Raw genomic sequence first — 111,114 nt, 5'->3', positions numbered from 1 at the left:
GGTCGTTGGGCTTGGCACTGGCGATGGCGTCCCGGGTGACGTCCGCGAAGGCGGCCGCCTCCTTGCGGTACTGCGGGATGTCGTACGTCGAGGTGCGCTTGCCGGCCGGCACGTTGGCCCAGCCCGCCTGCTCGCCGACGAGCTTCTCGTAGCCCTTGCCCGACGCCCACGAGATGAACTTCCAGGCGTCGTCGGGGTTCTTGGAGGCCTTCTGGATGCCCCACGCCCAGGTGTAGAGCCAGCCGGAGCTGTCGGTCCTGTCGACCGGCGCCGGGACGTAGCCCATCTTGCCCTTCACCGGGGAGCCGGCGGCCTCCAGCGAACCCGCGCCGGAGGTGGCGTCGTACCACATCGCGGTCTTGCCCTGGGTGGTGTCGTTCAGGCACTCGGCGAAGCCGGACTGGGCGGCGCCGGCCTCACCGTGCTTGCGGACCAGGTCGACGTAGAACTGCGTGGCCTTCTTGAACTCCGGGGCGTCCAGCCGAGCCTTCCAGTCCTTGTCGAACCAGGTGCCGCCCATGGTGTTGACGACCGTGGTCAGCGGCGCCAGCATCTCGCCCCAGCCGGGCAGCCCGCGCAGGCAGATGCCCTTCATGCCGGGCTCCGCGCCGTCCGCCTTGGCGGCCAGGTCGGCGACCTGCTGCCAGGTGGGGTGGGCCGGCATGGTCAGCCCCTTCTTCTGGAAGACGTCCTTGCGGTACATCAGGAAGGACGACTCGCCGTAGAAGGGTTCGCCGTAGAGCTTGCCGTCGGCCGCCGTCAGGGCCTGCTGCATCGGCTTGAGGATGTCCTGCTGGTCGAAGGCGGTGTCCTTCTTGACGTACGAGTCGATCGGCTCCAGCCAGCCGTTCTTGGCGTAGATCGGGATCTCGTAGTTGGAGAGGGTCGCCACGTCGTACTGGCCGGCCTGGTTGGCGAAGTCCTGGCTGATCTTGTCGCGGACGTCGTTCTCGGGCAGCACGGTGAAGTTCACCTTGATGCCGGTGTCCTTGGTGAAGTTGGCCTTGGTGAGCTTCTGCAGCTCCACCATCTGCGGGTTGTTCACCATCAGGACGTTGATGGAGTGGGCGGAGGAACCGCCGCCTGCGCCGGCGCCCGAGCAGCCGGCGAGCAGCGAGGTGGTCAGCGTTCCTGCGGCGGCCACCGCAAACAGGGCGCGGGGCGTTCGTCGGCTCTGGGTTCGCATGGGGTGCTCCTGGAGAACTGATGGGGAGATCTGAGGTACTTATATGGAGATATGGGGCACGCCTGGGTGGGGGAGGTGCCGGTCGGGGAGTGCGGGCGGTCCGGTCGGCCCGGTGTCAGACGCGGAGGATCTGCGGGCCCTGGAGCGAGTAGCGGTGGGCCTCGGAGGCGGGCAGCAGGGTGCTGGTGACGATGGTCTCCAGCTCGCCGATCGCCGCGAACCGGCAGAAGCTGACCGCCCCGAACTTGGTGTGCACGCCGGCGAACACGGTGCGGCGCGCGGCCCGGATCGCCTGCGCCTTCACCTCGCTGACCGCCGGGTCCGGCGTGGTCAGGCCGTGGTCGCGGGAGATGCCGTTGGCGCCGATGTAGGCCAGGTCGATGACGAAGCCGGCGAGCATCTTCGTCGTCCAGTGGTCGACGGTGGCCAGCGTGCCGGAGCGGACCCGGCCGCCGAGCAGCAGCACGGAGACGTTCTCGGCCTCCGCGAGCGCGCCCGCCACCGGCAGGGACGCGGTGACCACGGTCAGCGGCCGGTCCGTGGGCAGCGCCTCGGCGATGAGCTGGGGGGTGAAGCCCTCGTCGACGAAGACGGTCTCCGCGTCGCCCAGCAGTTCGGCGGCCGCGGCCGCGATCCGGCGCTTCTCCGGGACGTGACTGGTCGACCGGAACGCGAGCGTGGTCTCGAAACCGGCGCTCTCCACCGGGTAGGCGCCGCCGTGGGTGCGCCGCACCAGCCCGTGGTCCTCCAGGGCGCGCAGATCGCGTCGGATCGTCTCCTTGGCCACGCCCAGTTCGGCGGCGAGCGCGGTGACGTCCACGGAACCGGTGGTCCGGGCGGCCCGCACGATCTCGCGCTGGCGCTCTTCCGCCGTCCTGGTGTTCATGCCGTCACCCACCTCCCTGTGGAACCGCCCGTTCGGGCCATGGGGGAAGTTGTACCTCCGGTGCACACGGCTGACCAGGCCTGTTGCAAACCCGATGCTGCCCGTATGTGCCCGGTTGTGCCGGGGCGTGCCCGTCTCGGACCTGGGGTGCGGCTGTGCGGGACGTGGGATCGGGCATGATCCGTGCCCGAATGCGGCGGCGGGGGGGGCCCGGGGGGGGCCCCCCCCCCCCCCCCCCGGGGGGGGCCGCGGGGGGAGTACGGCCACAGCGGCGGGTCGTTGTAGACGCGGCCGCCCAGGGGGGTGTGGGGGGGGGTGTGGGGGGGGGGCGCGGGGCGGGGGGGGGGGGGGGGGGGGGGGGGGGGTGGGGGGGTGGTGGCGGGGGGCGGCTGGGGGGGGGGGGGGGGGGGGCGGGGGGGGGCCCCCCCCCCCCGCCGCGCGAGGTGTCTTCCGCGGTGTCAGTACGGCCAGATCGGCGGGTCGTTGACGAAGCGGCCGCCCAGGTGGGTGTGGGCCGGGTTGTGCGGGTCCAGCTCGCCGTGCTCGGCGATCAGCTTCGCGGCGAACCGCTCCGAGTCGTCCTGCGGTTCGTAGCCGAGCGCCCTGGCGCCGGTCAGGTCCCACCACAGGCGGGTGTTGGCGGAGGACCCGTAGACGACGGTGTGGCCGACCTCCTCGGCGGTCAGGGCCGCGTGGAAGAGGCGGGCGCCGTCGGCGGGGCTCATCCACACCGAGAGCATGCGCACGTCGGCGGGCTCGGCGAAGCAGGAGCCGATCCGGACGGAGACGGTCTCCAGGCCGTGCCGGTCCCAGTAGAGCTGGGCGAGATCCTCGCCGAAGGACTTGGACAGGCCGTAGAAGGTGTCCGGGCGGCGCGGCGTGTCCGCCGGGATGAGCGGGTCGCCTGCGCGCGGGGCCGGGGTGTAGCCGACGGCGTGGTTGGAGGAGGCGAAGACGACGCGCGGCACGCCGGCCTCGCGGGCGGCCTCGTAGAGGTGGTAGGTGCCCTCGATGTTCGAGCGCAGGATCTTCTCGAAGGGCGCCTCCAGGGAGATCCCCGCGAGGTGCAGGACCGCGTCCACGTCGCGTACCGCCTCCCGCAGCGCGTCCCGGTCGCCGAGGTCGGCGGTGATCGCGTCGGGCTCGCCGTCGATCGGCCGGACGTCGAAGAGGCGCAGGTCGTAGCCGTACTCCGGGAGCAGGGAGCGCATCAGGGTGCCGAGCCCGCCTGCGGCGCCGGTGAGCAGTAGCGTGCGGGGAGTGGGCATCCGCGTCTCCTAGGTCGGCGTCCTCCGGCCGGGCCAGGAGGTCTCATCCTTGTCTGTCATTCACATGCATGGACACGCTAGGGAGATGCGGCATACCGCGTCAAGTGTGCCGTGGAGTGCGGTAATTCGCTCGTATGTTGGTCGTTTGCCTCCTTGACCGACGCGGAGCGGGCCTCGTAACGTGGCCACGTTCATGAATATGGACACTGATCAGACACATGCATCAACAGGGAGCGCCCGTGACGCCAGCCCCTCTCGCCGCACGCCTCCGTGACCCGCGCGGGCCGCTCTTCTTCCCCGTCACGGCCTACCGCCCCGACGGCTCCCTCGACCTCGACGTCTACCGCGAGCACGTGCGCCGCGGCGTCGAGGCCGGTGCGGCGGCCGTGTTCGCCTGCTGCGGCACCGGGGAGTTCCACGCGCTGCTGCCCGAGGAGTTCGAGGCCTGCGTGGGTGCGGCCGTGGCGGCCACCGGGGGACGGGTGCCGGTGATCGCCGGTGCCGGTTACGGCACCGCGCTCGCCGTGCGCTACGCGCGTCTCGCCGCGGCCGCGGGCGCCGACGGCCTGCTCGCCATGCCGCCCTACCTGGTGGTCCCGGGACAGGAGGGCCTGCTGCGCCACTACCGGGAGGTGGCCGCGGCGACCGCTCTCCCGGTGATCGTCTACCAGCGGGACAACGCGGTGTTCACCCCGTCCACGGTCGTCGAACTCGCCCGCACCGAAGGCGTGATGGGCTTCAAGGACGGCCTCGGCGACCTGGACCTGATGCAGCGCGTCGTCAGCGCCGTACGCACCGAGGTCCCCGGCGACTTCCTCTACTTCAACGGCCTGCCCACCGCCGAACAGACCCAGCTCGCCTACCGGGCCATCGGCATCTCCCTCTACTCCTCCGCCGTCTTCTGCTTCGTCCCCGAGATCGCCCTCGCCTTCCACGCCGCCCTGCGCGCGGAGGACCGGCCGACGGTGGAACGCCTGCTGGACGGCTTCTACCGCCCGTTCGTCGAACTGCGCGCCCAGGGCCGCGGCTACGCCGTCTCCCTGGTCAAGGCCGGCGTGCGGCTGCGCGGCCTGGACGTCGGCGAGGTCCGGCCCCCGCTGCACGAGCCCGGCGAGGACCACGTCAAACAGCTCGCCCAGCTCATCGAGCGCGGGTACGCGCTGCTGGAGGAGGGCGCGTGACGGCGCGGGAGCGGCCGAGCGCGTCGGCGTTCGTCTACCCCTGGGACGTGAACGGGGACCCGCGGGCCCCGGAGCGCATCGCCGCGCTCGGCGTGCGGCAGGCGACCCTCGCCTCCGCGTACCACTCCACCCGCGCGCTGACCCCGCGCCATCCGCGCCACCGCATCGTCACCGCCCGGTACGCGGCGGTCTACTACCCGGCGGGCGAGCGCTGGGCGGGCCGCGCCCTCCGCCCGTACCAGGCGGGCGACTGGGCCTCGGGCGACGCCTACGCGGAGGCGGCCGAGGCTCTGGCAGGCGCCGGGCTCGACGTCCACACCTGGGTGATCCTCGCGCACAGCTCCCGGCTGGGCGCCGAGCACCCGGAGACCTCGGTCGTCAACGCCTACGGCGACCGCTATCCCTGGGCCCCCTGCATCGCCCAGCCCGCCACGCGCGCGTACCTGACCGACCTCGCCGCCGAGGCCGCCGTCCGCCCCGGCGCGGCCGGCACCGAACTGGAGTCCCTCGGCTGGTACGGCCTCCAGCACCTGCACGCCCACGACAAGACCGCGGGCGTCGGCCTCGGCGACGCCGGCCAGTACCTCATGGCCCTATGCTTCTGCCCGGACTGCCGGGACGGGTACGGCGGCCAGGGCCTGGACGCCGACGAGCTGGCCGCCGCCGTCCGCCGGGCCCTGGAGCCGCTGTGGCGGGGCACGGCGCAGGACGAAGGGTGGCCGACGGTCGAGAAGTCGCTCGGCGGGACGGTGGCGGCGGCCACCCGCGCCTGGCGCGACGGGCGGGCCCGCACGCTCCAGGAGGCGGCCGTGGCCGCGGTCCGCGCGGCGGCCCCCGACGGCTTCCAGGTGCTGCTGCACGCCGACCCGGTGGCCTACCACTGCGGCGCCAACGCGGGCGTGGACCCGGCGCACGTGCTGTCGGTCGCGGACGGCGTCGTGGTGCCCTGCGCGGGCGGCACGGACCTGCTCGCGCCCTTCGCGGAGCACGCCCGCGCCGACACCGTCCTGGCCGCCAACTTCACGGTGGTCTCCGGGATGGGCGGCAGCCCCGGCACGCTGGCGGCCGACGCGGCCCGCGCCCGGGAGCTGGGGGCCACCGAACTGCGGCTCTATCACGCAGGGTTGGCGTCCGACGCCGATCTGGCGGCGGTGCGCGCGGCCCTGCGCTGACCCAGTGCCGCCGCGGTGGCCAGCAGCGCGCCGCCGAGGACCGGCAGCAGCAGCCGGTGGTCGACGAGTTCCACCAGGGCGGCGCCGAGCACCAGACCGAGCACGTTCGGCGTGAACATCAGCGTGTCGGCGGTCGCGGAGGCCCGCCCGAGCGCCGCCGCCGGGATCTCCCGCTGCACGGCGGTGCCCGCGGCGATGAGCACGCACGGCAGCCCGAGCCCGGCCGCCGCGCCGCACGCCAGCACCACCGCGTCGTACGGCAGGGCCCGCGCCGCCGTCGCGATCCCGGTCAGCGCGATGCCGTACGCGGCGAACCGGCGCTCCCCGAGCCGCCGCAGCGCGGGCCCGCAGAGCAGCCCGGCCACCACCGAGCCGGCGCCCTGGGCGGCGTACATCACGCCCGTCCAGGCGGGCGCGCGGCCGAGCGCGTCCACCACCGCGTAGTTCAGGCTGCTGCCCAGCGAGGCGAGACACATCGTGGCGCCGCCGGCGCACACCAGCGGACGCAGCACCGGGTGCCCCCACACCAGCCGGACACCCTCGGCGGTCTCCCGCCGCCGGCTCCCGCGGACCGGCCGCGGGCGTTCCTCGCGCACCCGCAGCAGCGCGCACACGCCCGCCGCCAGCACGAAGGTGCCGGCGTCCAGCAGCGCCACGCCCGGCCCGCCGTACGCCGTGTACAGCGCGGCGCCGGTCGGCGGGGCGACCAGTTTCATGCCCTCGCGCGCGGCCGTCCGCAGCCCGTTGAAGTCACCGAGGAGGGCCGGGTCGACGGCGGCGGCCACCAGGGCGGAGCCGGCCGCATCCGCCACGACGCCGGCCGCGCCGTAGAGGACCAGGACGGTGAACAGGAGCGGGACCGAGCCCGGTGAGCCGACCGCGCACAGGGGCAGCAGGAGGACGGCGAGGGCGAGGTTCAGGCGGACGAGCAGGGGTTTGCGGCGGACGCGGTCGGCGAGGGTGCCGAGGGCGGGGCCGAGCACGGTGGGGGTCCACAGCGCGGCGGTGCACAGCGCGGCGAGGCCGTCGGAACCGGTGAGGTCCTTGACCCAGACGCCCGACACCAGCCAGAGCGCGGAACTGCCGAAGCCGGACACCACGACACCGGTGAGACAGAGGGCGGCCTCGCGGTCACGGAGCAGCCGGGTCACGGTCCATGAGGTGGTCATGTCCGGTCATCGTGGCCCTGAGGCGGGGCCGTCGGGATCGGGAGGATGCCTTAGACGGAGGACGGCACAACCGGGCGCGGACCGGCCGGCGTAGGGCGATGAGTTTCCGGACGCCGTGAGGTCTGCCTCCCCGACGGAGATCTCTGGAACGGACGGGAAGGCGGCCGCGATGACCGGCAGCACCATGATCGACCTCGGCCCGCAGGCGCGGATCGTGGCGGCGCTCGCGCAGCGGGTGACGGACGAACAGCTCACGGCGGCCACTCCGTGTCCCGACTACGCGGTCCGCCACCTGCTGGGCCATGTGGCCGGGCTCTCGGTGGCCTTCCGGGACGCGGCCCGCAAGGACCTCGGCACCACCACCGACGGCAGCCCCGGCGCCGCCCTGCCGGACCTGGACCCGGCGTGGCGGCGGGAACTGCCCGCGGCGCTCGACGCCCTGGCCGAGGCCTGGCGGGACCCGTCCGCGTGGGGCGGGAGCACCCGGGCGGGCGGGATCGACCTGCCGGGCGAGGTGGCCGCGGCGGTCGTCGCCGACGAACTGGTCGTGCACGGCTGGGACCTGGCCCGCGCCACCGGCCAGGAGTACACCCCGGACCCGGAGGCGCTGCGGGCGGCGCACGGCTTCCTGCGGGCCGCCGCGCAGGCCGACCGGGGCCCCTTCGGTCCGCTGGTGCCGGTGCCGGAGAGCGCGCCGCTGCTGGAGCGGACGCTCGGGCTGAGCGGCCGCGACCCCGGCTGGAAGCCCTGACGGGACCGGGCCCGCAGCCCTGGACGCGGGCTCGGCGCCGCCGGGGGAACGCCCGTGTCCGGGCCGGGCGGTGGGCGCCCGGCCCCGGCGGTGTGACGCGCGAGGGGGAGACCGGGCGTCCGTGCACCGGTGGCGCGGCTCCCGGGGTCGTCGGTGCCGGAGGCATTGACGGAACCCGGCCGTCCTCCTACCGTCGTCCGCGGCGTCTTTCATATCTCATATATGAGACGCGCCGCGCGAGACCAGGTGCGCCGGACCGCCTCACCGGGCCGGCAGGTGACGTCGGGAGTCCCGCATGACCTCCGTACCTCCGCCGGTCCCGGCGCCTCCGCCGAGCCCGCCGATCCCGCCGATCCCGCCGATCCCGTCCCGGACGGAGTACGTGCTGGACGCGATCAGGCACGACATCCTGACCGGCCGGCTGACGCCCGGCCGGGCCCTGGTGGAGACCGAACTGGCGGCCCGGTTCGGGGTGTCCAAGACCCCCGTGCGGGAGGCCCTCAAGACCCTCGCCGGGACAGGGCTGGTCCTGATGAGCCCGTACAAGGGCGTCACCGTGCGCACGGTGGACGCCGGCATGGCGCACGAGGTCTACGACGTACGGCTCCTGCTGGAACCCGAGGCGCTGCGCCGGGCCGTCCGGGCCGGCGCCCCTCTGGACGCAGCCCGCGAGGCCCTCGCCCGCGCCGACGAGGCCGCCGACCCGGCCGAACGCTCCCTCGCCAACCGGGACTTCCACCGCGCCCTCTACCTCCCGTGCGGCAACCCGCTGCTCGCCCGGATGCTCGACGAGGTCCGCGACCAGGCCGCCCTCGTCGCCGCCGTCGCCTGGGCCGCCTCGCCGTCCTGGGCACGGGAGGCGGACGAGCACCGCGCGATCCTGCGGCTGGCCCTGGCGGGCGACGCCGACGGCGCCGCCGGTGCCCTGCACGCCCACATCGCCTCCTTCGTCGAGCGCGCGTACCCCGAGGTCCGGACGGCGGAAGGACGACAGGCGTGAACGGCACGACGTCCGAGACCCGGCGGGCGGCCCTGGCCGGCGTGGTGGCCATCCCGGTGACCCCCTTCGCCGCGGACGGCAGCGTCGACCGGGCGGCGCACCGGGTCCTGCTGCGCCGCCTCCTCGACGCCGGCATCCGCACCCTCACCCCCAACGGCAACACCGGCGAGTTCTACGCCCTCACCCCCGAGGAACGGCGGCTCGTCACCGAGCTGACCGTGCAGGAGGCCGGGGAGCGGGCCGTGGTCCTCGCCGGGGTCGGCCACGACGTGCCGACCGCGATCGCCTCCGCCCGGCACGCGCGCGCGTGCGGCGCGGCCATGGTGATGGTCCATCAGCCCGTGCATCCCTACGTCTCGCACGGCGGCTGGTTCGACTACCACCGTGCCGTCGCCGAGTCGGTGCCCGACCTGGGCGTCGTGCCCTACGTCCGCGACGCCGGCCTCCTCGGGGGCCGGCTCGCCGAACTCGCCGACGCCTGCCCGAACGTGATCGGCGTCAAGTACGCGGTCCCGGACGCCGCCAGGTTCGCCGCGTTCGCGCGGGACGCCGGGCTCGGCCGCTTCGTCTGGGTCGCCGGGCTCGCCGAGCCCTACGCGCCGTCCTACTTCTCGGCCGGCGCCACCGGATTCACCTCCGGCCTGGTGAACGTCGCCCCGGCCCTCTCGCTGGACATGATCGAGGCGCTCAGGTCCGGCGACTTCCCGGCCGCGATGAGGGTCTGGGAGCAGGTCCGCCGCTTCGAGGAGCTGCGCGCGGCCGACGGCTCCGCCGACAACGTCACCGTCGTCAAGGAGGCCCTGGCCTCCCTCGGCCTGTGCCGCCGCGACGTCCGCCCGCCCAGCAGGCAACTGCCCGCGGAGCGGCGCGCCGAGGTCGCCGGGATCGTCCGCGGGTGGTCCCGGTGAACGCGCCCCGCAAGCGGCCCGAGGACCTCCGCAGCCACCAGTGGTACGGCACCGAGGGCCTGCGCTCCTTCAGCCACCGCGCCCGCACCCGCCAGCTCGGCTACCTCCCCGAGGAACATCTCGGCAAGCCGGTCGTCGCGATCCTCAACACCTGGTCGGACATCAATCCCTGTCATGCGCACCTGCGTGACCGGGCGCAGGCCGTCAAGCGGGGTGTCTGGCAGGCCGGCGGCTTCCCGCTGGAGTTCCCGGTCGCCACCCTCTCCGAGACCTTCCAGAAGCCGACGCCCATGCTCTACCGCAATCTCCTCGCCATGGAGACCGAGGAGCTGCTGCGGTCCTATCCGGTGGACGGGGCCGTGCTCATGGGCGGCTGCGACAAGTCGACCCCCGCCCTCCTCATGGGCGCCGCCTCCGTCGACCTGCCGGCGGTCTTCGTGCCCGCGGGACCGATGCTCCCCGGACACTGGCGGGGCGAGACCCTCGGCTCCGGCACCGACATGTGGAAGTACTGGGACGACCGGCGCGCGGGGCTCATCGGCGACTGCGAGATGGCGGAACTGGAGAGCGGGCTGGCCCGTTCGCCCGGACACTGCATGACCATGGGCACGGCCTCGACGCTGACCGCCGCCGCCGAGGCGCTCGGCGTGACGGTGCCGGGCGCGTCCAGCATCCCGGCGGTGGACTCGGGGCACGACCGGATGGCGGCGGGGGCCGGGATGCGGATCGTCGAACTCGTCCACCGGGACCGGCGGCTCTCCGCCATCCTCACCGCCGACGCCTTCCAGGACGCGGTGACGACCGTGCTCGGCCTCGGCGGCTCCACCAACGCCGTCATCCACCTCATCGCCATGGCCGGCCGGGCGGGCGTGCGGCTCACCCTGGACGACTTCGACCGCACCGCCCGCACCGTGCCCGTGCTCGCCGACGTCCGGCCGGGCGGCCGGCGGTACCTCATGGAGGACTTCCACTTCGCGGGCGGTCTGCCGGGTTTCCTCTCCCGCATCCCCGACCTGCTCCACCTCGACCGGCCCACGGTGTGCCACGACACCTACCGCGAGCAGCTGGCCGGTGCCCGGGTGCACGACGACGACGTCATCAGGACGCGCGACAACCCGGTGGCCGCCGAGGGCGGGGTCGCGGTGCTGCGCGGCAACCTCTGCCCGGACGGCGCCGTCATCAAGCACATCGCCGCCGAACCGCGGCTGCTGCGGCACACCGGTCCCGCCGTCGTCTTCGACGACTACCGGACCATGCAGCGCACCATCGACGACCCGGCGCTCGGCATCACCGCCGACAGCGTGCTGGTGCTGCGCAACGCGGGGCCGAGGGGCGGCCCCGGCATGCCCGAGTACGGGATGCTGCCGATCCCCGGCCGCCTGCTGGAGCAGGGCGTGCGCGACATGGTGCGGATCTCCGACGCCCGGATGAGCGGCACGAGTTACGGCGCCTGCGTCCTGCACGTCGCGCCCGAGTCGTACGTCGGCGGCCCGCTCGCCCTGGTCCGCACCGGGGACCTGGTCACCCTGGACGTCGCGGCCCGCAGCCTGCGGGTCGAGGTGGACGACGCGGAACTGGCGCGGCGCCGGGCCGCGTGGACGCCTCCGCCCGCGCGCCACCGGCGCGGCTACGGCGCTCTCTACGACGAGCAGGTCACGCAGGCCGACACCGGCTGCGACTTCGCGTTCCTGGCCCGGCCGGGCGAGATCCCGGACCCGTACGCGGGCTGACCGCGACCGCGTGCCCGCGCGGACGGGGCCGCCGGGCCGGATCCGGAACCGTTCCCTCCAAGGCGCTTGACCCGTTTTTTGCCCGTGGATGAGGTATCGATCGGGCAACGGGACTCGCGCCCGCCAGGGTGACGCGCGTAGAACTCCTGTCATGCATAAGTCACTTCGGATCGCGGCGCTCACCGCCGCCTGCACGGTCGCCGCCGGTGCCCTCTACGGCGCCGGTGCCGCCACCGCCGGCCAGTCGACGGCGAACTCCACCCGTGAGCCGTACAACATCGGGCTCCTGGTGAAGGACATCGACACCTACTACGGCACCGCCGCGGACGCCGACGGTGTCTACCAGGCGTCGCCGACCAGCCAGTACGCCAAGGACCTGGCGCGCCTGGACAAGGACGCCGAGCGGTACGTCGACCGGGCCGCGCGCAAGGCCCACCGCAAGGGCGAGAAGCCCGCGGTCGTCTTCGACATCGACGACACGCTGCTGCTCAGCCTCGACTACGAGAAGCGCTACAACTACACCTACAACTCGGCCACCTGGGCGGCCTACGTCAACAGGGCCGACCGCCCCGGCGTCTTCGGCAGCGCCGAACTGGTCCGCTACGCCCAGCAGAAGGGCGTCGAGGTCTTCTACAACTCCGGCCTCAACGAGGCGCAGCGCACCGCCGCCGTCGAGAACCTGAAGAAGATCGGCGCCGACGTGAACCTCGACGCCGGGCACATGTTCCTGAAGGACGCGGCCAACCCGCCGTCGTACCTCAGCGGTTGCGCCACGCCGGGCAGCTGGACCTGCACGACCGTGCAGTACAAGTCCGGCACCCGCAGGCACATCGAGAAGGACCTCGGGTACGACATCATCGCCAACTTCGGCGACCAGTACTCGGACCTGGACGGCGGCCACGCGGACCGCACGTACAAGCTCCCGAACCCGACGTACTTCGTGTCGTAGCCGGCGACGACGGGCCGGGGCACCGCCCCCGGCCCGTCCCGCTCTCCTCGTCGCGCGATTCCGTACCGCCGGGCGATTCCGTAACACGGAGAAAACCTGAAACCGGTTGAACGCGGGAACAATCCAGCCAGCATCCGCACACGATCGCTCAGGCAACGAGGAGTACGACCATGTCCGAGTCGCAGAAGGTGGACGAGCGGCAGGGTGCCGCGCCACCTGCCGGGAACACCGTGGACCGGTTCTTCAAGATCTCCGCACGGGGGTCCACCTTCGGCCGGGAGATACGCGGCGGCTTCGCCACGTTCTTCACCATGGCCTACATCCTGGTGCTGAACCCCATCATCCTCGGCAGCGCCGAGGACAAGTTCGGGCACACCCTCGACACCGGCCAACTCGTCACCGCCACCGCGCTGGTGGCCTGCGTGATGACGGTCATCATGGGGGTCGGCGGCAACCTGCCGCTGGCCATCGCCGCCGGGCTCGGCCTCAACGCCGTCGTGGCCTTCCAGCTGGCGCCGCTGATGAGCTGGTCCGACGCGATGGGCCTGGTCGTCCTCGAAGGCATCCTGATCTGCGTGCTGGTGGTGACCGGACTGCGGGAAGCGATCATGAACGCCATCCCGCAGCCGATGAAGCAGGCGATCGGGGTCGGCATCGGCCTGTTCATCGCCTTCATCGGCTTCGTCGACGCCGGGTTCGTCAGCCGGATCCCGGACGCCGCGAACACCACCGTTCCGGTGCAGCTGGGCGCCGTGGGCCGGCTGACCGGCTGGCCCGTACTGGTCTTCTGTCTTGGCGTGCTCCTGACCATCGCGCTGATCGCCCGCAAGGTGAAGGGCGCCATCCTGATCAGCATCGTCACCATGACCGTCGTGGCGATCGTCATCGACTCGGTCGCCGACATCAAGAGCTGGGGCCTGACCACGCCGAAGGTCCCCGACAAGATCGTCGCCACCCCGGACTTCGGACTCCTCGGCCACTTCAGCCTGTTCGGCGGCTTCGCCGAGGCCGGTGTCCTCACCGCCGTCCTGCTGGTCTTCACGCTGATCCTGTCCGACTTCTTCGACGCCATGGGCACGATCGTCGGCATCAGCGCGGAGGCCGGGCTGCTGGACGAGAAGGGGCAGGTGCCCGGCATCGGGCGGGTGCTGTTCATCGACGGCGCCGCGGCGGTGGCCGGCGGTGTGGGCTCGGCCTCCTCCAACACGGCGTACATCGAGTCGGCGGCGGGCGTGGGCGAGGGGGCGCGCACCGGCTTCGCCAACCTGATCACCGGCGGGCTGTTCGGACTCGCGCTCTTCCTGACCCCGCTGCTGACGATCGTGCCGCTCCAGGCGGCGGCGCCGGCGCTGATCGCCGTCGGCTTCCTGATGATGACCCACGTCAAGCACATCGACTGGGACAGGTACGAGATCGCCGTTCCGGCGTTCCTGACGATCGCCGCGATGCCGTTCACCTACTCGATCACCGACGGCATCGGGGCCGGATTCCTGGCGTACGTGGTGATCAAGGCGGTGCTGGGCAAGGCCAGGGAGGTCAACTGGCTGCTGTGGGCGGTCTCCGCGCTGTTCCTGGTGTACTTCGCGATCGATCCGGTGGAGCAGGTCCTGGGCGTGAAGTAGGGCGCCCCGCACGGGGCGCCGGGGGAGGAGCCGCGATCGGCCACGGCACGGGCCGTGGCCGATCGCGCGGAGAACCCCTCAGTTCTTCAGCGCCGCCTGCATCATCGCCTTGGCCACCGGCGCGGCCAGGCCGTTGCCGCTGACCTCCGACCGCGCGGCGTCCGACTGCTCGACCATCACCGCCACGGCGACCTCCTTGCCGGTGCTGTCGGACTTGCCGTACGAGGTGAACCAGGCGTACGGCGTCTTGCTGTTGTTCTCGCCGTGCTGGGCCGTGCCGGTCTTGCCGCCCACGGTGACGCCGTCGATGCGCGCGTTCGTGCCCGTGCCCTGCTCGATGACCGTCTGCATCGCGGACTGGAGCTGCTCGGCCGTCGTGGAGCTGACGATCTCCTTGCTGTCCGTGGTGTCGTCGTAGTTCTGGAGCACGTCGCCGCCGCTGTCGGTGACCTGGGACACCATGTGCGGCGAGACCAGCTTGCCGCCGTTGGCGATGGCGGCCGACACCATGGCCATCTGGAGCGGGGTCGCCGTGACGTCGAACTGGCCGATGCCGGACAGCGCGGTCTGCGCCTTGTCCATGTCCTTGGGGTAGGAGCTGGCAAAGGCCCGAACCGGCACGTCCTGCTGCTCGTCGTCGAAGCCGAACTTCTCGGCCATCGCCCGCACCTTGTCCTGGCCCAGGTCGACGGCCATCTTGCCGAAGACGTTGTTGCAGGAGTACTGGAGGGCGACCCGGATCGGGGCGTTCTCGCAGGGCGCGGAAGTGCTCTCGTTCCTCAGCGGGGTCGTGGTGCCCGGCAGGGTGTACGGGATGGGGCTGTCCGTCTTCACGTCCACGTTCCCGTAGAGCCCGTCCTCCAGTGCGGCCGCCGCGACCACCAGCTTGAACGTGGAACCCGGCGGCAGCGGCTGGCGCAGCGCCCGGTTGGTGAGCGGCTTGTCCTGGTCGCCGAGCAGCGACTTCCAGGCCGAGCCGGCGGTGTTCGCGTCGGTCAGCGAGTCCGGGCTGTACGACGGGGTGGAGACGACCGCCAGGATCCTGCCGGTCTTCGGGTCGATCGCGACCGCCCCGCCCTTCTTGTCGCCGAGCGTGCGGTAGCCGGCCTTCTGGACGTCCGGATCGATGGTGGTGATCACGTTGCCCGGGGCCGCGCGCTCCCCGGTGACGGTGTCCATGACCGACTTGAGCCGGTTGTCGGTGCCGTTGAGCAGATCCTGGTAGATGCCCTCCAACTGGGTCGGGGCGAACGCCTGCGAGGCGTAGCCCGTCACCGCCGCGTACAGCTTGCCGGCGGTGTAGGTGCGCTTGTACGCGAGGTCGCTGCCCGAAGTCCGTGCCGAGCCGGTGATCGAACTGCCGGCCACGACGATGTTGCCGAGCGGCTGCGAGTACGTCTGGATCGCGTTCCGCCGGTTTTTCGTGTCTTCCGCGAGGGCCTTGCCGTCGTAGAACTGCAGCCATGTCGCCCTGCCCAGCAGGGCGAGCACCAGCAGCAGCACGAAGACGGACGCCCGCCTGATCGTCTTGTTCATTCCGTTCGGACAGACGAGCGAAGACGGGTGGTCCGTTCCCGTGCGGGCGGAATTCTCATCGCCCGTTCATGCGGACACGGCCTAGAGGCGGCGGGTGGCCAGGGTCAGACGGTCCCGGGCGTCGAACAGCGCGTCCTTGATCATCTGCTCGTGGGCGGGCGTGAGGCGGGCCACCGGGACCGAGCAGCTGATCGCGTCGCGGGCCGGGGTGCGGTAGGGGATCGCCACCCCGAAGCAGCGCAGGCCGAGCGTGTTCTCCTCGCGGTCGATCGCGAAGCCCTGGTCGCGGATCTGGTGGAGCTCCTCGATGAGCTTCTCGCGGTCCGTGAGGGTGTGCTCGGTGAGCGCCGGGAGGGTCTCCGGGAGCAGCTTGCGCACCTGCTCGTCGGTGTGCGTGGCCAGCAGCGCCTTGCCGAGGGAGGTGGAGTGCGCGGGGAGCCTGCGGCCGACCCGGGTGAAGGGGCGCAGGTAGTGCTGGGACTGGCGGGTGGCCAGGTAGACCACGTTCGTGCCGTCAAGGCGCGCCAGGTGGATGGTCTCCGTGGTGTCGTCGGAGAGCCGGTCCAGGGTCGGACGGGCCGCCGCGACCACCTCGTCGCCGTCGATGTACGAGGTGCCGACCAGCAGCGCCCGGACCCCGATGCCGTACCGGGTGCCGGTCGCGTCGGTCTCCACCCAGCCGAGCTCCACGAGCGTGCGCAGCAGCATGTAGAGGCTGGACTTGGGGTAGCCCACCGCCTCCTGGACCGCCGCGAGGGAGTGCATACCGGGCCGGCCGGCGAAGTACTCGAGCAACTCCACCGTCCGCACCGCGGACTTGACCTGTGCCCCGCCGCCTGTCTCGCCTGCCGACATCGCCCTTGACCCCTTCGTTGGACGAGAAACCGAGGTTATAGTCTCCAACAGCCCATTCATCATCAGAGACAGCGTTCAGTATATCGAACATCCCTGGTGAGTGACCCGGCTCTGCGGCAGAACGCAACTCATGGAGGGACCCGCGGTGGCAGCAGCACCAGTCTGGAGTGTCGACCCGCGTACCGGGAAGCAGCGTGAACAGGTTGCGGTGGAAGCCACAGCCGAGGAGGTGGACACCACCGTCACCGCGGCGCACGCCGTCCGCGCCGCCCTCGCCGACCGCACGGTCCGCGCCGCCTTCCTGCGGTCCGCCGCCGACGGACTCGACGCGGCCAGGGACCACCTCGTGGAGGCCGCCGACGCCGAGACCGCGCTCGGCCCGGTCCGGCTCACCGGCGAACTCGCCCGCACCACCTACCAGCTGCGGGCCTTCGCCGGCATCGTCGACGAGGGCGCCTTCCTCGACGTCATCATCAACCACCCGGACGCCACCGCCACGCCGCCCGTGCCCGACCTGCGCCGCTACAAGGTCCCGCTGGGCGTCGTCGCCGTCTACTCCGCCTCCAACTTCCCCTTCGCCTTCTCGGTCGCCGGCGGCGACACCGCGAGCGCGCTGGCCGCGGGCAACCCGGTCGTCGTCAAGGCCCACCCCGACCACCCGGGCCTGTCCGAGCTGGTCGCGTCGGTGCTGCGCCGGGCCGCGGCCCGGCACGGCATCCCCGCGGGCGTGATCGGTCTCGTGCACGGCTTCGAGGCCGGCCTCGAACTGATCCGGCACCCCCTGGTCGCCGCGGCCGGCTTCACGGGCTCGGTACGGGGCGGCCGTGCGCTGTTCGACGCCGCCGCCGCGCGCCCGGTCCCGATCCCCTTCCACGGCGAGCTGGGATCCCTCAACCCGGTCCTGGTCACCGAGGCCGCGGCCGCCGAGCGCGGCGGGGAGATCGGCACCGGGCTCGCCGGGTCGATGACGATGGGCGTCGGCCAGTTCTGCGTGAAGCCCGGCCTGGTCCTGGTGCCGGCCGACGCCGCCGGCGACGGGCTGCTCAAGTCCCTCACGGACGCCGTCAGCGACACCGACGCGGGTGTGCTGCTCGACCACCGGATGCGGGACAACTTCGTCGCCGGGGTCGCGGAGCGGGGCCAACTCCCCGGCGTGGAGAGCCCGGTGACCCCGGGCGCGGGCGGCGAGCACACCGTCAGCGCGGGATTCCTCACGGTGCCGGCCGGCCGGCTGGCCGAGGAGGGGGCGTACGACCTGCTCCTCGAGGAGTGCTTCGGGCCGGTGACCGTCGTGGTCAGGTACGCGGACCGGGACGAGGCGACGGCGGTGCTGTCGCGGCTGCCGGGCAACCTCACCGCGACCGTGCACGTCTCCGCCGAGGAGGCCGCGGGGCAGGGGCTCGGGGCGGAGATCCTCGCGGAGCTCACGCCGCTGGCCGGCCGGGTGCTGGTGAACGGCTGGCCGACCGGGGTCGCCGTGGCGCCGGCCCAGCACCACGGCGGGCCCTACCCGGCCACCACCTCCACGTCGACCTCGGTGGGCGGTACGGCCATCGAGCGGTGGCTGCGGCCGGTGGCGTACCAGGGGGTGCCGGAGGCGATGCTGCCGGCGGAACTGCGGGACGAGAACCCGCTGGGGCTGCCGCGGCGCTACGACGGGGTGCTGGAGCGGTAGCGCGCCGCGGGGACACGGGTGCGTCGCCGGGTGCCGGTTCGCCGTGGTCGCCCGCGCCCACGCGGCGAGCCGCGTATCGGCACGGTCCCGCGCCCCCGGGGGAACGGTCCCCTGCGAGACTGTGGCCATGGACTTCGAACTCCCCGAACTGCCCTTTCCGCTCCGTACCTACGGGCCCGACGGGCACTGGTTCCACGAGGACGGTGTGCTCACGGGGTGGGCCGGGGCCCGGCAGGACCGGTTCGTGCCGCCCACCGGTGAGGCCCAGGACCCCGCCTCGGACGCGCCCCGGCTGCTCGGGGCGCCCGAGGGGGACTTCCAGCTGATCGCCCGGGTCACCGTCGGCTTCGGCGCCGCCTTCGACGCCGGTGTGCTGTACGTCCACGTCGGCGACCGGGCCTGGGCCAAGCTCTGCCTGGAGAACTCCCCGGACGTCCCCACCGTCTGCACGGTGGTCACCCGCGGCCACTCCGACGACTCCAACGCCTTCACGGTGGAGGGGAGTTCGGTCTGGCTGCGGATCAGCAGGACCGGCCGGGCGCTCGCCTTCCACGCCTCCCGCGACGGCAGGAAGTGGGTCTTCGTCCGGCTGTTCACGCTGGGCGGCGAGAAGGAGACCGGGGACGCGCTGGTCGGTTTCATGACCCAGTCGCCGATAGGGGAGGGGTGCGTGGTGACCTACGACCACATCGAGTTCAGGACCGACTGGCCGGCCGACCTCCGCGACGGAAGCTGAACGGCGGCGGAACCGGCGGCGGCGCGGCCGCGTCCTGTGATGCATGATCAGTGACCGTCTCAAGGGGCTGCGGGTGATCCGCACGGCCCTGCCCGCCGAGGCCGCGAAGATCGCCGCGCTGCACCACCGGGCCCGGTCCACGTACTACCCGGACGGCCTCCCGGAGGACGGCGTGGACTGGACGGCGGCCTGGCTCGGCGCCGTCGAGCGGCCCGACGGGCAGGTGCTGTGCGTGGTGGAGGCCGGCGAGATCACCGCGGTCGCCTCCTTCCGCACGCCCCAGGGCGCGCCCGCGGGGACGGTCAAGCTGTTCCAGTTCCATGTCGACCCCGCCCACTGGCGGACCGGGATCGGCACCGCCCTGCACACCGCCTGCCTGGAGCAGTGGCGGGCCGACGGCCGGCGGACGGCCGTCCTGGACGTGCACGTCGACAACCGGCGGGCCCAGGCCTTCTACGCCCGCCAGGGCTGGGTGCCGGACCCGGAACGGCCGCCCGCCGAGGGCGACCACCACCTCTGCCTGCGGTACGCGGTGCGCGGGGAATGAAGCGGGCCGCGCGGGGGTTCGGGTGTCGAGAGAACTCTTGACTACCTGGAGAGCGGACAACATGCGCGTCGAGATCTGGTCCGATATCGCTTGCCCTTGGTGCTATGTCGGAAAAGCGCGGTTCGAGAAGGCGCTCGCCGCCTTCCCGCACCGCGACGAGGTCGAGGTCGTGCACCGCTCCTTCGAGCTGGACCCCGGTCGCGCCAAGGACGACGTCCAGCCGGTGCTCGCCATGCTCACCAAGAAGTACGGCATGAGCGAGGCGCAGGCCGAGGCGGGCGAGGACAACCTGGGTGCCCAGGCCGCCGCCGAGGGCCTCGACTACCGCACCCGCGGCCGGGACCACGGCAACACCTTCGACATGCACCGGCTGCTGCACTTCGCCAAGGAGCAGGGCCGCCAGGACGAGCTGATCCAGCTCCTGTACCGGGCGAACTTCGCCGAGGAGCGGTCGCTGTTCACCGAGGGCGCCGAGCGGCTGGTCGGGCTGGCCGCGGAGGCCGGACTGGACGCGGAGGCCGCGCGCGAGGTGCTCGCCGACCCGGCCCGCTACGCCGACGACGTCCGCGCCGACGAGCGCGAGGCGGCCGAGCTCGGCGCCAACGGGGTGCCGTTCTTCGTCCTCGACCGGAAGTACGGGGTCTCCGGCGCCCAGCCCGCCGAGGTGTTCACCCAGGCGCTCGGCCAGGCCTGGGGGGCGCGGTCCCCGCTGAAGCTCATCGACGAGGGCGGCGCCGAGGCCTGCGGGCCGGACGGGTGCGCGGTCCCGCAGCACTGAGAAACCGCAGGTCACAGACGTCGTATAAGCGATGCTTCGCGGTGCTGCGCAAAAATCCGCAATGGACGGGGGGTCCCGTGGCCCGCAGAGTGGAGCCATGGAGACCACGGAGACGTTCGAGAGCCTCGTCCGCGCCGAGTTCACCCCGAAGAGCACCTACCTGAACACCGCGAGCAACGGCCTGCTGCCGGCCCGCACGGTGGCCGCCCTGCACGAGGCGGCCCTGCTGCGGGCCGAGGGCCGGCCGCTGACCTCGCTGTACGAGGACGTGGAGGCGAGCCGGGCCGCCTACGCGCGGCTCGCCGGCGTCCCCGCCTCCCGGGTCGCGGTGGGCGCGTCCGTGGCCGCGCACTCCGGCGTGATCGCCGCCTCGCTGCCGGCCGGCGCCGAAGTCCTCACCGCCGAGGACGACTTCACCTCCGTGCTGAACCCGTTCCACGTCCGCGGCGACCTCAAGGTGCGCTCCGTGCCGCTGGAGCGGATCGCCGAGTCGGTCCGCCCCGGCACCGCGCTGGTCGCGGTCAGCGCCGCCCAGTCCGCCGACGGCCGCGTCGCCGACCTGCCGGCCCTGCGCGCGGCCGCCCGCGACCACGGGGCGCGCACCTACGTCGACTTCTCCCAGTCCGCCGGCTGGCTCCCGATGGACGCCGACGCCCACGACTTCTCGGCCTCGGTCTCCTTCAAGTGGCTGCTCGGCCCGCACGGCACGGCCTTCCTCGTGGTCCCCGAGGACTTCGGGGGGCTCACCCCGCTGCTGGCAGGCTGGGTCGCGGGCGAGCGGCCGTGGGACAGCTGCTACGGCCCGGTGTCCGAACTGGCGCACTCCGCACGGCGGTTCGACCTCACCCACGCCCTGTTCACCTTCGCGGGACTGCGCCGCTCCCTCGATCTCGTCGAGGAACTCGGGGTCGACGCCGTGCACGCCCACGACGTGGCCCTCGCCGACCGGTTCCGGGCCGGACTCGACGCGCTCGGCCACCGGCCGCTGCCCGCGCCCGGTTCGGCGATCGTCTCGGTGCCCGGACTCGGCGGCCGCCAGCCCGCGTTGAGCCACGCCGGCATCGAGGTCTCCGACCGGGCGGGCAACCTGCGGGCCGCCTTCCACCTGTACAACACGGCCGCGGACGTGGACCGGCTGCTGGACGTGCTCGGCGGCTGACGGACATGCGGACGGCCGGGCCGGGACCCCGTCCCACGGGAGGTCCCGGCCCGGCCGGTCAAGGGGAGTTCACCGCACGGGCGTGAAGTCCCGTGCCCCAATGAACTCCGGTCGGGGGACGGGGGCCGAGAAGGGCTCGACCGCCTTGTTCTCCACGCTGTTGAAGACGATGAAGACGTTGCTGCGCGGGAACGGCGTGATGTTGTCGCCGGAGCCGTGCATGCAGTTGCAGTCGAACCAGGTCGCCGAACCGGCGCGGCCCGTGAACAGCTTGATGCCGTACTCGCCGGCCATCGCGGTCAGCGCCTCGTCCGAGGGCGTGCCCGCGTCCTGCATCTGCAGCGACTTCTTGTAGTTGTCCTCCGGCGTGGCGCCGGCGCAGCCGAGGAACGTCCGGTGCGAGCCCGGCATGATCATGAGGCCGCCGTTGGTGTCGTGGTTCTCGGTCAGCGCGATCGAGACCGACACCGTGCGCATGTTCGGCAGCCCGTCCTCGGCGTGCCAGGTCTCGAAGTCCGAGTGCCAGTAGAAGCCGCTGGCCCCGAACCCGGGCTTGACGTTGATCCGCGACTGGTGGACGTAGACGTCCGAGCCGAGGATCTGCCGGGCCCGGCCGACCACCCGCTGGTCGCGCACCAGGTTCGCGAACACCTCGCTGATCTTGTGCACCTCGAAGACCGAGCGGATCTCCTTGGACTTCGGCTCGATGACGGAGCGCTCGTCGGCCCGGACCGCCGGATCGGCTACCAGCCGCTCCAGCTCGTCCCGGTAGACGGCGACCTCGTCGTCCGCGAGCAGCTGGTCGATGGCGAGGAAGCCGTCCCGCTCGAACTCCTCCAGCCGGTCCGTGGGGATCGGCCCGGCCGCACCGGGCGCCGACCAGACGACCGGGTCCTTGCGGGGCAGGGAGACCTCGACCGGGCCGCGGCTCGGGTACAGGTCGGTGATCGTGGTCATGGTCAGCCCTCCTCGGTCAGCAGCGGATAGACGCCGTTCTCGTCGTGGTCCTCCCGGCCGGTGACCGGCGGGTTGAACACGCAGATGCAGCGGAAGTCCTCCTTGACGCGCAGCGTGTGCCGCTCGTGTCCGTCGAGGAGGTACATGGTGCCGGGCGTGATCGTGTACGACGTCCCGGTCTCGCGGTCGGTCAGCTCGGCCTCGCCCTCGACGCAGACCACGGCCTCGATGTGGTTGGCGTACCACATGTCCGTCTCCGTGCCCGCGTACAGGATCGTCTCGTGCACCGAGAATCCGACCCGCTCCTTGGCGAGGACGATGCGTTTGCTCTCCCAGGTCCCGGACGCGGCCTTGACGTGGCGGTCGGTACCTTCGATCTCCTTGAAAGAACGGACGATCACGGTGGTGTACAGCCTCCTTGGCTAGATCCTGGTCAGACGGTTTCCCGGACGGCCCGGGCGAGGATGCTCAGGCCCTCGTCCAGTTCGTCCGGAGTGATGGTCAGGGCGGGCAGCAGCTTGACGACCTCGCTCTCCGGCCCCGACGTCTCTATGAGCAGCCCCAGTTCGAAGGCGCGGCGGGCGATCCGCCCGGCCCGTGCCTTCTCGTGGAACTCCACGCCCCACACCAGACCGCGGCCCCGGTACTCGCGCACGTCGGCGAGGTTCTCCTCGACGATCGCGATGAGTCCCTGCTCGACCTGCTCGCCCTTGGCGCGGGTCTGCTTCTCCATCGCCGGGCCGTCGGTCCAGTAGCTCTCCAGCGCGGCGGTCGCGGTGACGAAGGCCGGGTTGTTGCCGCGGAAGGTGCCGTTGTGCTCGCCGGGCTCCCACACGTCCAGCTCGGGCCGGAACAGGCACAGCGACATCGGCAGCCCGTAGCCGCTGATGGACTTGGACACCGTCACGATGTCGGGGACGATCCCGGACTCCTCGAAGGAGAAGAACGCGCCGGTCCGTCCGCAGCCCATCTGGATGTCGTCGACGATCAGCAGCATGTCCTGCCGCTCGCACAGCTCCTTGAGGGCGCGCAGCCACTCGGGCCGGGCGACGTTGATGCCGCCCTCGCCCTGCACGGTCTCCACGATCACCGCGGCGGGCTTGTTGAGCCCGGAGCCCTGGTCCTCCAGGAGCCGCTCGAACCAGAGGAAGTCCGGGACCTTGCCCTCGAAGTAGTTGTCGAAGGGCATCGGCGTCCCGTGCACCAGCGGGACCCCGGCGCCGGCCCGCTTGAACGCGTTGCCGGTGACGGCCAGGGATCCGAGGGACATGCCGTGGAAGGCGTTGGTGAACGAGACGATCGCCTCGCGTCCCTTCACCTTCCGCGCCAGCTTCAGCGCGGACTCCACGGCGTTGGTGCCGGTGGGCCCGGGGAACATGACCTTGTACGGCAGGTCGCGCGGGCGCAGCACGAGGTCCTGGAAGGTCTGCAGGAACGACCGTTTGGCGGTGGTCGACATGTCGAGGCCGTGGGCGACCCCGTCGCGTTCCAGATAGTCGAGCAGCGCCCGTTTCAGCACGGGGTTGTTGTGTCCGTAGTTGAGTGATCCGGCGCCGGCGAAGAAGTCCAGGTACTCGTGGCCGTCCTCGTCGTACATCCGGCTGCCCCGGGCCCGGTCGAACACGGTGGGCCAGCTGCGGCAGTAGCTGCGGACCTCGGACTCCAGGGTCTCGAAGACGCTCAGGTCGGGCTGCGTGATGGTCACAGGGAGGCTCCTCAGTGCGATGTGGGGGTCAAGGGGCCGATGCGGTACAGGACTTCGGGGTCGTGCGGACCGTCCGGGAACTCGCCGGCCTCGAACAGCACGGTCCGCTCGACGGTGGCGCCGTGCCGGGCCGCGTACGAGGTGAACAGCCGCTCGGAGGCGGTGTTCCCGGGCGTGATGGTGGTCTCCACCGCGGTGAGCGGCTGTTCCGCGGCCACCCGTGCCGTGAGCCCGTCCAGCAGCCGCGCGGCGACACCGCGCCCGCGCTGTACGGCGTCCACGGCGACCTGCCAGACGAGCAGCGTGTCCGGGCGGTCCGGCCGGGTGTATCCGGTGACGAATCCGACGGGCTCACCGTCCGCTCCGCGCGCCACCGCCGACGTGCCGGCGAAATCCCGGCACCACAGCAGATAGCTGTACGAGGAGTTCAGATCGAGGTTTCCGGATTCCTTTGCGAGACGCCACAGGGCGGCGCCGTCGGTCACCAGCGGGCGCTCGACGATCAGGTCTGCTTGTGGGGCGGTCATGCGGACTGAATTTAGCGAGGCAAATGCAAAAATGCACGGCGGGTGCCGTTGTCGGCTCGACCCGCCGTGCCTGTATGTACCGAAATTTCCCACCACAAACCGGGCAAATGACCCGGTTATGTGGAGTGTGTCACAGGGTTGAAATCTGGAGGAAATCACCCCCGTTTAGCTCCGCAAAAAGCGGGCAGAAGAACTCGGGTAAGCCATCGGTCAAAAGAGAATTCGGAATTACTTTGAATTCTGACGCCGTTAACGCCCTCGATGCGCCGCGTACGGCGGGGCCGGGGCTCCGGGCGCGGGCGGCGCGAACCGCCCGCGACGCGGCGCCGGAATCACCCCGCACCCGTTCCCGGCCGTCAACGCCAGGCGGACTCCACCGCCCGCCGGGCCCCCTCCAGGTCCACCGTCCGCCCCCGCTCCGCCAGCCCCGCGCCGAGCGCCGCCAGACTCGCCTGGACCGCGCCCACCGTCGCGTCCACCCCGTAGTGGTTCACCCGGATCATCTCCGCGGCCAGCGCGCCGCCGCCCGCGGCCAGCGGCAGCGTGCCGTCGCCCGCCAGCGCCCCGGCGACCAGTTCCGAGGCCACCACGCCCGACGGCACCCGCAGCGTCGTGGCGACCGGTGCCGCGTCCGCCTCCTCGTACACGTACGGCTCCAGGCCGCCGCCCAGGGCCACCGCGCCCGCCCGGGTGGCCAGCGCCGCCGTGCGGTGCCGGCGCATCACCGCCTGCGGCCCGTCCGCCTCGATGCGCTCCAGGCACGCCTGGAGGGCCAGCATCTCCAGCTGGGCCGGCGCGTGCGGCAGCGCCGCGCGGCCGCCGTCGAGCCAGCGCTCCTTCCAGTCCAGCAGCGACAGGTACGAGCGGCGCGGAGCGTGCGGGTTCGCCGCCATCCGGGCCCACGCCCGCTCGCTCACCGACACCGCCGAGACGCCGGCGGGCCCGCCCATCGCCTTCTGGGCCCCGATCACGCACAGGTCCACGCCCCAGGCGTCCGGCAGCACCGGCTCGGCCCCGACCGAGGCGACCGCGTCCAGGTAGAACAGCGCGCCGTGCTCGCGCACCACCGCGCCGATCTCCGCGACCGGGTTGGTGTTGCCGGTCGCCGCCTCGGCGTGCACCAGGGACACGAAGTCGATCTCCGGGTGCGCGGCGAACGCCTCCCGCACCTGCGCGGCCGTCACCGCCGTGTGGAACGGCACCGAGAGGTCGATCACCCTCGCGCCGCAGTCCCGCAGCCAGTTGCCGAAGGTCTGCCCGTAGGGGCCGGTGATCACGTTCAGCGCGGTCGTGCCCGGCCCGGCGGCGGACCTGATCGCACCCTCCAGCGGCAGCAGCGCCTCGCCCTGCATGACCAGGACGTCCTGCCGGGTGTCCAGCAGCCGGGCGACGCCGTCCTCGATGGCGGCGAAGTGCGCGGCGCTCAGCGGGGGCAGGTCGAGGAAGGGGTGGGTCACGGCGGTGCTCTCTTCGCTCGCGTAGGGGCAGGTCGGCATGAGCGTAACCGGCACCCTTTTCACCGCCGGGACCGGCGGTGACCGGCTACTTCTCAGGCCGGACGGCCCCGCCGCTATCGGATTGGTTTGAGATACCCAAACATCTCCTTATAATCGGAACCCGCAGAACCGGAATCCAAAGCTCCCTCACAGTCTCGTGGGGGCCCGCAGACCTACGGGAGGTCTCGTGACCACGCTCCTCGGGCGCCGCCGGGCTCGCGCCCTGGCCGCCGCCACCGCCGCGGCCGGGCTGGCCCTCGTGGCCGGCTGCACGTCGAGCGGCAACGGCTCCAGCGCCTCCAGAACGGTGGCGGGCGGTGTCGAACTCGTCAAGGCCGGACAGCTCACCACCTGCACCCACCTGCCGTACCCGCCGTTCCAGTCGGTGATCGACGGCAAGGTGCAGGGCTTCGACGTGTCGATGGTCGACCTGGTCGCCAAGGACCTCGGCGTGAAGCAGAAGGTCCTCGACACCCCGTTCGAGAACTTCAAGACCGGCGCCTTCCTCAACTCCGGCCAGTGCGACCTGGCCGCGGCCGGCATGACCATCACCGCCGAGCGCAAGAAGAACGTCGACTTCTCCACCCCGTACTTCGACGCCACCCAGGCCCTCCTCGTCGCCAAGGGCAGCGGCGTCACCTCGCTCGCCGACGCCAAGGCCAAGAAGACCGAGGTGGGCGCCCAGGCGCAGACCACCGGCGAGGACTACGCCAAGGCGCAGGGCCTGGACCCGGTCTCCTTCGAGTCCTCCGACGCCGTCCTCAACGGACTGCGCACCGGCCAGGTCAAGGCCGTCGTCATCGACTACCCGGTGGTCCAGGGCTGGCTGAAGGACAAGGCCAACGCCGCCGCGTTCCAGGTCGCCGGACAGATCAACACCGGTGAGCAGTACGGCATCACGGTCAAGAAGGGCAACACCAAGCTGCTCGCCGCCGTCGACAAGGCGATCGCCGACGCCAAGGCCGACGGCACCTACAAGAAGCTCTACGAGAAGTGGATCGGCCCGTACGACGCGTCGGCGGCCTCCCCGGCGGCCTCATGACCGCCGCGGACACCGAACTCCAGCCCCGCAGGAAGGGCCTGACCCGGCGCCAGAAGCGCCGGCTGTCGCGCGGCGCGCAGTACGCCGTCTTCGTCGCCGCCGTGGCCGCCTTCGCGGCCGGCGCCGACTGGGGCCGCCTGCAGAACCAGTTCGCGCAGTGGGACATCGCCCGGCAGATGTTCCCGGACGTCATCACGCTCGCCCTGCGGAACACCGTGCTCTACACGGTCTCCGGGTTCGTCTTCGCCCTGGTGCTGGGCCTGGTGATCGCGCTGATGCGGCTGTCGTCCGTCGCCCCCTACCGCTGGGTCGCCGGCGTCTACATCGAGATCTTCCGCGGTCTGCCCGCCCTGCTGATCTTCATCTTCATCGGGGTCGCGGTGCCGCTCGCCTTCCCCGGCACGGAGATCGTCGGCGGCACGTACGGCAAGGCCGCCATCGCCCTCGGCCTGGTCGGCGCCGCCTACCTGGCGGAGACCTTCCGCGCCGGCATCCAGGCCGTGCCCAAGGGGCAGCTGGAGGCGGCGCGTTCGCTCGGCTTCTCGCCCGCGCGTGCCATGGTCTCCGTCGTCATCCCGCAGGCGTTCCGGATCATCCTGCCGCCGCTGACCAACGAGTTCGTGATCCTCTTCAAGGACTCCTCCCTGGTGCTGCTCCTCGGCGTCACCCTGGAGGAACGCGAACTGTCCAAGTACGGCCGGGACCTGGCCAGTACGACCGCCAACTCCACACCGATCCTCGTCGCCGGCCTGTGCTACCTGCTGGTCACGATCCCGCTCGGCTTCGTGGTGCGGCGCATGGAGGCGAAGGCCCGGGAGGTCGTGCGATGACACCCGACACCGGCCGGCCCGAGATCCGGATCGAGGGCCTGCACAAGTCCTTCGGCGACAACGAGGTGCTGCGCGGCATCGACCTGGAGATCGGCCAGGGCGAGGTGGTGTGCGTCATCGGCCCCTCGGGCTCCGGCAAGTCGACCCTGCTGCGCTGCGTCAACCTCCTGGAGGAGCCGACCGGCGGCAAGGTGTTCGTGGGCGGCACGGAGCTGACGGACCCCGACGTCGACATCGACGCCGTACGCCGCCGTATCGGCATGGTCTTCCAGCAGTTCAACCTCTTCCCGCACCTCACGGTGACCGAGAACCTCACGCTGCCGCAGCGCCGGGTCCTCAAGCGGGACAAGGCGCAGGCGGCACGCGTGGCCGCCGAGAACCTCCAGCGCGTCGGCCTGACCGAGAAGGCGTACGCCTACCCCGCCTCCCTCTCCGGCGGCCAGCAGCAGCGCGTGGCGATCGCCCGCGCGCTGTCGATGGGCCCCGAGGTGATGCTCTTCGACGAGCCGACCTCGGCCCTCGACCCCGAACTGGTCGGCGACGTCCTCGCCGTGATGCGGATGCTGGCCCGCGAGGGCATGACCATGATGGTGGTCACCCACGAGATGACCTTCGCCCGGGAGGTCGCCGACCGGGTCGTCTTCATGGACGGCGGAGTCGTCGTCGAGGAGGGCGCCCCGGACCGGGTGATCGGCGACCCGGCGCACGAACGCACCCGCCACTTCCTGTCCCGGCTGCTGAACCCGGCCATGGCCCAGGTCGAGGGGGAGTCCGGAGACTAGGGCGTGTTGCGAAAGTCCCGGCTGCCGAGCCGCATCGATCAGGGGTTCGCCGTCGTCCTAGGCTGAGCCCATGAGCGATCGACCGGTGCTGCACGTGAAGGGCCGGGTCCTGGCGGGGCCCGACGACGTCCGGGACGAGCTGTGGGTGATCGGCGGGCGGGTCTCCTACGACCGTCCCGCCCGCGCCCGGGACGTCACCGCCGTAGAGGGCTGGACGCTGCCCGGTCTCGTCGACGCGCACTGCCACGTCGGCCTCGGCCCCGAGGGCCCGGTCGACGCGGCCACCGCCGAGAAGCAGGCCCTCACCGACCGCGAGGCCGGCACCCTGCTGATCCGGGACGCCGGGTCGCCCTCCGACACCCGCTGGGTCGACGACCGCGAGGACCTCCCGAAGATCATCCGGGCCGGCCGGCACATCGCCCGCACCCGCCGCTACATCAGGAACTTCGCCCACGAGATCGAGCCGCCCGACCTGGTCGCCCACGTCGCCCGGGAGGCCCGGCGCGGCGACGGCTGGGTCAAACTGGTCGGCGACTGGATCGACCGCGACCTCGGCGACCTGGCCCCCAGCTGGCCGCGGGACGCGGTGCAGGCGGCGATCGCCGAGGCGCACCGGCTCGGCGCCCGGGTCACCGCGCACTGCTTCGCCGAGGACTCGCTCCAGGACCTGGTCGAGGCCGGCATCGACTGCATCGAGCACGCCACGGGCCTCACCGACGAGCTGATCCCGCTCTTCGCCGAACGCGGGGTCGCCATCGTCCCGACCCTCGTCAACATCGCCACCTTCCCGAGCCTCGCGGCCGGCGGCGAGGCCAGGTTCCCGCGCTGGTCGGCCCACATGCGCCGGCTCCACGAGCGCCGCTACGACACCGTCCGCGCCGCCTACGACGCCGGCATCCCGGTGTACGTCGGCACCGACGCCGGCGGCTCCCTCGCGCACGGCCTGGTCGCGGGCGAGGTCGCCGAACTGGTCACCGCCGGCATCCCGGCCGTCGACGCGCTCGCGGCCACCAGCTGGGCCGCCCGCGCCTGGCTCGGCAGGCCCGGCCTGGAGGAGGGCGCACCGGCGGACCTGGTGGTGTACGAGAGCGACCCGCGCGCGGACGTACGCGTCCTCGCGTCCCCCCGTCGGGTGGTGCTGAACGGGCGGGTCGTCGAGTAGGGGAACGCCTGTGCCCGCGGCATCGAATGAACGAGCGGAAACTCCACTAATGAGTGAAGTCACGCTGGATCGCCGCCCGTTCACCCTCAGTGCGTAATTCTTGGCGGGTCCCGAGCAAGTTTCCTCTGGGGGTCCCACCACCTTGAACAGCGACACTTTCCGTATGCCCGCACGCCGTCTCGCGACCGTCGCGACGGCCACCGCCCTGGTCGCCGGTCCCGCGGTCCTGGCGGGCGCGGGCGCCGCGCACGCGACCACCGGCCAGGGTCGCGCGAGCGCGGTCGTCCTGCGCACCGGCCTCGACGTCTCCCTCCTCGACAAGACCGTGAACGTCCCGCTCGCGGTCTCCCTGAACGAGGTCCAGGCACCGCGCAGCGCCGACCGCACCGCGCTCACCGCCACGCTCGACGGAGTCGACGGCGGCAAGCCGTTCAACGTCCTGAGCGCCGACGTCGCCTCGGCGAAGGCGACCGTCTCGCACGGCGTGGCCGAGGGCTCGGTCCACCTGGCCCACGCCCGCCTGCACCTGCCCGGCCTGCCCCTGCTGTCCCTCGTGGAACTCGGCACCGTCACGTCCAGGGCCACCTGCGCGAGTGGCGAACACCCGGTGGCCGAGGCGAACGTGCTCGGCGCCGTCACGGTCCTCGGCAAGCGGATCACGCTGAGCGCCGGCGGCCCCACCGACGTCCGCGTCCCCGGCGTCGGCGAGGTCCGCCTCGACCTGTCCAAGCGCGAGACGACGTCGACGACGGCGGCGGCCAGCGCCCTGGAACTCAAGATCTCGGTGAACCCGCTGAAGCTGAACGTGGCCGACGTGGAGGGAACGCTCACCCTGGCGAAGGCGACCTGTGAGACACCGCAGGCCCAGGCCGCCCCGTCCGACCGGGCCGCCGCGTCCGGCTCGGCCGGACCGGTCACCGACGTCAAACCCCAGGGCGCCCCGGCGAAGGAGACCGACCTCGCCGAGACGGGCGGCAGTTCACTGACGCCGTATGTGGCGGCAGGCGCGCTGGCGCTGCTCCTGGCGGGCGCGGGGGCGGTGACGGTCGCCCGACGCAAGCGGTAGCGCCCCGTCAGGGGAGCGGGGAACCGCGCGACCGGCCACAGGCGACGGTCGATCCACAACGGCGCGCGGTCCCCGCTCTCCTCACCCCCGGACCAGGGTCAGCGCCCGGTCCAGCGCCTGCAGGAACCCGTTCACCGTCGCGCGGTCCCGGACGGCTATCCGCATCCACTCCTCGTCCAGGCCGGGAAACGTGTTCCCCCGCCGCACCGCGTAACCCAGCACCCGCAACTGCCGCCGCACCGCGGCCGCCCGTGCCATCCGCACGAGCACGAACGGCCCCTCCGCGGGCCCCGCCACCCGTACCCCCTCCGGCGCGAACTCCTCCAGACCCGCGACCAGATGGGCCCGGTCGGCCGCCGCCCGGTGCGCCGCGTGCGCCGCCTCCGCCAGCGCCCGGGGCGCCACGCACGCCTCGGCCGCCACCAGCGCCGGCGCCGACACCGGCCACAGCGGCTGCGCACGGGCCAGCCGCTCGACGGTCCCAGGACCGGCCAGCACGTAGCCGATCCGCAGTCCGGCCAGCCCCCACGTCTTCGTCAGGCTGCGCAGCACCACGAGCCCCGGCACGTCGGTCCGCCCCGCCAGCGCCTCCCGCTCGCCCGGCACCGCGTCCATGAACGCCTCGTCCACCACCAGCGTCCGCCCGGTCCGGGCGAGCCGGGCGACGGTGCCGGCGGGGTGCAGCACCGACGTCGGGTTCGTCGGATTGCCGATGACCACCAGGTCGGCGTCCTCCGGCACGGCCGCCGGATCGAGCCGGAACCCGTCCTCCTCCCGCAGCAGCACCCGGCCCACGGTGTGCCCCGCGTCCCGCAGCGCCGTCTCCGGCTCGGTGAACTGCGGATGCACCACCACCGGCCGGCGCACCTCCAGCGCCCGCGCCAGCAGCACGAACGCCTCCGCCGCGCCCGCCGTCAGCAGCACCCGCTCCACCGGCAGCCCGTGCCGCGCCGCGACCGCCGCCCGCGCGGCCCGCCCGTCGGGATAGGCGGCGAGAGCGCCCAGCGACCCGGCGATCCGCTCGCGCAGCCAGACCGGGGGCGTACCCGACCGCACGTTGACCGCGAGGTCGACCAGGGCGGCACCGTCGTCACGGACCTCGGCGTCGCCGTGGTGCCGCAGATCGTACAGACCCCCCGGGGCGCCGTCAGTGCGCATGCGCGTGCCCGCCGTGGTGGTGGTGCCCGTGCTCGTGACCGTCGTCGTCGGGGTGGAAGTGCGGCTGCTGCGGCAGCCCCACCTTGTCCTCGAAGCCGGGCATCGCGATCCGGTACACGCACGAGTCGCAGTTCATCCGCACCTGGTCCGCGGCCGCCTCCCGGTACCGCTCCATCACCAGGTCGAGGAGTTCCGGCTCGGGCCCGATGACGTCGGCCGAGCGCACCTCGGCCTCGGGGTGCGCGGCCGCCCAGCCCTCGGTCTGCTGCCGCACCCGCTCCGGCAGGATGCCGGTGAACAGGAAGTACGGCAGGACGACGATCCGCCGCGCCCCGAGGCGCAGGCACCGGTCGAGTCCGCTCGGCACGTCCGGCGCGGCCAGCGACACGAACGCCGTCTCCACCCCGGCGTAGCCGCGCCCCTCCCACAGCAGCCGCGCCGCCCTGTGCACCTCGGCGTTGGCGTCCGGGTCCGTGGAACCCCGGCCCACCAGCAGCACGGTCACGTCCGCCCGGTCCAGCGGGGCGCGTCCGCCGCCGGCGCCCAGCACCTCGTCCAGGCGCCGCTCCAGCACGGCAAGCAGCGCCGGGTGCGGGCCCAGCGGACGCCCGTAGGTGTACGAGATCCCCGGGTGGCGTTCCTTCTCGCGGGCCAGCGCGGCCGGGATGTCGCCCTTGGCGTGCCCGGCGGAGACCAGCATCAGCGGAACGGCGGCGAAGCGCCGGACGCCCCGCTCCACCAGGTCGCTCACCGCCTCGCCCAGCGGCGGCGGGGACAGCTCGATGAAGCCGCCGGCGACGGGCAGTTCGGGATTGCGGCGCCCCAGCTCCCGGACGAAGGCGCGGAACGCCTCGGCCCCGGCTTCGTCCCGGGTGCCGTGGCCGGCGATGAGCAGGGCGGGCGGGGTGGTCACGGGGTCTCCTCGGAAGTGGGGTGGTACAGCAGGGCGTTGAGTGCGGCGGCGGCGACCGCCGAGCCGCCCTTCTCGGACACGTTGCTCACGGCGGGCAGCCCGCTCGCGCGCAGCGCGGCCTTGGACTCGGCCGCGCCGACGAAACCGACGGGCAGACCGATGACGAGCGCGGGAGCGGCGTCCAGGGTCAGCAACTCCTCCAGCGCGGTGGGCGCGTTGCCGATCACCCACAGGGCGCCGGGCCCGACCTGCTCGTGGGCGAGCCGGATCGCGTGCGCCGAACGGGTCAGCCCGGGACGGGACTCGGCGTCGCGCAGCCGGCACACCGTCTGGCGGCGGGTGATCCCGGCGGCCACCATCTCCACGTCCACGACCACCGGCGCCCCGGCGTGCAGCGCGGCGTGCGCCGCCGCCAGGTCGGCCTCGTCCGTCACCAGGTCGGCCGCGTACTCCAGGTCGGCCGCGGAGTGGATGACCCGTTCCACCACGGCGCGGGTCAGCGGCGGCAGGTGCGAGGTGTCCAGGCGGGCCCGCAGCCGCCGGTAGGACTCCTCCTCGATGGGGTGGACGACCCGGTTCACTCGGCCTCCTTCGAAGCGCTCTCCTGCCACCGGTACCCGCGCGGGGTGACCATGCGCCCGGCGACGTTCCGGGTCGCGGTGTTGCCGACGGTCACGACGGTCATCATGTCCACCCACGCCGGATCCAGCCCGCCCAGGGTGGTCACCCGGCTCGACTCGTCGGGGCGCGAGGCGTTGCGGACGACACCCACGGGCGTGGTCGGCTCGCGGTGCCCGGCGAGGATCGAGAGCGCCTTCGGCAGCTGCCAGTCGCGGCCCCGCGAGCGCGGGTTGTAGAAGGTCACCACGAGGTCCGCCTCGGCGGCGGCCCGCACCCGGCGCTCGATGACCTCCCACGGAGTGTGCAGGTCGGACAGGCTGATGGAGACGTGGTCGTGGCCGAGCGGCGCGCCGAGGACCGCGCCGGCGGCGAGCGCCGCGGTGACGCCCGGGACACCGATCACGTCGATGTCGTCGGAGGCCTCGGCGAGAGCGGGCGAGGCCATCGCGTACACGCCGGCGTCACCGCTGCCGATCAGCGCGACGGCGTGCCCGGCCCGCGCCTCGGCGACCGCGGTCCGCGCCCGCTCCTCCTCCGCGCCCAGCCCGGACTCCAGGACCCGGGTGCCGGGCCGCAGCAGGTCGCGGATCTGGTCGACGTACTGGTCGAGCCCGACGAGCACGGAGGCACGCCGCAGTTCGGCCCCGGCACGCGGGGTGAGCAGGTCGCGGGCGCCGGGGCCCAGCCCGACGACCGCCAGCCGGCCGCGCGGCGGCCGCCGGACCACGGCACAGGTCGCCATCGCCGGCCGGGCGGCCGACTTCGTTTTGGGGACGAGGAGTTCGCCGCCGCGCAGCAGGGCCGCGGCCTCCGCGACGGACGGCGTGCCGACGGCGGCCAGGGGCGCCTTCGACGGGTGGGGGACCGGCACCCGGGCCAGCTCCTCGGCGGCGTACGTCACCAGGGGCACCCCGAGCCGCGCGGCCGCCGCCACGATGCCGGGCTCCTCGGCCTTGGCGTCGACGGTGGCGAGTTCGGCGACGCTGCGCGGGGACAGCCCGGCGTCCCGCAGCGCCCCCTCGACGAGCGCGTACACCTCGTCGGCGGGGGCGCCCCTGGACGCGCCGACGCCGACCACCAGGGACGGCGGCCGCAGCAGCACCTCGCGCTCGCCGGGTTCGGCCGCGCGGTCGGTCAGCCGGACCGTGTACGCCCCCTCCGCGGCGAACGGCAGCGCCGGCAGCGGCCAGGCCGCGTCGGCGCGCAGGGCGACCGGTTCGCCGTCCAGGAGGGCCCGCGACACGGCCGCCACCGAGCCCTCGACCGGGAAGCCGAGGGTGTCCAGGCCGGGCAGCCCGACGGCGTCCGTCGCCGTGGTCACCACCGGCTGCGCGGCCAGCAGCTCGGCGACCTCACGGGCGAGTTCGTTGGCGCCGCCCGCGTGCCCGCCGACCAGGGACACGGCGAACCGGCCGCCCTCGTCGACGCAGACCACACCCGGGTCGGCGGTCTTCTCGCCCAGCAGCGGGGCGATCAGCCGGACCACCGCGCCGGTGGCCAGGAAGCACACCAGCTGCCCGCATTCCGCGAACGCGGACCGCACGGCGTCCCCGACCGGACCGTCGTACACCCGCGTGCGGTCCGGCCACGCCGCGGCCAGCCGGTCGCGTGCCGCCGCCCCCGCCGCGGTGGCGGAAATCAGGCCGATCACTGAGCAACTCCTTCTTCGGAACGGGGGATGCGATTCCCCCACAGCAGGAACACGGGATTGGCCGCCGCCAGCCGCGTGACATCGCCCGGCAGCGGCGCCAGGCGCGACGACTGCAGCAGCACCCCGTCGCAGGAGAACCCGGCGCCGGTCAGCGCCTCGCGCGCGGCCGGCACCCGGTCCAGCGCGGCCAGCGCGACCACCACCGTCCGCCGGGCCCGCAGCGCGCAGGCGCCGACCACGGCGGGCAGTTCACGGCCGCCGCCGCCGACGAACACGGCGTCGGGATCGGGGAGTTTGCCCAGGGCGTCCGGTGCCGTGCCGTGCACCACGTCCACGTACACGCCGTGCGCCCGCGCGTTGGCCGCGATCCGTCCGACGCCGTCGGCGGTCTTCTCCACGGCGACGGCGGCCGCCCCGAGCCGCGCGCACTCCACCGCCACCGACCCGGAACCCGCGCCGACGTCCCAGACCAGGTCGCCGAGGCGCGGTCCGAGCCGGGCCAGCGCCAGCGCCCGCACCTCGAACTTGGTGATCATCGAGTCCCGGTGGGCGAACTCGCCCTCGTCCAGGGCCCAGCCGGCCGGTTGGTCCGGCACCCCGGCGACCGTGCGCACCGCACCGAGCGCCCGCGCCGGGTCCAGGCACAGCACCACGCTGACGTCCGCCCCCCAGTCCCGGCCCGCGGCCTCGGCGGGCGTGACCCGTTCCACCCGCTCCCGCTCCGGATCCCCGAGCGCGCTCGCCACGACCAGCACCCGGTCCGCGGGCACCGCGGCCGCCAGCTCCGCCGGCCCGGCACCCGGACCCGTCAGCACCGCCACCTTCGGATGCGCCCGGCACACGTGGACCGCGGTACGCGGCCGCCGCCCGTGGGCGCTCACCACCACCGCGTCGTCCCAGGGCAGCCCGGCCCGTGCGAACGCGGCGGCCACCGAGGACACCCCGGCCCGCACGTCCAGCAGCTCCGGCCCGAACCGCTCGGCCAGCGCCCGCACGATCCCGAAGAACCCGGGGTCGCCGGAGGCCAGCACCGCCACCGGCCGGTCCGCGGCGACGTACCGCGCGACGGCGTCGAGGGCCGGTGCCAGCGGCCCGAGCACGATCCGCTCGGCGCCCTGCGGCAGCCGGGCCGCGTCCAGGTGCCGACGCCCGCCGACCACCAGCCCGGCCCCGGCCAGCGCGTCCGCGGGGAGCGGCGCGCCCGTGCCCGTACCGAAGACCGTGATCACGTACTCGCCCCCCGTTCCCGCAGCTCACGCCGGGCCTCGGGGTCGGCCTTGCGGAACCCGTGGAAATGGCCGGGGTGGTAGAGGTGCGAGCGGGTGCCGTGCGCCTCCAGGGCGGGGCCGACCAGGAACAGGGTGTGCTTCCAGAGCTTGTGCTCCTTGACCGTCTCCTCCAGCGTCCCGATCGTGCACCGCACGACCAGTTCCTCCGGCCAGGTCGCCTGGTAGGCGACGATCACCGGCGTCGACGTCGGATAGCCGCCCTCCAGCAGCTCCCGGACCAGCTGCCCGCTGCGCGCTGCCGAGAGGAAGACGGCCATGGTGGTGCCGTGCCGGGCGAACTCCCGGACCTCCTCGCCCGGCGGCATCGGCGTCTTGCCGCCGCCGAGCCGGGTCAGCACCACGGACTGGGCGACCTCGGGAATGGTCAGCTCGCGCTGCGCGAGCGCGGCGACCGCCGAGAAGGAGGACACCCCGGGCACGATCTCGACCTCGACGCCGATCCCGGCGCACCGGTCGACCTGCTCCTGGGTGCCGCCCCACAGGGCCGGGTCCCCGGAGTGGATCCGGGCGACCCGCAGCCCCTCGGCGCGGGCCCGCTCGTACACCGCGACGACGGCCTCCAGCGACATCGTGGCGGAGTCGAGGATCTCCGCGCCCTCGCGCGCGTGCTGGAGGACCTCGGCCTGGACCAGGCTCGCCGCCCAGATCACCACGTCGGCCTCGGCGATCGCGCGCGCGGCCCGGAACGTCAGCAGGTCGGCGGCGCCGGGACCGGCACCGACGAAGGTCACCTTGCCGGCGGGGGCGCCGCCGGGGACAGCGGCGGAGGCAGCGGCATCGGCCATGGAAATTCGGTCCTCTCTGGACAAAGGGTGTTACGGGTGCTGCTCGATGTGCGCTGGGGCCGGTCGATCGGATAGCAAGGGCACATGGCGGTCTTCGTCGCGCTCGGCGCGTTCCTGATGACGCTGGCCGGCGGCTGGACGGCACAGCGCGTGACCGACCGTCGCCACCTGGTCCTGGGCCTGGCCGGCGGACTGATGCTCGGGGTGGTCGGCCTCGACCTGCTGCCGGAGGCGCTGCGCGCGGCCGGCCGGGAGGTCTTCGGCGTGCCGGCCGCCCTGCTGCTCTTCGTGGCCGGGTTCCTGCTGGCCCATCTGGTGGAACGCACCCTGGCGCTGCGCCAGGCCGCGCACGGCGGCGCCGAGCACGGTCACCGGGCGCCCGAGGTGGGCCTGACGGCGGCCGGCGCGATGGTCGGGCACAGCGCGATGGACGGCGTGGCGATCGGCGCGGCCTTCCAGGTCGGCGGCGGCATGGGCACCGCGGTCGCGCTGGCCGTGATCGCCCACGACTTCGCGGACGGCTTCAACACGTTCACCCTCACGAGCCTCTACGGCAACGCGCGCCGCCGGGCGGTGGCCATGCTGGTCGCCGACGCCTGCGCGCCCGTCCTCGGCGCGCTGTCCACCGTCTTCGTCACCGTCCCCGAAGCCGTGCTCGGCGGATATCTCGGCGTCTTCGGCGGGGTCCTGCTCTATCTCGCCGCCGCCGAGATCCTCCCCGAGGCCCACCACGAACACCCGGCCCGCTCCACCCTGCTGTTCACGGTGGCCGGCGCCGCCTTCATCTGGCTGGTGGTGGGCATCTCCGGCTGAGCCCCCCGGCCCGGCCGGGCGCGCCGGGGCGGTCACAGTTTCCCGCCTCTGTCGCCGTCCCGGCGCGGCGGCGCGATGAGCGTCGACAGGTACGGCAGCGGGGCGCCGTCGAGGTCGGCGGCGGGCCGGATGGACTCCTCGTCCAGACCCAGCGCCGATCCCCACACGGCGTCCTCGGTCCGCCCGGTCTCCCGCAGCGCCTCGGCGACCGCGGCGGCGTGCCGCCCGAACTTGTACGCCACGACCGTCCCCGGCCCGCTCAGCGCGTCCTTCAGCACCTCGGTGCCCGCCGTCACCGGCACCAGCGTCAGCGGCTCGGTCCCCTCGGTGAGCACGGCACCGGAGCGGGCGGCGAGATCCTGCATGGCGGTGATGCCGGGCACGGTCTCCACGACGACGCCCGGGACCAGCCCGGCGATGGTCTGCGCGAGGTAGGTGAAGGTCGAGTAGACGTTCGGGTCCCCGATGGTGGCGAAGGCGACCGTGCCGTGCCCGCGCAGCAGCTCGGCGACCCTGGCACCCGCCGCGTCCCAGGCGGCCGCGCGCCGGTCCCGGTCGCTGCGCTCGTTCAGCGCGAACACGACCCGGACGACCTTCTCGGCGCCGACGTAGTGCAGCACGGTGGCCTCGGCGCGGCCCCGCTCCCCGGTGTCCATCACGGGCACCACGACGACGTCGGCCGCGCGCAGGGCGCCCACGCCCTTCACGGTCACCAGCTCGGGGTCGCCCGGACCCACCCCGACCCCGATCAGCCTGCTGCTCATGACGTCCGGCACCTCTCCACGAACCTCCGGGCCACACCGGGCTCGGACGCCCAGTGCGTGTGCAGGTAACTCGCGTGCACACCCCGCTGTACAAAACCCTCGACGCGCGGCCCGGGAGTACGCACTCCCCAGGCGGGCGCCGCACCGGCCCCCGGCTCGACCACGGTCCGGTGGAACTCGTGCCCGCGCATCCGCGTTCCGGCGGCGGCCAGCACACTGTCGTGCACGGCGACGGCGTCCCGGTAGCCCAGGGTGAGCCGTTCGGACATCCGCCCGCCCGCGTCCAGCACCCCGCACATCGGCAGCCCGTCCAGCTCACGGCAGAGGTAGAGCAGCCCGGCGCACTCGGCGGCCACCGGGGCGCCGCTCGCCGCGAGGGCGGCGACCGCCTCGCGCAGCGGCTCGTTGGCGGACAGCTCGGCGGCGTACACCTCGGGGAAACCTCCGCCGACCACCAGCCCGGCCGTCCCGTCCGGGAGCCGCTCGTCCCGCAGCGGGTCGAACGGCACGACCTCGGCACCGGCGGCGGCCAGCAGCTCGGTGTGCTCGGCGTAGGAGAAGGTGAAGGCGGCCCCGGCGGCGACCGCGACGACAGGAGCGCCGGCCGTCCCCGACGGCGATTCGTCCGGCGTCCGCGGAGGCGACCCTCCGGGCCGCGGCGGCGTCCCCGCGGCGACGGCACCGGCGACCGCCTCGGCGGCGTCCCAGGCCGCGCCAGGCACCGCCCGCGCGCCCCGCGCCAGCTCCAGCAGCGCCTGCAGGTCGCAGCCGGCGGAGACCTGCGCGGCCATCGCCGCCACCGCGTCCACCGCCGCGGCGCGCCGCTCGGCGACCGGCACCAGCCCCAGGTGCCGCGAGGGCGTGTCCACCTGGGGGACCCGCCGCAGCACCCCGAACACCGGCACCCCGGAGGACTCCAGCGCCTCCCGCAGCAACTCCTCGTGCCGGTCGGACGCCACCTTGTTCAGGATCACGCCGCCGACCCGGACCCGCGGGTCCCAGGAGGCGAACCCGTGCACCAGCGCCGCCACCGACCGCGACTGCGACGACGCGTCCACGACCAGCACCACCGGGGCGCCGAGCAGTCTGGCGACATGGGCGGTGGACGCCAGCTCGCCTTCCCCCGCGGCCCCGTCGTACAGCCCCATCACGCCCTCGACGACGGCGAGGTCGCAGCCCCGCGCGCCGTGCGCGAACAGCGGCCCGACCAGATCGGGGCCGCACAGGTACGCGTCGAGGTTCCGTCCCACCCGCCCGGTCGCGAGCGTGTGGTACCCGGGGTCGATGTAGTCCGGTCCGACCTTGTGCGGGGACACGGCGAGCCCCCGCGCGGCGAACGCGGCCATCAGCCCCGTGGCGACGGTGGTCTTGCCGCTGCCGGACGACGGCGCGGCGACGACCAGCCGTGGGACGGAGGACGTCACCACTCGATGCCCCTCTGCCCCTTCTGCCCCACGTCCATCGGGTGCTTGACCTTGGACATGTCGGTGACGAGGTCGGCGAGGTCCACCAGCTTCTCCGGCGCGTTCCGTCCGGTGATCACCACGTGCTGGTTCCCGGGCCGGCCGCGCAGCACCTCGACGACCTCGTCGGTGTCCACCCATCCCCAGTGCATCGGATACGCGAACTCGTCGAGCACGTACAGCTGGTACGTCTGCGCCGCCAGGTCCCGCTTGACCTGCTCCCAGCCCTCGCGGGCCTTCTCCTCGTTGTCCATCTGCGCGTCGCGCTGGACCCAGGACCAGCCCTCGCCCATCTTGTGCCAGGCGACGGAGCCGCCCTCCCCGCTGTCGCCGAGCACCCGCAGCGCCCGCTCCTCGCCGACCTTCCACTTCGCCGACTTGACGAACTGGAACACCCCGATCGGCCACCCCTGGTTCCAGGCGCGCAGCGCGAGCCCGAACGCGGCGGTGGACTTCCCCTTGCCGACGCCCGTGTGCACGACGACGAGCGGGCGGTTACGGCGCTGACGGGTCGTCAGTCCGTCGTCCGGTACGACACTCGGCTGTCCCTGCGGCATTACGCGGCCCTCCTCTGCACGTCCTTGACCAGCCCGGCGATCGAGTCCGCGCGCAACGCGTCGAGCGTCACCGCGGCACCGCCCAGCTCACCCGCCAGCTCACCGGCGAGCCCGAGCCGCACCGGGCCCGACTCGCAGTCCACGACCACCGCGGCGACCCCGTCGGCCGCGAACAGCCGGGCCGCCCGGCCCGCGAGCGCGACCGGCTCGGGACCGCCGGTGGCCCGCCCGTCCGTCACCACGACCACCAGCGCGCGGCGCGCCGGATCCCGCAGCCGCTCCACCCGCAGCACCTCGTGCGCCTTGAGCAGTCCCGCGGCCAGCGGCGTGCGCCCGCCGGTGGGCAGCGCCTCCAGACGGGCCGCAGCCGCGTCCACCGACGAGGTCGGCGGCAGCGCCACCTCGGCGGCCGAGCCCCGGAAGGTCACCAGACCCACCTTGTCGCGCCGCTGGTAGGCGTCGAGCAGCAGGGACAGCACGGCACCCTTCACGGCGCTCATCCGCTGCCGGGCCGCCATCGACCCGGACGCGTCGACCACGAACAGCACGAGGTTCCCCTCGCGGCCCTCCCGGGTCGCCTGCCGCAGATCGTCCCGCCGGAGAACCAGGCCGGGACCCGACCGCCCGCGGGCCCGCTGGTGCGGGGCCGCGGCCTGCACGGTGGCCGCCAGGTGCAGCTTGGTCAGGGCACCCCGGGGCCGCCGGGCACCCGTCGTCCGCCCGTGCTCGGTGCGCGCCCGGGACCGCCGCCCGGCGGCGCCCGCGCCGATCCCCGGCACGGTCAGCACCTTGGTGCGGAACGGCTCCGCGGCCCGCGACGGCGCCTGCTCGCCGGAGCCGCCCGAGGCCTGCGGCTCGCCGTCCTCGCCCGCCTCGGGCCGGGCGCCCGTGTCACCGCCCTGCGGGCCGCCGTCGTCGGGCGCCGGCCCGCCGCCGCCTCCGCCGGGACCGTCCGGGTCGGGATCCTCGTCCTCATCCTCGCCGGAGAACTCCTCCAGCGTCCGGTCCAGCTTGTCCTCGTCGAGGCCCGGCGCGTCGAAGGGGTTGCGGCGCCTGCGGTGCGGCAGCGCGAGCAGCGCGGCCTGCCGGACGTCCTCCGCCAGCACGTCGGTCCGCCCGGCCCAGGCGGCCAGCGCGGTCGCCGTCCTCGCCATCACGATGTCGGCGCGCATGCCGTCCACCTCGAAGGCCGCGCAGGTCGCCGCTATCTGCCGCAGCGCCCCGTCGCCCAGGCGCACCGACGGCAGCAACGACCGTGCCGCGACGATCCGTTGCCGCACCGCGGTCTCCTCGCCGTCCCAACGGGCCGCGAAGCCCGCCGGGTCGTCGTCGTAGGCGAGCCGCCTGCGGACCACCTCCACCCGCTGGTCGGGCTCGCGCGAGGCGGCCACCTCCACGGTGAGGCCGAACCGGTCCAGCAACTGCGGCCGCAGCTCGCCCTCTTCGGGGTTCATGGTGCCGACGAGCAGGAACTTCGCCGCGTGCCGCACCGAGACGCCCTCGCGCTCCACGTAGGAGGCGCCCATCGCCGCCGCGTCCAGCAGCAGGTCGACCAGGTGGTCGTGGAGGAGGTTGACCTCGTCGACGTAGAGGATGCCCCGGTGCGCGTCGGCCAGCAGACCCGGCTCGAAGGCCTTCACGCCCTCCGCCAGGGCCCGTTCGATGTCGAGGGCGCCGACCAGCCGGTCCTCGGAGGCGCCGACCGGGAGTTCGACCATGCGGGCCGGGCGGGTCTCGAAGGCGCCCGGCGGGGTGTGGGGGCCGTCCGGGCAGGCCGGGTCCGGGGCGTCCGGGTCGCAGGAGAACCGGCAGCCCGCGACCACGTCCACGGTCGGCAGCAGCACCGAGAGGGCGCGTACCGCGGTGGACTTGGCGGTGCCCTTCTCGCCGCGCACGAGCACACCGCCGACCGCCGGCGAGACGGCGTTCAGCAACAGCGCCAGCCGCAGGTCGTCCTGGCCCACGACGGCCGTAAAGGGGAAGGGGGTGGTCACTGGTCGCCCTCCAAGTCGCCTTCCAGCTCCAGATAGGTGGCGCGCAGCCGCTCCAGGGTGTCCGCGTCCGGTTCGGCCCACAGGCCCCGGTCGGCGGCCTCCAGGAGCCGTTCGGTGATGCCGCGCAGCGCCCACGGGTTGGACTTCTTCATGAAGTCCCGGTTCTCGGCGTCGAAGACGTACTCGGCGCTCAGCTTCTCGTACATCCAGTCGTCCACGACCCCGGCGGTGGCGTCGTAGCCGAAGAGGTAGTCGACGGTCGCCGCCATCTCGAAGGCGCCCTTGTAGCCGTGCCGGCGCATGGCCGCCATCCAGCGCGGGTTGACCACCCGGGCCCGGAAGACACGGTGGGTCTCCTCGCCCAGGGTGCGGGTGCGCACCTGGTCGGGGGTGGCCGAGTCGCCGACGTACGCCTCGGGGTTCTCGCCGGTCAGGTGGCGCACCATCGCCACCATCCCGCCGTGGTACTGGAAGTAGTCGTCGGCGTCGACGAGGTCGTGCTCACGGGTGTCCACGTTCTTCGCGGCGACCGCGATCCGCCGGAACGCGGTCTCCATGTCCCCGCGGGCCGCCCGCCCGTCGAGCCCGCGCCCGTAGGCGTACCCGCCCCAGACCGCGTACACCTCGGCGAGGTCGGCGTCGGAGCGCCAGTTGCGGGCGTCGATCAGCGGCAGCAGGCCCGCGCCGTACGCGCCCGGCTTGGAGCCGAAGATGCGGGCGGTGGCGCGCCGCCGGTCGCCGTGTCCGGCGGTGTCCTCGTCGGCGTGGGCGCGCACGAAGTTGCTCTCGGCGGGTTCGTCCAGGTCGGCGACCGCGCGTACGGCGTCGTCGATCAGCCCGACCACGTGCGGGAACGCGTCCCGGAAGAAGCCGGAGATCCGGACGGTGACGTCGATGCGCGGCCGCCCGAGTTCGCCGAGCGGCACCACCTCGAAGCCGGTGACGCGCCGCGAGGCGTCGTCCCAGACCGGACGGCAGCCCAGCAGCGCCAGGATCTCGGCGATGTCGTCGCCCTGGGTGCGCATCGCGGAGGTGCCCCACACCGTCAGTCCGACGGACTTCGGGTAGTCGCCGGTGTCCTGGAGGTAGCGCTGCACCAGCGAGTCGGCCAGCGACTGGCCGACCTCCCAACTGAGCCGCGAGGGGATGGCCTTGGGGTCGACCGAGTAGAAGTTCCGGCCGGTCGGCAGGACGTTGACCAGGCCACGGGTCGGGGAGCCGGACGGCCCGGCCGGGACGTAACCGCCGTCGAGCGCCTTGAGGATGTGGCCGATCTCGTCCGTGGTGCGGGCCAGCCGGGGCACGACCTCCGTGCAGGCGAACTCCAGCACCGCGACGGCGTCCGGCAGTTCGGTGCCGAGGACGTCACGGACGAGGGAACGGCCGTCCGCGACCGACCAGCCGCGCTCCTCCATCCCTTCCGCGATCCGCCGGCACAGCTGCTCCAGCAGGTCGACGGCGTCGGAGGCGGTGCGCGCGGGACCCTCGACGAGGTCGGACAGCTCCGCCGGCACCTTCACCGGCGCGCCGGGCTCGGCGAGCAGTTCCTTCTCGGCCAGGCCGAAGTGGGCGGCCAGCGCGGCCCTGAGGCCGGGCAGCGCGTTCGCCTGCCCGCCCCACACCTGGGAGGCCCGCAGCACGGCCAGCACCAGGTTCACCCGCGCCTCGCCGACCGGGCCGCCGCCCAGGATGTGCAGGCCGTCGCGGATCTGGACGTCCTTGATCTCGCACAGGTAGCCGTCGATGTGCATGACGAACTCGTCGAAGTCGGCGTCGTCCGGCTGGTCGTCGACGTGCAGGTCGTGGTGGAGCTCGGCCGCCTTGACCAGCGTCCAGATCTGCGCGCGCACGGTGGGCGCCTTCGCCGGGTCGAGGTCGGAGACCAGCGCGTACTCGTCGAGCAGCTGCTCCAGCTTGGCCAGGTCGCCGTAGGTGTCGGCGCGGGCCATCGGCGGGACCAGGTGGTCGACGACGGTGGCGTGCCCGCGCCGCTTGGCCTGGGTGCCCTCGCCGGGGTCGTTGACGATGAACGGATAGATCAGGGGCAGGTCGCCGAGGACGGCGTCCGGCGCGCAGCCGGCGCTCAGCCCGAGGCCCTTGCCGGGCAGCCACTCCATGGTGCCGTGCTTGCCCATGTGCACGATCGCGTCCGCGCCGAAGCCCCCCTCCGACGGCGGGGTCTCCAGCCAGCGGTAGGCGGCCATGTAGTGGTGCGAGGGCGGCATGTCCGGGTCGTGGTAGATCGCGATCGGGTTCTCGCCGAAGCCGCGCGGCGGCTGGATCATCACGACAACGTTCCCGAACCGCAAGGAGGCCAGGACGATGTCCTCGCCGTCGACGTAGAGGGAGCCCGGCGGCTCGCCCCACGCCTCGGTCATCGCCTCCCGCAGCCGTGGGTCGAGCTTTTCGAACCACGCCCGGTAGTCGGCGAGCGGCACCCGCGCGGGCGCCGAGGCGAGCTGTTCCTCGGTCAGCCACTCCACGTCGTGCCCGCCGGCCTCGATCAGCCGGTGGATCAGCTCGTCGCCGCCGGAGGGGTACTCCGTGACGCCGTAGCCGGACTCCTTCAGGGCGTCCAGGACCCGGACCGCCGACGCGGGGGTGTCCAGGCCGACGGCGTTGCCGACCCGGGAGTGCTTGGTCGGGTACGCGGTGAAGACCAGCGCGACGCGCTTGTCCGCGTTCGGCTTGTGCCCGAGCCGTGCGTGCCGGACGGCGATCCCGGCGACGCGCCCGGCCCGTTCGGGGTCGGCGACGTACACCGGGACGTCGTCGGGACCCTGTTCCTTGAAGGAGAACGGGACCGTGATCAGACGGCCGTCGAACTCCGGGATGGCGACCTGCATGGCCGCGTCCATGGGGGACAGGGCGGCGTCCGACGCGTCCCAGGCCTGCCGGGAGGAGGTCAGGCACAGGCCCTGCAGCACCGGCACGTCCAGGTCGGCGAGGGCCCCGATGTCCCAGGCCTCCTCGTCACCGCCGGCCGACGCCTGCGAGGCGTGGGTGCCGCCGGCCGCCAGCACGGTGGCGATCAGCGCGTCGGTGCCGGCCAGGATCTCGAACAGCCCGGCGTCCGCTCCGCGCAGTGAACCGCAGTACACCGGAAGGGCGTTGGCGCCCCGAGCCTCGATCGCCTCGCACAGGGTGTCCACGAAGCCGGTGTTGCCGCTGAGTTCGTGGGCCCGGTAGAAGAGCACGCCCACCGTGGGGCGGTCCGGGCGGATCTCGTGGCCGCCGTGCACGCCGAACTCGGGCATCTTCCGCGGCTCGGCGAACCCCTCGCCGGTCAGCAGCACGGTGTCGGACAGGAACCGGGACAGCTCCAGGAGGTTCTCGGGACCGCCCTCGACGAGGTAGCGCAGCGCCTCCGCGACCACACCGGCCGGCACCGACGACTCGGCCATCAGCTCGGCGTCCGGCACGGTCTCGCCGCCGAGCAGCACGGTCGGGATGCCGGAGGCCCGGAGCGTGGCGAGCCCGTCCTCCCAGGCCCGCTTGCCGCCGAGCAGCCGTACGACCGCGATGTCCGCGCCGTCGATCAGCGCCGGCAGTTCCGCCGCGACGTCGACGCGCGTCGGATTGCCGATCCGGTAGCCGGCACCGGAGGCGGCGCGGGCCGCCAGCAGATCGGTGTCGGCGGTCGACAACAACAACACAGTGCTCATGCGGGTGCTCCCGGTGGAATGAAGGGCAGTCCTTGCGGCGCGCCCGACTCGATGAGCCGCCAGAGCGCGTCGGTGTCCGCGTGCTGTTCGATCAGGTCGCCGAGCCGGTCGAGCTGCTCCTCGCGCAGCGCGGCGAACGAGGTGTCCGGGGCGGGCACGAACCGGCGGCCCGCGGCGGCCGCCACCTCGCGCAGGAAGGCCCGGCGGAAGCCGTCCGACTCCAGCGAGCCGTGCCAGTGGGTGCCCCAGGTCTGCCCGACCCGGCAGCCGTCGAGGAAGGTCTCGCCGCCGGTCACCTCGGCGACCCCGTGATGGATCTCGTACCCCTCGACCCGCTCGCCGAGGGCCTCTCCGACGGGCCGGGTGAGGGTCTTCTCGCGGGCGAACCGGACCCGCACGGGCAGGACGCCGAGCCCGTCGACCCGGCCCGTGCGGCTCTCGACGTCGTCCTCGATCCGTTCGCCGAGGACCTGGAAGCCGCCGCAGATGCCGAGCACCGGCCGCCCCTCGGCGGCCCGGCGCCGCAGCGCGTCCGCGAGCCCCCGCTCGTGCAGCCATTCCAGGGCCCGGACCGTCCCGCGGGTGCCGGGGACGACGACGAGGTCGGCGTCGGCCAGTTCCTCCGGCCGGTCCACGAACCGCACCACGACGCCGGGTTCGGCGGCCAGCGCGTCCACGTCGGTGAAGTTGGACATCAGGGGGACGGCGCAGACCGCGACCCGCAGGACGTCCTCGCCGACGGGCGGGGCGAGGCTCGACTCGCGCACGGTGCCCCGCAGCGACACCCGCAGCCCGTCCTCCTCGTCGATCCCGAGCCCGTGCCGGAAGGGCAGGACGCCGTAGGTGTGCCGCCCGGTGAGGCCGTGCAGCATGTCCAGGCCGGGCTCCAGCAGGGAGACGTCGCCGCGGAACTTGTTGACGAGGAACCCGGCGACGAGGGCCTGGTCCTCGGGGGAGAGCAGGGCGACGGTGCCGAAGAAGGAGGCGAACACGCCGCCGCGGTCGATGTCGCCGACGACGAGCACGGGCATCCGGGCGTTGCGCGCGATGCCCATGTTCACGATGTCCGTCCGGCGCAGGTTGATCTCCGCGGGACTGCCCGCTCCCTCGCAGATCACCGCGTCATACGTGCCCCGCAGCGTGCTGAGGCAGTCGAGCACGGTGCCGAGCAACTGCTGCTGGCGTCCGCCGTGGTAGCCGCGCGCGCTCATCTCCCCGACGGGCTTGCCGAGCAGCACGACCTGGCTGCTGCGTTCGCCGCCCGGCTTGAGCAGCACGGGGTTCATCGGCGCGGTCGGCTCGATCCGGCAGGCCTGCGCCTGCATGGCCTGCGCCCGCCCGATCTCGGCGCCCTCGCGCGTGACGAAGGAGTTGAGGGACATGTTCTGCGCCTTGAACGGCGCGACCTTGACGCCCTGCCGTACCAGCCACCGGCAGATGCCGGCCGTGACGACGCTCTTGCCGGCGTCGGAGGTGGTACCGGCCACCAGGAGACCGCCGTTGTTCATGACGTCCTTCCCGACGGCCGTCCGCGCAGCAGCGCCCCGGCCGCGCTCACCCCGAGCGCCAGCCATCCCACCCGGCGCGACAACCGCACCGCCCGCTCGATGTCGGCGACTTCCACGGTCCGTCCCTCCCCGTTCAGCACCGGCCGGTGCTCGACGCGCCCCCCGTACGACAGCGTTCCCCCGAGCCGTACCCCGAGGGCGCCCGCGAACGACGCCTCCACCGGGCCGGCGTTGGGGCTCGGGTGCTTCGCCGCGTCGGACCGCCAGGCCCGCAGGGCGCCGCGCGGGTCGGTTCCGGCGACGGCGGCCAGGACGGCGGTCAGCCTGGCTCCCGGCCAGCCCGCCACGTCGTCCAGCCGCGCCGAGGCCCACCCGTACCGCCGGTAGCGGGCCGACCTGTGGCCCACCATGGCGTCCAGGGTGTTGACGGCACGGAAGCCGAGCAGCCCCGGCACTCCGCCGACGGCTCCCCACACCAGTGCGCCCACGACGGCGTCGCTGGTGTTCTCGGCGACGGACTCCACGACGGCCCGGGCGATCCCGTCGGCGTCCAGGGCCTGCGGATCGCGCCCGCACAGGTGCGGCAGCCGGGCCCGTGCCGCCTCGACGTCCCCGGCCCGCAGGGCGCGCCCGATGACGTCCGCCTCACGGGCGAGCGAAGTGCCGCCGACGACGGCCCAGGTGGCGGTCGCGGTGAGCACGACGGACGCGGCGGCCGAGGGGCGTACGGCCCGCTGGGCGAGCGCGCCCAGCGTCACGGCGCCGCCCGCGCAGACCGCGGTGTGCAGCGCGCCCCAGCCGCGGTGGTCCCGCCACAGCACCCGCTCGACGGCCCCGGCCGCGCGTCCGAACGCGGCGACCGGATGGCCGCGGCGCGGATCGCCGAGCAGCAGGTCGCCGAGAAGGCCGGCGGCGGCGCCGTACGCGAAGACGCGACCGGCACCCATCGGCTCAGCCCGCCGCGGGGGCGGGAAGGGGCCTGGTTCTCAACCTCGTTCGGCAGCCGCGCATGGCGAATTGTCCTCACTCAGGGTGTCCACGCCCTGGTTCGACGAGAACGGCGGTGAGAGTTCCTGGCTCGCGGGGCTGCTACCCCGGTGACAGTGGCGGGACCGCGCCGGATTCGCACCGGCTTCCTCTCATGCCGCCGTACTTGGCTCCGGAAGTCCACCACGCCCCCGGAAGACCCGTCAACTTGCCGTTGACCTGCGAGGGGAGTGTGTGGGAAGGCCCACACCGGTGGTTCGGAGGGGGCCCGTGGGGGCATGCCGAAGGCTCCCTCCCGGCGGACCGGGAAGGAGCCTTCGGTGGTGCGGGCGTTCGGCCGGTCCGGCCCCGCGGGGTCAGGACTTGGCGACGATCAGATGGATGCCGTAGGCCACGGCGACCGCGCAGGCCGCGAAGCACAGGTAGGCGGCGGTCACGGCCAGCGCCGCGGAGTTGCCCTGGGCGACGGCGCGTTCGCGGGCGGAGAGGCCTTTGATGCCGAGGGTGAAGAGGGCCACCATGCCCACGGTGACCACGAGGCTGACGCCGAGGACGGAGCCGATGGCTGCCCAGTCGATGTTCATGTCGGTTCTTCCTCGGGTGTCAGACGGTCGCGGCCGGGTCGGCGGCGGGAGCGGCGGGGGAGGGGATGGTGGCCGTCAGGCCGTCCGTGACCGGGCCCGCGGGCGGCGGGGTGACGGCGGCCATCGCCGCGGTGACCACGCCGGCCGGCTCCGCGGTGTCGTTGACGTTCGCGCTGTCCACCACCTCGCGGCGGGACAGCTTCCAGATCGCGGCGCTGGAGGCGACGAGGAAGACGGCGACGGCCGCGGTGCCCCAGTCGCCGAGGTCCGTCACCGACTCGGCGAGCGCGCCGACGACGGCGGCCGCGGGGAGGGTGAGCACCCAGGCGACCATCATCCGGGTGGCGGTGGACCAGCGGACCGTGCCGCCCTTGCGGCCCAGGCCCGCGCCCATCACGGAGCCGGAGACGACGTGCGTGGTGGAGAGGGAGAAGCCGAGGTGGGAGGAGGCCAGGATGGCGGTGGCCGCGCTGGTCTGGGCGGCGAAGCCCTGCTGCGGCCGGAGGTCGGTCAGGCCCTTGCCCATGGTGCGGATGATCCGCCAGCCGCCGATGTAGGTGCCGAGCGCGATCGCCAGGCCGGCGGAGAGGATGACCCAGGTGGGAGGGTTCGAGCCGGGGGCGATGGTGCCGCCCGCGACCAGCGCGAGGGTGATGATGCCCATCGTCTTCTGCGCGTCGTTGGTGCCGTGCGCGAGGGAGACCAGGCCGGCGGAGGCGATCTGGCCGGCGCGGAAGCCCTTGCGGGTGGCGTTGTCGTCGGCGTCCTTGCCGATCCCGTAGGACAGCCGGGTCGCCAGCAGGGCCGCGAGGCCCGCGACGACGGGGGCGGCGACCGCCGGGAGCAGTACCTTGGTGACCAGGACGTCGCCGTGGACCGCGCCGAAGCCGGCGGAGGCGACGGTGGCGCCGATCAGGCCGCCCATCAGGGCGTGCGAGGAGCTGGAGGGCAGGCCCACCAGCCAGGTCACCAGGTTCCAGAGGATCGCGCCGACGAGGGCGGCGAAGATGACCTCGGGCCGGATGCCGTTCTCGTCGACGAGGCCCTTGGAGATCGTGTTGGCGACCTCCACGGAGAGGAAGGCGCCCACCAGGTTGAGCGCGGCGGACATGGTCACCGCGATCTTGGGCTTGAGCGCACCGGTCGAGATGGTCGTGGCCATCGCGTTGGCGGTGTCGTGGAAACCGTTCGTGAAATCAAACGCGAGTGCGGTCACGACCACAATCGCGAGGATCAGCGAGAAGTTTTCCATTTACCCGAACAATCTTTAGAGGTCATCGGCTGTTGGACCGTAGGCAACCTGGGTGAACGGAAGATGAACTGAGTCGGTCACCATGGTGACCGAAATCGACTTCTGGGTGCCCGCGCGCGGGACGGGGTGCGGCCGCCGGCCGGCGGCGGGTCCGCCGGCCCTGTCGCCCGTTGGCCGGCGGCCCCCGGCGGGCGCCCTCGGCCGCCCCGCGAAACCGCCGAAGAGATTCCGGTCACCCGGCGGCCTGACAGGATCGGGTCATGGCTGAGCAGCGGCGGGACGGGCGGGACGGAGACGGACACGGCGGCGCACCGGACGGATCCGGGCCGCCACGGCGTGCGGCCGATGCCCAGGAGGCGGCGGCCTGGCGCGAACTCGTCGCCACCGCCCGCCGCACGGTGGCCGACGGACTGGTCGTCGGCACCTCCGGCAACGTCTCGGTCCGGGTCGGCGACACCGTACTGGTGACACCGTCGGGCGTGCCGTACGACCGCCTCACCCCCGCCGACGTGACGGGCGTCGACCTCGCCGGGCGCCAGGTCCTCGGCACCCTCGTCCCGACCAGCGAACTGCCGATGCACCTCGCGGTCCACAACAGCACGGACGCGGGAGCCGTCGTGCACACCCACGCCGTCGCCGCGACGGCCGTCTCCACCCTCGTCCCGGAACTGCCGCTGATCCACTACATGGCCGCCGCGCTCGGCGGACCCGTCCGGGTCGCCCCGTACGCGACCTACGGCACCGCGGAACTGGCCGCGAACATGCTCCGCGCCCTCGCCGGACGCTCCGGCTGCCTCCTCCAGAACCACGGCACGGTCACCTACGGCGCCACCCTGGCCCAGGCCTTCGACCGCACGGCCCAGCTGGAGTGGATGTGCCGCGTCTGGCTGACGGCCTCCTCGGTGCCCGGCCTGACCCCCGCCCTGCTCTCGCCGGACCAACTGGCCGAGGCGGCGGAGCGCCTGCGCGGATACGGCCGGCAGCCGGGCTGAACCCGGCAGGACCGCCTCCGCTGGCCGTCGTCCCGGTCCGCCCCGACACTGGACAGGTGCGCCCAGTCAAAGTCACCACGGCCGCCGTCGGTGCCGTACTCGCCGCCGGCGCGGCCGGGGTGGCCGCGGGGCGGTTCGCCAGCGACGCCGCCCTGAAGGCCACGCCCGGCCGGCCCCTGCCCACCGAGCCCCGGCTCACCGTGCACGGCACCGGAGCCGGCCGCGTCACCCTCACCCGGGACCTCGCCTCGCTGCGCCCCGGCACCTACGGCCTGGCCGGCGACGGCACGCACGCCGTCGTCGGCGCCGTCCTGGAGTCCGCCGCGACCACCCCGGACACCGTCGTACGGCGGCTGGAGCGGGTGACGCACGGCAGCCTCGAAGCCGGCGACAAGGTCTGGCTCACCCCCAACGTCCACATCGGCAACCCGGGCGCGGCCCTCGGGCTGGACCACGCGGACATCGACATCCCCGGCGAACTCGGCGCGCTGCCCGCCTGGTTCGTACCCGGCTACCGGGACACCTGGGTGATCGCGGTGCACGGCCTCGGCACCACCCGCGAACTCGCGATGAACGTCATGCGGTTCCTGCACGGCCGCCGCCTGCCGGTCCTCGCCCTGGCCTACCGCGGCGACCTCGGCGCCCCGCGCCCTCCCGACGGCCTCAGCCACCTGGGCGAGAGCGAGTGGCGCGACCTGGACGCGGCGATCCGCTACGCCGTCCGCTACGGCGCCCGCCGCGTCGTCCTGTACGGCTGGTCCACCGGCGCCACCATGGCGCTGCGCGCCGCCGCCCACTCGTCCCTGCGCGAGCGGGTCTCCGGACTCGTCCTGGACTCGCCGGTGCTCAACTGGGAGGCCACCCTGCGGGCCCTCGCCCAGGCCCGGCACACCCCCGACGCGCTGCTGCCGCTCGCGGTGCGCGCCGCCCAGGGCCGCGCGGGCCTGCACGCCGACCACGGCGGCGACCTCGTCGAGGCGGACCAGCCCGCCGTGCCCACCCTGATCGTCCACGGCCCGGACGACACGGTCGCCCCCTGGGTGTACTCCCGCAGGCTGGCCGCCCGGCACCCCGACCTCATCGCCCTGCACGCCGTGCCGGACGCGCCGCACGGAGCCATGTGGAACCCCGACCCCGAGCGGTACGAGGAGCGGCTGCGCCGGTTCCTCACGCCTCTCATGTGAGGCCGGCCCACCCCCGCGTTCCCGCGAGCCGGGTCCTGGTCCGCGGCCCGTCCGGCCGGTGTCCGGACCGTCTCCTGCCTCGTCCGGGCATGAGGCGGAGGCCCTGGTTCCAGTCGGTCGCGGAGGTTCCGTTTAAGGCCGTACCACTGGCCTGAACATGTCTCCCCGCCTCCCCTCGGGCCCCGTGCGTTGGCCAGCCCCGTCGCCCGCCGTGACATTCCGTTTGGGTTTTCGGACCGTCAACCGGAAGACTGCACCCGTGACGTCCCGTATCCCGCGCGACTCAAGGCTTCGACTCGTCCGAACGCGACCCCTGGCCGCAGCCCCCCGAGCGATGAACCAGCGGCCCGCGCGCCGCCCCGCACCCCGCCCGCCCGAGGGCACCCCGGCCCCCGCCGAGCTGGCCAGAATGGCGCGGTCCGGGCTGGCCGGAGCGGCCCGGGTCGCCCACTGGGCGGACACGGCCCTGGGTCCGGGCAGCGACGTGACCGGTGACGGCAAGGCCACCCTCTCCGAGGCGTCCGCCGAACGCGCGTCCGACGATCTGGGCCTGACCGTGGCTCAGGTCCGCGCCGACTGGGACACCGCCCGCCTCGCCGGCCTGGTCGAGGTGCACGGCGACAGCGCGCGCCCCGGCTGGCGCCTGCGGGCCTGGGACCGGGACGACAGCGCCGTGCTGCGCGGCTGGGTCGCCCTCTTCGACGCCTGGTCGCTCGCCCACCCGGAGCCGGCCGAGTTCGAGGCCGCCGCCGTCGCCGAGGTCGTCTCGGCCATGCCCCAGGTGCTCTCCTTCCTCCAGCTGTCCGCCGGTCCCGTCCCCGTCGAGCAGCTTCTGGACCTGCTCCGGCAGCGGGTCACCGAACTGCGCACCGAGCGCTGCGAGGTCTCCTACGAGACGGAGGCCGGGACCGGCGCCGTGGACGCGTCCGCCGCCGTCCCCGTGCCCGCCGCCGTGCCCGCCGGCGGCACGGGCCTCGCGGACCGGGCCGACGACCCGGCCCCCGCCGAGGAGGCCGAGCTGGCCCCCCTCCTCGACTGGTCCCTGCACGCCCTCGCCTCCGTCGGCGCGCTGACCTGCGGCGCCGGCCAGGCCACCCTCACCCCGCTGGGCAGCTGGGCGGTCTGGGTCAAGCTGGAGCAGATCTGCGTGGCCGCGCAGAGCCCCGCGGGGAACATCGAGGTCGCCGCCGAGGAGATGCTGCGCGGCTGCGCCCAGCTCCGCCCCAACGCGGCCCGCGCCGAGTACCGCGCCTGGCTCGCCGCCCGCCCCGTCGGCAGCGCCGTCGCCGAACTCGTCGCCGCCGCCCGGGGCGAGGACGCCCTGCTGCGCGGTCTGGCCTTCGAGGCGCTGCGCGTGGTCGGCGCCCCCGCCGAACCGGACGTCCACGCGGTCGTCGACGAGCCCACCCTGCGGCCTTACGCGCTGCTGTGGCTGGCCGAGCACGACGGCGTCGACCCGGAGGACGCCCACGAGGTGCTCACCCGCGAGGAGGCCACCTGGCTCTGGGTGGACACGGCCGCCGCCGTCGCCGACCACGGCGAGGCGCCGATGCTGGTCCGGCATCTGGAGTCGGCGCTGCAGCCCACCGTCCCCGTGCTCCTCGACGAGGTGCGCGCCGTCGGTCACCCGCGCACCGTGCAGGTCCTGGTCGCCCTCGCCGCCGCCCACCCCGACCCCGCGCTGGCCAAGGCCGTCCGCCGGGCCGCCTTCCAGGTGCACACCGGAGGCTGACGGGACGCGCGGGACGGGGCGGGGCGGGATCAGGCCGTTATCTCCGGGGCGTAGGTGCCGAAGCTCCAGATGTTGCCCTCGACGTCCCGGGCCATGTAGTCCCGCGAGCCGTAGTCCTGGTCCGTCGGAGGCATCAGGATCTCCGCGCCGTGGTCCACGGCCCGCTGGTGGTGTGTGTCGACGTCGTCCACCACGACGTACACCCCGGTCGGGCCCGCTCCCTCGAGCGCCGCGTCGAAACGGCCGCCGCGGCCCTTGGAACCCAGCATGACCGCGCCGTTGCCCTGGACCAGCTCGGCGTGCAGCACCAGGCCGTCCTCGCCCTCGTACACCGACAGCTCCGTGAAGCCGAAGGCCTCCGTCAGCTGTCTGATCGCCGCCTTCGCGTCCGCGTACAGCAGTGACGGATAGATGCTCGGCCGTCCGCCCATCGTGCCTGCCATGCCGATCACTCCCCTCCTGTGCCGGTCCTCCGCAGGCCGTCGTCCGGCCCGCCGCACAGTTTGGCACCCGGCACCGACAACGCCGCGGCCGAAGGCGCCCGGCTCACCGGAAGGTGTCGCACTGCGCCATGTCCCCGGTCCGGTAGCCCTGGTAGAACCAGTCCTGGCGCTGCCGGGCCGACCCGTGCGTCCAGGTCTCCGGCGTCACCCGGCCCTGGAACCGCTCCTGGATCCGGTCGTCGCCCACGGCCGCCGCCGCGTCGAGCCCGTCCCGGATGTCGGCGTCCGTCAGGCTGGTGATCAGCGGCCGGCCCGTCGACGGGTCCTTCGTGGTCGTCGCGTGCCGTGCCCACACCCCGGCGTAGCAGTCGGCCTGGAGCTCCACGCGCACCGCGTTGCTGTTCGCGCCGGTCATGTTGTCCTGCGACCTGCCCAACGTGCCCATCAGGTCCTGCACATGGTGCCCGTACTCGTGCGCCACCACGTACGCCTGCGCGAACGGGCCGCCGCTCGCGCCGAACTTGGACCGCAGCTCGTCGAAGAACCCGAGGTCCAGGTAGACCTTCCGGTCGCGCGGGCAGTAGAACGGCCCGACCGCCGAGGTCGCCGTGCCGCACGCGGTGGCGACCCGGCCGGTGAAGAAGACCGTCGGCGCGTTCGTGTAGACGCCGCGGCGCTGCTGGAACTCCTGCTTCCAGAAGGCCTGCACGCTGTTGACCACCGCCACCATCCGGCAGTCCTCCCGGGTGTTCGCGTCCCGCCCGGTACGGCAGCTCTGCTGCACCTGCGCCAGCGAGGACGAGGCCGGTGAGGGCGCGCTGTCGCCGGAGGAGAGACCCAGCTGGTCCGGTCCGACACCGAAGAACAGGCCGAGGAGCAGCGCGATCAGCCCGGCGAGGCCGCCGCCGATGGTCGCCCGCCCGCCCGGCACACGGCTGCCGCGCACGTCCTGCACCTCGGAGGTGTCCAGGTTCGCGTCGTCGTCGAACTGCATGGGGCACCGCCTTCTGCTCGCACCGTCCCCTGCATCCACCTTGCGCCATCCCGGCCCGCTCTTCGCGTCGATGGCCGGGCGACCGCCCGATCGGGCGACGTCCCGCCCCGCCCCCGCGTCACGCCCGCCGCCGCCGTACGGCCGTGACTACGCTCTGCGCCTGATCATGGGACGAGGACGCCCGCCCTGGGCGCCGAAGGGGGGAGCGGTGCCCGTTCTGCCACTCGGAGCGGCCCCGCCGTCCGCCGCGGCGGACGGCCGCCGGTCCCGGCCCGCCACGGCCGCCGGCCCCCGCCGGGCCGCCCCGGTGGCCGTTCACGCCGGCCCCCGCGGGCCGGTTCCCGTCCCGCGCGCGGCGCCCGCCCGGCCCGTCACCCTCGTCCTGCTGCTGGCGGGCCTGCTGGCCGGCGCCGCCGTCCTGTGCGCGGTCCGGCAGGACCGGCCCGCCCCCTACGGCGACCACCTCACCCCGGGCCCGGCCGCGCGCACCGCCCGCGCGCACGGCACGGCGGTCGAGGCGTACGACGGGCGGACCCTGCGGTGGCGCTACGCGCGCGCGGGCCGCCGTCCGCTGAGCGTGCTGCCCGCGCGCGGGCACGCCATCGCCGTGTGGGACGACGGGCTGGTCACCGACACCGACGGCCGCTCCGTGCGCTGGCACCGGGCCCTGCCCGCGGCCACCGGCTGGCTCCGCCGCCAGGGCGGCACCGGCGTCCTGCGCCCCCTCGGCCGCGGCATCCTCGCGGTCGTCACCCCGGACCGCATCGCCGCCTACCGCACCGCCGACGGCGACCTGCGCTGGGTGCTGCCCGCCCGCGCGGGCTGCGCGTTCCGTCCCGAACGTGCCGTACGTCACGGCCCGGCCCTGCTCGTCGCCCAGCCCTGCGCGGACGGCGCGTGGACCGCGCAGCTCATCGCCGTGGACGACCTCGGCCGGATCGTCCCGGACCGCGCGCCGCTCGGCAACGACCGCCCCGGCACCGGTCCCACGGGCCCGCGCACCGGAAAAGCCCTTGCGCCGCCCCGTTAGACTTGGCCCATGGCCATTCTCCTCGCGCATTAGACGGCGGGAACGTCCTCAGCCGCCCACCCGTCAAACCCCGTACGCCCTGGAGTCTGTCCGTGATCTCCGCCTCCGGTATCGAGCTGCGCGCCGGCGCCCGCATCCTCATCGAGAACGCCACCTTCCGTGTCGCCAAGGGCGACCGCATCGGTCTGGTCGGCCGCAACGGCGCGGGCAAGACCACCCTCACCAAGGTGCTGGCCGGTGAGGGCACCCCCGCCGGGGGCACCGTCACCCGCTCCGGCGAGGTCGGCTACCTCCCGCAGGACCCCCGCACCGGCGACCTCGACGTGCTCGCCCGCGACCGCATCCTGTCCGCGCGCGGCCTCGACGTGCTGATCCGCAAGATGCGCGAGAACGAACAGCGCATCGCCAACGGCCAGGGCGCCACCCGCGAGAAGGCGCTGCGGCAGTACGAGCGCCAGGAGACCGAGTTCCTCACCAAGGGCGGGTACTCCGCCGAGGCCGAGGCCGCCACCATCGCCGCCGCGCTCAACCTGCCCGACCGGGTGCTCGGCCAGCCCCTGCACACCCTCTCCGGCGGTCAGCGCCGCCGGATCGAGCTGGCCCGGATCCTGTTCTCGGACGCGGACACGCTGCTGCTGGACGAGCCGACCAACCACCTCGACGCCGACTCGATCGTCTGGCTGCGCGACTACCTGAAGACCTACCGCGGCGGCTTCATCGTGATCTCCCACGACGTCGACCTGGTCGAGACGGTCGTCAACAAGGTCTTCTACCTGGATGCCAACCGCTCCCAGATCGACGTCTACAACATGGGCTGGAAGCTCTACCAGCAGCAGCGCGAGGCCGACGAGAAGCGCCGCAAGCGCGAGCGGGCCAACGCCGAGAAGAAGGCGGCCGCGCTGCACTCGCAGGCCGACAAGATGCGCGCCAAGGCCACCAAGACGGTCGCCGCCCAGAACATGGCCCGCCGCGCCGACAAGCTGCTGGCCGGCCTGGACGCCGTCCGGGTCTCCGACAAGGTCGCCAAGCTCCGCTTCCCGGAGCCCGCGCCCTGCGGCAAGACCCCGCTGACCGCCGAGGGACTGTCCAAGTCGTACGGCTCGCTGGAGATCTTCACCGACGTCGACCTGGCCATCGACAAGGGCTCGCGGGTCGTCATCCTCGGCCTCAACGGCGCCGGCAAGACCACCCTGCTGCGGCTGCTCGGCGGGGTCGAGCAGCCGGACACCGGCGAGGTGATCGAGGGCCACGGCCTCAAGCTCGGCTACTACGCCCAGGAGCACGAGACCCTGGACCCGGAGCGCACGGTCCTGGAGAACATGCGCTCGGCCGCGCCCGACATGGACCTGGTCGAGGTCCGCAAGGTGCTGGGTTCGTTCCTGTTCTCCGGCGACGACGTCGACAAGCCCGCCGGCGTGCTCTCCGGCGGCGAGAAGACCCGGCTCGCGCTCGCCACCCTGGTCGTCTCCTCGGCGAACGTGCTGCTCCTTGACGAGCCGACCAACAACCTCGACCCGGCCAGCCGCGAGGAGATCCTCGGCGCCCTGCACACCTACAAGGGCGCCGTGGTCCTGGTCACCCACGACGAGGGCGCCGTCGAGGCGCTCCAGCCCGAGCGGATCATCCTGCTCCCGGACGGTGTCGAGGACCTGTGGGGCGCCGACTACGCGGACCTGGTCGCGCTCGCCTGACGACCGGTCCCGTCGCCGTGGGTTGATCGAATGCCTGATCCACTGGCTATGGATCATTCGGCCTATCGGTGATCCATCATCTGTGTGAGATCTCCTCGTATCGAGGTGTGTCCTACACCGATTTCCCGGCCGGCCCCTCCGTCTGCGAGGGGCCGGCCGCTTTTCGTTCCTGACCTGGCATTTCGCGGGGGAGCCCGTTCAGCCACGTGGACACCCGGTGCGGGAATCGAAGATTCCGATTGTGGGGACGGGTTCCTGTCGTCACAACGATGTCTCACGGACCTTGCCGAATGGGTGGCCATCGCGCCCCGGAGGGGTGATCATGAGGGGACCAGAGCGCACTTCCCATGAGGAGGCACGGGTGGCCGAGACTCTGAAGAAGGGCAGCCGGGTAACCGGCGCCGCGCGCGACAAGCTCGCGGCAGACCTGAAGAAGAAGTACGACTCCGGTGCGAGCATCCGGGCGCTGGCCGAGGAGACCGGCCGCTCGTATGGCTTCGTCCACCGGATGCTCAGCGAGTCGGGTGTCACGCTGCGTGGGCGTGGCGGGGCGACGCGGGGCAAGAAAGCCGCGTCCTGACCCCGGGCGGCCCATCGGCTTCGATGGTGGCCACCCGGTCGGCCGACTGATCGGCCGGGTGGTTACTGTGCAGTCACTTAGCATGCCCTCACGGCACTGCGTATGACCGCACACATCGGAGGCGCCCCATGGCTTCGCCCGACCAGGACCTCGCTCCTGTTCTCGACAAGGACGGCGTACGGCTCACCGTCGACGACGCGCTCGCCACGGTGACGCTGACCAACCCTGCCAAGCGCAACGCCCAGAGCCCCGCACTGTGGCGGGCGTTGGCCGAGGCCGGGCGGTCGCTGCCGGGGTCCGTCCGCGTCGTCGTGCTGCGCGGCGAGGGACAGTCCTTCTCCGCGGGCCTCGACCGGCAGATGTTCTCGCCGGAGGGGATCCCCGGAGAGCCGACCTTCATCGACCTCGCGCGCCGTGACGACGCCGGGCTCGACGCGACCATCGCCGAATACCAGGAGGCGTTCACCTGGTGGCGGCGCAACGACCTGGTGTCGATCGCCGCCGTGCAGGGCCACGCCATCGGGGCCGGATTCCAGCTGGCCCTCGCCTGTGACCTGCGCGTCGTCGCGGACGACGTGCAGTTCGCCATGCGCGAGACCAGCCTCGGCCTGGTGCCCGACCTCACCGGCACGCACCCGCTGGTGTCGCTCGTCGGCTACGCCCGTGCGCTGGAGATCTGCGCGACCGGCCGGTTCGTGCAGGCCGAGGAGGCGGTGACCTCCGGGCTCGCCAACCTCGCGGTGCCCGGCGCCGACCTCGACGCCGCGGTGCGCGACCTGGCCGCCGCGCTGCTGGCCGCGCCCCGGGACGCCGTGGTGGAGACCAAGGCCCTGCTGCGCGACGCGGGCGGCCGTGGCTACGAGGAGCAGCGGGCCGCCGAGCGGCAGGCGCAGGCCCGGCGGCTGCGGGACCTGGCGGGCGTGGGCGAGTAGTCCGGTGCCGGCGGCGGGACCGGTCGGACACCCGCGTCACCGCCCCGCCGCCGGGCGCTCTCAGCCGACACCGGTCACCAGCACGGCCACCGTGGGGTGATCGGCCAGCGCCGCGCCGACCGCCGTACGGACCGCGCGTGCCACGTCCGCGGCCCGGCCCCCGCCGGCCAGCGCCACCTCCACCCGCACATGCCGGCGCGGCAGCGCGGTCCCGACCCGCACCTCCCGGCTCAGCAGCCCCGTCACCCGCGTCACGCCCGGCACCCCGAGCGCCGCCGCCACCGCCCGCGCCCCGTCCGGATCCGTCCTCACGACGGCCGGCGGCGGCCCCGGCGGACCTGCGGTCTCCGGCTCCGCCGGGTCACCGGCCGGCGGTTCGGTCACCAGCAGTTCGGTCGCCCGCAGGTCCACCTCGGCCACCGCGAGCCCGAGGCGTCCCGAGGCCGCGGCCGAAAGGGCCCGCCGCAGCCGCTCCGCCGCCGTCGGCAGCGGCTCGCCCGTGCCCGCCGCGAAGTCCGCCGACAGCCGCAGCGGCCCCGGCGGCACACCACCCGGCGGTGCCGGTACGACGGGTTCCGGCACGTCCCGCGGATCCGCAGGCGCGATCCGCACCCCGCCCAGCCGCACCCCCGGCACTCCGGCCGCCGCCCGCCGCAGCACCGCGTCGGCCGCCGCCTCCGTCACCCACGTGCCGTCGCGCGGCCCGCCCAGCGGGAGCGGCCTGCCCGGCCCCAGGGCCTGCCGTACCGCTCGCGTCCACCGGTCCGCCGTCATTGCTCCAGCCTGCCGCATCATCGGCGCACGACCGGGCATCCGCACTTACCGTGGTCGCAGGACCACGATCGGAAAGGGGCGCACGGCGATGACGGAGATGACGGCGGAGCCGGAGAAGGACCCGCAGGACCCGACGGCGCAGACGCGCAGGACGGTCAGACGCGGGGGCGGTGACCCGGCGACCCGGGGGCGGACCACGATCGCCGACGGAGTGGTCGAGAAGATCGCCGGACTGGCGGCCCGCGACGTGCTCGGCGTGCACGCGATGGGCAGCGGACTCTCCCGCACCTTCGGCGTGGTGCGCGACCGGGTGCCCGGCGGCTCCAAGTCCGTCACCCGCGGCGTGAAGGCCGAGGTCGGCGAGGTGCAGACGGCGCTCGACCTGGAGATCGTCGTGGACTACGGCGTGTCGATCGCCGACGTGGCCCGCGCGGTGCGGGAGAACGTGATCGCGGCCGTGGAGCGCATGACCGGACTCGAAGTGGTCGAGGTCAACATCGCGGTGAGCGACGTGAAGCTGCCCGAAGAAGAGGACGAGGAACCGGAGTCCCGGCTCCAGTGACGGCTGAGGGGAGCAGACCATGAACCTGGCCGTGGTCGGCATGATCGCCGGCATGGCGCTGGGCTTCGCCGGATACTTCGGCGGGTTCGGCGCCTTCCTCCTGGTGGCGGCGCTGGGCGCCGTCGGTTTCGTCGCCGGCAGGTTCGCCGAGGGCGACCTCGAACCCGGCGACTTCTTCCGCAGCCGCGACGACCGCCGCGACCGCCGGCGATGACCGGCGCGAGCAGCGGGACGCACCGGCCCGCGGCGGCCGTGGCACCCGGCGAGCGCGGGGCCGTCCGGATCGCCGACCGGGTGGTGGCGAAGATCGCGGCGCAGGCGGCCCGCGAGGTCCTCGGGCCGCTCCCGAAGGACGCCGTGCCGCCGCACGCCACCGTCGTCGTCCACCACGGCACCGCCCGGGTCCGCGTCCACCTCGAACTGGACTACCCGTCCGCCATCGGCGCCCGGTGCGCGGCCGTGCGTCGACAGGTGACCGAGCGGGTAGGCGCGTTGGTGGACATGGAGGTGCGGGAGGTCGCCGTGCACGTCGAACGGCTGCACCCGGCCCAGACCCCGGGGAGGGCGTGATGAGCACCGAGCCGACACAGGTCGCCGAGAGGCCCGCCGAGGCCGCGCCGCCCCCGGCCGGCCACGCCCCCCGCTTCTGGTCGCCGCGCCGCGCACCCGCGGCCCTGGCCGCCGCCGTCCTCCTGGTGGCATCGGCCGCCTTCCTCTACGACATCGGGGCCGTACGCGCCCACCACCCGGCGATGCACTGGCGCCGCGTACTGGCCCGGCAGCTCGCGACCCGGCCGCTCGACGACACCTGGGTCCTGACCGGCGCGGGCGTCGCCGCCGCCGTCGGCGTGTGGCTGCTGGCCCTGGCCCTGACACCGGGCCTGCGGGACGTCCTGCCGATGCGCCGCAGCCACCCCGACGTGCGCGCCGGGCTGCGCCGCGACGCGGCGGCGATGAGCCTGCGCGACCGGGCCATGGAGATCTCGGGCGTCCGCCGGGTGCGGGTACGGCTGGGCCGCTCCCGCGCCCGTGTCCTCGCCGTCTCCCACTTCCGTGACCTCGACGAGGTGCGGGCCGACCTGGACGCCGCCCTCACCGACGCGATCGAGGGCCTGGGCCTCGCGCACCCGCCCAGACTGACCCTGCACGTCATCCGTCCCGGCCGGAAGGACTGAACGATGCGCACGGCGATCAACCGCGTACTGACCGGGCTGGCGGGCCTGGTGCTGCTCGTCCTGGGCGGCGCCGTCCTGGCCGTCGGCCTCGGCGCGCCGTCGCCCTCCTGGTGGATCCACCACGGCCGCCACGACGTGCTGCTGAGCACCGCCGAACGCACCCACTGGCGGGCCGCGGACTGGTGGTGGCCGACGGTCCTGGCCGCCCTCGGCCTCCTGCTCCTGCTGTCCCTGTGGTGGCTGACCGCACAGCTGCGCCGGCGCCGCCTGACCGAGGTCGTGGTCGACACCGGGGACGGCGAGGGCGCACTGCTGCGCGGCAGGGCCCTGGAAGCGGTCCTCGCCGAGGACGCGGCCCACCAGCAGGGCGTCGCGCACGCCCAGGCGGTCCTGCGCGGCAGGCCGACGGCCCCGGCGGTACGGGTGTGGCTCCGGCTGGACGCGGACGTGCCGCCGCGCGACGCCCTGGACGACCTCACCACGCGGGCCCTGGCCCACGCCCGGGACTCGGCCGCCCTGAAGAAGCTCCCGGCGGAGGTCAGGATGAGCTCGGTGAAACACCGCGCGGAGCGGGTCACCTGAGACCCCGTCCGGCTCCCTGCCCCGTCCGCGCCGGGAGCCGGACCGTCAGAAACCGTGCCGCATACCGCCGTCGACGGGCACCATGATCCCGGTCAGATAGGACGCGGCCGGCGACAGCAGGAACGCGCCCACCCGGCCGAACTCCTCCGGCCTGCCGTACCGCCGCAGCGGGATCCGGGACTCGTTCTCCAGCCGGGTGGCCCCGGGGTCCGCCGACAGCCCGTCCAGCTCGCGCACCCGGTCCGTGTCGATCCGCGACGGCAGCAGCCCCACCACCCGGATCCCGCGCGGACCCAGCTCGTCCGCCAGCGACTTGGCGAACCCGGCGAGACCCGGCCGCAGCGCGTTCGAGATCGTCAGCCCGGGAATCGGCTCGTACACGGACGCGGACAGCACGAACCCGATGACACCGCCGTCCGCCAGCTCGGCCGCGGCCGCCCGCGCGAGCCGCACCGCGCCCAGGAAAACCGCCTCGAAGGCGCTCTGCCACTGCTCGTCCGTGTTGTCGGCGACGAACCCGGCCGGCGGCCCGCCGACGCTCACCAGGATGCCGTCGAAACGGCCGAACAGCTCGCGCGCCGCCGAGATCACCCGCTCCGGCGCGTCCGGCTCCGCGTTGTCCACCGCGACGCCCGCCGCGTTCGGCCCCAGCTCGGCCACCGCCTCGGCGACCCGCTGCTCGTCCCGCCCGGTCAGCACCACCTTCGCGCCGTCGGCGACCAGCTCGCGGGCGGTCGCGTTGCCGAGCCCGCGGGTCGCTCCGGTGACGACGTACACCCGGTCCTTCAGTCCAAGATCCATGGCACCTATCCTGCCTCGTCGGCGGCGAACAGTGTGAGGGCGGTGTTCACCAGCCCGATGTGGCTGAAGGCCTGCGGGAAGTTGCCGAGCAGGCGGCCGAGTTCCGGTTCGTACTCCTCGGAGAGCAGCCCCACGTCGTTGACGAGCCCCACCAGCCGTTCGAACAGTTCCCTGGCCTCGTCGGTACGGCCCGTCATGTGCAGCGCGTCGGCGAGCCAGAACGAGCAGGCCAGGAAGGCGCCCTCGCCGCCCGGCATGCCGTCGACGCCGATCGCGTCGGTGTCGTAGCGGCGCACGAAGCCGCCGTGGCCCAGGCCGTCGCGGATCGCGTCCACCGTGCCGATCACCCGCGGGTCGTCCGGCGGCAGGAAGCCGAAGCGGGGGATCAGCAGCAGGGCGGCGTCCAGTTCGCGCGAGCCGTAGTACTGGGTGAAGGTGTTGCGCCGCGGGTCGAACCCCTTCTCGCACACCTCCCGGTGCACCTCGTCGCGGAGCGCGCGCCAGCCCTCCAGCTCGCCCTCCAGCTCCGGATGCTCCTCCAGGGTCCGCACCGCCCGGTCCGCGGCCACCCACACCAGCACCTTGGAGTGCACGAACTGCCGGCGGCCGCCGCGCACCTCCCACAGGCCCTCGTCCGGCCGGCGCCAGATCTGCTCCAGGAACTTCATCAGCGAGCACTGGATGGCCCACATGTGCGGCTTGGTGGACAGGCCTGCGGTGCGTGACAGCGACAGGGAGTCCATGACCTCGCCGTACACGTCCAGCTGGAGCTGGTCGACGGCGCCGTTGCCGACGCGGACCGGCGCCGAGCCCACGAAGCCGGGCAGCCAGGGCAGTTCGAACTCGGGCAGCCGGCGCTCGCCGGCCAGGCCGTACATGATCTGCAGGTCCGCCGGGTCACCGGCCACCGCGCGCACCAGCCAGTCGCGCCAGGCCTCGGCCTCCTTGTGGTAGCCGGCCGACAGCAGCGCGCCGAGGGTGAGGGTGGAGTCGCGCAGCCAGCAGAAGCGGTAGTCCCAGTTGCGCACGCCGCCCAGTTCCTCGGGCAGCGAGCTGGTGGCGGCGGCCACGATGCCGCCGGTCGGCGCGTAGGTGAGCGCCTTGAGGGTGATCAGGGAGCGGACGACGGCGTCCCGGTGGGGGCCCCGGTAGGTGCAGCGGGCGGTCCAGCGCCGCCAGTCCGTGACGCTGGAGCGCAGCGCCCGGTACGGGTCCACCAGCGGCGGCCGGGGTTCGTGCGAGGGGTGCCAGGTGAGCACGAACGCGACCCGTTCGCCCTCCGCGACGGTGAACTCCGAGTGCGTGCCGAAGTCCTCGCCCCAGGTCCGTACGGGCGGTTCGCTGCGCAGCCACACCGAGTCGGGGCCCGCGACGGCGACCCGGCTGCCGCCCGAGCGGCGCATCCAGGGGACGACCGAGCCGTAGTCGAAGCGGATGCGGAGGGTGCTGTGCACGGTGACGCGGCCGCTGACGCCCTCGACGACGCGGACGACGTCGGGCGCCCGGTCGCGCTGGGGCATCAGGTCGGTGACGCGGACCGTGCCCTCGGGGGTCTCCCACTCGGTGTCCAGGACCAGTGTGTCGGGCCGGTAGGCGCGCCGCGTGCAGGTGGTGGCGTCCTTCGGGGCGATCCGCCAGTGGCCGTGGTCCTCGTCGCCGAGGAGCCGCGCGAAGCAGGCGGCCGAGTCGAACCGCGGCACGCACAGCCAGTCGATGGAGCCGTCCCGGCCGACCAGGGCCGCGGTCTGTTCGTCGCCGATGAGGGCGTAGTCCTCGATGCGTCGGTCCACGGATTCCGGTTTCCCGCCGGGATCGTGGGCCAACCAGGGGGTGGGCCGGGGGAGTGACCGGTGCTCAGCCGACGGCCGCGGGTTCCGCTTCCGCCGCCGGCTGGGCCTTCTCGGCCTCCTCGCGGGTCCGGGCCTCGCGGCGGACCAGGACGAACCAGCCGTAGGGGACGCCGGCGGCGAACAGCCACCACTGGATCATGTACGCGTAGTTCAGCGGGGCGTCTTCCTTGCCCGGGTCGGAGATCTGCTCCGGGGTGCCGCCCTTGGGCGCGGGCGCGGTCTGCTGGATGTAGCCGCCCAGCACCTGCTTGCCGAGCCGGCGCGCCTGCTCGGCGCTGTTGATCAGCATGACCTGCCGGTCGGGCAGGCCCGTGAGGTCCTTGATGCCGCTCGCCGCGGTGGTCTCGTCGGGCATCAGCCGGCCCTGGATGGTGACCCGGCCGCCCGGCGGGGCCGGCACCTTCGGGAACGCGGTCTGGCTCGGCCCGTCCGAGGAGATCCAGCCCCGGTTGACCAGCAGCACCTTGCCGTCGGCCAGCACGAAGGGGGTCAGGACGTGGTAGCCGACCTCGTCGTCGGCGTTGGTCCGGCGCCGGACCACGACCTCGTCGGCGGTGTCGAAGGTGCCGGTCGCGGTGACGGTGTGGTACCGCTCCTTGCGGGTCACCGCGTGTCCCGGCGTGGTCACCTGCTCGGCGGGCACCGGCTTGGCGTTCAGCGCCTGGGAGACCAGCGCGTTGCGCGCGCTGCGCTCCTCGTACCGGTGCTTCTGCCAGAACCCCAGCCGGATCATCGTGGGGATGAGAAGCAGGGAGATCAGGGTGAGGATCACCCACTGCCGGGTCAACAGGAAGCGGTACACCCCACGACCGTACAACTCGGTCGTGGGGTGCGTTCGCGCGGGTACCGGGTCAGACGCGGTCGACAATGCCCGCCTTCCCCGCCTCGCGGGCGCAGTGGGCGCCGCAGTACCACTGGTTCTCGGCCTCGACGCCCTGCCCGATGATCGAGACCTTGCAGTGCTCGCAGACGGGGGCCATACGGTGGATCGCGCAGGAGAAGCAGTCGAAGACGTGGACCGCGCCCTGGGCGTGCACCTCGAAGGTCATGCCGTAGTCATTGCCGCAAACTTCGCATTTCGCCATGCGCCTCAGGGTGAGCGGTCCCTCGCGCGCGGGCGAGCGGACGCCGGGCGAGTCGCCCCGCAATCACCCGTTAGTAGGGCCCGGCGACGCGGTCACCGTTCACCCGCCGGTGCGCCCGCCGGCGCCACGTCCCGCAGGAGCTGGCCGAAGGCCGCCTCGTCGACGACCGGCGTGCCGAACTGGCGTGCCTTGACCACCTTCGAGGTGCCCGAGTCCGGGTCGTTGGTGACGAGCAGGCTGGTGAGCCGCGAGATGCTCGTCGACACGTGCAGTCCGGCCTCGGCGGCCCGGTCCTCCAGGAGCTCCCGCTCGGTCGAGGTGTCCCCGGAGAACGCCACCCGCATGCCCTGCCGCAGCGGCCTGCCGTCCTCGAACCGCCCCGGGTTCGGATACGGACAGGCCGGACGCTTGCGGGACGGACGCCAGCTGCTCGGACGGTAGCCGCCGCCGCTCGCCTGCTGCCCGATGCGGGGCGTCTGCGACCACTCCGTCAGCGGGCGGCACTCCAGCAGCGGCAGCCGTACGCCGCCCGCCGCGGCGGCCCGCAGGCTCGGCCGGAACGCCTCCGCGAGCACGCGCGCGTCGTCCAGCGCGTGGTGCGCCCGCCGCTGTACGACCCCGAAGTGCGCGGCCAGCGTCTCCAGCTTGTGGTTCTGCAGCGGCAGCCCCAGCTCCTTGGAGAGCGCGATCGTGCACAGCCGCTGCTTCACCGGCGGCTCGGTCTTCGCGCGCGCGTACTCGCGCGCGATCATCTGCCAGTCGAAGACCGCGTTGTGCGCCACCAGCACCCGGCCGTCGAGCCGGGCCGCGAACTCCTCGGCGATGTCGGCGAAGAGCGGTGCTCCGTCGAGGACCTCGCTCGTCAGGCCGTGGATCCACACCGGGCCCGGATCGCGCTCCGGGTTGACCAGCGTGTACCAGTGGTCCTCGACCTCGCCGCGTCCGTCGAGCCGGTAGACGGCGGCGGAGATGATCCGGTCGTCGCGGGCCAGCCCGGTGGTCTCCACGTCGACGACCGCGTACCCCTGCGGATACGCGGCCGGCCACGGGGTGCCGGCGGAGACTGCGGTCGTACGGTCTTCGAGCATGGTCACTGAGGATACGGGCCCCGGCCGACAGTCCGGTCCGTCAGGTCGCCCGTCGGCACCGCCCGTTCGCACGTCCTGATCGCCCTTCGCGCGGCCCCCGCGCAGGCGACCTGGTCCGCGCGCGGGGCCGACTCCTACGTCAAGTCCCATCCGGCGTTGGACGGTTCGGGCTTGGACGGTGAACCGGTGCTGCGCCTGAGAAGCGGCGCGACCAGCGCGGCCGGGCCGCCGAACGCGTCGACCCCGAGGCCCTGGTGCCCTGTTGCCCTGCGTTCACCAGCGCCCGCGGGCGTCCCCCCGTACGGGTTCGACCTCGACTTCCTCGACCCGCTCGCCGCCGAGGCGGGACCGACGGTCGCGGAGACCGCCGGGCCGCCGCGCGAGGCGCCTCGGTCCGCGTCCGGTGACGTCGGTGCCGCCCTCACCCGGGCCGGAGTGCGATCCTCCGTGTCGTGACGGAACAGACGCACGACGACGAGGCACACGGCGGAGCGCTCGGCTCCCGGCTGAACTGGCTGCGGGCGGCCGTACTGGGCGCCAACGACGGCATCGTGTCGACGGCGGGCATCGTCGTCGGCGTCGCGGGCGCCACCGGCGACCGCAACGCGCTCCTGACGGCCGGTCTCGCCGGACTGCTCGCCGGGTCGATGTCGATGGCGGCGGGGGAGTACGTGTCGGTGTCGACCCAGCGTGACTCCGAACTGGCCGCGCTGGCCCAGGAGAGAAGGGAGCTGAAGGAGCGTCCCGAGGCGGAGCTGGAGGAGCTCACCGAGCTGCTGGAACGGCGCGGACTGTCCCGGGAGGTCGCCCGCGAGGCGGCGGTCCAGCTCACCGAGCGGGACGCCCTGAAGGCCCACGCGAGCGTGGAGCTGGGCATCGACCCGGACGAGCTGACCAACCCGTGGAACGCGGCGCTGGCGAGCTTTTTGGCCTTCACCGTGGGGGCGCTGCTGCCGCTGCTGGCGATGGTGCTGCCGCCCGCCGGCTGGCGGCTTCCGGTGACCGTCGGGTCGGTGCTGGCCGCGCTGGTCCTGACCGGCTGGAGCAGCGCGCGGCTGGGAGCGGCGGCGGCGGGCCCGGCGATGGTCCGCAACGTGGCGGGCGGCGCGCTGGCCATGGGCGTGACCTTCGCGGCCGGGACGCTGCTGGGGGCGGTGGGGGTCTAGCCGCGGCCCGGGTGCGGCCGGCCGGGGGAGCGGTTGGCGGAGATCGCCAACAAACAAGCGCGTACCGTGGGAAATACTTGTGGGTAACAACGTCTAGCCGCGGACGACCGGCGGTTCTACCGTGCCACCATGCCGAACCTGCCCAATGTCGTGCTGTGGTCGATACCCGCCTTCGTGCTGCTCACCGTGATCGAGGTGATCAGCTACCGCATCCATCCCGACGACGACAGCGACGGGTACGAGACCAAGGACGCGGCCACCAGCGTCGGCATGGGGCTCGGCTCGCTCGTCTTCGACTTCTTCTGGAAGATCCCGATCGTCGCGATCTACTCGGCGGTCTACGCCCTCACGCCGCTGCGGATCCCCGTCCTGTGGTGGACGATCCCGCTGTTGCTGCTCGCGCAGGACTTCTTCTACTACTGGTCCCACCGCGGCCACCACGTCATCCGCATCCTGTGGGCCTGCCACGTCGTCCACCACTCCAGCAAGAAGTTCAACCTCACCACCGCGCTGCGCCAGCCCTGGACCTCGCTGACCGTCTGGCCGTTCTACCTCCCGCTCATCGCGGCCGGCGTGCACCCGGCCACGCTCGCCTTCCTCTCGTCCGCGAACCTCGTCTACCAGTTCTGGATCCACACCGAACGCATCGACAAGATGCCCCGGTGGTTCGAGTTCGTGTTCAACACCCCGTCCCACCACCGCGTGCACCACGCCTCCCAGGGCGGTTACCTGGACCGCAACTTCGGCGGCATCCTCATCGTCTGGGACCGCCTGTTCGGATCCTGGGTGCCGGAGGTCGAGCGGCCCGTGTACGGCCTGACCAAGAACATCGACACGTTCAACCCGATCAAGGTGGCCACCCACGAGTACGCGGCCATCGGCCGGGACCTGAGGGCCGCCCGCACCTGGCGGGAGCGGGCCGGACGGGTCTTCGGCGGGCCCGGCTGGGCCCCGCCGGCTCCCGTGGAGCAGACCGAGGAGTCCGTGGCCGCGTGAGAGCGTCCCGGGCGCTGCTCGCCGCCTTCGCCCTCGCCGTCGCGGCCGACCTCGGCTGCCTGGCCGCCGGCTTCCACGCCGGGCACGTCGTCGCCAAGGTGCTCCTGATGCCGCTGCTGGCCGCCTGGGCCGCCCGCGCGGGCGGCCCGCGGCTGCTCGTCGCCGCGCTGCTGTGCGGCTGGGGCGGCGACGTGCTGCTGCTCTCCGACGCCGACCCCGCCTTCATGGCGGGTATGGCCTGCTTCGCCGCCGGACACGTCTGCTACCTCGTCCTCTTCCACCGCCACGGCCCGCCACGCGCGCGTGCCGGCGTCCTCGCCGTCGGCTACGCCGCCGCCCTCCTCACCCTGGTCGTCCTGCTCTGGCCGGACCTGCCGGCGGGGCTGCGCGGACCCGTCGCCGGCTACAGCACCCTGCTGACCGCCATGGCGTACGCGGCGCTCACCCGCATCGGCCCGGTCGCCGGGCTCGGCGGCGCCCTCTTCATGCTCTCCGACACCCTCATCGCGACCGGCGTCGCCGACTGGCCGCAGCTGCCCAGGCCCGACTTCTGGATCATGCTCACCTACGTGGCCGGGCAGTTCCTGCTGGTCCGGGGCACCCTCGACGCGCGGTCCGTACCGGCGGCGGCGTACCGTGAAGTGCGCCAGACCACCCCCTGAGCGCACCCACGACACCGCACGAGAGGGACCCTCGCCATGCGCGCCACCACCATCCACGCCCCGTACGACATGCGCGTGGAGGACGTCCCCGAGCCGGTGGTGCAGCTGCCCACCGACGCCGTCGTACGGGTGCTGCGCGCCTGCATCTGCGGCAGCGACCTGTGGGCCTACCGCGGTGAGGCGGCCCGGCAGCCGGGCCAGCGCATCGGCCACGAGTTCCTCGGTGTCGTCGAGGAGACCGGCTCCGAGGTGGGCACCGTGCGCCGCGGCGACCTCGTGGTGGCCCCCTTCATGTGGTCCGACGGCGTCTGCGACTACTGCCGGGAGGGCCTGACGACCTCCTGCGTGCACGGCGGCTTCTGGGGCTCGGTGGGCTACGACGGCGGCCAGGGCGAGGCCGTGCGGGTCCCGTTCGCCGACGGCACCCTGGTCGGGCTCCCCAAGGACGCGGCCTCCGACGACCACCTGCTGACCGCCCTGCTGACGCTCTCCGACGTCCTCGGCACCGGCCACCACGCGGCCCTCGGCGCGGGCGTCCGGCCCGGCGCCACGGTCGCCGTCGTCGGGGACGGCGCGGTCGGCCTGTGCGCGGTGCTGGCCGCCAGGCGGCTGGGCGCCGAGCGGATCATCGCGCTCGGCCGGCACGAGGTCCGCACCGACATCGCCCGCCGCTTCGGCGCCACCGACGTCGTCGCCGAGCGGGGCGAGGCCGCGGTGGCCGCCGTGCACGAACTCACCCGCGGCCAGGGCGCGCACGCCGTGGTGGAGGCCGTGGGCACCGAGCAGTCCATGCGGACGGCGGTCGAGATCACCCGGGACGGCGGCGCGATCGGCTTCGTCGGCGTCCCGCACGGCAGCGGCACCGGGCTCGACCTGTCCGTCATGTTCGACCGGAACATCGCCCTGCGCGGCGGGGTCGCCCCGGTCCGCGCCTACATCCCCGAACTGCTGCCCGACGTCCTCGCCGGCACCGTCGACCCCTCGCCGGTCTTCGACCTGACCGTCGGCATCGAGGGCGTGCCCGACGGCTACAAGGCGATGGACGAGCGCACCGCCCTGAAGGTGCTCGTCACCAACGGCTGAGCCGGCGCCGCCGAGCCGGCGCTCCGGGGCCGTACGTGATCACGTCCATCTGATCGGCACCGGCAGCGCCGTCAGCACGCCCGACACCGCGACCACGATCCCCAGCACGGCCACCTCGGCCCGCGCCGGGACGTACGCGGTGAGCGGGTCGGCCGCCCGGCGCAGCCGCCGCCGCGCCGCCAGCGCGAGCACGGCGACGGCGCCGACGAGGACCGCCTTGGCCAGCAGGGTGCGCCCGTACGCCGTCGTCGTCAGCTGCTCCAGGACGGTGTCCGCCGGCATCCGCCGCAGCGCGCTCCACACGCCCGTCGCGGTGACCGCCGCCAGCAGGACGGCGGCCACGCGCGCGTAGAGGCCGAGCAGCGCCGCCCCGGCCCTGTCGCCGCGCCACCGGCGCAGCAGCCGCAGTACGTGCGGCAGACCGCCCGCCCACAGCGCCGCGCACGTCAGGTGCACCAGGGTGAGCGCGTATCCGGTCGACGGGCTCGTCTCGGGCGCGGGATGGGCGCGCAGCGCCTCGGCGGCGATCACCGCGGCGAGCGGCCACACCCGGACCGCGGGGCGGCGCGCGCGGGCGCACAGACCGGCCAGCGCGAACGCGTCGACCTCGATCAGCGCCAGCCTGCCGTCACGCGACCGGTACAGGCCGCCCACGTCGACGTCCGCGAGGGAACGCGGCACCAGGTTGCCGGTGGCCACGACCGACGCCAGCGCCAGCGCGGCGGCGAGACCGGCGGCGGCCGCGAACACCGCCCAGCCGGTGGGCCGTTCGGGCGGCGCGTCCGGCAGCCTGGCCGCCAGCCGGTGCGCGAACAGCTCGCCGACCGGCACGCACAGGGCGGCGAACAGCACGCCGCGCAGCAGCGCGATGCCGCCGACCCCGGGCGCCGCGGCCTCTCCGGTGCCGTGCAGCGCGGCGGACGGCCCCAGCAGCGGCACCAGCGCGGCCAGCGCCACCAGGAGGAGGACGGCGACGGCCCGGCCGGTGCCCGGACGGCCGGCGGGGCCCCGCGGCCCGGCCGGCTCCGTGGTCGGTCCGGTCGCGGTCATCCGACGATCCTCGCCAGCGGGCACAGAACCGGGCAAGCGAAAGAAAACAACTGACCGAGTGTCATTCCGTCTTGTCGGGTGTTTCCGGCCACCCGGACGGTGCGGTCAGGCCCACACGGCCGGATCCGATCCCCAGGGCACCGGAGGCCGCGCCCAGTCCTTCGGACCGCCGTCGAAGCGCACCGGCGGCCGCGCGTACCGCAGCCGCCCCAGCGGACCGTCCCGCTCGGCGAGCCAGGCCCGCGGCCCCTCGTACGGTTCGCCGCCCTCGGGTTCGTGGTCCGTCTCCGTGGTCAGCCACCGCGCCGTGCGCGCCAGCGCCAACCGTACGAACCTGCTCCCGCCGTCGTACGACTGCTCGGTCAGCGCGCGCAGCACGCCCGCCGCCAGCAGGTATCCCGTACCGTGGTCGAGCGCCTGCGCGGGCAGCGCGCCCGGCCGGTCCGCCGACCCCTCGGTCTCGGCGATGCCCGTGGCGGCCTGCACCAGGCTGTCGAAGCCGCGCCGCCCGCCCCACGGCCCGTGGCCGCCCCACGCGGAGACCTGGGCCACGACCAGTCCCGGCCGCCGTTCGGCCAGTGCCTCGGGGGAGAGGCCGAACCGGTCCAGGGCGCCCGGCCGGTAGCCGGTGACCACGACGTCCGCCGAGGCCAGCAGCTCCTCGAAGGCCGCACGGCCGGTGCCGAGGTCGAGCGTCGCCGAGCGCTTCCCGATGTCGGTGTCGGCGTGCTGGTCGGCCAGTTCGGGCAGCCAGGGCGCGTCCAGGCGCAGGACGTCCGCGCCCAGGAGGGCCAGGGTGCGGGTGGCGACCGGGCCCGCCAGCACCCGGGTCAGGTCCAGGACGCGCAGCCCGGCGGCGGGCAGCAGGACGGCCGCACCGGCGTCCAGCGGCGGGAGGCGGCGCACCGGGGCCGTGTCCGGGCGGGCCCGTTCGACGAGCGGGCGGGCGGCGACCTCGGCCGCCTGCTCGTGCGCGGCCCACGTTCCGGGCGAGCGCAGCGCCACCGCGAGCCCGCCGGCGCCGAAGACGGCCGTCTCGACGTCCAGGCTGGGCCGGCCGGCGATCCGGGCCGCCACGTCCTCCGCCGCGGCGCCCTCCGGCAGCCCCAGCGCGGCGAGCAGCCGGGCCCGGTGGTGCGGGTAGTTGGCGTGCGTGCGCACCCACCCGTCGGCCGTGCGCCAGAACCGCGACAGCGGGGCGAACTGCACCGGGGCGCGCCCGTCGACCAGGAGCTGCCGCTCGCTGGTGAACGCCGCCGCCACCGCCCCGTCGTCCACCAGGACCGCCGGCACCCGGGCGGCGGCCGTCCGGCGCGCGCCCAGCTCGGCGGCGGCCAGCGCGCACGCGCCGACGCACGCGCGCGCGAGCCGCCGTACGGGAAGCCGCGACGGGAGCGTGTCCGCGCGGGCCACCGTCGTGATCCGCGCGAGCAGCGACGGATCGCCGCCCAGCGCGGACCACGCGTAGTTGATTGCAGTCATGACTGCACTATGCAGTATTGACTGAATCAATATATGTGCCTAGTGGGTCACCGCCGCCAGGGCGTCCACCGTGCCCCAGCCGTAGAAACCGTTGTGGTTCTTCGAGCCCTCGCACACCGCGTCGACCTTGCCGTCGCCGTTGATGTCGTACGGGTCGGTGCACGGCGTGGCCGTCGCCTCCGCGTACAGCAGCGCCTTCACCAGGGCCGGCGAGGCGTGCGGATGCGTCGACTTGATCAGTGCGGCGACACCGACGACGTGCGGGGTCGCCATCGACGTACCGGCCATGTAGCCCCACGTGCCGCCCGGCAGCGGGCCCAGGATCAGGCCGCTGGTCGCCGGCGGCGCCGGGGTCTGGTAGGCGGTCGAGTCGCCGCCGGGCGCGGCGACGTCGATCACCCCGAGGCCGTAGTTCGAGAACGACGACTTCAGGCCTTTCGCACCCGTGGCGGAGACCGTGACGACGCCCGGCAGCTGGGTCGGTATGTCGAAGCACTTGCGCGGGTCGATGACCCGGTCGCTCGGCGTGCCGTCGTTCGGCGAGACCGGGTCGGTGATCGAGTCGGCGGCCAGGTCGTAGCTCTCGTTGCCGGCCGCCGCCACGTTGACGGTGCCCTTCCTCTCCGCGAACCGCGAGGCCCGGGTGATCGCGTCGACGAGCGCCTTCTGGTCCGGGTCGGTGGTGCAGTTGAAGTACCACGGGTCGGTGTAATAGCTGTTGTTGGTGACGTCGATGTGGTGCTCGGCCGCCCACACGAAACCGCAGACCACGGCCTCCGTGTAGAAGTACCCGGCGGTGGTGGAGACCTTGATGCCCGCCACCTTGACGCCGGGCGCCACGCCCGTGATGCCCACGCCGTTCCTGGCGGCCGCGATCTCACCGGCCACGTGCGTGCCGTGCGGGCTCTCCGAGGCGCTGGGCCGCCAGGCGCCGTACGTCGTGTCCGGCTTGCCCGTGACGCAGTTGGTGGACTGCTCGGCGGAGAAGTTGGGGGCGATGTCCGGGTGGGTGTCGTCCACGCCGGTGTCGATGACGCCGACGGTGACCTTCGAGCTGCCGAGGGTCTTCTCGTGCGCCTTGTCGGCCTTGATGGCCGGCAGGTCCCACTGGAGCGGCTCCAGCGGGTCCTGCCCGGCGGCCGCCTTGGCGCCCGCCGCGGCCACCTGCTCGGAGGTGAGCGCCCGCGGCGTGCCGACGTCGGTGGTCGACTGCGCGGGCAGCGGGGCGTTGCGGGTGGCGCCCGCCGAGTCGACGCCGGGCACCTTGCGCATGGTTCTGGCGAAGTCGGGGTTCGACGAGTGGACGACGATCACGCCGATCTCGTCGTACGCGATCACCACCGAACCGCCGGCCCGGTCGATCGCCCGCTGGACGCGCTGCGAGGTGCCGTGCCCCGGGCGGACGTTGACGACATAGCTGAGGGACGTCGCGTCACTCGCGTCCGAAGCCCCCGCGGCCGTGGCGGCGGCCGTGGTCGTGGTCTCGGCGGCGGACGCCGAGACGTTGGGCAGGAAGGCGAGGGCCGTGGCCATGGCCATGCCGAGCGGGATGGCGAGCGCGCGGCGGTGGCGCGACTGGGGCACTGTCATGTGGGTGAGCCTCCGGTTCGTTCGCGATACGAGCATGCCGTGCGGGAAGTCCTGCCGGGGGAGTGTCACTTGACCGCGCGGAGCGCGTTCGTGATCCCCGGACCGCGGAAGCCGCCGGCGTGGGCGCCGCCCACGCGGGTGGCTTCCGCGGCGCCGTCGCCGTCCGGTACGGCGCGTGCCGGCCCGCGTCTGGAACGCGGATGAGCCATGGGGTCTCCACATCATCCGAAAACGGGCCTGCCCGGGCCGGACGTGACCTACCTGGACAGGTACATGACGGGTGGTGCAGGGCGAAGCTATCTCCCGCACTCGCCGGCCAGCAATGACCGGAGGCGACTCACGCCAACGACTTCCGAAAGAACTCGGGCGAGTTGAACCCGTCCACGCGTGGCGCCGTGACCTTGAGGAGGGAGCCGCAGCAGGATCGAGGCCCCCCGCGGGCATCACTTACCGGAGTGGGCCGACCACTTCACGTAGGCGGCCCGCATGTCCGTGACGTCCGAATCCGCATGTCCGTATCGCGAGGAGACTCCGTGGCCACCGAGACACCACCGCCCTCGAAACCGCAGCACCGGCTTCCCTCCAGCGAGGAGTTCGCCGAGGTGCAGCAGAGTCCGGAGTTCGCCGACCTGCGGCACTCCTACCGGTCCTTCGCCTTCCCGCTGACCGTCGGCTTCATCGCCTGGTACCTGCTGTACGTCCTGCTCTCCAACTACGCGGGCGACTTCATGGGCACCAAGGTCGTCGGCAACGTCAACGTGGCCCTGGTCCTCGGCCTCGCCCAGTTCCTCACCACGTTCCTCATCGCCTGGTGGTACGCCCACCACGCCGCGGCCGAGCTCGACCCCAAGGCCGAGGCCATCAAGTCCCGGACGGAGGGCGGCGCATGACCCCCGCGATCACCATGGCGGCCGGCGAGGCAAGCGAGCACCGGACCCTGATCATCACCCTGTTCGCGGTGTTCGTCGCCGCGACCCTCGTCATCACCGTCTGGGCCGGCCGCCAGACCAAGGACGCCGCCGACTTCTACGCGGGCGGCCGCCAGTTCACCGGCTTCCAGAACGGCCTCGCCGTCTCCGGCGACTACATGTCCGCCGCGTCCTTCCTCGGCATCGCCGGCGCCATCGCCCTCTTCGGCTACGACGGCTTCCTCTACTCCATCGGCTTCCTGGTCGCCTGGCTCGTCGCCCTGCTGCTGGTCGCCGAGCCCCTGCGCAACTCCGGCCGCTACACCATGGGCGACGTGCTGGCCTACCGGATGCGCCAGCGCCCGGTCCGCACCGCCGCCGGCACCTCGACGATCGTCGTCTCGATCTTCTACCTGCTGGCCCAGATGGCGGGAGCGGGCGTCCTCGTCTCCCTGCTCCTCGGCATCACCAGCGACGCCGGCAAGATCGGCATCGTGGCCCTGGTCGGCGTCCTGATGATCGTCTACGTGACCATCGGCGGCATGAAGGGCACCACCTGGGTGCAGATGGTCAAGGCCGTGCTGCTCATCGCGGGCGCCCTGCTGCTGACCTTCATGGTCCTGGCCAAGTTCGACTTCAACGTCTCCGAACTGCTCGGCAAGGCCGCCGACAACAGCGGCAAGGGCAGCGCCTTCCTGGAGCCCGGCCTGAAGTACGGCGCCACCGGCACCAGCAAGCTGGACTTCCTCTCCCTCGGCATCGCCCTCGTCCTCGGCACCGCGGGCCTGCCGCACATCCTGATCCGCTTCTACACCGTGCCCACCGCCAAGGCCGCCCGTAAGTCCGTGCTCTGGGCGATCGGCCTGATCGGCGCCTTCTACCTGATGACCCTCGCCCTCGGCTTCGGCGCCGCCGCGCTGATCAAACCGGACGAGATCATCGCCTCCAACAAGTCGGGCAACACCGCGGCCCCGCTGCTCGCCCTGCATCTGGGCGGCGTCGACTCCAACTGGGGCGCGATCCTGCTGGCCACCATCTCCGCGGTGGCCTTCGCGACGATCCTCGCCGTGGTCGCGGGCCTCACCCTGGCCTCCTCCTCGTCCTTCGCGCACGACATCTACGCCAACGTGATCAAGAAGGGAGAGGCCACCGAGAAGCAGGAGATCAACGCGGCCCGCTACGCCACCGTCGGCATCGGCGCGGTGTCGATCGTGCTCGGCGCCCTGGCCCGCGACCTCAACGTGGCCGGCCTGGTCGCGCTCGCCTTCGCGGTCGCCGCCTCCGCGAACCTGCCGACCATCCTCTACAGCCTGTTCTGGAAGCGCTTCACCACCGCGGGCGCCCTCTGGTCGATCTACGGCGGCCTGGTCACCGCGGTCGGCCTGGTGCTGTTCTCGCCGGTGGTGTCCGGCAAGGAGACCTCGATGTTCCCGGGCGTCGACTTCCACTGGTTCCCGCTGGAGAACCCGGGCATCATCTCGATCCCGGTCGGCTTCCTCCTCGGCGTCGTCGGCACCCTGCTGTCCAAGGAGGCCCCGGACGCCGCGAAGTACGCGGAACTGGAGGTGCGGTCCCTGACCGGCACCGGAGCGCACTGAGCTTCCTACGGCCGGCCGCGTCGGGAAGATCGTAGGGTCCTACGACGCGGCCGCTCCGTACCTCGTGGCATCGGGCCCCCTCGCGATGTCGGCGCGGTCACGTAGGCTCGCAAGTGACGGAAGAGAACCGATCCGTGACGACATGAGGGAGGGGGTCCAGGTGCTCATCGACACCTACGGCCGGGTGGCCACCGACCTGCGGGTCTCGCTGACCGACCGGTGCAACCTGCGCTGCACGTACTGCATGCCCGAGGAGGGCCTGCAGTGGCTGACCAAGTCCGACCTGCTCACGGACGACGAGATCGTCCGCCTGATCGACATCGCGGTCCGCCTGCTGGGCGTCGAGGAGGTCCGCTTCACCGGCGGCGAACCGCTGCTGCGCCCCGGCCTGGTCTCCATCGTGGAGCGGGTCGCGGCCCTGGCCCCCCGCCCCCGGACGTCCCTGACGACCAACGGCATCGGCCTGCGGCGCACCGCCCCGGCCCTGAAGAGCGCCGGTCTCGACCGGGTCAACGTCTCCCTGGACACCCTCCGCCCGGACGTCTTCAAGCGGCTCACCCGCCGCGACCGCCACAAGGACGTCCTCGACGGCCTCCTGGCCGCCCGCGAGGCCGGCCTCACCCCGGTCAAGGTCAACACGGTCCTCATGCCGGGCCTCAACGCGGACGAGGCCCCCGACCTGCTCGCCTGGGCGGTGCACCACGGCTACGAGCTGCGCTTCATCGAGCAGATGCCGCTGGACGCCCAGCATGGCTGGAAGCGCGACAGCATGGTGACGGCCGGCGACATCCTCGACTCGCTCCGCACCCGCTTCGACCTCACTCCCGAGGACGCGGGCGAGCGCGGTGCCGCCCCGGCGGAGCGCTGGCTGGTGGACGGCGGCCCGCACCGCGTCGGCGTCATCGCCTCGGTCACCCGCCCGTTCTGCGCGGCCTGCGACCGCACCCGCCTCACCGCCGACGGCCAGATACGCAACTGCCTGTTCGCCAAGGAGGAGACGGACCTGCGCGGCGCGCTGCGCTCGGGCGGCTCCGACGAGGAGATCGCCCGCATCTGGCGGCTGGCGATGTGGGGGAAGAAGGCCGGAGCGGGCCTGGACGATCCGTCGTTCGTGCAGCCGGCCCGGCCGATGTCCGCGATCGGCGGCTGAGACGGCGGCCCCGCGGACGCGCTACCCGGACCGGGACGGCTCCCACTCCGCCAGCGTCACCACGTCCTTCAGGAAGCCCCGCACCCCGAGGAACTGCGAGAGGTGCTCACGGTGCTCCTCGCACGCGAGCCAGGTCTTGCGCCGCTCCGGCGTGTGCACCTTCGGGTTGTTCCACGCCAGCACCCACACCGCGTCGGCCCGGCAGCCCTTCGCCGAACAGATGACGTCACTCACTGCTTCGTCCCGCACTCATCGCCCCGCAAACAAGGCGACGCCGAGCAGCCACGGGGGGAGCTGCCCGGCGTCGGTCCGTCGCTCCGACGGGGGATGCGGAGCGCGTACGCAGTATGTCATGGGTCACCCGCGGCCCGGCACCGGAACTGCACGATTGATCTGAGCATTTCCTGAGCTTCGGGAGCGGTCGCCGGCCGGGCACATCACGCCCCCGGCGCTCAGACCGACTCGGGTCGCTCGTCGCGCACGCGCGGCGCCGGTTCGGCCGGCGCGTCCTCCGCGACGGGTTCCGGGCGCGGCTCCTCCGCGCGCGGCGGCGCGATCATCAGCCGGGTCGGCGCGACACCGAACGTCGACGGCAGCGAGGCCGGACGCTCCCGGCCCGCGTTGGCGATCACGACGGCGACGTAGGGGAGCAGTGCGCCGAGGACCAGCGCCACGACGGCGACATAGCGTTCGACGTTCCACAACGTGGCCGCGAGGATCACCGACACGGTCCGCACGCTCATCGAGATGACGTACCGCCGCTGCCGGGCGCGTACGTCCTCGGCAAGGCCGGTTCGGGCCCCGGTGATCCGGAACACCTGGACGCCGCCCCCGCCGCGCTGCTTCCGCATCACATTCCACCATCCGCCCGCATCGGACACTCCCCGGCCCGCACCCTGCCCGTACCCGTACGGGGAACCGGGGCCGGATACCTCTTACGGTACGCCGCGTCTGCGCCGCCTTCGAGACCGGGTCGCCCTCCCGCCTGCGCGAACGTTCTGCGCCGTACCGCGTACGGGTGTACCGACGTGCGCCGTACGGCCGACCGGCCGAGACTTGGCGTAATGCTCACGTCGAGCCGTACGAGGAGGCAGCCATGGGCTGGTTGTGGGCGATCATCGTGGGATTCGTGCTGGGCCTGATCGCGAAGGCGGTCATCCCGGGCAAGCAGCACAGCCCGCTCTGGCTGACGACCATCTTCGGCATCCTCGGCGCGATCGCCGGCAACGCGATCGCCCGTGCGCTCGGCGTGGAGGCGACCAGGGGCATCGACTGGACCCGCCACCTCTTCCAGCTGGTCGCCGCGATCATCATCGTCTTCCTGGGCGACATGCTGTACACGGCGACGCTGGGCCGGCGCAAGCACCGCATCTGAGGCGTCCGTGCGGGGCGCGGGTCCGTGTCACGGCACCCGCACCCCGCACCGCGCTCAGGAACCGACGACCTCCACGGCCGCCAGGTTCTTCTTGCCCCTGCGCAGCACCAGCCAGCGCCCGTGCAGCAGCTGAGCGGGGTCCGCCACCGCGTCCTCGGCGGTCACCTTGACGTTGTTCACGTAGGCCCCGCCCTCCTTCACGGTCCGCCGGGCCGCGGACTTGCTCGCCACCAGGCCGACCTCGGCGAACAGGTCGACCACCGGGCCCAGCTCGGCGACCTGGATGTTCGGCAGCTCGGACAGCGACGCGGCCAGCGTCCGCTCGTCCAGCTCCGCCAGCTCACCCTGGCCGAACAGGGCACGGCTCGCGGCGATCACCGCGGCCGTCTGGTCGGCGCCGTGCACCAGCGTCGTCAGCTCCTCGGCCAGCGCGCGCTGGGCCGCCCGCGCCTGCGGACGCTCCTCGGTCTGCCGCTCCAGGTCCTCGATCTCCTCGTGCGACCTGAAGCTGAAGATCCGCAGGAACTTGGAGACGTCCCGGTCGTCCGCGTTCAGCCAGAACTGGTAGAAGGCGTACGGCGTGGTCATCTCCGCGTCGAGCCAGACGGTGCCGGACTCCGTCTTGCCGAACTTGGTGCCGTCCGCCTTGGTGATCAGCGGCGTGCCCAGCGCGTGCACCACGGCGTCGGGCTCGACCTTGTGGATCAGGTCGGTGCCCGAGGTGAGGTTGCCCCACTGGTCGCTGCCGCCGGTCTGCAGCGTGCAGCCGTGCCGCCGGTACAGCTCCAGGAAGTCCATGCCCTGCAGGATCTGGTAGCTGAACTCGGTGTAGCTGATGCCCTCCTGCGACTCCAGACGCCGGGCCACCGCTTCCTTGGCGATCATCTTGTTCACGCGGAAGTGCTTGCCGACGTCCCGCAGGAACTCGATGGCGGACATGCCCTGGGTCCAGTCCAGGTTGTTGACCATGACCGCCGCGTTCGGGCCCTCGAAGTCCAGCAGCGGAGCGATCTGCGCGCGCAGCCGCTCCACCCACAGGGCGACGACGTCCGGCGAGTTGAGCGTGCGCTCCGCGTTCGGCTTCGGGTCGCCGATCAGGCCCGTGGCGCCCCCGACCAGGCCCAGCGGACGGTTGCCCGCCTGCTGGATCCGGCGCATCGTCAGGATCTGCACGAGGTTGCCGAGGTGCAGGCTGGGCGCGGTCGGGTCGAAGCCGCAATAGAACGTGACGGGACCGTCCGCGAACGCCTTGCGCAATGCGTCCTCGTCCGTGGAGAGGGCGATGAGCCCCCGCCACTTCAGTTCGTCGACGATGTCCGTCACGGTTCTCGTATCTCCTAGGGCGATCTTCGGGCGATCATCAGATGATCTTCGAGTGGTCGAGCGACCACCCGGCTACGAGGTTATACGCCCTGACTGACAGAGCTCATATTGAAGTCGGGCACGCGCAGCGCGGGCATCGCAGCCCTAGTGAACCAGTCGCTCCACTCCCGCGGCAGCGTCTTTTCCGTGCGCCCGGCCTCCGTGGCCCGCCCCAGCAGGCTCACCGGCGACTCGTTGAACCGGAAGTTGTTCACCTGCCCGGTGACCTGGCCGTTCTCCACCAGGTACACGCCGTCCCTGGTCAGCCCGGTGAGCAGCAGCGTCGCCGGGTCGACCTCGCGGATGTACCAGAGGCAGGTCAGCAGCAGCCCGCGCTCGGTGGCCGCGACCATGTCGTCGAGGGAGCGGTCCGCACCGCCGTCCAGGATCAGGTTGCCGCCCGAGGGGGCGACCGGCAGCCCGGTCAGACCGGCCGTGTGCCGGGTGGTGGTGAGGTGCTTCAGCTCGCCGCCCGCGATCCACTCGGTGGCGGTGACCGGCAGGCCGTTGTCGAAGACCGACCGGTCCCCGCCGGAGGAGTGCGCCACGACGAACGGCGCGGACTCCAGGCCCGGCTCGTTCGGGTCGCTGCGCAGGGTCAGCGGCAGCTCGGCCAGCCGCTCGCCGACCCGGGTGCCGCCGCCCGGCCTGGAGAACACCGTCCGTCCCTCGGCCGCGTCCCGCGCGGACGCCGACCACAGCTGGTAGATCAGCAGGTCGGCCACGGCGGTCGGCGGCAGCAGCGTCTCGTACCGGCCCGCCGGCAGCTCCACCCGGCGCTCCGCCCAGCCGAGCCGGACGGCCAGCTCGGCGTCGAGCGCGCCCGGGTCGACGTCCTTGAAGTCCCGCGTGGAGCGGCCCGCCCAGGCCGACCGGGTGCGGTCCGGCGACTTGGCGTTCAGCTCCAGCGTGCCGGTGGGCTGGTCGTGCCGCAGCCGCAGCCCGGTCGAGGTGCCCACGTACGTCGAGACCAGCTCGTGGTTGGCGAAGCCGTACAGCTCGCGTCCGCCGGCACGCGCGCGGGCGAAGGCCTCGCCGAGCGCCGGGGCGAAGTCGGTGAACACCGCCGAGGAGGTCTCGGCGGGCGCGTCCGTGAAGTCAGGGGACTCCGGCACGCCGGTGACCAGCGGCTGCGCGTCCTCGGCGGGACCGGCGCCGCGCGCGGCGGCCTCGGCGGCCCGCACCAGCGGCTCCAGGTCGTCGGCGGTCACGGCCGACCGGGACACCACACCGGAGGCCGTGCCCTCCTTGCCGTCGACGGTCGCGACGACGGTGAGCGAACGGCCCCGCGTGACCCCGTTCGTGGTGAGCGCGTTGCCGGCCCAGCGCAGGTTGGCGGTGGAGTGCTCGTCGGCGATGACCACGCAGCCGTCGGCGCGCGAGAGTTCCAGCGCGCGCTCGACGATCTCGTGCGGCTTGCTGCTGCGGGCGCTCATCGGCCGGCCTCCTGCGTGGTGTCGAGACTGTGCTGGCCCGGGGGACGACCCCCGGACCCCCGGCGGATCCCGGTGCTGGCGCTCATCGGCCCGCCTCCTGCGTGGTGTTGAGGATGTTGACGCCCTTGAAGAGGGCCGAGGGGCAGCCGTGGGACACGGCCGCGACCTGTCCGGGCTGGGCCTTGCCGCAGTTGAAGGCGCCGCCCAGGACGTAGGTCCCCGGGCCGCCGACGGCCGCCATGGAGCCCCAGAAGTCGGTGGTCGTCGCCTGGTAGGCGACGTCCCGGAGCTGCCCGGTGATCCGCCCGTTCTCGATCCTGAAGAACCGCTGGCCGGTGAACTGGAAGTTGTAGCGCTGCATGTCGATCGACCAGGAACGGTCGCCGACGACGTAGATCCCGCGGTCGACCCCGCCGATCAGGTCCTCGGTCGACAGCCCCGCCGGGTCCGGCCGCAGCGACACGTTGGCCATGCGCTGCACGGGCACGTGCCCGGGGGAGTCGGCGTACGCGCACCCGTTGGAGCGCTCGAAGCCGGTCAGCTTCGCGATCCTGCGGTCCAGCTGGTAGCCGACGAGCGTGCCGTCCTTGACCAGGTCCCAGGACTGGGCCTCGACGCCCTCGTCGTCGTAGCCGACGGTCGCCAGGCCGTGCTCGGCGGTGCGGTCACCGGTGACGTTCATCAGCTCGGAGCCGTACCTGAGCTTGCCGAGCTGGTCGAAGGTGGCGAACGAGGTGCCGGCGTAGGCGGCCTCGTAGCCGAGCGCGCGGTCCAGCTCGGTGGCGTGGCCGATGGACTCGTGGATGGTCAGCCACAGGTTGGACGGGTCGACCACCAGGTCGTACAGGCCCGCCTGCACGCTCGGCGCCCGCATCTTCTCGGCCAGCAGCTCCGGCATCTGCTCCAGTTCGGCGTCCCAGTCCCAGCCGGTGCCGGTGAGGTACTCCCAGCCGCGTCCGGCCGGCGGCGCGATGGTCCGCATCGAGTCGAACTCGCCGCTCGACTCGTCCACGGACACCGCGGTCAGCTGCGGGTGCAGCCGCACCCGCTGCTGGGTGGTCACGGTCCCCGCCGTGTCGGCGTAGAACTTGTTCTCGTGCACGGTGAGCAGCGAGGCGTCGACATGGGTGACGCCGTTCGCCGCCAGCAGCCGCGCGCTCCACTCCGCGAGCAGCGCGGCCTTCTCCTCGTCGGGCACGGTGAACGGATCGATCTCGTACGACGAGATCCACGTCCGCTCCGCGTGCACCGGCTCGCCGGCCAGCTCCACGCGCTCGTCCGACCCCGCGGCCTTGATCACCTGCGCCGAGAGCTTGGCCATCGCCACCGCCTGGGAGGCGACCTTGGCCGCCGCGTCCAGCGTCAGGTCCACGCCGGAGGCGAAGCCCCAGGTGCCGCCGTGCACGACCCGGACCGCGTACCCGAGGTCGGTGGTGTCCGACGATCCGGCGGGCTTGGCGTCCCGCAGGCTCCAGGACGCGCTGCGCACCCGCTCGAACCGGAAGTCCGCGTGCTGGGCCCCGAGCGCCCGCGCGCGTGCGAGCGCGGCGTCGGCGAGGGCCCGTAGCGGAAGCGCCGTGAAGGCTTCGTCGATGGAATGAGGCACCGAGGTCTCCCTGCTGTCGTGGCCTGTCGGTCCGATCATGTCGCGCCCGCGGGTGTACGGACCACATGTTTCGGCCCGGCGTCGGGCCTTTCTGTAGGGACCCGACAGTGACACCCCCGAGCCACTGTCGGTGCCCGCTTGGTCGCCGTGATGGCTGGACCGATAGGTTTTCGATGAAGCCGCCTGTCGTGCCAGCCGTACCGGCCGGTGGTCAGACCGAACGAAAGGGTGATCCGTTGAGCCGCTCGGTTCTCGTCACTGGAGGCAACCGGGGCATCGGCCTCGCCATCGCCCGCGCATTCGCCGACAACGGCGACAAGGTTGCCATCACATACCGCTCGGGGGAGCCGCCCGCCGTCCTCAAGGAGCTGGGCTGCCTCGCCGTCAAGTGCGACATCACCGACACCGAGCAGGTGGAGCAGGCCTACAAGGAGATCGAGGACGCCCACGGTCCGGTCGAGGTCCTGATCGCCAACGCCGGCATCACCAAGGACACGCTTTTGATGCGTATGTCCGAGGAGGACTTCACCTCGGTCGTCGACACCAACCTCACCGGCACCTTCCGTGTGGTCAAGCGGGCCAACCGCGGCATGCTGCGCGCCAAGAAGGGCCGCGTCGTCCTCATCTCCTCGGTCGTCGGCCTCCTCGGCGGTCCCGGTCAGGCCAACTACGCGGCCTCCAAGGCCGCCCTGGTCGGCTTCGCGCGCTCCCTCGCCCGTGAGCTGGGCTCGCGCAACATCACCTTCAACGTCGTCGCGCCCGGTTTCGTCGACACCGACATGACCAAGATCCTCACCGACGAGCAGCGCGCGGCCATCGTGTCGCAGGTGCCGCTCGCCCGGTACGCGCAGCCCGAGGAGGTCGCCGCGACGGTGCGGTTCCTCGCCTCGGACGACGCCTCGTACATCACTGGAGCCGTCATTCCCGTTGACGGCGGACTGGGAATGGGTCACTGATCACCATGAGTGGAATCCTCGAGGGCAAGCGCGTCCTGATCACGGGTGTGCTGATGGAGTCCTCCATCGCCTTCCACGCGGCCAAGCTGGCCCAGGAGCAGGGCGCCGAGATCATCCTCACCGCGTTCCCGCGGCCCACGCTGACCGAGCGCATCGCCAAGAAGCTGCCGAAGCCCACCAAGGTCATCGAGCTGGACGTCACCAACGACGAGCACCTCGGGCGCCTGGCCGACCTGGTCGGCGAGGAGCTGGGCGGCCTCGACGGTGTCGTGCACTCCATCGGCTTCGCCCCCCAGGACGCGCTCGGCGGCAACTTCCTCAACACGCCCTTCGAGTCCGTCGCCACCGCCATGCACGTCTCGGCGTACTCCCTGAAGTCGCTGACCATGGCCTGCCTGCCGCTGATGCAGAACGGCGGCTCGGTCGTCGGCCTCACCTTCGACGCCCAGTACGCGTGGCCGCAGTACGACTGGATGGGCCCGGCCAAGGCCGCGCTGGAGGCCACCAGCCGCTACATGGCGCGCGACCTCGGCAAGCAGAACATCCGCTGCAACCTCGTCTCGGCCGGCCCCATCGGCTCCATGGCCGCCAAGTCCATCCCGGGCTTCAGCGACCTGGCCGCCGTCTGGGACCACCGCTCCCCGCTGGAGTGGGACCTCAAGGACCCGGAGCCGGCCGGCAAGGGCATCGTCGCCCTGCTCAGCGACTGGTTCCCGAAGACCACCGGCGAGATCATCCACGTGGACGGCGGCCTGCACGCCATCGGCGCCTGACCCGCACGGATCCACCGATCCGCCGAGACCCGCGTCCCCTCAGGGGCGCGGGTCTCACCCGTCCGGCCCACCGGCCGGGCCGTCCCCGCCCCGGCGGCGCACCCTGGGTGTACACGTCGGATCACGCGGCCACCGCGCGACGTCCCTCCCCAGCCCGGCCGAGGAGGTCCCCCTTGTGCGCCTGTCCCGCAGCCCGGCCCCGCTGACCGTGGCCCTCGCCCTCGTGCTGGCCCTGCCCTACGACGCGTCCTCCCTCACGCGCGCCGGGAGCGTGCACCGGCCGGCTCCTGAGCTGTTCGGCGCGGCCTGCCGGTCGAGCGTCCGCGGTTCGCACGTGGTGGCCTACTGCCACAACCCCTACGTGGACACCGACCGGGTACGGCTGCATGTCGAGTGCGCCCAGTGGTGGGACATCGACACCGACGGCTCCCCGGTCGACACCGGGCCCGCGATGACCGTACGGCTCACCGGCCGCTGCTGGCAGGACGTCCGCTCGGTGTGGATCAGCCACCAGAAGACGGACTGAGCCTGTCGGGACGGCACAGGTAGGGGTAGCTGGCCGCCTCCTTGGCGGCCGCCTCCGCGTCACCGGCGCGGATCGCGTCGGCCAGGCGCGCGTGGTCCATGTACGTCTCCGGGGTCAGCTCGGCGCCGACGTCCGCGCGCAGCCAGTCCCGCAGCACCTCGCCCAGGTCGGCGTACATCGCCGTCATGACGTCGTTGTGCGAGGCGGCCACCACGGCCAGGTGGAAGGTCGCGTCCGCCGTCACGAACGCCTCCGGTTCGCCCGATCCCCACACCTGCTCGCGGTGGGCCAGCAGCGCGTCGAGCTGCCTGAGGTCCTTCTCGGTGCGCCGCTCCGCGGCCAGCCGGGCCGCCGAGGACTCCAGGGTGGAGCGCAGTTCGGCGATGTGCCGGGGGTCGGCTCCGGCGAAGCGGCGGTGCATGACGCCGGCCAGCTCGCTGGTCGCCACGACGTAGGTGCCGGAGCCCTGCCGGATGTCCAGCAGGCCGTTGTGCGCCAGCGCGCGCACGGCCTCCCGCACGGTGTTGCGGGCGACTCCCAGCTGCTCGACCAGCTCCGGCTCGGTCGGGATGCGCGAGCCGACCGGCCACTCGCCGGAGGCGATCTGGTTCCGCAGTTCGGCGATGACCTGCTCGGACAGCGCCGAGCGGCGTGGGTGGCTCAGAGGCATGACACACCTTCGCACGCGAGGGCCGGGCAGCGGCGGCGGGGTCCGCCGGGGTGCGCCGCCCGGGAGAAACGGCAGACTGGACAACCAATCATCCCATGATTCTATGATGGGTGTCATGGAAGCCGAGGAAACCACCATGACGACATCCGCGTCACCCCGTCCGACGGAGCCCGGCGAAGACCCGGCGAACCGCACGCGCGCGTGGACGACCCGGCTGTTCGTGGTCGGCATCCTGCTGGCCGCCGTGAACCTCCGGCCCGCCATCACCAGCCTCGGCGCCCTCCTGGAGGAGGTCCGCGACGGGCTCGGCATGAGCGGCAGCGTGGCCGGGCTGCTCACCTCCGTGCCGCCGTTCTGCTTCGCCGTCTTCGGCGTCATGGCCCCCCGCCTGGCCCGCAGGTTCGGCCCGCCGGCCGTGGTCTGCGCCGGCATGGCCGCCATCACGGCCGGCCTGCTGATACGCCCGTACGTCGGCGGCACCGCCGGGTTCCTGGCCGGCAGCGCGCTCGCGCTCATGGGCATCGCCGTCAGCAACGTGCTGATGCCGGTCATCGTCAAGCGCTGGTTCCCCGACCGGGTCGGCTCCATGACCGGCCTGTACTCGATGGCCCTCGCGGCCGGCACCTCGGTCGCCGCCGCGGTGACCGTGCCCGTGACCGACGCGCTGGGCGGCCGCTGGCAGACCGGGCTCGCCGTGTGGGCGGGCCTTGCGGCGGCCGCGGTGCTGCCGTGGCTGCCGCTGGTCCGTGACCGCGGACCGGAGCCGGCGGCGGCACCGGAGGCCTCGGCACGCGCGCGTGCCGAGGGCCGGCCGGACGATCAGCCGCCCGCCCTGAGGATCAACCGCAGCCGTACCGCCTGGGCGCTCGCCGTGTTCTTCGGGCTCCAGGCCACCGCCGCCTACATCACGATGGGCTGGATGGCACAGATCTTCCGGGACGCGGGCGTCTCCGCGGGCACCGCGGGACTGCTGCTGGCCGTCACCATGGTGATGGGCGTGCCGCTGGCCTTCGTCATCCCGCGCGTGGCCACCCGGCTGCCGCAGCAGGGCCCGATCGTGATCGCGCTCGGCGTCTGCGGCCTCGCCGGATACGCCGGCCTGTGGGCCGCCCCCGCCGCCGGCGCCTGGGCCTGGGCCCTGCTGCTCGGCGTCTCCAACTGCGCGTTCCCGCTGGCCCTCACCATGGTCGGGATGCGGTCCCGGACCGGCGCGGGCGTCGTGCAGCTCTCCGCCTTCGCCCAGAGCGTCGGCTACCTGATCTCCATCCCGGGCCCGCTGCTGGTGGGCGTGCTCTACCAGCACAGCGGCGGCTGGGGCCTGCCGATCGCCCTCATGATCGGCCTGATGATCCCGCAGATGGCGGTCGGCATCCTGGCGGGCCGCGACCGCACGGTGGAGGACGAGGCGGCCGCGACCGCCTGACAGCGGTGGGGCGGCCGGGCGGCCCGCGGCGCGGACGGCGACGGCGACGGCGACGGGACGCGCGCGGACGACGGCGCGTCCCGGTGGCGCCTGCCGAGGCCGAGTGCTCCGTGGATCCGGGCCGAGGACGGGGGCCTGTGGGGATCCGGGCCGAGGCCGGGGGCCTGTGGGGATCCGGGCCGAGGCCGGGGGGCTGTGGGGACCCGTGCCGAGGCCGGGGGGCGGCGGAGACCCTGTGGCGGTCGGGTGCCCCGGTGGGGCCCGCGTCGAGGCCGGGTGCTTCGTGGGGGCGGTACCGAGGCCGGTGACGGCGCGTGTCGGCGCCGGCACCTCGCGGCGTGTCGGGCCACCCCGCCCGGACCGTGCCCCTCGCGGGGTGCCAGACTGGCCCCATGCCAGTGCTCGAACCGAACCCCCAGAACGGTCAGAAGAAGATGCTGATCGTCTTCGGCTCGTTCTTCGCCATCTTCATCGTCATCGCCGTCATCGCGACCCTCGCGTCACCCTGACCCCGGCCGTGGCGGCCCAGGACCGGGCCGTGACGGGCCCCTGCCGAGCCCGTGGTGGGGCTAGCCCCCCATCCCCTAGGGGGTGAGGCTCAGGGTGAAGTGGGTGGATCACCGGATGGGTCGGCGGGCTCGGATTCCGTAGTTTCGAATCGTGGCCGCGAGGGGCGGTCACCGAAGCCCGGAGACCAGCGGAGGCGACCATGCCGGCCCGTACGCACACCCTGCCCCGCCCCGTCACCCCGGGCAGCGTCGACGTCCGGCTGCCCTGGTGGGCCCTCGTCCTGCCCGCGCTCGCCTTCGTCGCCCTGCTGGCGCTGATACTGAACCCTGCGGACGCCCACGCGACCACCGGTGACCCCGCCGTCACCCATCTCGTCGAGCGGGTCCAGCAGATCGCCGGGCACTAGGGCCTGTCTGACAATTCCCGTCTGCCGCGCGACGCCATGCACGCACTCTCGCCGCACCGGGCGCAGACCCAAGTACGTCCAGTACGAGGGTCCACGCCCGGCACGCCGAGAGCACGCACCTGACGCCGCGCGGCCGCCCTCCGGGCGACGACGGGAATTGTCAGACAGGCCCTAGCCCCACCGACCCCGGACCGGGCGGAACCGCATGTCAACTCCCTGCGCCCGTTGGCCTGTTTCATGCGAAGCTGGGTGACATGAGCGTCGCAGAACCCCGCAGGATCGTCTTCTTCCGCCATGCGAAAGCCGACTGGCCACAGGTGACCGACCACGAGCGGCCGCTCGCTGACCGGGGCCGAATGGACGCCGCCGTCGCCGGACGCAAGCTCGCGGACAGCGGCATCGCCTTCGACCTGGCCCTGTGCTCCACCTCCGTGCGCACCCGGGAGACCTGGAAGCTCGCCGTCCACGAACTGGAGCACCGGCCGAAAACGGTCTACGAGGAGCGGGTCTACGAGGCCGCTCCGGGCGACCTGATCGCCGTCCTCAACGAGGTGCCGGACGACGCGCGGGACGTTATCCTCATCGGTCACAATCCCGGCGTGCACGGCGTGACCGAGATCCTGACCGGCAGCTCCGAGGGTGACGCCCGCGACCGGATGAACCGCCGGGGCTTTCCCGCCGCCGCCTTCGCCGTCGTGACCTTCGAGGGCACCTGGAAGAGCCTGGAACCCGGTGTGACCACGCTCGTGGACTACTGGGCGCCCTCCGACTGACCGGCCCGACACTGCCGCACGACCGGTACGGCCGGCGTCGTACGGCCACCGCTCCCGGCGCGGACGACCAGGGGCCCGGCACCGTTTTCCGGTGCCGGGCCCCTGGTGACGGGAGGGTCCGCCGGGTCAGCTCTCGTCGTGGGTGTCCGCGGCCTCGACCTCTTCGCGGGTGACGCCCAGCAGGTACAGCACCGTGTCCAGGAACGGGAAGTTGACCGCCGTGTGAGCGGCCTTGCGGACCACCGGCTTGGCGTTGAAGGCGACCCCGAGACCGGCCGCGTTCAGCATGTCCAGGTCGTTGGCGCCGTCGCCGATGGCCACCGTCTGCGACAGCGGCACGCCCGCCTCGGCGGCGAACCGGCGCAGCAGGCGGGCCTTGCCCGCGCGGTCCACGATCTCGCCGGTCACCCGGCCGGTCAGCTTGCCGTCGACGATCTCCAGCGTGTTGGCCTGGGCGAAGTCCAGCCCGAGCCGGTCCTGCAGGTCGTCGGTGACCTGGGTGAAGCCGCCGGAGACGACGCCCACTTGGTAGCCGAGCCGCTTCAGCGTGCGGATCAGCGTCCGGGCACCGGGCGTCAGCCGCACCTCGGCGCGCACCTGGCGCACGACCGACTCGTCCAGCCCCTTCAGCAGGGCCACGCGCGCGTGCAGCGACTGCTCGAAGTCCAGCTCCCCGCGCATCGCGGCCGCCGTCACCGCGGCGACCTCGTCCTCGCAGCCGGCGTGCGCGGCGAACAGCTCGATCACCTCGTCCTGGATGAGCGTCGAGTCCACGTCCATGACCACCAGACGCTGGGCCCGCCGGTGCAGACCGGCCGCCACGACCGCGATGTCCACGCCGAGTTCCGCCGCGTCCGAGACCAGGGCGGTGCGCAGCGCCTCGGTCGCCACCCCGGACACCGCGAACTCCACGGCCGTGACCGGGTACTTGGCGAGCCGGAAGATACGGTCGATGTTGCCGCCCGCCTTGGCGATGCGGGCCGCGATGGCGGCCGTCGACTCGGCGGTCAGAGGGTGACCGAGGACGGTGACCAGCGAACGGCCCAGGCCGCGGGGGCGGTTGTCGCCGTGGCCGGAGATGATCTCCGCCTGCATCTTCACGGACTCGGCCCAGCTGTGCACGGTCGCCCTGAGATCGCCCTCCAGTCCCGAGGGGGGCTGGGTCACGAGCGCGCACAGCACCAGCCGCCCTCGCGTGACGACCTGCTCGATGTCGACCACGTCGACCATGTACGCGGCGAGGGTGTCGAAGAGGCCGGCCGTGATGCCCGGCCTGTCCTTGCCGAAAATCTTGACGAGGAGAGTGGGGACCTCGGAGGTCTGCGGATCGCTCATGGTGTGACCACCGTAACCGGCACGCAGTGCCCGAGGCGTAGGCGGTCCGCCTGACGGACACGGAACAACAGATGTCATGACGGTGTCGGACGTCTTGCTTCCGCACTACGGGCGAACGGGCGTGCGATGTCGGGGCCGGGAGCCGGACGGTCCGGGCGCCGGCCTTCACGCACCGTCCGGCGCCGCTCCACGTACGGTCCGCACGCCACCGCCGACGCGGGCTCCGTCACCGACGGGGCCGCACGGGCGGCGGCGGGGGAGGCGGCGGGGGCGGGCTCGCGTCCGGACCGTCCGGCCGCCGCGGCCCCGTTCCGCGCGGCGGAGGGTCGAGCGGCCGGGCCATGGTGGGCGCGCCGTACACGTCGCCGTCGCCGGGCGCCCCGTCACCGGCATCGCCGCCTGCGGCGGCCGGCCACTCCTCCGACGACCACGCCCCGCCGCCGTCCCGTGCGTCCCCCGGAGCCGCCGCGCCCTCCGAAGCCCACTGACCCGCGCTGCCCGCGCCTGCGGGGCCGCCCGCCCCGTCCGCGCCTGCCGCCCCGTCCGCGCCAGCCGGACCGCCGGACGGGCCGGGATGCCCTGCGGGCCCGGAGTCGCGGCGACCGCCCGGACCCCCTGCGCCGCCGGGACCGCCCTCCGGAGCTGTACCCGGTCGGCGCGGAGCACCGCCGCCCCACGACCCCGGCCGGTCCTGCGGCCCCGCCGCGCCCCGCCGCTCCCGTGACGCCCCCTCGGCCCGCTGGCCCCATGTCTCTCCAGCTCCCGGCACGGCATCCCGCGGTTCCCACGCGTCCCCGTGCCGTCCGCCGTCCGCTCCGCTCTCCCGCGGCCCCCGCCCGTCCCCGTGCCGCCCGCCTCCCGCCCCGGCGTCCCGCAGTCCCCACGCATCCCCGTGGCGTCCGCCTCCCGCTCCGGCCTCCCGCGCTCCCCACTCGCTCTCTGAGCCCCCGCCGCCCGCTGCGGTGTTTCGCGGTCCCCACGCGTCGTCGGGGCGTCCGGCGTCGGCCGTGGAGTCCCGTGGGGCCTCGGGCCAGGCATTCCGCTCGGGGTCGCCCGGTTCCCGCAGTTCGGCCGGGACGCGGAGGTAGGGATTGGTGTGCGGGTTCGGCGGGCGGTACGGGGGCGCCGGAGCGTACGGGCCCTCGGGGTCCGTCCCGCCGGGCCTTCCCGGAGCCCCCGGGTGAGCCCGTCCGGTGCTCGCGTCACCCAGTGCCAGGGGCGCCGCGCGGCTGCCGGCGGCGCCCGTCGCGCGGGCCAGCAGCGCCCCCGCCGCCCCCGCGACGGCGCCCCACACCGCGCCGAGGAGCAGCGCCATGCCTAATTGCCCGTGCAGCTCGATGCCCGCGCCGAACCCGTCGAAGCCCAGCACGGACAGCGACGCGTCCACGGACACGTCCGTCAGCCAGGCCAGCAACGGCAGCGCGAGCGCGGTCGCGACGCCCAGCCGCACCGCGCACCGCCCCGCGAACCCGAGCGCCCCCACCCCCGACCCCGGGTCCCGACCGCCGCCGCGCGCCACCGGCGTCCGTACCGCCGTGAACACCCCGGCCAGCAGCATCAGCACCGCCGCGGCCACGCCCAGCAGCCAGACCCGCCCGTCCAGGTCCGCCAGCCGGCCCAGGGTCACCGGCCTGTCGGACGGCGAGTTCAGGAGGTCGTCCAGGGGGTGCGGCAGGACCATGGTGAGGATGCCCGTCGCCCTGCCGTCGAAGGGGACGAGGAGGCCGATCGGGATGCCCAGCCAGACGCCGTTCGGGGCGCCGAGCAGCGCCGCGCCCATGATCCGGGCCGGATGCGGGTCCCCGACCGCCGCGTAGGCGGCCGCCGCCCAGCCCGCCGCGACCGCCACCAGCAGGACCGTCACCAGCGCCGAGACGGCAGGCCGCACCACCCGGTGCACCGCCTCCCAGCCGGCCGGCAGCGGGGTGCGGCGCGACGCCAGCAGGGCGATCAGCAGGATGCCGGCCGACCAGCCGAGCCCGCCGAGCAGCGTCGGCGCCGTGTCCACGCTGAAGCCGACCGCCGCCTTGGCGTGCACGAGATCGCCGAGGCGGTCCGGCAGCAGCCCGCCTACGTCCCCGATGCCGGGGATCCTGAGCCCGCCGCCGCTCCCGCCGCCGGTGCCCGGCAGCTTGTCCAGCCCCAGTTTGCCGCCGTCGATGGTGACCACCGAGTGCCCGGCCCAGGCCAGTCCGCCCAGCATCGCCACGAACAGCACCACCACCGAGCCCGCGCGGGCCAGGAGTTCGGCCGGTGCGATCACCGTCCGGGCCGAGCGCAGCGACCGCAGGAAGAACCAGGACAGCAGCAGGGCTCCCACCAGGCTCACCCCCAATGGCGTGATCTCGATGGCTGTGGTGGCCTCCGCCCCTTTGAGCCCGAATGCGGACAGATCTCCGTTCGGCGTGACCGAACCACCCGCACCGAGGGCCACGACCGCCGCCGTCATCGGGCCCAGCGAGCCCGTGGCGTCGGCCCGCAGCAGGTGCAGGCCGAGCGCCGCGGTGCCCGCCATGCCGATCAACGCCCAGCTCACCGCGGCGATCGCGGACAGCAGGATGTCGCCCCACGGCAGCCGCGTGCCGTGTCCCGTGTGCTCGACTCCCGTACCGGACGTGCCAGGACCCATGGTCGACCCCCCGATCCGCGAACGCGCCGGACCGCTCCGCCGCGCTTGTCCCCCTCGCGTGAATTACCACTCTCCGGCCCGGTTTCAACCCCGTCAACGGAAAGAGTCGAAGCGCTCCTACGAGGCCCGCACAAGGCCCGACTTTCGGTCAGAGGGCCGGGCCTGGAATAGTTCCCGACGATGTTCGACATCCCTAGACTCCCTGTGATGGGGGTAACTCGGGGGACTACTCATGGGGCTTGGAGTGCCGGAACTCGTACTGGAATCAGACGGACGTACCTGGACGCTTGATCCGTCCAGGTCATACACCCTCGGACGTGATCCGCAGGGAGACCTCGTGTTCGACGACGCCAGGGTCTCCTGGCGGCACGCCACGATCAGCTTCGACGGCCGCGGTTGGGTCATCGAGGACCACGGCAGCACCAACGGCACCTTCGCGGGGGGCCAACGGGTCCAGCGCACGGAGATCGGCCCGGGCTCGGCCGTACACCTGGGCAACGCCAACGACGGGCCGCGGCTGAACCTCTCCGGCGCCGCCGCCACGGCCGAGCCGCGGCAGCAGCCGTACGCCGCGCAGGGCGCGGGCGGCGCGGGCTGGTCCCAGCCGCCGGCCGCGCAGCCGGCCGCCCCGCAACAGGACTGGCAGCAGGCGCCGTCGGCGATCCCGCAGCAGCAGGGCGCCCCGGCCATGGCCTCCGGTGGTGGCGCGGGGGCGCCGCCGGTCTACGGCGACCGCAGCCCGACCACCTTCCACCAGTTCTCCATCGGCCGCGTGATGCGCATCGGCCGTGCCCTGGAGAACGAACTGGTCGTCTCCGACCTGCAGGTCTCCCGCCACCACGCCGAGTTCCACTCCACGCCCGACGGCCGTATGGAGATCCGCGACCTCGGCTCGCACAACGGCACGTACGTCAACGGTGTGGCGATCGCCAAGGGCGGCACCGCGCTGCTCGGGCCGAACGACATCGTCGGCGTCGGCCACTCCACCTTCCGGATCATCGGCGACCGGCTGGAGGAGTTCGTCGACACCGGCGAAGTCTCCTTCTCCGCGCGGCACTTGACGGTCACGGTCGACGGCGGCAAGCAGATCCTCAAGGACGTCTCCTTCGGCGTCCCGGAGAAGTCGGTGATCGCCGTCATCGGCCCGTCCGGATCCGGCAAGTCGACGCTCCTCAAGGCGCTCACCGGCTACCGCCCCGCCAACGAGGGCGAGGTGCTGTACGACAACCGCAACCTGTACAAGCAGTTCGCCGAGTTGCGCCAGCGCATCGGTCTGGTCCCGCAGGACGACATCCTGCACAAGGAGCTGACCGTCAAGAAGGCCCTCAAGTACGCGGCCAAGCTCCGCTTCCCGGCCGACACCACCGGCCAGGAGCGCGCCGACCGCATCGACGAGGTGCTGCGCGAGCTGAAGCTCGACATCCACAAGGACAAGAAGGTCACGTCCCTGTCGGGCGGCCAGCGCAAGCGGGTCTCGGTCGCCCTGGAGCTGCTCACCAAGCCGTCGCTGATCTTCCTGGACGAGCCCACCTCGGGCCTCGACCCGGGCATGGACCGCGATGTCATGCAGCTGCTGCGCGGCCTGGCCGACGACGGCCGTACCGTCCTCGTCGTCACCCACTCGGTGGCCGAGCTGGCGCTGTGCGACAAGCTCCTGGTGATGGCGCCTGGCGGTGCGGTCGCCTACTTCGGGCCGCCCGAGGAGGCGCTGAACTTCTTCGGCTACGACACCTGGGCCGATGTCTTCTCCGCCTTCGAGAACTACCGCGACTACGACTGGGCGGGCCGCTGGAAGGGCTCGCAGCACTACCAGATGTACGCCGCGGACATCGACGCGATCGCCCCGCAGTCCGTACAGATCCCCGCGATGCAGGCGATGCGGCCGAAGAAGCCGCAGAGCTGGGGGTCGCAGCTGCTGACCCTGATCCGCAGATACGTGGCCGTCATAGCCTCCGACAAGGGTTTCCTGGCGCTGACGGTGATCCTGCCTGCGGTGCTCGGCGCGGTCAGCCTGCTGATCGACAGCGACAAGACCCTGCTGGTCAATCCGGTGAACTCGAAGACCGGCATCCCCGTCCCGAACGGCACGGCGACCACGGTCCTGCTGATCCTCGCCGTCGGCGCCTGTTTCGCGGGCGCCGCGAACTCCGTGCGTGAGCTGATCAAGGAACGGGTCATCTACGAACGGGAACGCGCCGTCGGGCTGTCCCGGTCGGCGTACCTCATGTCCAAGGTGGTCGTGCTCGGCGTGATCACCATGGCGCAGGGCCTGATGGTCGGCCTGATCGGCTTCTCCAGCCGTACGATCCCGGACCGGGGCGTGGTCCTCGGCCACTCCATCCTGCTGGAGCTCTGCATCCCGATCATGGGGCTCGGCTTCACCTCGATGATGTTCGGTCTGGTCATCTCGTCGCTGGTGAAGACGTCCGAGAAGACGATGCCGCTGCTGGTGATGTTCGCGATCATCCAGGTCGTGTTCACCGGCTGCCTGTTCAACCTGAACGGAGCGGTCGGCGTCAACCAGGTGTCGTTCCTGATGCCGTCCCGCTGGGCGGTGGGCGCCGACGGCGCCACGCTGGACTTCAACAACATCGCGCCCAACACGGACGATCCGACCAGCACGGATCCGCTGTGGAACCACACGGCCGGCGCCTGGGGCATGGACATGGCCGCGCTGATCGTGCTCGGTGTGATCTGCGGCTTCCTGGTGGCCCGCTTCCTGCGCCGCCACGAGCCCGAGGTCATGCGCAAGTAGCAGCTCTCACCACGACGCCGAAGGGCGGCACCCCGCAGTGGGGTGCCGCCCTTCGGCGTATGCGTGAAGAGGTCCGCGCAGGCCTCAGTACGCGCTGTTGACGTTGTCGATCGAGCCGTACCGGTGGGAGGCGTAGTTGGCGGCGGCGGTGATGTTCGCGACCGGGTCGTAGATGTTCCAGGACGTGCCGTTGACGTGGTACGTGGCGAACGTCGGCGGGATGACCTGGAGCAGACCCTTGGACGGGATGCCGTTGATGGCGTTGATGTCCCAGTTGTTGATGGCGTTGGGGTTGCCGGAGGACTCCCGCATGATGTTGCGGTGCAGGCCGTTGTAGGAGCCCGGGATGCCCTTGGACTTCATGATGTCCAGGGACTGGCGGATCCAGCCGTCGAGGTTGTTGCCGTAGCCGGCCTGCTGGAGCTGCGGGCGCTGCGCGGACCGGTCCGCGGCCTGCTTGGCGACGTGGTTGACGTGCGCGGCGTGGGCGGCCTTCTTGGCGGCGGCCCGGACGTGCTGCACGTGGGCGGCGTGGGCGGCCTTGGCCTTGGCGGCGTGGACCTTCTTCACGTGGGCCACGTGGGCCGCGTGGACCTTCTTCACGTGCGCCACGTGCTGGGCGTGGGCGGAGGGCGCCTTCTTGGCGGCGATCGCCTCGACCTTGACGTTCCGGACGGCGAGCTGGTCGGTGACCGCGCCCTTGACGTCCTTGACCTGCGTGTCGTAGGACACCTTGGCCACGGCCTCGGGGGAGCCGGTCGCGACGGTCCCGGCGCTGCTCGGCACGGCCGAGAAGGCGAGGGCGGCGGCGCCGAGGGTGGCGACACCGGCGAGCGCGATCTTGTGATGCTTGGTCAGGGTGGGACTGTGCGAGTGCTTGGGCATAGCAGTGGGACCTCTTCGAATAGCGCGGAGGTCGCTCGTAGTCCGCGGGGGAGACCGGCTCCTCCTGCACGAACACCGCGGGGGAAACCGCGGTGCTGAGCGACGAGAGCAATTCTTAGCGGCCGCAAAATGCCCTGGCAAAGGTGTGACGTACGATCCCCGGTCGTAGGTCCCGGAGGGGCAAAACGGGACAGACTGGGTCGTCTGTCCCGTTCATCGCGGGGCCCTTTATCTCCTATGTCCGTTCGTACGTGATGTGCGCCCTATGTGCGTCCTCACATCGCCCCCGCCCCGATCTCACCGGGAGTTGCTGGCGCAATGCTCTGGGTGAGGCCTCTCCGCCGGGAGGATGAGGTGCACGTCGCCGAACTCGTGCCACAGATAGAGCCCGCTCAGCGCCTCCTCGTAACTGCGGTCGACCGCGGCCCGGCCCGCCACCGCCTCCAGCATCAGCAGATGCGAGGCCTCCGGCTCGTGCAGCCCGGTCAGCAGCCCGTCCACGGCCCGCACCCCGCGCTCCGGCGTCACCACCAGCTCCGTCCAGCCCTCCACCGCCCGCACCACCCCGTCGGCGTCCGCCGCCGACTCCACCGCCCGCACGGCGGTCGTCCCCAAGGCCACGACCCGCCTGCCGCCGGCCCTGGCCGCGTTGATCAGCCGCGCGGACGCCGCCGGCACGGCGAAACGCTCCGCGTACGGCGGCTCGTGCGCCTCCGGCGACGACACCCCCGTGTGCAGCGTGACCGGCGCGAACTGCACGCCCCGGCTCACCAGCTCCGCCACCAGCCGCGCGGTGAAGGGCCGCGCCGCGCTCGGCATCTCCGCACTCCCGGCCCCGCCGGGGAAGGGCAGCGCGAACACCGTCTGGTACACGGACAACGGCTGGTCCCGCTCCGTGTAGGAGTAACGGATGGGCCGCCCGTGCTCGCGCAGCATCCCCGGCACGTCCCCCGAGGCCCGCGCCCACCACAGCCGCTCGCCCCGCGCGCTCAGCGGCTCCGCCAGCACCAGCCGCCCGCCCCCGGGCAGCCGCACCTCGCTCCCCGCCGCGGTGCCCGCGCGCGGGCGGGTCGTCCCCCTGCCGTCCGGCTCCCGCAGCTCGACCGCCCACCGGCCGTCGTCCCCGCGCGTGGAGAAGTGCACCACCACGCGCGCGTGCCCGACCCGCCCGTCCACGGCGGCCGCCAGCGTCGGCGAGGTGTTCACCACCAGCAGGTCCCCGGCCCGCAGCAGCACCGGCAGCTCGGCGAAGGCGTGATGCGACACCGCGGTCCCGCGCGACACCAGCAGCCGTACGGCGTCCCGCTCCAGGCCCGGCCCGCGCTGCTCGGCCGGCACGCGCGCGGACAGCTCCCGAGGCACCCGCAGCGCGGTCGTCATCGCTCCTCCACCAGGGCCGGCGCCCCGTACCGCCCGCTGGCGGGCCGCTCGTCGAGCAGCCGCAGGAAGGCCGGTACGACGCTCTCCGGAGACGGCCGCGGATCGTCGTCGTCCGGCACGGCCGCCGCGTACAGGCCGGTCGCCATGTCCCCGGGATCCACCGCCCACACCCGCAGCCCCGGCTCCTCCACGCCCAGCACCGCCGCCAGCTGGTCCAGGGCCGCCTTCGAGGCGCCGTACCCGCCCCAGGTCTCATATGCCTCCGCGCCCGCGTCCGAGCTGACCGCCACCACCGCCCCGGCCGCCGACCCCCGCAGCAGCGGCAGCGCCTCCTGGACCAGGCCCAGCGCGGCCACCACGTTCACCTCCAGCGCCCGGCGCAGCCCCGCCAGCGGCAGCTCGCCGAGACGCACCAGCGGCTCGGCGCCCAGCGCGCTGGCATTGCTCACCACCAGGTCGAGCCCGCCCAGCCGGCGCGCGGCCGCCACCAGATCGGCCCGGTGCCCGGCGTCCGTGACGTCGCCCGGCACCGCCGCCACCCGGACCCCCCGCTCCGCCACGGACTCCGCGGCCTCCTTCAGCGCCTCCGCGCCCCTGGCGTCCAGCACCAGGTCCCAGCCGCGCGCGGCCAGTGCACCGGCCAGCGCACGCCCCAGCCCCTTCGACGCCCCCGTGATGATCGCTACCGGCATGACAACCGTCCCCTCGGCTCCGTCCGCCCGCGTCGGCGGTGATCCCAACCTAGGAACGGCGCCGCCCCGGCCGCCTCGGACGCCGGACGCAACCCTGCGGGGCCCTTCGGACTACGCCGCAGGTCCGGGGCGCGTGCCCTAGGTCCCCAGGCCTACGCCCAACGGCCCGGCGCCCCGCCACCAACGGCCGATCACCGCTGTCGCACCCCGCCGGTACCGTGAGGACATGAGCCAAGGTCCCCGGTCCGGCCTCGCCGCGGTCAGCTCCGCGCTGCTGGCCATGAGCAGGCACCTGGAGGTGCGCGACGTCCTCAAGACGATCGTCGCCTCCGCCCGTGAGCTGCTCGACGCCCAGTACGCGGCGCTCGGGGTCCCCGACGACCACGGCGGCTTCGCCCAGTTCGTCGTCGACGGCGTCACCGACGCCCAGTGGAAGGCCATCGGCCCGCTCCCGCGCCAGCACGGCATCCTCGCCGCGATGCTCCAGGAGGAGAAGGCCGAGCGGCTCGCCGACGTCCGCACCGACCCCCGCTTCGGCGGCTGGCCGTCCGCCCACCCCGACATGTCCGACTTCCTCGGCCTGCCGATCCGCGACGGCGACGAGACCATCGGCGCGCTGTTCCTCGCCAACAAGAGGTGCGCCAAGCCCGAGGGCGGCTGCGGCTTCACCGAGGAGGACGAGGAACTCCTCTCCATCCTGGCCCAGCACGCCGCGATCGCCCTCACCAACGCCCGCCTCTACGAACGCAGCCGCGAGCTGACCATCGCCGAGGAACGCTCCCGGCTCGCCCACGAACTGCACGACGCGGTCAGCCAGAAGCTGTTCTCCCTGCGCCTGACCGCCCAGGCCGCCGCCGCCCTGGTCGACCGCGACCCCTCGCGCGCCAAGGGCGAGCTGCAGCAGGTGGCGGCCCTCGCCGCCGAGGCCACCGACGAACTGCGCGCGGCCGTCGTCGAGCTGCGCCCCGCCGCCCTCGACGAGGACGGCCTGCTCGCCACCCTGCGCACCCAGATCCAGGTCCTCGACCGCGCCCACGACGCGCGCGTGACCTTCGCCGCGGGCGGCTTCCGCGCGCTGCCCGCCGCCCAGGAGGAGGCGCTGCTCCGGGTGGCCCAGGAAGCCCTGCACAACGCCCTGCGGCACTCCGGCGCCGAGCACGTCGACGTGACCGTGAACCGGCGCGGCGGCGGCGCCGTGCTGCGGGTCACCGACGACGGCGGCGGCTTCGACCCGCACCTGACCCGCCGTGCCGGACGCCACCTCGGCCTGGTCTCCATGCGGGACCGGGCGAGCGGGGTCGGCGGCACGCTGACCGTGGAATCGGCGCCCGGCAAGGGCACCACGATCGAGATGGAGGTCCCCGGTGGCTGACGCGATCAGGGTCCTGCTGGTCGACGACCACCAGGTCGTCCGCCGGGGCCTGCGCACCTTTTTGGAGATCCAGGACGACATAGAGGTCGTCGGCGAGGCCGCCGACGGCGCCGAAGGAGTCGAGCGCGCCCAGGAGCTGAGCCCCGACATCGTCCTCATGGACGTCAAGATGCCCGGCATGGACGGCGTCGAGGCGCTGCGCAGGCTCCGCGAACTCGACAACCCCGCGCGCGTGCTCATCGTCACCAGCTTCACCGAGCAGCGCACGGTGGTGCCGGCCCTGCGCGCGGGCGCCGCCGGATACGTCTACAAGGACGTCGATCCCGACGCGCTCGCCGCCGCCGTCCGCTCGGTGTCCGCCGGGCACGTGGTGCTCCAGCCCGAGGTGGCCGGCGCCCTGCTCTCCCAGGAGGAGACCAACTCCGGCCAGGGCCGCGGCGGGTCCCTCACCGAACGGGAGCGGGAGGTGCTGGGGCTGATCGCCGACGGCCGCTCCAACCGGGAGATAGCCCGCGCGCTGGTGCTCTCCGAGAAGACGGTCAAGACGCACGTCTCGAACATCCTCATGAAACTCGACCTCGCCGACCGGACCCAGGCCGCCCTGTGGGCCGTACGCCACGGCGTGACCGGCTGAAACGTCCTGCGCAACGCTTCACCGGCGACAACATGAAGGGTCGTCCTACGGACTGAGATTCATACCGTCGTGGGAATGTCGCCCGGACGGCGCATCCTCTCCCGGCCACCGGCGTTCTTCAGTGCGTGCCGCGGCGACCGCCGCGGCGATCGCCAAGGAGGGTCAAGAAGTGAAGAACCTGAAGAAGGCAGCGGCCGTGACCATGGTGGCCGGCGGGATCGTGGCCGCGGGCGCGGGCATGGCCTCCGCCCACACCGGCGGCTCGCACGCCGACGGCGGGGCGCACGGCTCTCCGGGCGTCGTCTCGGGCAACGTCATCCAGGTCCCGGTCCACGTCCCGGTCAACGCCGTCGGCAACAGCGTCAACGTCATCGGCGTGCTGAACCCCGCCTTCGGCAACCTCGGCCTCAACCACTGAGACCGCGCCGCACCGCGGCATCGACCTCCGGCCTTCCGGGCGCCCCCGGGAGGCCGGTCGGCATGTCCGCTCGACGATTCATCGGCATGTCCGCTCACGGGTTCATCAGGCCAACGGCTCCTAGTCCCAGTGACTCTTCAGCCCAATGATCCGAACGGGCAGTCACGGCCCCGCGCCCCGTGCCACCGGGGACCCTCCGGCGTTGATCAGCGCACGGCCCACGGCCGGGTCGTACCAGTAGCAGCAGCCGCAGGAGGAACGTTTCCCATGAACATCGCCAAGAAGGCCGCCGTCGCCCTCACCGTCGCCGGCATCGCAGCGGGTGCCTCCGCCGGTGCCGCGATGGCCGACGCCACGGCCGGCGGCGACGCAGCCGCCTCCCCGGGCGTGGCCTCCGGCCTGGTCGCCCAGGTCCCGCTCGACGTCCCGGTCAACGCCTCCGGCCTGTCCGTCAACGTGGTCGGCCTCCTGAACCCCGCGTTCGGCAACACCTCGGCCAACAAGTAGCACCGGCCCCGCCGACGAGGGCCGTGCCGTCCGGCGCGGCCCTCAGCCGTCCTACCGCCCCCGCTCGCGCTCCTCCACCATGGAGTCGTACGCCGCGACCTGCGCCCGCCGGGCCGTCCGCTCCACCGGCCGCAGCGCCAGGGACCGCGCCGCCATCTCCGAGGCGCTCACCGCGCCGCCGTGCCCGTTCTCGTACGCCAGCGAGATCAGCATCCCGACCCGCTGCGCCAGCTCCAGGACCCGGACCGCCCTGGGCGGATACCCCGGGGCCAGCACCTCCCGGCCCCGCGCGGCCCGCGACCGGTAGGCGTCGATCGCCGCCTCGGCCACCGGACCCGACCCGGCGACGTCCAGCTTCGACAGCACCTCGGTCGCGTCCCTGAGCGCCTCCGCCAGCTCCCGCTCCGCCTCGCCCAGCGACGGCACGTCCGCCGGCGGCGCCTCCCGGACCGGCAGCACGTGCCAGACCACCTCGACGTGCACATCACCGGCGGGACCGGCCTCGGACACCTCCGGCACCAGACCGAACGCGGCGCCGTGACAGACGACCGCCTCCTCGGCCTCCAGGGCCCGCGCGTTGAACTCCGGCGGACCGCTCAGCCCCAGCGGATGCCCCGGCGCCGGCAGCGCGACCCGCAGCCCGGTCACCCCCAGCGTGCGCAACCGCCCCAGCGCCAGCGTGAGCCCGACCGGAGCGGACTCTCCCGGCAGTCCCGCCACCCGGTGCACCGCGTCCTCGCCGACGATGGCGAGCACGGCGTCATCCGGAGAGACAAGTCCGGCCAAGAGGGCATTTCCCCAAGCGGCGAGGCGTCCTGAACGCGGTTCCGAGAACATGCCTCCACCCTAAGGACCGGACCGATGGAATGGAGCGCCGCACTCGTGGCGTAGATTTCATAAGGGCCGCGCCCACCGGCGCCGCCGCCCGAGCCACCGGCGTACGCGCCAGCCGAGACCGGCCACACTGCAAGGGGAGACAACGCGCTCATGAGCGATGTTCTGGAGCTTCAGGACGTATCCGTGGTCCGGGAGGGCCGGGCTCTGGTGGACCAGGTCTCCTGGTCGGTGAAGGAGGGCGAGCGCTGGGTCATCCTCGGCCCCAACGGCGCCGGCAAGACCACCCTCCTGAACATCGCCTCCAGCTACCTCTTCCCCAGCAAGGGCACCGCCACCATCCTCGGCGACACCCTCGGCAAGGTCGACGTCTTCGACCTCCGCCCGCGCATCGGCGTGGCCGGCATCGCCATGGCCGAGAAGCTCCCCAAGGGCCAGACCGTCCTGGAGACCGTGCTCACCGCCGCCTACGGCATGACCGCCCACTGGCAGGAGGAGTACGACGAGGTCGACGAGCAGCGCGCCCGCGCCTTCCTCGACCGCCTCGGCATGACCGACTACGTGGACCGGAAGTTCGGCACCCTCTCCGAGGGCGAACGCAAGCGCACCCTGATCGCCCGCGCCCTGATGACCGACCCCGAACTGCTGCTGCTCGACGAGCCCGCCGCCGGCCTCGACCTCGGCGGCCGCGAGGACCTGGTCCGCCGCCTCGGCCGGCTCGCCCGCGACCCGATCGCGCCCTCCATGATCATGGTCACCCACCATGTCGAGGAGATCGCCCCCGGCTTCACCCACGTCCTGATGATCCGCCAGGGCAAGGTCCTCACCGCCGGCCCGCTGGAACTCGAACTCACCTCCCGCAACCTCTCCCTCTGCTTCGGCCTCCCGCTCGTCGTCGAGCAGCTCGGCGACCGCTGGACCGCCCACGGACTCCCCCTGTCCTGACCCCTCCTGACGGCCCCGCGGACGTCCCGCCCCCGGAAAGCACCCTGTCGGGCTCGGCACCCCCGGCCCTACCATGACGGTGTGAACAGCATCGACGCATGGGTGTGGTGGCTCGTCGGCGCGGCAGCGCTCGGAATCCCGCTCGTGGTGACCGCGATGCCGGAATTCGGCATGTTCGCGATCGGCGCGGTGGCCGCCGCGGCCACCGCGGGACTCGGCGCGGACGTCGTGATCCAGGTCCTCGTCTTCGTCGCCGTCTCCGTCGCCCTGATCGCCGTCGTACGGCCCATCGCCGCCCGGCACGCCGCCCAGCGACCACAACTCGCCACCGGCATCGACGCGTTGAAGGGCAAGCAAGCCGTCGTACTGGAACGCGTCGACGGCTCCGGCGGACGGATCAAGCTGGCCGGCGAGATCTGGTCGGCACGCTCGCTCGACACCGGGCGCGCCTACGAAGCCGGAGAGGCAGTGGACGTCGTGGAGATCGAGGGAGCCACGGCCATCGTCATCTGACCTCGTACGACGCAACTCAGTGGAACGACTCCCGAGTTGGGCGAGGGTCTGTCAGACTCGTCCAGCAAGATCTTCAACAACCAAAAGATCTGCCGAGGCGGAGAAGGGTACGGGGAGCGACGATGGAACCGGTCATCATCGTCCTGGTCATTCTGGTGGTGTTGGTCTTCATCGCCTTGATCAAGACGATCCAAGTCATCCCGCAGGCGAGCGCCGCCATCGTGGAGCGCTTCGGCCGCTACACGCGGACCCTGAACGCGGGCCTGAACATCGTGGTCCCGTTCATAGACACCATCCGCAACCGCATCGACCTGCGTGAACAGGTCGTACCGTTCCCGCCCCAGCCGGTGATCACCCAGGACAACCTGGTCGTGAACATCGACACGGTCATCTACTACCAGGTCACCGACGCGCGAGCGGCCACCTACGAGGTCGCCAGCTACATCCAGGCCATCGAGCAGCTCACGGTCACCACGCTGCGCAACATCATCGGCGGCATGGACCTGGAGCGCACCCTGACCTCCCGCGAGGAGATCAACGCGGCCCTGCGCGGCGTCCTCGACGAGGCCACCGGCAAGTGGGGCATCCGCGTCAACCGCGTCGAACTCAAGGCGATCGAGCCGCCCACCTCCATCCAGGACTCGATGGAGAAGCAGATGCGCGCCGACCGCGACAAGCGCGCCGCGATCCTCACCGCGGAAGGCACGCGGCAGGCCGCGATCCTCACCGCCGAGGGCGAGAAGCAGTCCCAGATCCTGCGCGCCGAGGGTGAGGCCAAGGCCGCCGCCCTGCGCGCCGAGGGCGAGGCCCAGGCGGTCCGCACCGTCTTCGAGGCCATCCACGCCGGAGACCCGGACCAGAAGCTGCTCTCCTACCAGTACCTCCAGATGCTCCCGAAGATCGCCGAGGGCGACGCCAACAAGCTCTGGATCGTCCCCAGCGAGATCGGCGACGCCCTCAAGGGCCTCTCCGGCGCGATGGGCAACTTCGGCCCGCTCGGCGGCGGTTCGAACGGCGGCGGCAGCGTCCCGGCCCAGGAACGCCGCGAGAAGCCCCCCATCGACTAGGGCGCCTCGAAACGCACGATCCCCGCGCCGACCCTCCTGGGGGCGCGGGGACCTGCGCGAACAACCACGAAAAACCACGAACAACCCTGAACGACCCGCAGCCACCCGCCGGCCTCAGCCAGGCGGACGACTAGGCCGCGACATCTCCGGACAGCCACCCGGGAAGCGCGGCCAGGTCCTCCGCCCCCATGGCCAACAGCATCGCGTCCTGCGGCGACGGCTCGAACGGCTTCCGGAGCAGCGGCATCCCCGCCTGCTCGGGCGTCCGGTCCGCCTTGCGGTGGTTGTCCTCCGCGCACGAGGCCACCGTGTTCAGCCAGGAGTCCTGTCCGCCCTGGGCCCGAGGCACCACGTGGTCGACGGTCGTCGCCCGCCGCCCGCAGTACGCGCACCGGTGCCGGTCCCTGACCAGCACACCCCGCCTCGACCAGGGCGCCTGTCTCCGGAACGGAACCCGGACGTAGCGGCACAGCCTGATCACCCTGGGCGCGGGTATGTCCACATCGGCTCCGCGCATGCGCAGCTCGGGGTGGGCCTGTTCGACAACGGCCTTGTCCTGGAGCACCAGGACGACGGCTCGATTCAACGTCACCGTAGACAGCGGCTCGAAGCTCGCGTTCAGCACCAGCGTGTCACGCATCCAGCCCACCTCCCATGTGCACCGTGCCCACCCCCGGCGGGCTTGGATCAACTCTGGACGGGCGCGCCGAGATGGACAACGCAATAAAAACTGCCCGCCCCTGATCACTTCCAAGACCAGGGACGGGCAAACGTTCAATGAACGGTTGGCTGATTTCGCGGAGTGCGTCAGCCCTTGTCGGGATTCTCGTACTCGCCGACCAACTGGGCGCGGGCGATCGCGTGGAAGCGCAGGTTGAACCCGACGACGGCGGGCGACACGTCGGCGTCAGGACCGAGCTTCTCCTCGTCGACCGCGTACACCGTGAAGACGTACCGGTGCGGTCCGTCACCGGGCGGCGGCGCGGCGCCGCCGAAGTCCTTCGACCCGTAGTCGTTGCGCACCTGCACCGCGCCGGCGGGCAGACCCTCGAACGTGCCGCTGCCCGCACCCGCCGGCAGCTCGGTCACCGAGGCCGGGATGTCGAACACGGACCAGTGCCAGAACCCGCTGCCCGTCGGGGCGTCCGGGTCGTAGCAGGTCACGGCGAAGCTCTTGGTCCCGGCCGGAAAGCCCTCCCACCGCAGGTGTGGCGAGGTGTTGCCCTGGGCGTAGACCTGAGCGTCCTTGAGCGTGGCCCCTTCGGTGATGTCCTCGCTCGTCACCGTGAACGACGGGACGGGCGGATGGAAGTCATGGGGGAGCGGCCGCCGCTTGAGCTCGGTCACCTCGGTACCTCCTGATCGATGCTGATCGCTTGCGGAAGCCGTGCCGGACTCCGCGGTTCCGAGCCTAGAACCAGTTGCGCTTGCTGCCGACCTCGGACAGCCACTGGTTGAGATAAGCCGCCCAGTCGGTCCCGTGGAAGTCGTGCAGACCCACCTGGAACGAGCGGAACGTGTCACTGCCCTCGCTGAACAGCCCCGGCTTCTTGTCCATTTCGAGGATGACGTCCATGGCGTGCCCGTCCGCCACGAAGCTCAGCTCGACCTGGTTCAGACCGCGGTACTGGGACGGCGGGTGGAACTCGACCTCCTGGTAGAACGGCAGCGTCTGCCGCGTCCCCCGGATGTGACCGCGCTCCAGGTCCGCGTTCTTGAACCGGAAGCCCAGCTGGATGAAGGCGTCCAGGATCGCCTTCTGCGCCGGCAGCGGGTGCACGTTGATGGGGTCCAGGTCACCGGAGTCCACGGCACGCGCGATCTCCAGCTCGGTCGTCACACCGACGTTCATACCGCGCAGCGCCTGTCCGTCGATCATCGTGACCGGCGTCTCCCACGGGATCTCCAGCCCGAACGGCACCGCGTGCACCGCTCCGGCCTGCAGCTCGAAGGCGCCGCCGAGCCGCACCTTGCCGAAGCCGATGTCCTGCTTGAACTCCTCGTCGCCGTGCTCCACCTCGACCCGCGCCTGGAGACCCACGGACAGCCCCTGGATCTCCTGGTTCACCGACCCGCCCTGGATCCGCACCTCGCCCTGGACGACGCCACCCGGAACGACGTTGATCTCGGTGAGCACCGTCTCGACGGAAGCCCCACCGGCCCCCAGGCTCGCGAGCAGCTTCTTGAACCCCATGACTCTCCCTTTACGTACGGACCCTTGATCCCTACAAACGCGATCCGGCCGCGACCGGTTCCGGCCCACACCCTGGCAAGGAGACGAATCCTTGACCACCCCTTGGCATCCCCGGCCTGGACTAGGCTCGGACGCCATGATCGTGCCCCCGGACCGTACGCCACTCCCCAGGGACTTCTTCGACCGCCCTGTCCTGGAGGTCGCCCCGGACCTCCTCGGCCGCACCCTCCTGCGCACCACCCCGGACGGCCCGATCGCCGTCCGCGTCACGGAGGTGGAGGCGTACGACGGCCCGAACGACCCCGGCTCCCACGCCTATCGCGGCCCGACCCCCCGCAACGAGGTGATGTTCGGTCCGCCCGGACATGTGTACGTCTACTTCACCTACGGCATGTGGTTCTGCATGAACCTCGTCTGCGGTCCCGTGGGCACCGCCAGCGCGGTCCTGCTCCGCGCCGGCGAGATCATCGAGGGCGTCGACCTCGCCCGCAAACGTCGACTTTCGGCCCGATACGACAGAGAACTGGCCAAAGGGCCGGCGCGTCTGGCCACCGCCCTGGGCGTCGACCGGGCCCTGGACGGTACGGACGCGTGTGCCGCGGGCGAGACCCCGCTGCGGATGCTGAGCGGTACACCGGTCCCCTCCGACCAGGTACGCAACGGTCCGCGCACCGGAGTCGCCGGCGAGGGAGGCGACGGGGCCGTCCATCCGTGGCGTTACTGGGCCGCGGGTGACCCCACGGTCAGCCCCTACCGGGCCCATGTACCCAGGCGCCGCTCAAGTTGACGCGTCCCTGGAGGGTGCGTAATGTAGCCCGAGCCGCTTGAACCGGGTACGGCATTCGCCAGCAGCCGGAAGCGGCCACCCACTACCTACGACTTCCCCTGACGGGGTCGGATTCGTCATGCCTGCATGCCTGAATTCGAACTCGCGGAACTCGATTATGAGTCCCGGCGGGAATCGGCTAACGTAGTGAATGTCGAAAGGCCGACAGGCGAAAGCCGAAAAGCCCAAGACAATCCCGCCGACCGGGAATCGGACGCCGAAAGGATCTGATAGAGTCGGAACCGCCGGAAAGGGAAACGCGAGAGCGGAAACCTGGAAAGCACCGAGGAAATCGGGTCGGAAAAGATCTGATAGAGTCGGAAACGCAAGAATGAAGGGAAGCCCGGAGGAAAGCCCGAGAGGGTGAGTACAAAGGAAGCGACCGTTCCTTGAGAACTCAACAGCGTGCCAAAAGTCAACGCCAGATATGTTGATTACCCCGTCTCCGGCCGA

Annotated in this window: 108 protein-coding genes, 1 pseudogene and 1 riboswitch (1 of these 110 only partly in view); of the genes and pseudogenes, 56 read left to right on the top strand and 53 right to left on the bottom strand. The window is 73.0% G+C overall.

Annotated features, from left to right (window positions below; genetic code table 11):
• The 3 genes from ACIQOE_RS00545 to ACIQOE_RS00535 form a co-directional block, all read right to left on the bottom strand.
• Positions 1-1,186 carry the 5' portion of a sugar ABC transporter substrate-binding protein gene (locus ACIQOE_RS00545; protein ID WP_351326219.1) on the bottom strand. The gene continues 185 nt to the left of window position 1, outside the view, so the window shows 1,186 of its 1,371 coding nt (coding positions 1-1,186); its start codon is at positions 1,184-1,186; its stop codon lies beyond the left edge, outside the window.
• 115 nt (positions 1,187-1,301) lie between these two features.
• Positions 1,302-2,072 (bottom strand): DeoR/GlpR family DNA-binding transcription regulator, encoded by a 771-nt coding sequence (locus ACIQOE_RS00540; RefSeq protein ID WP_351326218.1) that lies wholly within the window; start codon positions 2,070-2,072, stop codon positions 1,302-1,304.
• A 458-nt stretch (positions 2,073-2,530) separates the two neighbouring features.
• Positions 2,531-3,340, bottom strand: coding sequence for an NAD-dependent epimerase/dehydratase family protein (locus tag ACIQOE_RS00535; RefSeq protein WP_401408672.1), 810 nt, complete (start codon positions 3,338-3,340; stop codon positions 2,531-2,533).
• Positions 3,341-3,579: 239 nt separating this feature from the next.
• Between ACIQOE_RS00535 and ACIQOE_RS00530 the strand changes: the two genes are divergently transcribed.
• A complete protein-coding gene (locus tag ACIQOE_RS00530; protein WP_401408669.1) occupies positions 3,580-4,521 on the top strand; it encodes a 5-dehydro-4-deoxyglucarate dehydratase in 942 nt (313 codons plus the stop codon).
• Positions 4,518-5,693, top strand: a complete 1,176-nt coding sequence (locus tag ACIQOE_RS00525; RefSeq protein ID WP_401408666.1) for a hypothetical protein — start codon at positions 4,518-4,520, stop codon at positions 5,691-5,693. The genes ACIQOE_RS00530 and ACIQOE_RS00525 overlap by 4 nt, the downstream gene beginning before the upstream one ends.
• On the opposite strand, the gene ACIQOE_RS00520 is transcribed toward ACIQOE_RS00525, so the two are convergent.
• Positions 5,636-6,862 carry an MFS transporter gene (locus ACIQOE_RS00520; RefSeq protein ID WP_401408663.1) on the bottom strand — a complete coding sequence of 409 codons (1,227 nt, stop codon included), beginning with the start codon at positions 6,860-6,862 and terminating at the stop codon, positions 5,636-5,638. The two genes, ACIQOE_RS00525 and ACIQOE_RS00520, sit on opposite strands and share 58 nt — an antisense overlap.
• A 169-nt stretch (positions 6,863-7,031) precedes the next feature.
• Here ACIQOE_RS00520 and ACIQOE_RS00515 point away from each other — a divergent pair, with 169 nt between their 5' ends.
• From ACIQOE_RS00515 to ACIQOE_RS00490, 6 genes are all read left to right on the top strand, one after another.
• Positions 7,032-7,613, top strand: coding sequence for a TIGR03086 family metal-binding protein (locus ACIQOE_RS00515; protein WP_365555490.1), 582 nt, complete (start codon positions 7,032-7,034; stop codon positions 7,611-7,613).
• Positions 7,614-7,908: 295 nt separating this feature from the next.
• Positions 7,909-8,613, top strand: a complete 705-nt coding sequence (locus ACIQOE_RS00510; protein WP_401408659.1) for a GntR family transcriptional regulator — start codon at positions 7,909-7,911, stop codon at positions 8,611-8,613.
• Positions 8,610-9,521, top strand: a complete 912-nt coding sequence (locus ACIQOE_RS00505) for a dihydrodipicolinate synthase family protein (protein ID WP_401408656.1) — start codon at positions 8,610-8,612, stop codon at positions 9,519-9,521. Before ACIQOE_RS00510 ends, ACIQOE_RS00505 begins: the two co-directional genes overlap by 4 nt.
• Positions 9,518-11,251 carry an L-arabinonate dehydratase gene (gene araD / locus ACIQOE_RS00500; protein WP_401408653.1) on the top strand — a complete coding sequence of 578 codons (1,734 nt, stop codon included), beginning with the start codon at positions 9,518-9,520 and terminating at the stop codon, positions 11,249-11,251. Before ACIQOE_RS00505 ends, araD begins: the two co-directional genes overlap by 4 nt.
• 151 nt (positions 11,252-11,402) lie before the next feature.
• Positions 11,403-12,200 (top strand): HAD family acid phosphatase, encoded by a 798-nt coding sequence (locus tag ACIQOE_RS00495; protein ID WP_401408650.1) that lies wholly within the window; start codon positions 11,403-11,405, stop codon positions 12,198-12,200.
• A gap of 170 nt (positions 12,201-12,370) precedes the next feature.
• Positions 12,371-13,822, top strand: a complete 1,452-nt coding sequence (locus ACIQOE_RS00490; protein ID WP_401408647.1) for an NCS2 family permease — start codon at positions 12,371-12,373, stop codon at positions 13,820-13,822.
• A gap of 78 nt (positions 13,823-13,900) precedes the next feature.
• On the opposite strand, the gene ACIQOE_RS00485 is transcribed toward ACIQOE_RS00490, so the two are convergent.
• Both ACIQOE_RS00485 and ACIQOE_RS00480 read right to left on the bottom strand, forming a co-directional pair.
• Entirely contained in the window at positions 13,901-15,358 is a 1,458-nt protein-coding gene (locus tag ACIQOE_RS00485) for a penicillin-binding protein 2 (protein ID WP_351326198.1), read from the bottom strand.
• 81 nt (positions 15,359-15,439) lie between these two features.
• Positions 15,440-16,213 carry an IclR family transcriptional regulator gene (locus tag ACIQOE_RS00480; RefSeq protein ID WP_351326197.1) on the bottom strand — a complete coding sequence of 258 codons (774 nt, stop codon included), beginning with the start codon at positions 16,211-16,213 and terminating at the stop codon, positions 15,440-15,442.
• Between the two features lie 145 nt (positions 16,214-16,358).
• Between ACIQOE_RS00480 and ACIQOE_RS00475 the strand changes: the two genes are divergently transcribed.
• From ACIQOE_RS00475 to ACIQOE_RS00455, 5 genes are all read left to right on the top strand, one after another.
• Positions 16,359-17,888, top strand: coding sequence for an aldehyde dehydrogenase (NADP(+)) (locus ACIQOE_RS00475; protein ID WP_365570189.1), 1,530 nt, complete (start codon positions 16,359-16,361; stop codon positions 17,886-17,888).
• A gap of 127 nt (positions 17,889-18,015) precedes the next feature.
• The gene (locus tag ACIQOE_RS00470; protein WP_351326194.1) at positions 18,016-18,624 is read left to right on the top strand and encodes a DUF1349 domain-containing protein; all 609 of its coding nucleotides are present in this window, start codon (positions 18,016-18,018) and stop codon (positions 18,622-18,624) included.
• A gap of 43 nt (positions 18,625-18,667) precedes the next feature.
• Positions 18,668-19,171, top strand: coding sequence for a GNAT family N-acetyltransferase (locus ACIQOE_RS00465; protein WP_365570192.1), 504 nt, complete (start codon positions 18,668-18,670; stop codon positions 19,169-19,171).
• Positions 19,172-19,232: 61 nt separating this feature from the next.
• Positions 19,233-19,949 (top strand): DsbA family oxidoreductase, encoded by a 717-nt coding sequence (locus tag ACIQOE_RS00460; RefSeq protein ID WP_365555505.1) that lies wholly within the window; start codon positions 19,233-19,235, stop codon positions 19,947-19,949.
• 97 nt (positions 19,950-20,046) lie between these two features.
• On the top strand, positions 20,047-21,108 hold the full coding sequence (locus ACIQOE_RS00455; RefSeq protein WP_401408641.1) for an aminotransferase class V-fold PLP-dependent enzyme: 1,062 nt from the start codon (positions 20,047-20,049) through the stop codon (positions 21,106-21,108).
• A 69-nt stretch (positions 21,109-21,177) separates the two neighbouring features.
• Here the strand turns inward: ACIQOE_RS00455 and thpD are convergent, their stop codons facing one another.
• The 5 genes from thpD to ACIQOE_RS00430 form a co-directional block, all read right to left on the bottom strand.
• Positions 21,178-22,065, bottom strand: a complete 888-nt coding sequence (gene thpD, locus ACIQOE_RS00450) for an ectoine hydroxylase (protein ID WP_351326186.1) — start codon at positions 22,063-22,065, stop codon at positions 21,178-21,180.
• 2 nt (positions 22,066-22,067) lie between these two features.
• On the bottom strand, positions 22,068-22,466 hold the full coding sequence (locus ACIQOE_RS00445; RefSeq protein WP_351326185.1) for an ectoine synthase: 399 nt from the start codon (positions 22,464-22,466) through the stop codon (positions 22,068-22,070).
• Positions 22,467-22,498: 32 nt separating this feature from the next.
• A complete protein-coding gene (ectB, locus tag ACIQOE_RS00440) occupies positions 22,499-23,770 on the bottom strand; it encodes a diaminobutyrate--2-oxoglutarate transaminase (protein WP_351326183.1) in 1,272 nt (423 codons plus the stop codon).
• An 11-nt stretch (positions 23,771-23,781) separates the two neighbouring features.
• The gene (gene ectA / locus ACIQOE_RS00435; RefSeq protein ID WP_362169204.1) at positions 23,782-24,297 is read right to left on the bottom strand and encodes a diaminobutyrate acetyltransferase; all 516 of its coding nucleotides are present in this window, start codon (positions 24,295-24,297) and stop codon (positions 23,782-23,784) included.
• A 356-nt stretch (positions 24,298-24,653) separates the two neighbouring features.
• Entirely contained in the window at positions 24,654-25,754 is a 1,101-nt protein-coding gene (locus tag ACIQOE_RS00430; protein ID WP_351326387.1) for an aminotransferase class V-fold PLP-dependent enzyme, read from the bottom strand.
• Positions 25,755-25,980: 226 nt separating this feature from the next.
• On the opposite strand from ACIQOE_RS00430, the gene ACIQOE_RS00425 reads away from it, so the two are divergent.
• The 5 genes from ACIQOE_RS00425 (at position 25,981) to ACIQOE_RS00405 (ending at position 30,675) form a co-directional block, all read left to right on the top strand.
• Complete coding sequence (locus ACIQOE_RS00425; RefSeq protein WP_351936807.1) at positions 25,981-26,835, top strand: ABC transporter substrate-binding protein; 855 nt, start codon at positions 25,981-25,983, stop codon at positions 26,833-26,835.
• A complete protein-coding gene (locus ACIQOE_RS00420) occupies positions 26,832-27,665 on the top strand; it encodes an amino acid ABC transporter permease (protein WP_401408637.1) in 834 nt (277 codons plus the stop codon). Before ACIQOE_RS00425 ends, ACIQOE_RS00420 begins: the two co-directional genes overlap by 4 nt.
• Entirely contained in the window at positions 27,662-28,447 is a 786-nt protein-coding gene (locus tag ACIQOE_RS00415; protein WP_401408634.1) for an amino acid ABC transporter ATP-binding protein, read from the top strand. Before ACIQOE_RS00420 ends, ACIQOE_RS00415 begins: the two co-directional genes overlap by 4 nt.
• Positions 28,448-28,517: 70 nt before the next feature.
• Entirely contained in the window at positions 28,518-29,609 is a 1,092-nt protein-coding gene (locus tag ACIQOE_RS00410; RefSeq protein ID WP_401408630.1) for an amidohydrolase family protein, read from the top strand.
• Positions 29,610-29,751: 142 nt separating this feature from the next.
• Positions 29,752-30,675, top strand: a complete 924-nt coding sequence (locus ACIQOE_RS00405) for an SCO1860 family LAETG-anchored protein (RefSeq protein ID WP_365555518.1) — start codon at positions 29,752-29,754, stop codon at positions 30,673-30,675.
• Between the two features lie 81 nt (positions 30,676-30,756).
• Here ACIQOE_RS00405 and cobC read toward each other — a convergent pair whose 3' ends face one another.
• The 6 genes from cobC to cobM are packed head-to-tail and all read right to left on the bottom strand — an operon-like array spanning position 30,757 to position 37,092.
• A complete protein-coding gene (cobC, locus tag ACIQOE_RS00400; RefSeq protein WP_401408627.1) occupies positions 30,757-31,833 on the bottom strand; it encodes an Rv2231c family pyridoxal phosphate-dependent protein CobC in 1,077 nt (358 codons plus the stop codon).
• Complete coding sequence (locus ACIQOE_RS00395; protein ID WP_365555522.1) at positions 31,823-32,746, bottom strand: sirohydrochlorin chelatase; 924 nt, start codon at positions 32,744-32,746, stop codon at positions 31,823-31,825. Before ACIQOE_RS00395 ends, cobC begins: the two co-directional genes overlap by 11 nt.
• Complete coding sequence (locus ACIQOE_RS00390; RefSeq protein WP_351326166.1) at positions 32,743-33,327, bottom strand: precorrin-8X methylmutase; 585 nt, start codon at positions 33,325-33,327, stop codon at positions 32,743-32,745. The genes ACIQOE_RS00395 and ACIQOE_RS00390 overlap by 4 nt, the downstream gene beginning before the upstream one ends.
• Positions 33,324-35,018: a precorrin-3B C(17)-methyltransferase gene (gene cobJ, locus ACIQOE_RS00385; protein ID WP_399008552.1), complete on the bottom strand. Its 1,695-nt coding sequence runs from the start codon at positions 35,016-35,018 to the stop codon at positions 33,324-33,326. Before cobJ ends, ACIQOE_RS00390 begins: the two co-directional genes overlap by 4 nt.
• Positions 35,015-36,247, bottom strand: coding sequence for a precorrin-6y C5,15-methyltransferase (decarboxylating) subunit CbiE (gene cbiE, locus ACIQOE_RS00380; RefSeq protein WP_401408622.1), 1,233 nt, complete (start codon positions 36,245-36,247; stop codon positions 35,015-35,017). The genes cobJ and cbiE overlap by 4 nt, the downstream gene beginning before the upstream one ends.
• Entirely contained in the window at positions 36,244-37,092 is an 849-nt protein-coding gene (gene cobM, locus ACIQOE_RS00375) for a precorrin-4 C(11)-methyltransferase (RefSeq protein ID WP_401408619.1), read from the bottom strand. Before cobM ends, cbiE begins: the two co-directional genes overlap by 4 nt.
• An 84-nt stretch (positions 37,093-37,176) precedes the next feature.
• On the opposite strand from cobM, the gene ACIQOE_RS00370 reads away from it, so the two are divergent.
• On the top strand, positions 37,177-37,905 hold the full coding sequence (locus ACIQOE_RS00370) for a ZIP family metal transporter (protein ID WP_351326159.1): 729 nt from the start codon (positions 37,177-37,179) through the stop codon (positions 37,903-37,905).
• 32 nt (positions 37,906-37,937) lie between these two features.
• On the opposite strand, the gene cobI is transcribed toward ACIQOE_RS00370, so the two are convergent.
• The 9 genes from cobI to ACIQOE_RS00325 form a co-directional block, all read right to left on the bottom strand.
• Positions 37,938-38,669 (bottom strand): precorrin-2 C(20)-methyltransferase, encoded by a 732-nt coding sequence (gene cobI / locus ACIQOE_RS00365; protein WP_401408615.1) that lies wholly within the window; start codon positions 38,667-38,669, stop codon positions 37,938-37,940.
• Entirely contained in the window at positions 38,666-40,093 is a 1,428-nt protein-coding gene (locus tag ACIQOE_RS00360; RefSeq protein ID WP_365555529.1) for a cobyrinate a,c-diamide synthase, read from the bottom strand. Before ACIQOE_RS00360 ends, cobI begins: the two co-directional genes overlap by 4 nt.
• Positions 40,090-40,689 (bottom strand): cob(I)yrinic acid a,c-diamide adenosyltransferase, encoded by a 600-nt coding sequence (gene cobO, locus ACIQOE_RS00355; RefSeq protein ID WP_351936793.1) that lies wholly within the window; start codon positions 40,687-40,689, stop codon positions 40,090-40,092. The genes ACIQOE_RS00360 and cobO overlap by 4 nt, the downstream gene beginning before the upstream one ends.
• Entirely contained in the window at positions 40,689-42,683 is a 1,995-nt protein-coding gene (locus ACIQOE_RS00350; RefSeq protein WP_401408610.1) for a putative cobaltochelatase, read from the bottom strand. The genes cobO and ACIQOE_RS00350 overlap by 1 nt, the downstream gene beginning before the upstream one ends.
• On the bottom strand, positions 42,680-46,348 hold the full coding sequence (gene cobN / locus ACIQOE_RS00345; protein WP_401408607.1) for a cobaltochelatase subunit CobN: 3,669 nt from the start codon (positions 46,346-46,348) through the stop codon (positions 42,680-42,682). The genes ACIQOE_RS00350 and cobN overlap by 4 nt, the downstream gene beginning before the upstream one ends.
• Positions 46,345-47,856 carry a cobyric acid synthase gene (locus ACIQOE_RS00340; protein ID WP_401408604.1) on the bottom strand — a complete coding sequence of 504 codons (1,512 nt, stop codon included), beginning with the start codon at positions 47,854-47,856 and terminating at the stop codon, positions 46,345-46,347. The genes cobN and ACIQOE_RS00340 overlap by 4 nt, the downstream gene beginning before the upstream one ends.
• Positions 47,853-48,803 carry a cobalamin biosynthesis protein gene (locus ACIQOE_RS00335; RefSeq protein ID WP_365555539.1) on the bottom strand — a complete coding sequence of 317 codons (951 nt, stop codon included), beginning with the start codon at positions 48,801-48,803 and terminating at the stop codon, positions 47,853-47,855. Before ACIQOE_RS00335 ends, ACIQOE_RS00340 begins: the two co-directional genes overlap by 4 nt.
• Before the next feature lie 98 nt (positions 48,804-48,901).
• Positions 48,902-49,045: riboswitch (cobalamin riboswitch) on the bottom strand.
• A gap of 154 nt (positions 49,046-49,199) precedes the next feature.
• Positions 49,200-49,427 (bottom strand): hypothetical protein, encoded by a 228-nt coding sequence (locus ACIQOE_RS00330; RefSeq protein ID WP_351326144.1) that lies wholly within the window; start codon positions 49,425-49,427, stop codon positions 49,200-49,202.
• Between the two features lie 19 nt (positions 49,428-49,446).
• Complete coding sequence (locus tag ACIQOE_RS00325) at positions 49,447-50,679, bottom strand: inorganic phosphate transporter (RefSeq protein ID WP_351326142.1); 1,233 nt, start codon at positions 50,677-50,679, stop codon at positions 49,447-49,449.
• A gap of 260 nt (positions 50,680-50,939) precedes the next feature.
• Here ACIQOE_RS00325 and ACIQOE_RS00320 point away from each other — a divergent pair, with 260 nt between their 5' ends.
• The 3 genes from ACIQOE_RS00320 (at position 50,940) to ACIQOE_RS00310 (ending at position 54,587) form a co-directional block, all read left to right on the top strand.
• Entirely contained in the window at positions 50,940-51,671 is a 732-nt protein-coding gene (locus ACIQOE_RS00320; RefSeq protein ID WP_401408599.1) for a class II aldolase/adducin family protein, read from the top strand.
• Positions 51,672-51,727: 56 nt separating this feature from the next.
• Entirely contained in the window at positions 51,728-52,855 is a 1,128-nt protein-coding gene (locus tag ACIQOE_RS00315; protein ID WP_401408596.1) for an alpha/beta hydrolase family protein, read from the top strand.
• A gap of 334 nt (positions 52,856-53,189) precedes the next feature.
• Positions 53,190-54,587, top strand: coding sequence for a hypothetical protein (locus ACIQOE_RS00310; protein ID WP_351326136.1), 1,398 nt, complete (start codon positions 53,190-53,192; stop codon positions 54,585-54,587).
• Between the two features lie 29 nt (positions 54,588-54,616).
• Here the strand turns inward: ACIQOE_RS00310 and ACIQOE_RS00305 are convergent, their stop codons facing one another.
• Entirely contained in the window at positions 54,617-55,030 is a 414-nt protein-coding gene (locus ACIQOE_RS00305; RefSeq protein WP_351326134.1) for a VOC family protein, read from the bottom strand.
• A gap of 103 nt (positions 55,031-55,133) precedes the next feature.
• A complete protein-coding gene (locus tag ACIQOE_RS00300; protein ID WP_365570229.1) occupies positions 55,134-56,024 on the bottom strand; it encodes a neutral zinc metallopeptidase in 891 nt (296 codons plus the stop codon).
• Between the two features lie 208 nt (positions 56,025-56,232).
• Between ACIQOE_RS00300 and ACIQOE_RS00295 the strand changes: the two genes are divergently transcribed.
• The 4 genes from ACIQOE_RS00295 to ACIQOE_RS00280 all read left to right on the top strand — a co-directional run bounded on the left by ACIQOE_RS00295 (position 56,233) and on the right by ACIQOE_RS00280 (position 60,257).
• Positions 56,233-57,054 carry a hypothetical protein gene (locus ACIQOE_RS00295; protein ID WP_401408591.1) on the top strand — a complete coding sequence of 274 codons (822 nt, stop codon included), beginning with the start codon at positions 56,233-56,235 and terminating at the stop codon, positions 57,052-57,054.
• A gap of 92 nt (positions 57,055-57,146) precedes the next feature.
• The gene (locus ACIQOE_RS00290; protein WP_351326128.1) at positions 57,147-58,745 is read left to right on the top strand and encodes an ABC-F family ATP-binding cassette domain-containing protein; all 1,599 of its coding nucleotides are present in this window, start codon (positions 57,147-57,149) and stop codon (positions 58,743-58,745) included.
• Positions 58,746-59,106: 361 nt separating this feature from the next.
• Positions 59,107-59,325: a helix-turn-helix domain-containing protein gene (locus ACIQOE_RS00285; protein ID WP_046727957.1), complete on the top strand. Its 219-nt coding sequence runs from the start codon at positions 59,107-59,109 to the stop codon at positions 59,323-59,325.
• Positions 59,326-59,453: 128 nt separating this feature from the next.
• Complete coding sequence (locus ACIQOE_RS00280) at positions 59,454-60,257, top strand: enoyl-CoA hydratase/isomerase family protein (protein WP_362169156.1); 804 nt, start codon at positions 59,454-59,456, stop codon at positions 60,255-60,257.
• A 60-nt stretch (positions 60,258-60,317) separates the two neighbouring features.
• On the opposite strand, the gene ACIQOE_RS00275 is transcribed toward ACIQOE_RS00280, so the two are convergent.
• Complete coding sequence (locus tag ACIQOE_RS00275; protein WP_401408587.1) at positions 60,318-61,031, bottom strand: nucleopolyhedrovirus P10 family protein; 714 nt, start codon at positions 61,029-61,031, stop codon at positions 60,318-60,320.
• An 88-nt stretch (positions 61,032-61,119) separates the two neighbouring features.
• Here ACIQOE_RS00275 and ACIQOE_RS00270 point away from each other — a divergent pair, with 88 nt between their 5' ends.
• Genes ACIQOE_RS00270 through amaP form a run of 5 tightly spaced genes read left to right on the top strand, consistent with a single transcriptional unit; the run spans position 61,120 to position 63,350 of the window.
• Positions 61,120-61,593 (top strand): Asp23/Gls24 family envelope stress response protein, encoded by a 474-nt coding sequence (locus ACIQOE_RS00270; protein WP_351326121.1) that lies wholly within the window; start codon positions 61,120-61,122, stop codon positions 61,591-61,593.
• 19 nt (positions 61,594-61,612) lie between these two features.
• Complete coding sequence (locus ACIQOE_RS00265; RefSeq protein WP_351326119.1) at positions 61,613-61,807, top strand: hypothetical protein; 195 nt, start codon at positions 61,613-61,615, stop codon at positions 61,805-61,807.
• Positions 61,804-62,163 (top strand): Asp23/Gls24 family envelope stress response protein, encoded by a 360-nt coding sequence (locus ACIQOE_RS00260; RefSeq protein WP_351326117.1) that lies wholly within the window; start codon positions 61,804-61,806, stop codon positions 62,161-62,163. Before ACIQOE_RS00265 ends, ACIQOE_RS00260 begins: the two co-directional genes overlap by 4 nt.
• Positions 62,163-62,768, top strand: a complete 606-nt coding sequence (locus ACIQOE_RS00255; RefSeq protein WP_351326116.1) for a DUF6286 domain-containing protein — start codon at positions 62,163-62,165, stop codon at positions 62,766-62,768. Before ACIQOE_RS00260 ends, ACIQOE_RS00255 begins: the two co-directional genes overlap by 1 nt.
• A gap of 3 nt (positions 62,769-62,771) precedes the next feature.
• Positions 62,772-63,350 (top strand): alkaline shock response membrane anchor protein AmaP, encoded by a 579-nt coding sequence (gene amaP, locus ACIQOE_RS00250; protein ID WP_351326114.1) that lies wholly within the window; start codon positions 62,772-62,774, stop codon positions 63,348-63,350.
• Positions 63,351-63,395: 45 nt separating this feature from the next.
• On the opposite strand, the gene ACIQOE_RS00245 is transcribed toward amaP, so the two are convergent.
• The 5 genes from ACIQOE_RS00245 to ACIQOE_RS00225 form a co-directional block, all read right to left on the bottom strand.
• Entirely contained in the window at positions 63,396-64,151 is a 756-nt protein-coding gene (locus tag ACIQOE_RS00245) for an SDR family oxidoreductase (RefSeq protein WP_351326111.1), read from the bottom strand.
• Between the two features lie 5 nt (positions 64,152-64,156).
• A complete protein-coding gene (locus tag ACIQOE_RS00240; protein WP_399008571.1) occupies positions 64,157-65,941 on the bottom strand; it encodes a glycoside hydrolase family 15 protein in 1,785 nt (594 codons plus the stop codon).
• Positions 65,942-66,005: 64 nt separating this feature from the next.
• Positions 66,006-66,803, bottom strand: a complete 798-nt coding sequence (locus tag ACIQOE_RS00235) for an SURF1 family protein (RefSeq protein WP_365555553.1) — start codon at positions 66,801-66,803, stop codon at positions 66,006-66,008.
• 49 nt (positions 66,804-66,852) lie between these two features.
• Positions 66,853-67,086 carry a hypothetical protein gene (locus tag ACIQOE_RS00230; RefSeq protein ID WP_351326105.1) on the bottom strand — a complete coding sequence of 78 codons (234 nt, stop codon included), beginning with the start codon at positions 67,084-67,086 and terminating at the stop codon, positions 66,853-66,855.
• A 92-nt stretch (positions 67,087-67,178) separates the two neighbouring features.
• On the bottom strand, positions 67,179-68,174 hold the full coding sequence (locus ACIQOE_RS00225; RefSeq protein ID WP_399008572.1) for a DEDDh family exonuclease: 996 nt from the start codon (positions 68,172-68,174) through the stop codon (positions 67,179-67,181).
• A gap of 171 nt (positions 68,175-68,345) precedes the next feature.
• On the opposite strand from ACIQOE_RS00225, the gene ACIQOE_RS00220 reads away from it, so the two are divergent.
• The 5 genes from ACIQOE_RS00220 (at position 68,346) to ACIQOE_RS00200 (ending at position 72,081) form a co-directional block, all read left to right on the top strand.
• Positions 68,346-68,630, top strand: a complete 285-nt coding sequence (locus ACIQOE_RS00220; protein WP_401408578.1) for a hypothetical protein — start codon at positions 68,346-68,348, stop codon at positions 68,628-68,630.
• The gene (locus ACIQOE_RS00215) at positions 68,627-69,340 is read left to right on the top strand and encodes a VIT family protein (RefSeq protein ID WP_401408575.1); all 714 of its coding nucleotides are present in this window, start codon (positions 68,627-68,629) and stop codon (positions 69,338-69,340) included. Before ACIQOE_RS00220 ends, ACIQOE_RS00215 begins: the two co-directional genes overlap by 4 nt.
• A 129-nt stretch (positions 69,341-69,469) precedes the next feature.
• Complete coding sequence (locus tag ACIQOE_RS00210; protein WP_351326099.1) at positions 69,470-70,336, top strand: sterol desaturase family protein; 867 nt, start codon at positions 69,470-69,472, stop codon at positions 70,334-70,336.
• Positions 70,333-70,998, top strand: coding sequence for a lysoplasmalogenase (locus ACIQOE_RS00205; protein ID WP_401408572.1), 666 nt, complete (start codon positions 70,333-70,335; stop codon positions 70,996-70,998). Before ACIQOE_RS00210 ends, ACIQOE_RS00205 begins: the two co-directional genes overlap by 4 nt.
• 36 nt (positions 70,999-71,034) lie before the next feature.
• A complete protein-coding gene (locus ACIQOE_RS00200; RefSeq protein WP_401408569.1) occupies positions 71,035-72,081 on the top strand; it encodes a zinc-dependent alcohol dehydrogenase family protein in 1,047 nt (348 codons plus the stop codon).
• Positions 72,082-72,120: 39 nt separating this feature from the next.
• On the opposite strand, the gene ACIQOE_RS00195 is transcribed toward ACIQOE_RS00200, so the two are convergent.
• The 4 genes from ACIQOE_RS00195 to ACIQOE_RS00180 form a co-directional block, all read right to left on the bottom strand.
• A complete protein-coding gene (locus ACIQOE_RS00195) occupies positions 72,121-73,131 on the bottom strand; it encodes a CopD family protein (RefSeq protein WP_401408566.1) in 1,011 nt (336 codons plus the stop codon).
• Between the two features lie 105 nt (positions 73,132-73,236).
• Positions 73,237-74,613 (bottom strand): CoA transferase, encoded by a 1,377-nt coding sequence (locus ACIQOE_RS00190; RefSeq protein WP_365555561.1) that lies wholly within the window; start codon positions 74,611-74,613, stop codon positions 73,237-73,239.
• A 39-nt stretch (positions 74,614-74,652) separates the two neighbouring features.
• Positions 74,653-76,203 (bottom strand): S8 family serine peptidase, encoded by a 1,551-nt coding sequence (locus ACIQOE_RS00185; protein WP_365570248.1) that lies wholly within the window; start codon positions 76,201-76,203, stop codon positions 74,653-74,655.
• Positions 76,204-76,268: 65 nt separating this feature from the next.
• Positions 76,269-76,412, bottom strand: coding sequence for a hypothetical protein (locus ACIQOE_RS00180; protein WP_401408562.1), 144 nt, complete (start codon positions 76,410-76,412; stop codon positions 76,269-76,271).
• 324 nt (positions 76,413-76,736) lie between these two features.
• Here ACIQOE_RS00180 and ACIQOE_RS00175 point away from each other — a divergent pair, with 324 nt between their 5' ends.
• The 3 genes from ACIQOE_RS00175 (at position 76,737) to moaA (ending at position 79,859) form a co-directional block, all read left to right on the top strand.
• A complete protein-coding gene (locus tag ACIQOE_RS00175; RefSeq protein WP_351326089.1) occupies positions 76,737-77,093 on the top strand; it encodes a DUF485 domain-containing protein in 357 nt (118 codons plus the stop codon).
• Positions 77,090-78,709, top strand: coding sequence for a cation acetate symporter (locus tag ACIQOE_RS00170; RefSeq protein ID WP_351326087.1), 1,620 nt, complete (start codon positions 77,090-77,092; stop codon positions 78,707-78,709). Before ACIQOE_RS00175 ends, ACIQOE_RS00170 begins: the two co-directional genes overlap by 4 nt.
• 160 nt (positions 78,710-78,869) lie before the next feature.
• Positions 78,870-79,859, top strand: a complete 990-nt coding sequence (gene moaA / locus ACIQOE_RS00165) for a GTP 3',8-cyclase MoaA (protein WP_365555614.1) — start codon at positions 78,870-78,872, stop codon at positions 79,857-79,859.
• A 21-nt stretch (positions 79,860-79,880) separates the two neighbouring features.
• On the opposite strand, the gene ACIQOE_RS00160 is transcribed toward moaA, so the two are convergent.
• On the bottom strand, positions 79,881-80,093 hold the full coding sequence (locus tag ACIQOE_RS00160; protein ID WP_351326085.1) for a hypothetical protein: 213 nt from the start codon (positions 80,091-80,093) through the stop codon (positions 79,881-79,883).
• Between the two features lie 218 nt (positions 80,094-80,311).
• Positions 80,312-80,710 (bottom strand): DUF3099 domain-containing protein, encoded by a 399-nt coding sequence (locus ACIQOE_RS00155; protein WP_365555566.1) that lies wholly within the window; start codon positions 80,708-80,710, stop codon positions 80,312-80,314.
• A 245-nt stretch (positions 80,711-80,955) separates the two neighbouring features.
• Here ACIQOE_RS00155 and ACIQOE_RS00150 point away from each other — a divergent pair, with 245 nt between their 5' ends.
• Positions 80,956-81,234 carry a GlsB/YeaQ/YmgE family stress response membrane protein gene (locus ACIQOE_RS00150; RefSeq protein WP_351326081.1) on the top strand — a complete coding sequence of 93 codons (279 nt, stop codon included), beginning with the start codon at positions 80,956-80,958 and terminating at the stop codon, positions 81,232-81,234.
• A 54-nt stretch (positions 81,235-81,288) separates the two neighbouring features.
• Here ACIQOE_RS00150 and tyrS read toward each other — a convergent pair whose 3' ends face one another.
• The 3 genes from tyrS to ACIQOE_RS00135 form a co-directional block, all read right to left on the bottom strand.
• Positions 81,289-82,557, bottom strand: a complete 1,269-nt coding sequence (gene tyrS, locus ACIQOE_RS00145; RefSeq protein WP_351326079.1) for a tyrosine--tRNA ligase — start codon at positions 82,555-82,557, stop codon at positions 81,289-81,291.
• An 80-nt stretch (positions 82,558-82,637) separates the two neighbouring features.
• Positions 82,638-84,032 (bottom strand): metallopeptidase TldD-related protein, encoded by a 1,395-nt coding sequence (locus ACIQOE_RS00140; RefSeq protein ID WP_362644988.1) that lies wholly within the window; start codon positions 84,030-84,032, stop codon positions 82,638-82,640.
• 82 nt (positions 84,033-84,114) lie between these two features.
• Positions 84,115-85,677 (bottom strand): TldD/PmbA family protein, encoded by a 1,563-nt coding sequence (locus ACIQOE_RS00135; protein ID WP_401408555.1) that lies wholly within the window; start codon positions 85,675-85,677, stop codon positions 84,115-84,117.
• 197 nt (positions 85,678-85,874) lie between these two features.
• Here ACIQOE_RS00135 and fabG point away from each other — a divergent pair, with 197 nt between their 5' ends.
• The 3 genes from fabG (at position 85,875) to ACIQOE_RS00120 (ending at position 87,893) form a co-directional block, all read left to right on the top strand.
• Positions 85,875-86,594 (top strand): 3-oxoacyl-[acyl-carrier-protein] reductase, encoded by a 720-nt coding sequence (gene fabG / locus ACIQOE_RS00130; RefSeq protein ID WP_351326069.1) that lies wholly within the window; start codon positions 85,875-85,877, stop codon positions 86,592-86,594.
• Positions 86,595-86,599: 5 nt separating this feature from the next.
• Positions 86,600-87,367, top strand: a complete 768-nt coding sequence (gene fabI, locus ACIQOE_RS00125) for an enoyl-ACP reductase FabI (RefSeq protein WP_351326067.1) — start codon at positions 86,600-86,602, stop codon at positions 87,365-87,367.
• A gap of 175 nt (positions 87,368-87,542) precedes the next feature.
• Entirely contained in the window at positions 87,543-87,893 is a 351-nt protein-coding gene (locus ACIQOE_RS00120; RefSeq protein ID WP_351326066.1) for a hypothetical protein, read from the top strand.
• On the opposite strand, the gene ACIQOE_RS00115 is transcribed toward ACIQOE_RS00120, so the two are convergent.
• A complete protein-coding gene (locus ACIQOE_RS00115; protein WP_401408550.1) occupies positions 87,871-88,563 on the bottom strand; it encodes a FadR/GntR family transcriptional regulator in 693 nt (230 codons plus the stop codon). The two genes, ACIQOE_RS00120 and ACIQOE_RS00115, sit on opposite strands and share 23 nt — an antisense overlap.
• 103 nt (positions 88,564-88,666) lie before the next feature.
• On the opposite strand from ACIQOE_RS00115, the gene ACIQOE_RS00110 reads away from it, so the two are divergent.
• From ACIQOE_RS00110 to ACIQOE_RS00095, 4 genes are all read left to right on the top strand, one after another.
• The gene (locus tag ACIQOE_RS00110) at positions 88,667-89,986 is read left to right on the top strand and encodes a CynX/NimT family MFS transporter (protein ID WP_401408547.1); all 1,320 of its coding nucleotides are present in this window, start codon (positions 88,667-88,669) and stop codon (positions 89,984-89,986) included.
• Positions 89,987-90,378: 392 nt separating this feature from the next.
• Positions 90,379-90,495, top strand: coding sequence for an SGM_5486 family transporter-associated protein (locus tag ACIQOE_RS00105; RefSeq protein ID WP_260328452.1), 117 nt, complete (start codon positions 90,379-90,381; stop codon positions 90,493-90,495).
• A gap of 200 nt (positions 90,496-90,695) precedes the next feature.
• Positions 90,696-90,902, top strand: coding sequence for a hypothetical protein (locus ACIQOE_RS00100; RefSeq protein WP_351939777.1), 207 nt, complete (start codon positions 90,696-90,698; stop codon positions 90,900-90,902).
• A 254-nt stretch (positions 90,903-91,156) separates the two neighbouring features.
• On the top strand, positions 91,157-91,675 hold the full coding sequence (locus ACIQOE_RS00095; protein WP_351326060.1) for a histidine phosphatase family protein: 519 nt from the start codon (positions 91,157-91,159) through the stop codon (positions 91,673-91,675).
• Positions 91,676-91,801: 126 nt separating this feature from the next.
• On the opposite strand, the gene serB is transcribed toward ACIQOE_RS00095, so the two are convergent.
• Positions 91,802-93,010, bottom strand: coding sequence for a phosphoserine phosphatase SerB (serB, locus tag ACIQOE_RS00090; RefSeq protein ID WP_351326058.1), 1,209 nt, complete (start codon positions 93,008-93,010; stop codon positions 91,802-91,804).
• Between the two features lie 958 nt (positions 93,011-93,968).
• Positions 93,969-95,639, bottom strand: a pseudogene (locus ACIQOE_RS00085) (streptophobe family protein); the annotation flags it as partial.
• 232 nt (positions 95,640-95,871) lie between these two features.
• Between ACIQOE_RS00085 and ACIQOE_RS00080 the strand changes: the two are divergent.
• Complete coding sequence (locus ACIQOE_RS00080; RefSeq protein WP_365555572.1) at positions 95,872-98,394, top strand: FHA domain-containing protein; 2,523 nt, start codon at positions 95,872-95,874, stop codon at positions 98,392-98,394.
• A gap of 84 nt (positions 98,395-98,478) precedes the next feature.
• Here the strand turns inward: ACIQOE_RS00080 and ACIQOE_RS00075 are convergent, their stop codons facing one another.
• From ACIQOE_RS00075 to ACIQOE_RS00065, 3 genes are all read right to left on the bottom strand, one after another.
• Positions 98,479-99,279 (bottom strand): transglycosylase SLT domain-containing protein, encoded by an 801-nt coding sequence (locus ACIQOE_RS00075; RefSeq protein ID WP_401408541.1) that lies wholly within the window; start codon positions 99,277-99,279, stop codon positions 98,479-98,481.
• 297 nt (positions 99,280-99,576) lie between these two features.
• Complete coding sequence (locus tag ACIQOE_RS00070) at positions 99,577-100,659, bottom strand: S-adenosylmethionine:tRNA ribosyltransferase-isomerase (protein WP_401408538.1); 1,083 nt, start codon at positions 100,657-100,659, stop codon at positions 99,577-99,579.
• On the bottom strand, positions 100,656-101,351 hold the full coding sequence (locus ACIQOE_RS00065) for an SDR family NAD(P)-dependent oxidoreductase (protein ID WP_362644960.1): 696 nt from the start codon (positions 101,349-101,351) through the stop codon (positions 100,656-100,658). Before ACIQOE_RS00065 ends, ACIQOE_RS00070 begins: the two co-directional genes overlap by 4 nt.
• Before the next feature lie 226 nt (positions 101,352-101,577).
• Here ACIQOE_RS00065 and ACIQOE_RS00060 point away from each other — a divergent pair, with 226 nt between their 5' ends.
• From ACIQOE_RS00060 to ACIQOE_RS00045, 4 genes are all read left to right on the top strand, one after another.
• Entirely contained in the window at positions 101,578-102,723 is a 1,146-nt protein-coding gene (locus ACIQOE_RS00060; RefSeq protein ID WP_365555578.1) for a GAF domain-containing sensor histidine kinase, read from the top strand.
• A complete protein-coding gene (locus tag ACIQOE_RS00055) occupies positions 102,716-103,357 on the top strand; it encodes a response regulator transcription factor (protein ID WP_362644957.1) in 642 nt (213 codons plus the stop codon). Before ACIQOE_RS00060 ends, ACIQOE_RS00055 begins: the two co-directional genes overlap by 8 nt.
• 169 nt (positions 103,358-103,526) lie before the next feature.
• Positions 103,527-103,775 carry a chaplin gene (locus tag ACIQOE_RS00050; RefSeq protein WP_351329147.1) on the top strand — a complete coding sequence of 83 codons (249 nt, stop codon included), beginning with the start codon at positions 103,527-103,529 and terminating at the stop codon, positions 103,773-103,775.
• A gap of 267 nt (positions 103,776-104,042) precedes the next feature.
• The gene (locus tag ACIQOE_RS00045) at positions 104,043-104,282 is read left to right on the top strand and encodes a chaplin (RefSeq protein ID WP_351329146.1); all 240 of its coding nucleotides are present in this window, start codon (positions 104,043-104,045) and stop codon (positions 104,280-104,282) included.
• Between the two features lie 51 nt (positions 104,283-104,333).
• Here ACIQOE_RS00045 and ACIQOE_RS00040 read toward each other — a convergent pair whose 3' ends face one another.
• The gene (locus tag ACIQOE_RS00040) at positions 104,334-105,119 is read right to left on the bottom strand and encodes a hypothetical protein (RefSeq protein WP_362644953.1); all 786 of its coding nucleotides are present in this window, start codon (positions 105,117-105,119) and stop codon (positions 104,334-104,336) included.
• Between the two features lie 150 nt (positions 105,120-105,269).
• Between ACIQOE_RS00040 and ACIQOE_RS00035 the strand changes: the two genes are divergently transcribed.
• From ACIQOE_RS00035 to ACIQOE_RS00025, 3 genes are all read left to right on the top strand, one after another.
• Entirely contained in the window at positions 105,270-106,061 is a 792-nt protein-coding gene (locus ACIQOE_RS00035) for an ABC transporter ATP-binding protein (RefSeq protein ID WP_351329142.1), read from the top strand.
• 81 nt (positions 106,062-106,142) lie between these two features.
• The gene (locus tag ACIQOE_RS00030; RefSeq protein WP_351329140.1) at positions 106,143-106,574 is read left to right on the top strand and encodes an NfeD family protein; all 432 of its coding nucleotides are present in this window, start codon (positions 106,143-106,145) and stop codon (positions 106,572-106,574) included.
• 122 nt (positions 106,575-106,696) lie between these two features.
• Positions 106,697-107,641, top strand: coding sequence for an SPFH domain-containing protein (locus ACIQOE_RS00025; RefSeq protein ID WP_351329138.1), 945 nt, complete (start codon positions 106,697-106,699; stop codon positions 107,639-107,641).
• Positions 107,642-107,771: 130 nt separating this feature from the next.
• On the opposite strand, the gene ACIQOE_RS00020 is transcribed toward ACIQOE_RS00025, so the two are convergent.
• The 3 genes from ACIQOE_RS00020 to ACIQOE_RS00010 form a co-directional block, all read right to left on the bottom strand.
• Positions 107,772-108,281, bottom strand: a complete 510-nt coding sequence (locus ACIQOE_RS00020; protein ID WP_365555583.1) for an HNH endonuclease — start codon at positions 108,279-108,281, stop codon at positions 107,772-107,774.
• 167 nt (positions 108,282-108,448) lie between these two features.
• Positions 108,449-108,988, bottom strand: a complete 540-nt coding sequence (locus tag ACIQOE_RS00015) for a YbhB/YbcL family Raf kinase inhibitor-like protein (protein ID WP_365555585.1) — start codon at positions 108,986-108,988, stop codon at positions 108,449-108,451.
• A gap of 64 nt (positions 108,989-109,052) precedes the next feature.
• Positions 109,053-109,835, bottom strand: a complete 783-nt coding sequence (locus ACIQOE_RS00010) for a sporulation protein (protein ID WP_351329134.1) — start codon at positions 109,833-109,835, stop codon at positions 109,053-109,055.
• Positions 109,836-109,971: 136 nt separating this feature from the next.
• Between ACIQOE_RS00010 and ACIQOE_RS00005 the strand changes: the two genes are divergently transcribed.
• A complete protein-coding gene (locus ACIQOE_RS00005) occupies positions 109,972-110,622 on the top strand; it encodes a DNA-3-methyladenine glycosylase (RefSeq protein ID WP_362644949.1) in 651 nt (216 codons plus the stop codon).
• Positions 110,623-111,114 lie beyond the last annotated feature (492 nt).

The organism is Streptomyces sp. NPDC091282 (assembly GCF_044757385.1).
GTDB classification, from domain to species: Bacteria; Actinomycetota; Actinomycetes; order Streptomycetales; family Streptomycetaceae; genus Streptomyces; species Streptomyces gramineus.
Note: the sequence above shows the minus strand (reverse complement) of the source record. Positions and strands in the feature narration are given on the sequence as shown.

Excerpts from the sequence above, each read along its gene's own strand:
- ACIQOE_RS00540 (WP_351326218.1), bottom strand. The coding sequence starts at position 2,072 with ATGAACACCAGGACGGCGGAAGAGCGCCAGCGCGAGATCGTGCGGGCC.
- ACIQOE_RS00535 (WP_401408672.1), bottom strand. The coding sequence starts at position 3,340 with ATGCCCACTCCCCGCACGCTACTGCTCACCGGCGCCGCAGGCGGGCTC.
- ACIQOE_RS00520 (WP_401408663.1), bottom strand. The coding sequence starts at position 6,862 with ATGACCACCTCATGGACCGTGACCCGGCTGCTCCGTGACCGCGAGGCC.
- ACIQOE_RS00515 (WP_365555490.1), top strand. The coding sequence starts at position 7,032 with ATGACCGGCAGCACCATGATCGACCTCGGCCCGCAGGCGCGGATCGTG.
- ACIQOE_RS00510 (WP_401408659.1), top strand. The coding sequence starts at position 7,909 with ATGACCTCCGTACCTCCGCCGGTCCCGGCGCCTCCGCCGAGCCCGCCG.
- ACIQOE_RS00495 (WP_401408650.1), top strand. The coding sequence starts at position 11,403 with ATGCATAAGTCACTTCGGATCGCGGCGCTCACCGCCGCCTGCACGGTC.
- ACIQOE_RS00490 (WP_401408647.1), top strand. The coding sequence starts at position 12,371 with ATGTCCGAGTCGCAGAAGGTGGACGAGCGGCAGGGTGCCGCGCCACCT.
- ACIQOE_RS00485 (WP_351326198.1), bottom strand. The coding sequence starts at position 15,358 with ATGAACAAGACGATCAGGCGGGCGTCCGTCTTCGTGCTGCTGCTGGTG.
- ACIQOE_RS00480 (WP_351326197.1), bottom strand. The coding sequence starts at position 16,213 with ATGTCGGCAGGCGAGACAGGCGGCGGGGCACAGGTCAAGTCCGCGGTG.
- ACIQOE_RS00470 (WP_351326194.1), top strand. The coding sequence starts at position 18,016 with ATGGACTTCGAACTCCCCGAACTGCCCTTTCCGCTCCGTACCTACGGG.
- ACIQOE_RS00465 (WP_365570192.1), top strand. The coding sequence starts at position 18,668 with ATGATCAGTGACCGTCTCAAGGGGCTGCGGGTGATCCGCACGGCCCTG.
- ACIQOE_RS00460 (WP_365555505.1), top strand. The coding sequence starts at position 19,233 with ATGCGCGTCGAGATCTGGTCCGATATCGCTTGCCCTTGGTGCTATGTC.
- ACIQOE_RS00455 (WP_401408641.1), top strand. The coding sequence starts at position 20,047 with ATGGAGACCACGGAGACGTTCGAGAGCCTCGTCCGCGCCGAGTTCACC.
- thpD (WP_351326186.1), bottom strand. The coding sequence starts at position 22,065 with ATGACCACGATCACCGACCTGTACCCGAGCCGCGGCCCGGTCGAGGTC.
- ectA (WP_362169204.1), bottom strand. The coding sequence starts at position 24,297 with ATGACCGCCCCACAAGCAGACCTGATCGTCGAGCGCCCGCTGGTGACC.
- ACIQOE_RS00420 (WP_401408637.1), top strand. The coding sequence starts at position 26,832 with ATGACCGCCGCGGACACCGAACTCCAGCCCCGCAGGAAGGGCCTGACC.
- ACIQOE_RS00415 (WP_401408634.1), top strand. The coding sequence starts at position 27,662 with ATGACACCCGACACCGGCCGGCCCGAGATCCGGATCGAGGGCCTGCAC.
- ACIQOE_RS00410 (WP_401408630.1), top strand. The coding sequence starts at position 28,518 with ATGAGCGATCGACCGGTGCTGCACGTGAAGGGCCGGGTCCTGGCGGGG.
- cobC (WP_401408627.1), bottom strand. The coding sequence starts at position 31,833 with ATGCGCACTGACGGCGCCCCGGGGGGTCTGTACGATCTGCGGCACCAC.
- cobM (WP_401408619.1), bottom strand. The coding sequence starts at position 37,092 with ATGGCCGATGCCGCTGCCTCCGCCGCTGTCCCCGGCGGCGCCCCCGCC.
- ACIQOE_RS00370 (WP_351326159.1), top strand. The coding sequence starts at position 37,177 with ATGGCGGTCTTCGTCGCGCTCGGCGCGTTCCTGATGACGCTGGCCGGC.
- cobI (WP_401408615.1), bottom strand. The coding sequence starts at position 38,669 with ATGAGCAGCAGGCTGATCGGGGTCGGGGTGGGTCCGGGCGACCCCGAG.
- cobO (WP_351936793.1), bottom strand. The coding sequence starts at position 40,689 with ATGCCGCAGGGACAGCCGAGTGTCGTACCGGACGACGGACTGACGACC.
- cobN (WP_401408607.1), bottom strand. The coding sequence starts at position 46,348 with ATGAGCACTGTGTTGTTGTTGTCGACCGCCGACACCGATCTGCTGGCG.
- ACIQOE_RS00340 (WP_401408604.1), bottom strand. The coding sequence starts at position 47,856 with ATGAACAACGGCGGTCTCCTGGTGGCCGGTACCACCTCCGACGCCGGC.
- ACIQOE_RS00335 (WP_365555539.1), bottom strand. The coding sequence starts at position 48,803 with ATGGGTGCCGGTCGCGTCTTCGCGTACGGCGCCGCCGCCGGCCTTCTC.
- ACIQOE_RS00330 (WP_351326144.1), bottom strand. The coding sequence starts at position 49,427 with ATGAACATCGACTGGGCAGCCATCGGCTCCGTCCTCGGCGTCAGCCTC.
- ACIQOE_RS00325 (WP_351326142.1), bottom strand. The coding sequence starts at position 50,679 with ATGGAAAACTTCTCGCTGATCCTCGCGATTGTGGTCGTGACCGCACTC.
- ACIQOE_RS00320 (WP_401408599.1), top strand. The coding sequence starts at position 50,940 with ATGGCTGAGCAGCGGCGGGACGGGCGGGACGGAGACGGACACGGCGGC.
- ACIQOE_RS00310 (WP_351326136.1), top strand. The coding sequence starts at position 53,190 with ATGAACCAGCGGCCCGCGCGCCGCCCCGCACCCCGCCCGCCCGAGGGC.
- ACIQOE_RS00305 (WP_351326134.1), bottom strand. The coding sequence starts at position 55,030 with ATGGCAGGCACGATGGGCGGACGGCCGAGCATCTATCCGTCACTGCTG.
- ACIQOE_RS00300 (WP_365570229.1), bottom strand. The coding sequence starts at position 56,024 with ATGCAGTTCGACGACGACGCGAACCTGGACACCTCCGAGGTGCAGGAC.
- ACIQOE_RS00280 (WP_362169156.1), top strand. The coding sequence starts at position 59,454 with ATGGCTTCGCCCGACCAGGACCTCGCTCCTGTTCTCGACAAGGACGGC.
- ACIQOE_RS00275 (WP_401408587.1), bottom strand. The coding sequence starts at position 61,031 with ATGACGGCGGACCGGTGGACGCGAGCGGTACGGCAGGCCCTGGGGCCG.
- ACIQOE_RS00270 (WP_351326121.1), top strand. The coding sequence starts at position 61,120 with ATGACGGAGATGACGGCGGAGCCGGAGAAGGACCCGCAGGACCCGACG.
- ACIQOE_RS00265 (WP_351326119.1), top strand. The coding sequence starts at position 61,613 with ATGAACCTGGCCGTGGTCGGCATGATCGCCGGCATGGCGCTGGGCTTC.
- ACIQOE_RS00260 (WP_351326117.1), top strand. The coding sequence starts at position 61,804 with ATGACCGGCGCGAGCAGCGGGACGCACCGGCCCGCGGCGGCCGTGGCA.
- ACIQOE_RS00255 (WP_351326116.1), top strand. The coding sequence starts at position 62,163 with ATGAGCACCGAGCCGACACAGGTCGCCGAGAGGCCCGCCGAGGCCGCG.
- amaP (WP_351326114.1), top strand. The coding sequence starts at position 62,772 with ATGCGCACGGCGATCAACCGCGTACTGACCGGGCTGGCGGGCCTGGTG.
- ACIQOE_RS00245 (WP_351326111.1), bottom strand. The coding sequence starts at position 64,151 with ATGGATCTTGGACTGAAGGACCGGGTGTACGTCGTCACCGGAGCGACC.
- ACIQOE_RS00230 (WP_351326105.1), bottom strand. The coding sequence starts at position 67,086 with ATGGCGAAATGCGAAGTTTGCGGCAATGACTACGGCATGACCTTCGAG.
- ACIQOE_RS00225 (WP_399008572.1), bottom strand. The coding sequence starts at position 68,174 with ATGCTCGAAGACCGTACGACCGCAGTCTCCGCCGGCACCCCGTGGCCG.
- ACIQOE_RS00210 (WP_351326099.1), top strand. The coding sequence starts at position 69,470 with ATGCCGAACCTGCCCAATGTCGTGCTGTGGTCGATACCCGCCTTCGTG.
- ACIQOE_RS00200 (WP_401408569.1), top strand. The coding sequence starts at position 71,035 with ATGCGCGCCACCACCATCCACGCCCCGTACGACATGCGCGTGGAGGAC.
- ACIQOE_RS00195 (WP_401408566.1), bottom strand. The coding sequence starts at position 73,131 with ATGACCGCGACCGGACCGACCACGGAGCCGGCCGGGCCGCGGGGCCCC.
- ACIQOE_RS00190 (WP_365555561.1), bottom strand. The coding sequence starts at position 74,613 with ATGACTGCAATCAACTACGCGTGGTCCGCGCTGGGCGGCGATCCGTCG.
- ACIQOE_RS00185 (WP_365570248.1), bottom strand. The coding sequence starts at position 76,203 with ATGACAGTGCCCCAGTCGCGCCACCGCCGCGCGCTCGCCATCCCGCTC.
- ACIQOE_RS00180 (WP_401408562.1), bottom strand. The coding sequence starts at position 76,412 with ATGGCTCATCCGCGTTCCAGACGCGGGCCGGCACGCGCCGTACCGGAC.
- ACIQOE_RS00170 (WP_351326087.1), top strand. The coding sequence starts at position 77,090 with ATGACCCCCGCGATCACCATGGCGGCCGGCGAGGCAAGCGAGCACCGG.
- ACIQOE_RS00155 (WP_365555566.1), bottom strand. The coding sequence starts at position 80,710 with ATGCGGAAGCAGCGCGGCGGGGGCGGCGTCCAGGTGTTCCGGATCACC.
- ACIQOE_RS00150 (WP_351326081.1), top strand. The coding sequence starts at position 80,956 with ATGGGCTGGTTGTGGGCGATCATCGTGGGATTCGTGCTGGGCCTGATC.
- ACIQOE_RS00140 (WP_362644988.1), bottom strand. The coding sequence starts at position 84,032 with ATGAGCGCCCGCAGCAGCAAGCCGCACGAGATCGTCGAGCGCGCGCTG.
- ACIQOE_RS00135 (WP_401408555.1), bottom strand. The coding sequence starts at position 85,677 with ATGATCGGACCGACAGGCCACGACAGCAGGGAGACCTCGGTGCCTCAT.
- fabI (WP_351326067.1), top strand. The coding sequence starts at position 86,600 with ATGAGTGGAATCCTCGAGGGCAAGCGCGTCCTGATCACGGGTGTGCTG.
- ACIQOE_RS00115 (WP_401408550.1), bottom strand. The coding sequence starts at position 88,563 with ATGCCTCTGAGCCACCCACGCCGCTCGGCGCTGTCCGAGCAGGTCATC.
- ACIQOE_RS00110 (WP_401408547.1), top strand. The coding sequence starts at position 88,667 with ATGATGGGTGTCATGGAAGCCGAGGAAACCACCATGACGACATCCGCG.
- ACIQOE_RS00105 (WP_260328452.1), top strand. The coding sequence starts at position 90,379 with ATGCCAGTGCTCGAACCGAACCCCCAGAACGGTCAGAAGAAGATGCTG.
- ACIQOE_RS00100 (WP_351939777.1), top strand. The coding sequence starts at position 90,696 with ATGCCGGCCCGTACGCACACCCTGCCCCGCCCCGTCACCCCGGGCAGC.
- ACIQOE_RS00095 (WP_351326060.1), top strand. The coding sequence starts at position 91,157 with ATGAGCGTCGCAGAACCCCGCAGGATCGTCTTCTTCCGCCATGCGAAA.
- serB (WP_351326058.1), bottom strand. The coding sequence starts at position 93,010 with ATGAGCGATCCGCAGACCTCCGAGGTCCCCACTCTCCTCGTCAAGATT.
- ACIQOE_RS00080 (WP_365555572.1), top strand. The coding sequence starts at position 95,872 with ATGGGGCTTGGAGTGCCGGAACTCGTACTGGAATCAGACGGACGTACC.
- ACIQOE_RS00075 (WP_401408541.1), bottom strand. The coding sequence starts at position 99,279 with ATGCCCAAGCACTCGCACAGTCCCACCCTGACCAAGCATCACAAGATC.
- ACIQOE_RS00070 (WP_401408538.1), bottom strand. The coding sequence starts at position 100,659 with ATGACGACCGCGCTGCGGGTGCCTCGGGAGCTGTCCGCGCGCGTGCCG.
- ACIQOE_RS00065 (WP_362644960.1), bottom strand. The coding sequence starts at position 101,351 with ATGCCGGTAGCGATCATCACGGGGGCGTCGAAGGGGCTGGGGCGTGCG.
- ACIQOE_RS00060 (WP_365555578.1), top strand. The coding sequence starts at position 101,578 with ATGAGCCAAGGTCCCCGGTCCGGCCTCGCCGCGGTCAGCTCCGCGCTG.
- ACIQOE_RS00045 (WP_351329146.1), top strand. The coding sequence starts at position 104,043 with ATGAACATCGCCAAGAAGGCCGCCGTCGCCCTCACCGTCGCCGGCATC.
- ACIQOE_RS00040 (WP_362644953.1), bottom strand. The coding sequence starts at position 105,119 with ATGTTCTCGGAACCGCGTTCAGGACGCCTCGCCGCTTGGGGAAATGCC.
- ACIQOE_RS00035 (WP_351329142.1), top strand. The coding sequence starts at position 105,270 with ATGAGCGATGTTCTGGAGCTTCAGGACGTATCCGTGGTCCGGGAGGGC.
- ACIQOE_RS00025 (WP_351329138.1), top strand. The coding sequence starts at position 106,697 with ATGGAACCGGTCATCATCGTCCTGGTCATTCTGGTGGTGTTGGTCTTC.
- ACIQOE_RS00020 (WP_365555583.1), bottom strand. The coding sequence starts at position 108,281 with ATGCGTGACACGCTGGTGCTGAACGCGAGCTTCGAGCCGCTGTCTACG.
- ACIQOE_RS00010 (WP_351329134.1), bottom strand. The coding sequence starts at position 109,835 with ATGGGGTTCAAGAAGCTGCTCGCGAGCCTGGGGGCCGGTGGGGCTTCC.
- ACIQOE_RS00005 (WP_362644949.1), top strand. The coding sequence starts at position 109,972 with ATGATCGTGCCCCCGGACCGTACGCCACTCCCCAGGGACTTCTTCGAC.